This window comes from Eisenbergiella tayi (assembly GCF_001881565.1).
GTDB lineage: Bacteria > Bacillota > Clostridia > Lachnospirales > Lachnospiraceae > Eisenbergiella > Eisenbergiella tayi.
In genome coordinates, this window is sequence record NZ_MPDJ01000003.1 from 426,270 (window position 1) to 541,038 (window position 114,769).

A 114,769-nucleotide genomic window follows, 5' to 3' on the forward strand; every position below is an offset into this window, starting at 1 on the left:
TGCAGCCGACAGGCAGAGAGGTGTGCCGCCGGACGGTTTCCGGAAAGGGCAGGGGCCAGGGAAAAGGACAGGGACACGGTGCGCAGGAGGGAGGGCCGGGAGGAAAGGGATTACTCGCTTATACAATAAAAACGACAAAAAGTGACAATTACCTTGTGCACTTTATATTTTGTGAGTATAATTGATATCATATCGTTGTATGTGAGGAGAAGGTCCGATGGTTAAGAAAAACGAAGGTAATTTAAAGAAAGCAATGAATGAATTGCTGGGAATCGACGGCGCTGAAAAACGCAGTGAAGTGCAGGCAGGCGGAGCGGAAGAAAGGAAAGAGGAGGCTGAACCGGAAAGAGAACCGGATTCTCCGGTGAGTGAAGAGCCGGAACAGCAGGTACAGGTTCCTTCTGCGGCAGGCGCTGATATGGCTTCCGGCAGGGGAACGCAGGTGAGGGCAGAGAACTTTGCCATGCCCGTTATGGATACTCCCAAGATGGAGTCGGTTATCACCTCAGATGTTATTATTGAAGGAAATGTGAGATCCGGATCAAACCTCAAGATACTTGGTGAGATCGTAGGGGATGTAGCCTGTGAAGGACAGATAACCCTGACGGGTAATATCACAGGAGATGTGAGGGCATCTTCTCTGCGTTTTAATTCCGGAAATATCCAGGGAAATGTTACTGTTGTCAACGATGTCACTGTGGAAAAGCAGTCTCACATAAAAGGAGATATTACGGCTGGCAGCCTTATATTTAACGGCTCTGCGGAAGGCAATCTGATGATTTCCCAGAATATGGAGCTGAGGGAATCCTCAGTGGTCATAGGAAATGTATCTGCAGATTGTGTTTCCATGTATAATGGCGCCAGATTAAAAGGCCTGCTGGATGTTGGCGGCTCTGAAAAGTGAGAGGGTTGTTGACATGTCGGATATGGAAATGCAGCTTGAGGCCGCTCCGCAGGAAAACCGCGAAGGAAGGCCTTATTTGGGGAGTGTAGCCTTTTATAAACATGTAATATTGTTTTGTGTATTTCTTTTGTTTGTATTGCTGACCGGAACCGTCATTTTCTTTTCTGCACATTATGTATCTCTTAAGAAGGATTATGCTGCTGTCTGTGAAGAGTACCGGACTGTTTCTCAGGAGCGGGATGATTATAAAAAACAGTTTGCTGCCGCTGCGGCTGAAAGCGGCCGTGTGCTGAAGGATGAAACTTCAAAAACAGACATTGTACGCGGAGATTTTTCGATTCCTTTTCATGCGGATCCGGAGGACTGGAGATATCTTCTCATCAATGAGGCCCATCCGCTGAATCCTGAATATACGGTAAAGCTGGCGCCGACACGGAACGGGCAGTTTGTGGATCAGCGAATCGTTTACCAGCTGGAAAAGATGATTGATGATGCGGCAAAAGAAGGATATTCCCTTATTATCTGTTCTTCCTACAGAGATTATGAAAGGCAGAACGAACTGCAGAAAGAATCTATTTCACAGTATATGGACAAGGGGCTTTCTTATCATGATGCTTTTTTCCGGGTAAAGCGTACGCTTGCCTTAACCGGCACGAGTGAACATCATACAGGGCTTTCCGTAGATATTGTGGGAGAGGATTACCAGTGCCTTGATGAGGAACAGGCGAAGAGGCCGGAAGCGATCTGGCTGGCGGAACATTGTGCCGAGTATGGGTTTGTTGTCCGTTATGACAGGGGAAAAGAAGATATTACCGGAATGGATTATGAATCCTGGCATTTCCGTTATGTGGGAAAAGAGGCGGCGGCCTTCATGGAGGAGTATGATCTCTGCCTGGAGGAATTTTCGGATATGGTTGAATTTTTTCACCGGCCTGATGAAAGCGAATAAATTGTGGCTTTAGAAAAGTTATAACAATTTATAAAAAAGGGATCTGCTGTTAGGGCGGCACTCATAAAATAGCATAGGAATGTTTTAGGGAAACGGCGTAGCATCGGATATGCCGTTTCTCCGTTTGATAGGTCATAGAGCAAGGATGCTGGGATTATTCCCACAAAGTCATAGGAAATATCAATCTGCTGTTCCCTATGCTCGCTTGACTTGGCGGGAGTATGGACATATACTGTCTTTACCATATCATTCAAAATGGGGTGCATCAGCTCGTCCAAGTCGAGATACTTCCGTACTTTGCCGATAAACCTGCCAATGCTTTCTGACTGTTCTTCCTGCTCATAGTCGTTGGAGAGCATTTGAAATCTGCTGTCAGATAATTTCCCGTTGGCGTTATCTTCGTAAATACGCTTAAATAGTCGGTAAAGTTCTATAACGCGCCGTTCACTTTGCGCCAGTTGCCACTGCTTTGTCGTAAGTTCTCTCTTTACTTCGGCTTTCTGTTTTGCGCCCATTGCCGCCCTAAAGTGTTCCTCATGGGTAGACACACAGGCAATCACAAGATGCATATGAGCAAATACACCCTGTTCCAATACAACGGCGCGGATAAAATGAGTAGGGCAGACTTCTTTCCTTTTCAGCCTTGAAGTGGAACAAACAAAATGGTCTTGCCGCGCTTCAAAGTTCTTACGTGTACAGTAATTCAGCTTTTCCCCACAATCGGTGCAACGTATAATTCCATAAAATAGATTGGTCTTTCCTGTCCTCGTCAGGCGGTGTTTGTTTTACGGAGTTCCTGCACCCGTTCCCATGTGTCAGCATCTATGATTGCTTCATGGGTGTTTTCAAATACTAGCTGTTTTTTGAGGGAATTGTAATAGGTCTTTTGCTCCTGTAGGACTGTTTGTAGGTCTTGCGGTTTACCGTATATCGCTGATACTCTGGACGCTATAAAATGTCGGCTATGGTGTCGCTCGTCCAGTTATACGGATTATCCGGCTACGTGTTCCATGTCGCTTTGCCTGTCCGTTGAAAATGGATAGTCTGTGTGATGATTTTATCCTCTTTCAGAATACAGGCAATCTGCGACGGTCCGTATCCCTCTAAGCAGAGAGGAAATATCCGCTTGACTACTTCGGCGGCGGTTTCGTCCACAATCCATTGTGTTTATTGTCGGGGGCTTTCATGTAGCTATTGGGCGGACTGGTACAGCGATGCTCGTCCACTTCGCCTTTGGATTTCATCACAGCGTGGATTTTCTTGCTTGTGTCTTTTATATACCACTCGTTAATGATATTCAAAAAAGGGGTGAAGTAGTTTTCTTGTTGGTTTGCGCTGTTGATACCGTTATTGATAGCGATAAACCGAACGTCCTTTTCTACAAATATGACTTCGGTATAAAAGCCCACTTTCAGATAATCACGCCCAAGCCGCGACATATCCTTGACTATCAACGTAGATACTTCGCCATTCTCAAGCCGCTCTAACAGTTTGTTTCAACTCGGACGGTTGAAGTTCGTACCCGAACTTCCTGTAAATCCAATTAAATGATGTACCCGTTATTTCACTGTTACTCGCACAATGATTTGCACATTTCGTTTTCAGTTTTCCATTCGAACTCTCTTTTCACTACCTACAATACCGCAGAGAACGATTTTACCAAAGTTTCAGAGAAGATTTTTCAAAAAGTTTCTCTCATTTCTTAATACGGGGAGAATCCCAAAATGCCAAACACAAAACCAATTTAGGGCAAAAAATATTGCTGCACATAACGGCTGCAATACCATAACGTTTGACTTTATTTAATTCACCTAAAAACCTTAAGCTTTTGTTTTTCTCTTACCGTTGATTTCAGAAAAGAAATGAGGTATATTTATAACACAAAGTGCGAAATATATCACTATAGAAGGAGTAGAACAATGAAAAATTGGTATGGCTGTATAGGTTTTCTTTCGCTGTTAGGATTTTGAGGTATATTTGGAGATGAACCTTTAGTCCTATATTTCTTTGCATTTGCCTTATTCTTTGAATATTTTTGGGTGACTCCTGATGAAATGTTCATAGTAACAATGAGAAAATGCGCTACATTTGCTTTCGCTTCAAATCTTTTAATTATCACGTCTGCAACTTTGATACTGTCATATTTTAATCTTAGCAGCAATCCATTAGCTGCTGGAACAGCATTAGGGGTTGGAGCGTCAATAGCTGTTTTTGTATTTTTAACGTTTGCTATGGAAATAAAAGAAAGGTTAAATGCAAAAAATGATTAAAAACAGAATAAAAGAGTATAGAGCGAGATTTGATATGAAGCAGGAGGAATTAGCCTCAAAAGTAGGTGTACGTCGTGAAACAATCGGAAACCTCAAAAAGGGAAAGTATAACCCCTCTTTAGTTTTGGCATGGAATATAGCAAAAGTGTTTGATGTAACGATTGAAGAAATATTTACGGTTGAGGAGGAGAAAAAATTGAAGTAAAAATAAATAAAGTCGAATGGATCTTATGCCCTGTTTGTGGCATAAGATACGATTAAAATTCGAGCATATATGGAGCTAAAGAAGTTCCCTCTGTACTGTCTCAAATGTAAGCGAGAAACTTTATATTAACATACGACAATTACACATGTCAGTTATCAAAGAGCCAGATGCACAGACGCAGTAAGGGCATGGGTAAGTTTTTTATACTAGTACCCCTCAAAATGGCGTCCTATTGCGTAACAAAACAGGATATATTTCATTATTTTAAATTAGCTTATCTGCAACTTTCAGCTCTTCTAATTCCAATTCATATTGCTTGATTGCATTTTTCAATAACCATTTTCGATTTTCACTTTTCCATGTTTGTAAGTTTTTTCTATCATAAAAAAGAGAAAAATCTTGTATTGTACAGGAAAGTTTTGTATGTATATGTGCCCAATCGTGTAGCTCTTTTGGGGGTATTGGCAACTCGCTTTGCTTAAAAGACCATTTTGAAATTTCAATATTAAGAGGGGCAACGCTATCTATGAGTTGTTCCTCTGTTATGGTGTTGTTAAGGTATTCTCTAAAGATTTTGATATACTGCTCTGCCGCCGATATAATATTTACGGTGTATTCTCTCGTGATTTTAATTAATTCGTCTTTGCTCATGGTATCTTCTTTAAGGCTCTTGATTAATTCATATGAACCATGCACATCGATGTGAACCCCTTTTGTAAAAATGGTATTCTTTGAACTACGATACCACCATTTTTTGTCCTGCAAATCATCAACCCATGTGGTGTGGCAAATATAATTACAATCTACCATATCGTCTTCGTCATATCCGAAATAACACCAAACAATATTTGCCGCATGGCCTTTATGATGTGCTTCTGCAATTTCATTCTGGTGTACTTCATAATAAAGCACTTTGTTTTTTATTTCCGTTGCAATTTCAGCAATTTGCTCCATAGAGCATTGGAAGCGCAAAATTACTTTAACAGACAGTCTTTTTGCTCCGGCATGATGTACTGGTTCAACATTATAGATAATGTAGTCATCTGTTTCCTCATATATTTTTGCAACTTTGTAGGGATTGTATTCTTCAACATCAAAAAATATCGTTCCCCCTATACTTGAACGGAAAATAGGTTGTTGAAAGTTGTGTCCATTTTTCCTATTTGAAACTTCTGCAAAGTGAAATATTGCTTCGTTTATTGCTTCAAGAGATTTCTTTCCTTTTCTAATCCAAAAATGTGAGGTTAGTGCATCACACACGAAACTTGTATACAGACTTATTTTTCTATTTTCATCAAAGCCGGAAAACTGCTCAGCTCCACAAGAGGCTAAAACTGCAAAACCACGTCCGGCAAAATGCTCTACCGTTTCATCAAGGTTTATTATCGGAACATTATCAAGTGCAAAACCTCCAGAATGGCAACTATCTATAATTACAATTTTATTTTTTGTTTGTATTTGTTCTATTGTATTAATGAGGTCTTGTAGTTCAATTAAACCATCGCTTAATACTAAACAATTCTTCCCGCCATGACCAGAAAAGTATAAGATAAATGTATCATCCTCTGTTGAGTCTTTAAGGGCAGTATGTATTGATGTAACAAGCTCGATTTTTGTTACTATTCCCGTTTCGCCACATAGAATTATATTGTTTGAACTTACATTCAATCCATGAATAAGTGCCGTTCTCATTGCAAACAAATCATTTTTGCACAAAGGCAAAGGAGAACACTTAATTGTTAAATAATCACATACTCCCACTAATAGTGCCTTTATAGTTCCCATGTTTACCATCCACCTTTTAATTTTAATACTTTTACGAATTTCTCCTTGATATTTTACTACGAGTTTATGCTTTTTGCTATCAAAATCATTATTAAACTCCAAGTTGTGTCGCACATTAGGACACAAGTTAACAAAGCAGGCATATGGTCTTTTAAACGATATGCCCGTTTTGGTTTCACCCTGTATGGCAGCTACCCTAATTCAGTTTATTAGTTGATACTGTTTTATGAATAGTTACCTTTTGCGGATTCCTTTTTTATTGATCTTAAAAACTACACAGGTTCGTCAAAGTATAACAGGAAGTATAATGATTCTATTGCGTAAATACCCTCTGTATGTTATTCTTATTTCGTCATCTGGCAGTATCTAAGCTGCCGGATTATTCAGGCCCGGGTGGCCGTCTATCATTTCCGTGCTTCCTTTTCGGAGCAAATACCAGGTGATGACAGGAAAATAAAATAAAGGAGGGCATTGCTTATGGCAAACAGGCTCAAAGACTATTTCCCGCTCATAAGGGAAAGAAAGGAGGTGCTGGAGGAGATCGACGCATCGGTGGGCTTAAGAACCATTTTTAACAGCTGGGAACAGGAGCAGAGGGAAGAATTCCTTGATTTCTGTACCGGGGTAAAAGGGGTTAAAATTCTCTATGATTCTTTTTTTAAGGAAATAATGAACCCGGAATATGCGCCGGGCAGGCTGAATCAATTCCTGTCACTGCTTATAGGGGAAAAGGTTACAATTAAGCAGGTAATTCCCAATGACAGTACGAGGATTGCGGCAGAGGGTTCTCTGCTCATTACCGATATTGTCGTGGAATTTGAAGATGGAGCTCTGGCGGATATCGAGATCCAGAAAATAGGCTATGCTTTTCCCGGAGAACGCAGCGCATGCTATTCGGCGGATCTGCTGCTGAGACAGTACAAAAGAGTCAGGGAGAAGCAGCGGGGGCAAAAAGGAAAGTTCAGCTATAAGAATATCAAAAATGTCTATACTATCGTTATATTTGAAAAAAGCCCCATGGAAATCAGGATGCTGGAAAACAGGTATATCCATAAATCGTTCTGGGGATTTGATACGGGGCTGAAGATGAATCTTCTGCAAAATTTTATCTTCATAGCGCTTGACATATTTCGAAAAAACATGGAAAATAAAACTGTAGAAAACGAATTGGATGCCTGGCTGATGTTTTTTGCTTCGGAGGAACCGAAGCGCATTATTGAACTGATTGAAAGCTATCCGGGCTTCCGTGAAATCTACGGGGATATTTATGAAATCTGTCTCAATATGGAGAAGGTGATGGGAATGTATTCAAAGGAATTGCAGGAACTTGATCGGAATACGGTGCAATATATGATTGATGAAATGCAGGAAACGATAGATGCCCAGAAGCAGGCTCTGAATGAGCAGTCTGAAACTATTAAGAGCCAGGCGCAGATAATAAGCGAACAAAAACGACAATATGAGGAACTTCTCCGCCGTGTAGAAAAACTAGAAGAAAAATAAAGTAAACAAGAAATAAGCAACAGGCCATGGAACCGCAGAATCAGGGAACCATGGCCTGTTTGTATATGGTTACCCTGTCTTCAAAAAGCACCTTACCTAACTCGTTTTTTGAATAGAAACAAATTCTTTTTTCTCCATACATGTTTCAAAATCCGTTATTCTGCAGAAAATAGGAAAAGTAATATTGCAGATTTTATAAAAACAGCCATATGAGCAGCTGTATTACTAGTCAGACAGAATAAGGAAAATAAAGAGGAGAAAACGAGATGGCGATAGACTATCGGAAAACAGCCGGCGAGCTTGTCAGAGAACTTGGCGGTAATGAAAATATCATCAATGTCACACATTGTGCGACCAGACTCAGGTTCATATTGAAGGATGAATCTGTTGTGGATAAAGACAGAGTCGCAAAAGTCCCGGGCGTCATTACTACCGTGCAGGCCGGAGGCCAGTTCCAGGTAGTTATTGGAAATCATGTAAAGGATGCGTATGGGTTTGTAACGCAGCTGGTCAGTATAGATGAAGAAGAGGCGCAGAAGAGCGGCGGGCAGAAGGCCGGCATTTTTACGCGGATTGTGGATGTCATATCCGCAATTTTTGCTCCGTTTCTGTATACACTGGCGGCCTGCGGTATCCTGCAGGGGATTCTGGGCGTGCTGGCTGCCATGAATCTTATTAATACGGCGGGCGGAACCTATCAGATCCTGAACTTTATATCCTGGACGGCATTTACCTTCCTTCCGGTTATGATAGCGGTGACGGCGGCCAAAAAATTCGGAGTGAATACTTTTATTGCGGTCGTAATTGCATGTGCTCTGGTGAGCCCGGATTACATGGCCATGGTCAATGCGGGAGAGCCGGTATACTTCCTTGGAATCAGGGTTCAGCTGTTAAGCTATACTTCTTCCGTTATTCCCATTATTCTGGCAATCTGGATTGCTTCTTATGTGGAACGTTTCTTTGAAAAGTATCTGCCCCTGGTAGTGAGGAATCTATTCACACCGATGTTTACCATTGCCGTTATGGTGCCGCTTACCCTGCTGGCCTTCGGGCCCGTGGGAAACACAATCGGCGGTGCTATCGGTGATGTTTATAATTTCCTGTATGGGCTGAGCCCGATTGTGGCGGGTATTATTGTGGGCGGCCTTTGGGAGGTATTGGTTATATTCGGCGTACATTGGGGAATCACACCCGTTACGGTGGGAAATTATGCCGCACTGGGATATGATACTTTTACCGGCCTTCAGGCAGCAGCCGTATTTTCCCAGGCAGGCGCAGCCCTTGGTGTGTTCCTGAAAACAAAGGATAAAGAAATGAAGGGAATTTCCGCTTCTGCGGCCATTACAGGGCTTTTTGGTATTACGGAGCCTGCCATTTACGGCGTGAACCTGCGTCTGAAAAGACCCATGATCTGCGGATGTATTGCAGGCGCTGTGGGCGGAGCGGTCGCAGGCGCATTCCGCGCGGTGTCCTGGGGCTATAATATGCCCGGGATCGCCACCCTTCCCGCCTATTTTAAAGCAGGGCATATGTCCCAGTTTACAGGACTTTTGCTATCCGTTCTGATCGCATTTGTATTGGGAATCATTCTTACCTATATTGCCGGATTTAAGGAAGAAGCAGCCGAAGCCGGTGTGCGGAATGCGGAGAATGCAGAGGTGCCGGAAGGCTGTGAAACGAATATAAAGGTTTCCAAAGCAAACACAGAGAATACAGAACTGGCTTCTCCGGTTACCGGGAATGTAATTCCTTTAAATAAGGTAAGGGATGAGGCCTTTGCTTCCGGAGCGCTGGGGAACGGCGTGGGCATACAGCCGGAGGAAGGCAGGATTTACGCGCCCTTTGACGGAACCGCGACGGTGGTATTTCCTACCGGACATGCCGTTGGCCTGACGGACAGAAGAGGAAATGAATTTTTAATCCATATCGGTATTGACACGGTTAAGCTGGGCGGAAAAGGCTTTACGGCTCATATCAGCCAGGGAGATCCGGTAAAAAGAGGGGATCTGCTTGTGGAATTTGATAAAAAGAAACTGGAAAAAGAGGGATACGACAGTACCGTTATCTATATTGTAACGGATACGGACAGAGCAGTGGAAACAGGGACAGGCAGGCATGAAGCCTTAACCGATACCATCATGAGTTTAAAATAAAGGAGTAAAAAGATGCGTACATTACCGGAGAATTTTTTGTGGGGAGGCGCTATTGCCGCCCATCAGATAGAAGGAGGATGGGATAAGGGAGGCAAAGGTGTAAGCATTGCCGATGTGCTTACCGCCGGGGCCCACGGAGTGGATCGTAAGATAACGGACGGCGTTCTGGAAGGATATTATTATCCGAACCTTGAGGCTTCGGATTTTTATGGGAAATACAAGGAAGATATCAAGCTCCTGGCGGAGATGGGATTCAAGTGTCTGCGCACCTCCATCGCGTGGACGAGGATTTTTCCGAAGGGCGACGAAGAGGAGCCTAATGAGGAGGGGCTTATGTTCTATGACAAGCTCTTTGACGAACTCCTGAAATATGGAATAGAGCCTGTGGTAACCCTTTCCCATTTTGAAATGCCTTATCATCTGGTGAAGAATTACGGCGGCTGGAAAAACCGGAAGGTGATTGATTTTTTTGTGAAATATTCCCTTACAGTCATGAAAAGGTATAAAGATAAGGTAAAATACTGGATGACCTTCAATGAAATTAACAACCAGAAAAATTACAAGTATCCTTTGTTTGGCTATACCTGTTCCGGAGTAATATTTAACGACGATCCCCATCCGGAACAGTGCATGTACCAGGTGGTCCATCATGAACTGGTTGCCAGCGCCCTGGTGGTAAAGGAAGGGCACAGGATCAATCCGGATTTCAAAATCGGTTGTATGATGGCCTGTGTTCCGCTGTATCCGTATTCCTGCAATCCCGAGGATATGATGTATTCTGTGGAAGCCATGCATGATCGGTATCTGTTCGGGGATGTGCATGTGAGGGGATATTATCCCTCATATGTATGGCCGGAATGGGAGCGCAAAAACATTCATGTGAAGATGGAGCCTCAGGATGAAAGGATTCTCAGGGAGGGGACGGTGGATTATGTGGGATTGAGCTACTATATGACGAATGCCGTAAAGGCAGGCGCCGTGGCGGAAGGAAACGGACTGGACGGGTTCCCGGGAAGTGTGCCGAACCCTTATGTTAAGGCCAGTGAATGGGGCTGGCAGATTGATCCCGTGGGACTGCGCTACGCGCTGAACCTGCTGTACGAGCGTTATCAGATCCCCCTTTTTATTGTGGAAAATGGTTTCGGAGCCGTGGATAAAATAGAGACGGACGGGAGCATCCGTGACGATTACCGTATAGAATATCTGAAAGCGCATATTGAAGAAATGAAGAAGGCCGTCATACAGGACGGCGTGGATCTGATAGGCTATACGCCCTGGGGATGTATTGACTGCGTATCGTTTACAACAGGAGAGATGAAAAAAAGGTACGGTTTTATCTATGTTGATAAAGACAATGAAGGGAACGGAACGCTGGAGAGGAAGAAAAAGAAGTCCTTTTCCTGGTATAAGAAGGTGATTGAAAGTAATGGAGAGGATTTGGATTTCTAAGCTGTAAGTGCCGCCGCGCTGCTGGAATATCTGCGCGGAACAGATAAAAGAAAGTCGAATGTCCGTCATAAGAGGAAAACGGACGGAATAATAATGGAGTATATCTGACTGAGGCAAAAACTCACAGATATACTCTTTTTTCTTTTCAGATACTCTTATTTTTTTGAACAAATAACCGATAGAAATAATAGAGTGTAACAAACGGAGACAGGAGAGGGGAGGGACTGCTCATTATGATTAGAGCCGAGTCTTGTCAATTTGGAAAAAACCTGTATATGTATCCCGGTGAAAGAGCGGCGGATACCTTAAAACAGACGGAACTTCCTTTATCGTTCAATGACAGAGTCAAGACAAAAGACGTCATGCGAAGCAGTGTACCCGCAAACGGGGAAAGCGGGCTCAAAACCTCCGATGCGTTGAAGGAAGAGGAATATATTCGATATCTGGAATCCTTATTTCCCGGAAGGAGTATTTCTGTTGCAGATTTATCGGGGAAAGACAGCATAAAGGATTATGCCCTTTCCCATAAGGGCAGCTTCCAAATCGTCATATCCAGAGAAACGCTGGAAAGAATGCAGAAGGATCCGGAGTTTGAAAAAAAATGTATGGAAGCCCTGAAATCCGCAAGGCAGGAGCAGGCGGGAAAACTCGGAAAGCTCCCGTCCCAGGGAAAACATCTCCTGGGCTGCGGACTGGTGTTGGATAAAGACGGGGAGGTCACCCAATGGGTGCTTTCCCAGAAGGATATACAGCCGAAGCCGGTATCCAATGGTTCCGGCATCAGGAATGTGGGTAAGGAGGATGGTTCTTATTTCCGCATAAGGACGGAAAAAGGGACTATGACGATAGAAAAGAAAAAGCTGAGGTATGTACCGGCGAAGGATCTGGTGAAAATTGCCAGAGCGGGGAACCGTCAGGCGGTCCGCAGGACGATATCAGGAATCCAGGCGCAGATAAACCAGCTGAAATCAGGGAGCGGGGACAGAAGGACAAAGGCCGTACTGGTAAAGCAGGCGGAACAGGTTCTGCTGAAGGCAAAGCTGAAGGATAAGCTTCTTAAAAAAGAAGAAATACTGCAGCTGCAGCAGAAAAAAGCGGCAAAAAAAGCGGAATATGAAAAAAGCCTCCGTCTTAAGCTGCTTCTTAAAAAGAAGCGCGAGGGACGTAAGATCAGGGAATATGGGCAGATCAGGGATTATTATGAAACACCGCAGGAACGAAGGCTGGAGAAAGAGCTGGAAAAATATGAAAACAGCGTGGAAACGGATACTACCTGCCAGGATCAAAGTTATGGATCATATGGGGCGGCAGCAGGGATGGGTCCGTCAGCCGGAGGCGCTGATATTTCGATGGCAGGCGGCATATTGGATATAACGGTTTAAAACCGTAAAAGAGGCGGACGGACAGAAAACGCCTGCAATTTGTTTCAGGAGGATTATGTATGAAGATATACGCCGCCAGGCAGCCTGTTTTTGATTCGACCGGGAAATTATTCGGTTATGAATTCTTATACAGGGACAGCGATCGTAATGAATTTAACATGGAGATAGACGGCAGTATGGCGACCTGTCTGTTGCTTTCCAATATGCTGAGCGAGTTTGGGCTGGAGAATCTTACCGGTGGTGTGTATGCTTTTGTCAACCTGACGCAGGAGCTTCTTCGGAACGAATACATCAGTATTATGGATCCCAAGCATTTCATAATAGAAATATTGGAAGATATTAATGATGATTCCAATCTGGAATCCACACTGGCAGCATTCCGGGAAAAAGGATATGTCTTTGCCATGGATGATTATACGGGGGAAGATAATAAGGACAGGCTCATATCGGTTTCGGATATCCTCAAGGTGGATTTCCGGCTGACAGATAAGAAGGTACAGACAGCAATTGCGCAGAAGTATAAGGATTCCAAGATTCTTCTGGCAGAAAAAATAGAAACAGAGGAAGAACAAAAATGGGCCGTGGATAACGGCTATTCCCTTTTGCAGGGGTATTATTATTCCAAACCGGTCCTGCTGTCCAAGGAAAAAACAGAAATCGCACTGACTACCTATATGCGTCTGCTTAAGGAATTTTCCAAGCCTGATACGGACTTCACCAAGCTGGCGGAGATTATTATGATGGACGTAAATCTGTCTTATAAATTCCTGATGAGGGTGAACACCCTGCAGTATGGAGGGAAGTACCGGGTAAAAACGGTGAAACAGTCTTTGGTGCGTATGGGGCTCATTGAAGTGAGAAGATGGACCTTAGCCATATTGCTGAGCGATGTATTCGGCAAAAAGGATAATGAAACTGCAAAACGCGCGCTGATAAGGGGTGTTTTTGCAGAAAAACTGGTTAGTCTGATGAAACGGGGAGATTTGCAGGAGGAGGCCTACCTGGTAGGTATGTTCTCCACAATAGATATTACCGTCCGTGATAACCTTGAGAGTCTTTTGAAACAGATCAAGGTTTCCGATGAATCAAGGGAAGCTTTGTTTTACCGAAGCGGAATCCTGGGTGAGGTGCTGAATTTTGTGGAAGATTACGAAACCGGAAGATGGGATAAGCTGAATGAGTTCATGAGGAAAAACAAGCTTAAGCAGAGCAAAATTTCATATGTTTATTTTGAGGCCGTAAAATATGCCGAAATTATGTTTGAAGAATACGGAAGAGGAGGCATAGGAGATTATGGTTCCTTCATGCAGAATAAGAGTCCGCTGATAGAAATGCTGAATAAGCAGCGGAGCAGAGAAATGAAGGAAGGGGAAGCGGACAAAGGGGTTCAGGGATAGTTTTGCCGGAATATATGAAGGAAATATAAATCTTATATGAAATATACTTTATTTTTTTAACATATGCGCCGATAAAATAAAATAAGACCGCTTAGGGTGGTGAAAGAGTTCAACAGAATACACTGGAGTGACAGGAGAAAGGGATATGGAGATGGATGGAACTGAAAAACTTATGAGTGAAGAAGCTGCTCTGTCCGAAGAATTGGGGAGCAAGTATCTGACCTATTTTACGGACGGACAGCTCTTTGGAATTCCGATAGCAGATGTGGTACAGATTATAGGAATGCAGCAAATAACTGAAATTCCGGAATTCCCGGAGTATGCAAAGGGGATTATTAATCTGAGAGGAGAGATCATACCTGTTATCGATGTCAGAATCAGGCTTTTTAAACCGGTTATAGAATATAGTGACCGTACCTGTATTATTGTGACGGATGTTCGGGGAAGCTATTTCGGATTTGTGGTGGAACAGGTGGATGAAGTGGCGGAAATTCCGGATGAACTGATTACACAGCCTCCGCGTATGGGAAATGATGCGGCAGCCCGTTACCTGACAGGGGTTGCTAAGGTGAAGGATAAAATTGTTTTACTTATGGATATCAAGAAGCTTCTGGGAGAGCAGGAATTTGAGAGCCTTGCGCAGACAGCATACCAGAGCGAAATATAGTTAAGGAGAAAGCACAAATGAGAAACTTAAAAATAGGACAAAAATTATCCATTACATTCGAGGTTATTCTTATCTTGCTTCTTGTAACGGTAGGTGTTGCAATTTACAGCCTCAGCAGCCTTTCAAGCAGTTTTACGGATTTCTATTCGGTAGGATATCAGGTGTCGCATAAGGCGACTGATATGCGCAGGACAATACAGTCTGCGATTCAGGATATCGCTTTCGGCATGCTGGAAACAGATCAGCAGAAAGCGCAGGATTATTTTGCAGAGGCAGACACGGAAATGCAGATTCTGAAAGAAGAATTTGATTATATGGAGAAGAATTACCGCGGCGATAAGAGCGACGTCGCGAAGGCACTGGAGATTATGAATTCCAGCATACAGTACAGAACTGAGGTGCAGGATCTGGCAACACGGGGCAGAAATGAGGAAGCGGTGGAAGTGTTCTTTAACAGCTATAAGCCTCTGTTGACGGAGGCACAGGATCTGCTGGAAAAGATGGATAATTATACCACCAATCTTGCGGCAGATGATTATGAAGCTTCGATGTCTGATAAATCTGCAACTATGGTTCTGCTGATTATTATATCAGCTGTGGCTTTACTGACAACCATCATTCTGGCTGTGGATGTTACCCGCAGAATCACCAAACCGATAAAGGAGATTGAAGCGGCGGTAAAAGAGATGGCAGGAGGAAACCTGGATGTTACCATCGCATATGAATCCAGGGATGAGCTGGGAAGCCTGTCAAACAGTGTACGGGAAATGACAGGCAGGCTGAAAGCCATTATTTCGGATGAAGCTTATGTCCTTGGGGAACTGGCAACCGGCAATTTCAATGTTTTGTCAAGAATGGCAGACAGTTATGTTGGTGCATTCCAGGGGATTCTGGAAGCCATGAGAGGTATCAAGAAGAGTCTTAACGAAACGCTGCGTCAGATTAACCAGTCCGCCGATCAGGTGGCAAGCGGAAGTGAGCAGGTATCCTCCGGTGCCCAGGCTTTGTCACAGGGAGCCACGGAACAGGCTTCTTCCATTGAAGAACTGGCAGCTACCATCAATGAGATTTCCGAGCAGGTTAAGAGCAATGCAGAGAATGCGATGGATGTCAGCGCGAAAGCGGTGCAGACAGGCAGACAGATGGCGGAAAGCAATGGCCAGATGCAGGAAATGATCGCGGCTATGGAAGAAATCAGCAATTCTTCCAATGAAATAGGAAAGATTATTAAAACAATTGAAGATATCGCATTCCAGACGAATATTCTTGCCCTGAATGCAGCTGTGGAAGCGGCGCGTGCAGGCAGTGCCGGAAAAGGGTTTGCGGTTGTTGCAGATGAGGTGCGTAACCTTGCAAGCAAATCGGCAGATGCTTCCAAGAGTACGGCTGCTCTGATAGAGGCTTCCCTGAAGGCTGTTGAAAACGGGACCAGGATAGCAGGCCAGACGGCAGACTTCATGACGGAAGTAGTGGAAGGAACCAAGGTTCTTACCGAAACCATTGACAAGATCTCCGAAGCATCCAATGCACAGGCAGCTTCCATTAACCAGGTAACACAGGGTGTGGATCAGATTTCCAGTGTTGTCCAGACGAATTCTGCAACGGCTGAGGAAAGCGCCGCTGCAAGCGAGGAGCTTTCCGGACAGGCACAGATCCTGAAACGTCTGGTAGGAAGATTTACTTTGCAGGATGACGGAACGGCAAATACTGGTTTCATTACAGGATGTGAGGTGAATAGCTACGATACTGTGCCAGGAGGAGCGGCAACCGTAAGTTCCTTTGACAACAGTAAATACTGATTGGAGTATGAGTCAAAAAGCTCACATAAGTTTAGGGTAATGGAACAGAATGTATAAAACGGAGGGTAAATGGATGATTAAGAACCTGAAAATAAGAGTGAAATTAATGGTTGCTTTCGCGATTGTGGTGACCTTATGTACGGCGATGATGATTTACACCATGTCAAAGATGGAGAAGGTAGGGAAACTGACTGATCAGCTGTATCAAAGCCCGTTTACCGTCAGCACGCAAAGCAGCATGATGCAGGCGCAGCTGCAGAGAATGGGACGCGGCATGGTTGAGATGTGTCTGTATGAAGATTCCACCTATTTTGATGATGTAATGGAAGCCGGCGATATAATCGCAAAAAGCCTGCCTGTTATCCAGGAGCGTTTTTTGGGAGAGCAGCAGATGATAGGGAAAGTATCCCAGGATCTGGAGAAGCTGGAGGCTCTGTCGAAGGAGATCAATCAGCTCATTTTGAACGGAAGAGCCAATGATGCGCAGCAGAAGCTGATGGCGGAATACAAACCTATTTTTGAGTCAACGCTGGACGATGCGCAGAAGATTGTGGATAATTCAATGAACAGGGCGCTGGAATTCAATAATAATGCCAGCGCAACCCTGAAAAGCTCAAGCAACCTGGCGCTTATCCTGATGATTATACTGGATATCCTGTGTGTGGTGATTGCTATTACGCTTTCCAGAGCGATCTGCCGACCGGTTCTGCAGATCAGGGATGCCGCAAGTAAGCTTGCAGCTGGCTCTCTGGATATCAAGGTGGACTATTATTCCAAGGATGAGCTGGGTATTCTGGCGGAAGCCTTCCGGGAAATGAGCGCTTACATAAAAGCGGTTATCAAAGATGTTGATATGCAGCTGGGCGCAATCGGCAAGGGTGATTTTACAGTTATGCCTCAGGCGGATTATGTGGGCGACTATATTCCTATTAAAGAAGCGATTATAAGCATTACAGACAATCTGTCAAGGACGCTGAACCAAATCAATCAGTCATCCAGCCAGGTATCGGCAGGAAGCGAGCAGGTTTCTTCAGGCGCTCAGGCACTTTCCCAGGGAGCTACCGAACAGGCCAGCTCCGTGGAAGAACTGGCAGCTACGATTAATGAAATATCCACCCAGATCAGGGAAAGCTCTGAAAATGCCCGTCACGGCAATGAACTGGCGGAGGATGCCGGTGTGAAGATTGAAGAAGGCAATCATCAGATGCAGGAAATGATTGATGCCATGGGTGAAATCAGCGAAAAATCTGGCCAGATCAGTAAAATTATCAAAACGATTGAAGATATTGCATTCCAGACCAATATTCTTGCACTGAATGCTGCCGTTGAAGCGGCCCGTGCCGGTGTGGCAGGCAAAGGCTTTGCTGTTGTGGCGGATGAGGTGCGTAACCTTGCCAGTAAGTCAGCAGAGGCATCAAAGAGTACGGCAGCGCTGATAGAAGGTTCTATCCATGCGGTGGAGAGGGGAACCAAGCTGGCGGATGCTACGGCACATACGCTGACGGAAATCGTGGATAATGCGAAGAAGGTAGTGGTGGTTGTGGATAATATTTCACAGGCAGCCAGCGAACAGGCATCTGCTATTGCCCAGGTTACACAGGGAATTGATCAGATTTCCAGCGTTGTCCAGACTAATTCGGCTACTGCTGAGGAAAGTGCCGCTGCTAGTGAAGAGCTTTCCGGACAGGCACAGATGCTGAAGAATCTGGTGAGCCAGTTCAGGCTGAAGCAGCTGGGCGGAGAGTCCTATGCAATGGAAAATGAGTTATACGACAGCCCGATCAATGATTACAGCAGTCAGCAGACAGCATCCTATTATGATTCCAAATATTGATTTTCTTAGTTAATAGCTGATATATGAACAGTAAACCGCGTTCTCTGCAGAGGGAACGCGGTATTTTTATGTCCAAAAAGCGAAGATTCATTCATCGCGCACGCAGGAAAAAGTGTATAAATCTGTCATAATTTCCCGGAGTAAGCATATATTTATATTATATTGACACGAAAGGAGAGGTTCAGAATGAAAAAAGATGATAACAAGAAAAGCAGAATGGGACAGGCTATGGGGATTCTGCATATTACAGGGTATATCGTGGCGGCTGCAGCCGTTATGGTATTTCTTACAATCCTTTGCTATGCCTTTGTCAAAGATGAAAATCTGATAGGGGAAAGCGCGGAAAGCAGGCTGCAGCTCATGCTGTATGCATTCGGATGGCTGTTGGTCCTGCTGACGATAATATTGTGCGGAACGTGGATCCTGCTCACTTTTATGAGGGCTTTTATGGATGTGATAGGTTCGGTATTTGATGAAAACAGGAAGATAGATGTGAGGAATCCGTCTTTTCTGAAGATGCTGAGTATCTTTTTGTTTATCCTGATTGCCGCATATCTGGTGCTTCCCGGAGAAAGGTTCGACGGGTGGCTGGCCCTGTTTGAAAACGCGGGAGGCCTGACAGTGCCGCTTCTGGCAGCCGCAGCACTGGCGGCAGGCTATGTGGGGGTACATGTGATATACAAGCTGCTGGAGGCCTTTATCAATAAGGAAAGCGGGCTGAAAAAATATATGGACCGGGTAGCCCGCATAATAATGGGAATGGCCGGGGATTTGCTTCTGTGTCTGCTGCAGTTCGTAAAGTTTGTGCCGGAATTTATGAACTGGGGATATGATTTAATCCGTGCGGATGATGAGGATGAAATGGATGAGGAGATACAGGAGGAACTGGGATGAACCGGATAAAGAAAAAAGAAACGGAATTCTGGAATTTTATTAATATATGTTCTGTCTTTCTGGCTTTTATTTCCCTGTATACTACGGCAGAAGGCATGAACCGCTTCTTTTTCAGGGAGGACAGGATCCATGGCTATCTGATATCCCTGGCGGTTCAGGGGATACTGCTTTCCCTGAATCTCCGGCTGCCCAGATATCTGATGGGAAAAGCCCTGCCCGCAAAGGCCTGTGCCATAGGGCTGTATGTTTTCACTGTTTTGTGGTCTTCCGGCTTCAGCTACATATTTATGTCCAATGTTATTTATCAGGATACCTGGATGAAGGATGCCCAGATAGAGATGACAGGACTTTATCAGGAAGGAAAACAGAAACTTACGGTACAGGCGGGAGAAGCCATGGAAAAGGCTGTTGGGGAGGTCCTTGGGGATGTAACCGCTTTTAAAAGCAGGGCGGTACAAAATGACGGGACAGTCCTGACTGCGGGTACTTCGGTGGAGTATCAGAATTATCTTCCTCTGTTTGCGGAGGATCCCCGTATGCTGCAGGCCATTTATGCCCTGCAGGAAGGAAAAAGCGCATCCGGGGAGGTCTCCGTCATTCTGGATACGCTAAAAGAAAAAGAAGAGACCTTGAGCGGGGAACTGGAGGCGGTTACGCAGAAGCTGGAGGAAACGGACAGCAAGCTCTTCCAGCTGGATCAGCAGAGGACGGAGCTGATTGATAAACGGACGAAGGTTGCCGCAGGTTCGGATGCCCATAGCAGCTATACCGACTCCATCAATGAGAAAACGGAAAGCATTCGTTCCCTGAAGGATGAAAAAGAAAATGATGCGAAGGAAGCGCAGGAAATCCGGGACAGGCTCCGTGCGGTGCAGTCCATGCTGTCCGCCGGACAGCTGACACAAAACAGTGCGTCCGGGCAGACGGATCAGGACTTTGCGGGAATAATGGCCCAGCTGGGGAGTTCGGAACCGGATCTCGAGGAAATAGGGCGGATGACCGATAATATTTATGCCACCCTCGTTGGCGGGACGCAGGCAGGCCAGAACATGGAAGAATATGAACAGCTTCTGGAAGACTATCTGAAGCTGCGGTCAGATTTGGGAACAGCCTCGGATATCAGAGGCGTTATCGCCTGGCTGGAAGAGGAAGATACTGTTGCGGAAGAAACAGAGAGGCTTGTTAAAATGGACGGCGGCGAGGAAGGGCTGAATCTGTGGAGAGACACCTGGAACCAGGCTCTGACAGGGCTGAAAAGCCAGGTACTGCTCATCCCTGAGGATATAGACGTAACGGATATGGTACAGACAGGGAAAAAGGCGGAACAATGGAAGAAGGAGAGGGAAAAGCTTCTGGGGGGCATTACGGGGATGCAGAGAAATTACCTGCTGGAATTAAATGATGTGGAAAAGGCCGGTAACTATCTGTTCGGAAGATTTCCGGCCATGGCATGGTTTTCTTTGTTGTTTGCCGTTTATCTGGATACCGCGCCCATGCTTCTTGCAGTGTTCAAGTATTGCAGTGCAAAGAGGGTAAAAGAAGACGGGAAAGAGAAAACGAAGAGCATGGTTTTCAGGACGGCCGTCGGAGCCGGCTGTATGGCATTTGTGATACTTAATTCCATCATTCTTATGAGATTTTTCTGACTGACATAACGGCGGAAATACACAGAAAACGCGGGGAAATGCCCCGCGTTTTTTGTGCTGCGGTGACCTTCAAAAAAAATCTTATTTTTTTTTCTAAAAATACTAAAAAAACTTAATTAATTAAAAATCATGACGATATAGTATTTGAACACAGTTGGATGAACTTGTTCCCAAGTGTTTAACTGGCAATGGCGCGCCAAAGAAGTTCATTGTTTCAGGTGGAAACTATTGTTTCACACCACACTAATTCTAAGGGAAAAGGATTTCCCTTACATAATTACATGGAGGTATATTTATGAGAATTCAACACAACATCGCAGCATTAAACTCTTACAGAAACCTTAGCGGAAACAACAATGCTGTATCAAAGAACCTTGAAAAACTGTCTTCCGGTTACAGAATCAACCGTGCAGGTGATGATGCCGCTGGTCTGGCTATCTCTGAAAAGATGAGAGCACAGATTACCGGTCTGAAGACAGCACAGAAGAACGCCAACGATGGTATCTCTCTTGTTCAGACAGCAGAAGGCGCTCTTACAGAAGTTCATTCCATGCTGAATCGTATGGTTGAGCTGGCTGACCAGTCTGCAAATGGAACCTATGACAACAAGGTTGACCGTGCAAACCTGCAGAAGGAACTGGATTCCCTGAAATCTGAAATTGACCGTATTTCTGAAGGAACCAACTTCAACGGAATTAACCTGCTGGATGGCTCTCTGAGCGGAACAGGTGCAGGCGGCGGACTGACAGGTGCTCAGGTTGTTACTTATAAGGCTGCTACTGGCAACGCAGATGCTGCCACTGCTACTGCTGACACAACGGGAAACAATGTAAATTGGGCAAATACTGATAAAGTTGTGGTAGATGGTACAGAAATTGAAGTTGATTGGAGTGTTCTTGATGCAGATGACAGAGCACTGCTTGCAAAGGATTGGACTTCAGTAGATGCAGCAGATACTAAAAAAGCAGCGGAAGTTATTCAGAGAACAATAAATGATGCCATTGAAAAATATAATACTCAGTATGGCGCTTCTGTTTCCAGTATTACAGTAAAAGGAAATGGTTCCGGAACATTTGATATTACAAGTGGTCAGAAAGATGGAAATTCTAATGTAACAATAAAGGACAGCAATAACACGGGATTTCTTGGAGTATTAACAGGTATAGACGGAACTGGTAATGATTTTTCCACTGCAGGACCTGTCAGCGCATTGAAGAATGCTGCAGGTGATTATAATGGCAGTTTTACCATGACTATTGATGGGGAAGAAATTGCTATTACAACAGCTGGTGTAGCTACCCCGGCAAATATTGCTTCTTCACTGCAGACAGCGATTAATAATGCTCTTGCTAATTATGATACAGCAAAAGGTACTACCGGTACTGATGAAGCCCTTAATGGAAAAGTTACTGTAAAGTTGAATGCGAACGGTCAGTTGGAATTCAATAATACCACAGGTAAGAAGATTGGTTTCGAAGATAAAGATGGTGGCAATATTGCTTCAACTCTCGGAATTTCCACCGAAGGCAAGAACAGCATGAATGGTGGTCTTACCCTTCAGATCGGTGATACCGCAGCAGATTTCAATCAGCTGACAGTTTCTGTTGGCGATATGAGCTCCAGCTCTCTTGGAATCGGCGGAATCAGCATTGCTACACAGTCCGGAGCAAAAGCGGCTGTAGATAAGATCAAATCCGCTATCAACTCCGTATCTTCCACCCGTGGTGATCTGGGTGCTATCCAGAATCGTCTGGAGCACACCATCAACAACCTGGGTGTAACTACAGAGAACATGACCGCAGCAGAAAGCCGTATCCGTGACGTTGACATGGCTGATGAGATGATGTCTTATACCAAGAATAATATCCTGGTTCAGGCTTCTCAGGCTATGCTTGCTCAGGCTAATCAGCTGCCTCAGGGTGTTCTTCAGTTATTACAGTAATATCAGTCATAATATATTGCATTTTAATCAGTCATAATATATTACATTTATATCAGTCATAATATCAGATTACAGTTTAATCAGTCATAAATTATACGACAGTTTAATCAGTCATAATGATATACCTGTATCATCTGTAAAATTAAGGATGAGCGCTGCCTGGCAACAGGCAAGCAGCTATCACAGGCGTTCCATAGCCAGGCTGGAACGCCTGTTTTAGCGTTTAACGGACTGCAGCATAAAGAGTAAAAGAAGAAAAGGAATACTCCTCCGGACGAATTGTACCGGAGGAGTATTCCTTTTCTTTTCTTCTTATATATGCCGCATTACAGCTTCTGCAGAACAAATTCTATCGTTCCTTCTTCCTCGATCCGGCGTCGGCTGATAATATCGAAACCAAGGATATCTTTCAGGTATTCGATGCCCTGCGGGAATAAAAAAACGTTCGTATCCGCCGATTCCGGAAGGGGAGTGCCCTTCATAACCAGATTCAGAAGGTCAACGCCCAGATTCCTTACTTCAAACCATAAGATACCTGAGTCATCCAGGTAGTATAACGCATTTTCCAATAACTTTTTTAAATCTGCGGAACGGCCGGGATGCTCAATGAGGACGGCCTGAAAGCAGCCCTGTAATTCTTCTGAGAAAGAACGATCCTCCAGCTGTTTCAGGGAGCACCTCTGAATGATATAATTGTTGTCATCCAATGCAGATGTAAAGGCATTGTTATTTTCGCCTGCAAACAGCAGAAAACCGCCTTTCATATGCTCCTTTACCACCTCAGCTATACGGATATATCTGTTGGAGCCTGTATCGGCGTCAGCCGGTACGGGGAAAGGATAGGATGAATTTTTTACCGCATAGCAGTTCAGACAGCCGGGACACTGCATCCACAAACGGGAAACAGAGGCAGAACCATCCGAACCGCCGGTATTACGGTAGAAATAGGCGGTATAAAAGGGATTCCCGGGCTTATCGCAGACAGGACACCTCTGTGACTCGGCAGTCCACAGCATTTGTATGGTTCTGAGGACAGAAGTATGCCAGTGGCTTACGATGGATGCGAAATCCCCGGAATACAGATATAAGTCGTTTTCAACGCAGGATCTGAAAAGCCGGGTCGCCTGTATGGCAGAATAGGCTTTAAAAGATTCCAGACTCGCCTCAAGGGTATTCAGGCCGGTAACAGTATCCTGCTTCAGAAAGTGATCTTCACTGTATTCGTTCAAATGTTCAGCGCTCTCCGCGATAGTTTTGCATAAGGCAAACATCATGGATAAATGCTTTTTCCCTTTAACAGACATTCTTATATCTCCGGTATTTTAGTTTCCATCAAATCTTTCATGCCGGGAAGATCCGGCAGGGTATCCTTTTTTAATTCCTCCACAGCCTTTGTCATGGAACATTTTCCGTCAAAGACAGCGCTTTCATCCATGATCAGGGTTTTCGTCAGAATATCACCATATAATTTGCCGGTGGAAAGGATCTCGGCTTTTCCCCTGACTTTGGCATTTCCGGTGAGTTCACCGCCCAGGGTGAAATTTTCGGCGGAAATGTTCCCCTTAATTAGACCTTTTTCACTGACAACCACTTTGCTGTCAGAGATGACATCTCCTTCAATCACCCCGTCCACACGAAGCAGGGTCTTGCAGTGCAGGGTCCCTAAAATCCGTGTGCCTTCACCGATGATCGTATCAATACGTTCTACCGGCTTGGGGACGGGAACGGGGGCAGGCTCCGGTTCAGCCGCCAGGGAAGGAAATTCTGTTTCCGGTTTCGGTTCATTAGAAGGTTTTCCAAACATCATAATGTATACTCCTTTGCTTAGTTGATTAAAATAAGTTGAAAGGATAAAAAGAAAGCTATCCTTTTATTTCAAGCACATCTTCGGGATCGATATAGTCTCCGTTCCATGTGACACGGAATTCCATATGCGGCTCGCCGTTCTCATTGAGAGCCCCTGTCAGGGCCACCGTTTGTCCCGCGGCAACGGTTTCCCCGGCATTTACCCTGAGCTCCTTGTTGTAACAATAATGGGTAATATAACCGTTTCCATGGTCAATACGCACGGTCAGTCCCGTCTCTTCATCTTCACCGGCAAAAAGTACGGTACCACTTTCCGCAGCTATGACATCCGTATCCTGTTCCGTGCCCAGGTCCAGCCCGTAGGAGTAGGCGCTGCTGCCGTCTGAAGCGGCATAGGGGCCGTAGGTATGCAGGATAACGCAGCTGCTGGTCAATGGATAAATTGCGGTAAAGGATGCGGAAGGAACGGTCTCTTCCTGTACGTCCGAAGCGGTTTCCTCAGTCTCTGCGGCAGATTCTTCCGTGGGTTCGGCACTTCCGTTCTGTGACAGAATGTTTTCTTCCAGCTGTGACAGCTGCTCCAGATTGGAGGTCAGTTCCTTTTGCAGGGCCTTGTTCCTTTCATTTGTAACCCGCAGCTGATTGCCGATAAAAAAATAGCAGAAAGCGGTGACAATAACTGCAGCCCCGAAAAAAATGTGTCTGAATCTGATACGAAACCGGCGGGAAGGTTTTCTGTTCCTCACCGGCTCTGCCGTTCCAGGGGTGATTTCATATGAAATAATTTTCTGGTATTCTTCCAGAGCCTCCCGGCGTTTTTGTTTCCGTTCCTGTTCGAGATCTTCCATGTGAGCAGTCTCCTGTAAAGGCATATATAAGTTAAATATTCTATTATATATCGGCATAAAATGCGGGAAAATAAATGAATAACAGATTTTTTGAAATTACTTATTTTTTATTTGGATCATCCGATATATAAATTACAGTTTCAGGAAAAAATCACACTATAAAAAAGAAGAGAATGATTGCGTATGTTTAAGAATGTTAAGAAAAAAACAGTTGTTATTATGATGGCCATTATCCTGCCCGTTGCGGCAGCGGCATTGGTCTGCACCTTTCTTGTGGTAAAAAAGGACGAGAAGGAAAAGCCGGTGCTTCCGCCGGAATATTATTTTGCCAAGGCGGATGAGCTTTCTTCTGTTACGGATATTGTGGGGGAGAGGAGCTTTGAAGATCTTTCTCCCAGGGAGGAAGCTTCCGGTTCCCCGGATGGGACAGGAGAAACACAGATACAGGAATACTCAGAGGAAGGAAATACGGAAGCAGCGACGGCAGAAGAACCCGGAAACACGGATAAAGAGGGTCTTTCTGTGGAAAAGTACAGATATATTGCCGGTGAGAATACACCCACAGATGTGAAGGAGTATATCGCTTACCTCACGGAGAAAAAGAATTTCATTGATCTGACTCAGGAAGAGGAGGAGGATGAAGAGGAGCCGGAGGAAGAGAAGAAAACTTATACCTATAAGCTTGCGGGACCTTCCCATGATTCCGACGCTTATCTGGAGATTATCATTGAAGCGGAGGATGACAGCTTCACGGTGACGGCCCTTAAGAAAGGGGAAGCCTGGAACAGTTACGTCACACAGCTGTGGGATGAGGAAAAGAAAAAGAACCGGCAGAAAACCCCGGAAGAGCCTAAAAGCACAATGCAGATTGCGGAAGAAAAAGTGCGTTCCATGAGCCAGGAAGCCCTGAAGCTTCAGGAACCGGTGGATACCTATTCCTTTGTATGCACTCCGGGATTAATCAAGCTGGAAGACAAAGATTTCTACAGAGTGTCCGCATATAAAAAGAAGGAAAACGGCACCATGATCTATGAATGCGCTTATCTGGTGGAATGCGCTTCCAGAAAGGTGTCTTATAAATATAATTACGTGACGGAAGAAGCCGAGCTTTTAGAATAAACGGAGAGAAATTCCGCCTTAAATGAGAGGTAATGGAAGGTATGGACAGAGAGGAAGCCGGGAAAAAGGAACTGCCCAAAGAAGCCGTATTTGCTCTGGATATTGGAACGCGGAGTATTATAGGGATGCTGGGCTTTGTGGAAAAGGATAAATTAAGGATTACCGCCGTAGAAAGAGCCGAGCATTCCAAAAGGGCTATGGTGGACGGACAGATCGAAGATATCAGGGAAGTCGCCCGCCTTGCAGGCCAGGTGAAGGAAGCGCTGGAAGAAAAAAGCGGCTACAGGCTGGATCATGTATTTGTGGCGGCCGCAGGACGTGCCCTGAAGACGGAAACTGCCTCCTTTGAAATGGAATTCCCGGGAACGGAACGTATCAGCGAGGAGATAATCAGCCGGCTGGAGGCCGGGGCCGTGAGTGAAGCCCAGAAAAATTTCCTGGAGAGGGAAAATGACCGGGATAAACAGTTTTTTCTGGTAGGCTATACGGTTTCCCAATACTATCTTGATGGCTATCTGATTTCCAGCCTGGTAGATCACAAGGGAAAGAAAATAAAAGCAGATATTGTGGCAACCTTCTTGCCCGGAGAGGTTGTGGAAAGTCTTTACTCAGCCATGAACCAGGCAGGAATGGAAGTGGCGGGCCTGACTCTGGAGCCGATTGCGGCAATAAATGTGGCTATTCCGGAAAAACTGAGGCTGCTGAACCTGGTTATGGTGGATATCGGGGCAGGAACCTCCGATATTGCTGTCTGCCGTGACGGGAAAGTAGTGGGTTATACCATGGCTACGCTTGCGGGTGACGAAATCACGGAAAGCATTATGAAGAAGTGCCTGGTGGATTTTGATACAGCGGAGATGATTAAAATACAGCTGGGAGATAAGAAGGAAGTTGTTTTTACGGATATCCTGGGATTTGAACACAGGGTTCCCACGGAACAGCTCCTGGAAACGCTGGAGGATGCTGTATCAAGGCTTGGCAGGGAGATTGCCGACAGGATACTGGAGGTAAACGGAGGAGCGCCGTCTGCGGTATTCCTGGCGGGAGGCGGAAGCAGGATGAACGGACTGATGGAGCAGATAACAGGCAGCCTCGGCCTGGATGCAGCCCGCGCTTCGGTGGCGGGCCGTTATTTTTCCATACATGCCTTTTCTGATATCTGCAATATAGAGGATCCTGAGTATGCGACACCGCTGGGAATTGCTGTATCCGCAGGGCTGAACCTGATAAATGACAGCTTTTCCGTAATTCTGAACGGAAAGCAGGCCAAGCTGTTCAGCAACGGAACCCTTCATATATCGGATCTGCTTATGATGAATGGTTATACCTATGGGGATTTAATGGGCCGCTCCGGCAAGAGTATTGTGGTTACGGTGGACGGTGTGCGAAGGATTTTTTACGGAACGCCTGCGGAGCCTGCAGTCCTGAAGCTGAATGGGGAAGAGGCGAAGATTTCAGATTTGGTACATGCGGGAGATGATATTTTATTTATCCCGGCCGTCAACGGAACGGATGCACGGGCGACGGCGGCAGACATTTATGACGAAACGGGCAGCGGCCCGGAACATTCCCCAATCATGATAAACGGGGAATATGCCGGGATGGACAGAGTGCTGAACTATGGGGATGAAATCATTACCGTAAATGCCGGGAAGAAAGAAACGCCGGCGGAAGCTGCGGCTGCGGAAGCCCCGGCGGCGGAAACCGTTCCAGAGGAAGAGGAACAGCCGCTTATCCCGGAGCCTGAACAGACAATTCAGTTTCAGCTAAACGGCAAAAATATAAGGCTTCCCGGAAAAACGGACGGCACCCCCTATTATCTTATGGATATGCTTCAGTATTCCGGGCTGGATATGGATAATATAACAGCGCCAGTTGTCCTGGAGGTAAACGGCGTCAGCGCATCCTTCCAAAGGATACTGAAGGAAAATGATATCATAGCTATTTATGAAGAAAAATCAAACAGGCCTTAATCATTTATGAGATCAGCCGATATGTAAAGGTATAGATTCAGCAAGGAGGAATAATAGAATATGAATGGAATATATGGCAACTCACTGTCTCTGATGACCAAAGCACTTGACGGCTTATGGAAACGGCAGGAGGTTATATCCAATAATCTGGCGAATGTGGATACGCCGGGGTATAAATCAAAATATGTAACCTTTGAAGACGCTCTCAGAAAAAGTCTTGAAAATTCTCATACAAATGGCCGTGAAGGTATTCTGAAAGCCATCGAAGTTGCTCCTATTGAGGTAAAAGAAGTGACGGGCCGTACGGAACGTCTTGATGGAAATAATGTGGATGCGACCGACGAAATGGTCGAAATGACACGTGCAACCTACCAATACCAGTATTTACTAAATGCTGTAAACCATGATTTATCAAGGCTTCGCACGGTCATCAAGGGTAACTGATAAAATTTCGCAATAAAAATTATTGTAAAATTTTCAAAAACCTTTACAATAATGTTATATGGTTGTTTAAGGTACAAGCATATTTTTAAATTTTTGGTGAAGAATAAGCAGGGGAAAGTAATTCAATGATACTGAAAAAGAAAGTGACGATGAGGGGTAGAAAGATGAATAAAAAATGATATTGAACTGATTGGAGGTCTACATGAAACCACATAAGCTAACGGATTCAATGATTCAGGACTATGGAAAAAATCTTTTTGAAGAAGAAAAAAGCAAGGCTACTATTGATAAATATTTAAGGGATATCCGGTCTTTTTATGAGAGCCTTCCGGATGATAAGATAGTAGACAAGAACCGTGTGATACATTATAAAATGCAGCTGACCGGAACTTATAAGGCAACAAGCGTAAATTCCATGCTGACTGCAGTAAACGGTATTTTTTCTTATTTAGGATGGACTGAATGCAAAGTTAAGCTTTTAAAGATACAAAAGAGTTCCTTTCGAAACGCTCAGCAGGACATGTCCAGAGATGATTATATAAAGCTGGTGGAAACGGCGAATCAGCAGGGAAAAGTCAGACTTGGGATGATTATCCAGACAATCTGTGCGGCAGGCATCCGGGTGAGTGAATTGAAATATATAACGGTGGAGGCTGTGAAAAGCAGCAGGGCCGTGATAAACAATAAGGGAAAAACCAGAATCATTCTGATTCCTCCGGAACTGCAGAGTGCATTGCTGACATACTGCGAGGAGCAGGAAATCTGCTCGGGAATGATTTTCTCCACACGCAGCGGGAAACCATTGGACAGAAGCAATATATGGCGGGAAATGAAAAATCTCGGCAAAAGCGCCACTGTCATGGACGAAAAAGTATTTCCGCATAATCTGCGTCATTTGTTTGCTGTAACCTATTACAAAAAAGAGAAAAATGTTGTTTATCTTTCCGATGTACTGGGACACAGCAGCGTGGAAACAACAAGGATTTATACGAGTGTGGATGAAGCCGAACATTACAAACATTTAACCGGTCTGGGTCTTGTCTTATAACTATTTCGAGGTAAAAAAAACAACATAATATGAATTATGTTGTAGATAAATTCTTTTCATCTATTAATTTGCGTTTTCTTTTTTTAAATTCTTTTATATTATAAAGGCATATTCAAAAAAATGCAACACTAATACAAAAAATCGACATATTTTTCTCTGTTCAGTATGCAAATGCGTAAATTTCTCTTCCCTTTTTAATGCTTATTCTTTAAATGGTACATAAATTTAACTATAAAAAGTTTATGTGTTACACCGAGCCAAAAATTTAACTCTTCATTTAGTGTTGCCATAAGCAAAAAACCCGTCCTTTTTCAGGACGGGTTTTTTTTGGAATTTTATGTACGAAAAAAAACAACATAATTCATATTATGTTGTTTTGCGTGTTTAGAACAAATAATGGAGGGGTAATATGGATAATTTTTTTATTGTTCCCATGAATCCGGTAAGCTTTCAGAATGACTTTGATTTGTCGAAAAATGAGAAAATCCTGGGGAGCAGCGGCACAGATATGTTCAGGGATATATTCCAGAGCATGATATCAGACGCGGCGGCAGCTGATACGGAGTACGAAAAGCAGAAATATCTTCTTGCCACAGGACAGATTGAGGACGCCCATTCGGTTACGATAGCCGGTTCCTATGCACAGCTGACGGTGGATATGCTTGTTTCCTTAAGAAATAAGGCGATGGAATCTTACAATGAGCTGATGCGTATGAACGTTTAAGCTGCAGTTTGTAAAAAATGAGAACAGAGAAACGGAACATAAAACCATGAATGTAAAAGAAATTATACCAAAGATTAAAGAGGCAGCCGCGAAAGTAAGCACAAAAAGCAGAAGAGCCATTCTTATAGGTGGAGCCGCAGTACTTGTTTTCGCGGTGGTTTTTGCTGTTCTGATTAACCGTAAGGATTATACGGTACTGTACTCTGCGGTAAATGCAGAGGAGGCGACTGAAATTGTATCAAAACTTCAGGAGTCGGGAGTCGCCTATCAATATAAAGATAATGGCGATGTTCTCGTGGATAAGAAGCAGGTGGATAAGGTCAGGGCACAGCTCGCGCAGGAGGGGTATCCCAAGAGCGGCTTCTCTTACGGCATTTTTATCGACAATGCGGGCGGCATGACTACGGATTCGGATAAGCAGACATATAAGCTTTATGATCTGCAGAACCGCATCGGAGCGACGATAGGCCTGTTTGACGGAGTGAAGGATGCCAAGGTGACCATCGCCCTGGGAGAAAAACAGAGATATGTCCTGCAGGAGGATTCCGATAATGGTTCCAGCGCTTCCGTTGTGGTGATTATGAAGGACGGAGGTTCCCCCACAAGTGAACAGGCAGCTGCCATACAGCGGCTGGTAGCCGGCAGCGTGGCAGGAATGGATATGGATAAAGTTTCTGTGTTTGACGGCAACGGGCTGGAGATAACCTCTTCCCTGCAGAAGGCAGAAGGCGAAGAGAACGGCAGCGGGGAAGAACTGGCACGGATCGTAGAAGGACAGATTACCGGAAAAGTGATGAATCTTCTGGGGGCCGTTTATGGCCCGGAAAATGTCAGGGTTTCCGTAAAGTGCAGGATTAATATGGAAAAGCTGATCCGGGAGACATTGACCTACAGCACTCCGGATAAAATCGATGAAACGGATAAAACGGGTATTGTTTCCAAAGAAAATGTCAGCGAGCAGACGAGCGACGGTGTTGCCGGAGTCGGAGGCGTTGCGGGAGCTGAGACGAATGCGGATGTTACCCAGTATGCAGGAAATACAGGCACGGCAGGTACGAACAGCTATTACAGCTCCGAGGCAACCCGGGAATATGTGATTAACCAGGTGAAGGAACAGGGACAGGTACCTGCGGGAGCGGTAGAGGATCTTACGATTTCCGTTGCGGTTAACGGCAAGGATCTCGGCGATCTGACAATGAACCAGCTGAAGGCGTTGATTGGCAATGCGGCCGGCATCGCCGCCGAAGCACAGAACGAGAAAATAGCGGTAGTCAGCGCTCCTTTCTACAGAGGCGAGGGCGGTTCCATGCAGACAGTGAATCCGCTGGAAAGCCTGATGGAGGAATTGAGCCGGAATCCGTTCATCCTGCTGATTGCAGCCGGGATCATTCTGATTATCATCCTGCTGGTTGTTCTGATTCTTGTCATCAGATGGCGCAGGAAAAAGAAACGGAAAAAAGCCGCGAATATACAGGAAATACCGGTTGTGGCTGTTATGCCGGACAACAATCCTGAAATTACCAAAATTCAAAATGAGAAGGCTCAGGGCCTGCGTGAGGATATCAGGGATTTCACAGATCAGAATCCTGAAATATCCGCACAGCTGCTGAAAAGCTGGCTGAATGGAGGTGGAGAGAATGGCGGCTGAGAGCACAAAAAAATTAACATCTGAACAAAAGGCCGCAGCTGTTATTGTGGCGCTCGGGGCGGATAAAGCTTCTAAGGTATATAAATATCTCGGTGAGGAAGAAGTGGAAAAGCTCACCGTTGAGGTAGCTAAGCTCGGACATCTGGATGCGGATCAATCAGATGCCGCCCTGGATGATTTCTATAAAACATGTCTGACACAGAAGGTAGTTACGGACGGCGGACTGGAATATGCCCGTTCCGTATTGGAAAAGGCCTATGGTGAAGCCACTGCAAATGAGCTGCTGTCAAAGGTGACCAAGTACCTGAAAAACCGTTCCTTTGAATTTATAAGGAAAACGGACAGCAAGAACCTGTACTCCATGCTCCAGCATGAACGGCCGCAGACGATAGCGCTGATATTATCCTATACGGATTCCGAACAGGCGGCGCAGGTAATCGCAGAACTGCCGGAAGATAAGAAGATACCGGTTGTGGAATGCATAGCCCGTATGGAAAGCGCTTCTCCGGAAGCTATCAAGCTGGTGGAATCACAGCTCCGCCATAAGTTCGATAATATTCTGACCACGGATTACACCGTGATCGGCGGTGTGGATTACATTGCGGATGTAATGAACCATATGGACAGAAGCAACGAAAAAGCCATTTTCGACGAAATGGGAAAAGACGATCCGGAGCTTGCAGATACCATCCGGAAGAAGATGTTCGTTTTCGAGGATATCCTCACCATGGACGAACGGTCTATACAGCGTTTTATCCGCGACTGCGATATGAAGGATATCGTTTATGCTCTTAAGAACGCCACTGAGGAGATGTCGGATCTGTTCTACAGGAACATGTCTTCCCGTATGGCAGAGACAATACAGTCCGATCTGGAAATTACAGTTAATGTAAGGCTCCGCGATATAGAAGAGGCGCAGCAGCATATCGTAAATACGATAAGGCGTCTTGAGGAAGCGGGCGAACTGATTATAAATAAGGGTGGTAAGGATGATATCGTTGTTTAACAGTATCAATACGGAAAAAGAAGAATCGAATATCAGGATCTTTGACTCCTATCAGGATTTTCTCGCCGCGGATCCGGTTCCGGAGCTTGAGGAGGCGCCGGAGAGCGGGGAGGAAAAGGAGGATGAAGCGGAAAGCTGGGGAGCCCTGTTTAACATGGAGTATCAGCGTAAGATCCAGCAGGCCGAAGATTTGCTGAATGCGGCCCGGGAAGAAGCGGAGGTCATCCGCGGGGAAGCCTTTGAAAAAGGGGAAAAAGAAGGCTATGACGCGGGTTACGAAGCAGGAAGACAGCAGGCTTACGATGATTATATGGCAACCTATGACAAGGAATTGAACAGCCTGAAGCAGGAGATCGTCACCCTGGTTCAGGATATGGGAAATAAAAAGGATAAGGTCCTGGAGAAATACATTGATGATCTTAAGGACATATCGCTGGCTGTGGCTGAGAAAATAATACACACAAGCCTGAAATCCAGCAGCGAGATCATTAAACGGATGATCATTTCCAGTACGGAAAAACTGAAAAAAACATCCTGGGTAAAGATTTATATCGGTAAGGAAGAGCCCGGAATCAATATTCAGGGAGATGCGGAACTGATCCATGAGCTGTCTAAGCTGTCCGAAAATGTGAAGATTGTGGTCATGGAAGAAGAATCAGGAACCTGTATCGTTGAGCTTCCGAATGAAATTATCGATGTGAGCGCCGGAACACAGCTGGAGAACATCAGGGGAATTCTGGAGAACGCGCGTCTTTAACAGGAAAGCAGGGAGGAAATATGCTGAAAAAACTGCCCGGGCTGATAACGAGTTCAGAAACAGTCAGCCATATCGGAAAAATCGAAAATATAGTGGGTATGGCAATGGAAGCCTCCGGAGGTGCGGGGAGTATAGGCGATATCGTTATGATTTATAACGAGGATTTAAAGAAACAGGTTCCGGCCGAGGTGGTAGGTTTTCACGAAGATATGCTTCAGCTGATGGCTTATGACGACATGAGCGGAATCGGGGCCGGAAGCTTTGTGAGAAATACAAGGAAAAGGCTTAAGATCCCGGTGGGGGAAGCCCTTCGGGGGAGAGTGATAGATTCCATGGGCCAGCCCATGGATGACAAAGGGCCTATTGAGTCTTCCAGATACTACTATGTGGAAAGTCCGAAGATCAATCCGCTCAGCAGGCCGAGAATCGATGAAAAGCTGGATTTCGGCATTAAGGCAATTGATGGGCTCAATACGATCGGAAAGGGACAGAGAATTGGCATCTTTGCAGGCAGCGGTGTGGGAAAGAGTACGCTTCTGGGTATGATAGCCAAGAATGTCAAGACAGACATTAATGTAATTGCCCTTGTGGGAGAGCGAGGCAGGGAGGTTCGGGAGTTTATAGAGAAGGATCTGGGAGAGGAAGGTATGCGGCGTACCGTACTGGTGGTTGCAACCTCAGACCAGCCGGCCATGCTGCGTATGAAATGCCCGCTGGTGGCGACAACCATTGCGGAATATTTCAAGGATCAGGGGAAGGATGTGCTTCTCATGATGGATTCCCTTACCAGATTCGCAATGGCACAGCGTGAAATCGGGCTTGCCACAGGAGAGCCGCCTGTGGCGAGAGGCTACACGCCGTCCATCTATGCAGAATTCCCCAAGCTGCTTGAACGCAGCGGAAATTTTGAAAATGGTTCTATCACCGGTGTATATACGGTCCTGGTGGAAGGCGATGATACGAATGAACCGGTTGCAGATACGGTGAGAGGTATCCTGGACGGACATATTGTACTGACAAGAAAGCTTGCCAATGAAGGCCACTTCCCGGCAATCGATATCGGCGCCAGTATATCCCGTCTTATGACGAGCATTGTGTCCAGGGAACATCAGGATGCGGCTTCCGGTATCCGGAATATACTGAGCATTTATATGCAGAATGAGGATTTGGTTTCTATCGGCGCCTACAAAGCGGGAACCAATCCCAAGCTTGATTATGCCATCTCCAAAATAAACCAGGTAAATGATTTTCTGATGCAGAAAGTGGATGAAAAGTTTACATACGAAGAAATCATTGCGGAGATGGAACGTATTTTGGCTAAGCCGAAGGATGCAAAAGAAAAATAAAGGGAGAATGTACAATCCCAAAATGAGAGGCAGGACTGAATATGAAAAAGTTTGCTTTTGCTTTGGATAAAGTACTGGATTACAAAGGCCAGGTGGAGAACAGTCTCCGGAGTGAATACGCACAGAAGATGGCAAAGGTAAAAAAACAGGAGGTATACATAGACAGCCTGATTTCACAGTTCGCAGGCTGCAGGAACGAATTCGAGGCGAGAAAGAAGCAGGGCTGTACGGTTAATCTCATGGTTTCCTATGACGGATATCTTAACAGCCTGAGAAAACAGATAGAAAAAGAAAAACAGGTTTTGACAGAACTGAGAATAGACGCAGAGAAAAAAAGAGAAGAAATGGTTGCGGCCAAGGTGGAGACTTCATCCTTTGAGAAGCTGAAAGAAAAGAAACAGCTGGAATACGATAAGGAAGCGGCGAAAAAGGAAGAACAGTTCATAGATGAATTCGTATCCAATACAGCCAATTCCGCCAGGAGAGAAGCGCTGGCTGCATCGGTATAAAACAGGGGTAATCCTGCTTATGCAGATTACTGATAGATATTCTGGAAGAAAGGAGGAGAGAAAATGGTCAGTGATGTCAGTGCAATGATGAATACCGTGAGCCAGACTTCAAACCGGCCGTCATCTGAACGCCCGCAGCAGACAGACAGTTATCATGACATGATGAAAAATATGCTGAAGGAACAGAAGCGGATAAAGGAAGAAAAGAAGCCGGGTTCAGACAGTGACAGCACGAAGGTGAATGCAAAGGAAAAACCGGATAAAGACGAAGAAGGAAAGAAACCTGCAGAGACAGACGGCAGTGCTGTATTTCTGCCGCCGGGAAATGGTGAATTCCAATCTGTTCTCTGGATGCAGCAGCCTGCGGCAATGGGAGATGCGGTTCCTGAAACCGGGCTTCAGCCTGGTGACGAAGGAAAGGTTGCAGCGGTTATGGCTGAAATGCAGACGGAAACCGTAGAGGAAGCTGCAGACGGCCCTATGGTTGACAGCCCGACTGAAAAGCCGGAAGGAAAAGAATTTTTATCGGAACCGGCCTTTACGGTGCCGGAGAAGGAAATCCCGGAAGAAACCAGTGCGGCGGTTCCTGTGCCGGTACAGACTTCCGAAGGGAAGGAAGAAATGGTTTCAGACCTGCGGACAGCTGTAAATATGCAGACTGAGCCGGAGAATGTTTCAGAAAATGAAAATATTTCCGAAAAGCGGGCTGATGAAAACGCGCAGCTGTATGCGCAGACAGATGTGAAAGCAGCAGATGACCGGATCGTACAGCAGAGCCAGCAGACGGAAGTTCCTGTCACGCAGGAAACGCCCGAAAGTCCGGAAGAGATGTTTCAGACGCTGCCGAAGGAGATCTTCACCCGTATATCTGCCGGTGAAAAAGAATTTACCGTACAGCTGGAACCGGAAAATCTGGGTAAGTTGATGATTAAAGCTTCTTATGCAGACGGCAAAGCAAGTATATCCATTATCTGCACCAATGAAAAGACAATGGAGCTTCTTTCCGGGCATGCCAGAGAAATCGGCGGCATTATGGAAAGCAATCTGGGAACACCCACTACGGTGCTGCTGGATAAAACGGAGCCGGATTACTTGGAACAGGGACAGGACGGACAAAACGGCCGGCAGGAAAATGCAAGGGACGACGAAGGCAGAGATAAGAAAGAACAGAAGAAAAATGGCCTGGATTTCCTGCATCAGCTCAGGTTGGGATTGGTCTGACAAGAAAACGGCAGCACAGATATAAAAAGGAGAATGAAAGATGCCGGATATACAATTTCGTACGTATGAATCCCAGGATACGTCATTAAACCGGACATCGTCAAAAGCGGCGTCGGGAAATATGGGACTTTCCATCGATGATTTTTATAAGATACTGGCAGCCCAGTTAAGATATCAGGATGCCGATAATCCGATGGATACAAGTGAAATGATGTCTCAGATGGTGCAGACACAGATGATTGCAACCATTAATCAGATGAATCAGATTTCGGTTATAACCTATGCGTCTTCCATGATTGGGAAAGAAGTGACGATAGGGCTTCGGGATGCACAGGGCTGGCCCACTGGTGAAACAACAACAGGAACGGTGACAGGCGCTTATATTTTCGGAGATGATCCGGTCATTGTTGTAGACGGAGTCGGTTATTCCGTTTCTCAGGTGGTTATGCTTGGAAACGCGAAGACGGAAGCACCGGAAGATCCAGGCGATGGCGATGGTGATGGCCCTGATGTGCCAGGCACTGAGGGCGGTGATGGCGATAATAGCGGAACACCGCCGGTAGACGGTTCAGGAGATGGGAATGGCGCACCTCCGGTAGATGGCGCAGGAGATGGGAATGAAGCACCTCCGGTAGACGGTGGAGGAGATGGAAATACAGACCCGTCAACAGGAAATGAAGGAAATAGCGAACCATAGGAGTGGTGAGATGGATGGATTACATACAGTTTCCGGTATAGGGGAACTGCGGCTTAAGCATGATGCACAGCTGGTACAAAAGGATCCGTCTTCTTCCTTCGCGGATATGCTGAGGGATAAGCTGAACCAGGAAGGATCCGTCAGATTTTCCAGACATGCGGCGGAAAGAATTGCGCAGAGGGGAGCTGATATTTCGGAGGGACTTCTTGAAAACCTGAATAAAGCTGTGGAGACAGCGAGGGATAAAGGAGCCAGGGATACCGTAATTATCAGCAGGGATGATGTGTTTATCGTGAACATTCCCCATAATGTCGTAGTGACGATGGTGCCCTATCAGGAAATGAAAGAGAACATTTTTACAAATATTGACAGCGCTGTTTTAATTTAACGGGACCGGTTGCGGAGGTTAATCCGGATATCGGAAGTATATCCGGAATACAGCAGCTGTATTCAGTAAAGAAAAGGAGAACATAAAGAATGGTTGGATCAATGTTTGCCGCGATTTCAGGTTTGAAATCGCATCAGACCAAGATGGATGTTATAGGTAATAATATTGCGAATGTAAATACGTGGGGTTACAAAACCCAGACAGCAAACTTTATGGATGCTGCATACCGTACCGCTATCTCCGGATCTGCCGGTTCGGCAACCTCAGGAGGTGTGAATTCTTCTCAGATTGGTTATGGAGCGAATGTAGGTTCCATTGGGGTTAATTATTCATTAGGAAACAGAAATCCTACATACGATGGTAAGGACTGCATGATTGACGGACCGGGCTTTTTTATTGTTAAGTCCACACCTCTGGCTGGTCCAATTCCACAAGGTACCGCGTTGACAAGTAATGATGGAATTATGCTTTCCAGAGTAGGAATGTTAACGTTTGACAGTGCAGGAAATCTTACGGATCCTCAGGGTTCCTTTATCCTTGGTTACCCGTCAGATAATAATGGGAATATAGGAACCGATTTGAATATGATTACGGCTAAGCCGAATCAGACATATTCTTCTATTTCTGTTCAGGCGGACGGAACAATTACCGGCGTGGTATCTGAGGATACAGCGACTCCTGCAAATAAGGGTACCGTTGTAACACTTGGCAGGATAGCGGTTGCATCGGTAAGCAATCCGAATGGTCTGGATAAAACGCAGGGATATTATTACAAAATAGGGCCTAATGCAGGTACAGTAAGCCATATGGAGGCCGATGCTACAACAGGGAATATCCTCAGCGGCTATTTGGAAATGTCCAATACGGATCTTTCCACGGAAATGGCCAATATGATCACCACACAGCGTGGTTTCCAGGCCAATACCAAAATCATTACCGTAACAGATCAGATGCTGGAAGAACTTGTGAATATGAAACGATAACAGTGAGCGGAGGGGTCCGTCCCCTCCGCAGCTAGAGTAAGGGGAAGACGAAGTGATTGAGTTAACAAAAATTAACGGTGAGCTAATCGTAGTGAACAGCCGGCTTATAGAATACATCGTTGCCATTCCTGAAACAAAAATCATTATGAATAACGGCAGATACCATCTGGTAATGGAGCCCCCGCAGGAGATTATCAGAAAAGTAATAGCGTTTGAGCAGAAGGTGGCTGAGGGCTGGGTAAAAATGAATTGTTGCATGGCCGGGGAATACATTGCTAACACACCGGAGGAAGAGGAGAAGGGGGAGGATTAGCATATGGACATTTCTACGATTCTCGGCATTATCCTTGGCTTTGCTGTAATAATTTATGGAATCGGAATGGAATCTCTGGGTAACTTCATAGATACGTCGAGTATTTTTATTACTATAGGCGGAACCCTTTGTGCACTGATGGCATCCTTCCCTCTGAAACAGCTGGTCAAAATAGGCGTTCATATGAAAATTGTGCTTTTCGGTAATAAGTTTAAACCGGAGGAAGCGATAAATAAGCTGGTGGATCTCGCACAGCTGGCAAGAAAAAATGGTCTGCTGGCGCTGGAGGAACAGGCCGGAGACATAAAAGATCCGTTTTTTAAGCGGGGAGTGCTTCTTGTGGTGGATGCGATGGAAGCAGAGAAGGTACGGAGTCTGCTGGAGGAAGAGATTGCTGCCATGGATCAGCGGCATGATTCCGATGTTGCATTTTATGAGAAAGGAAGTATTTACGCCCCTGCATTCGGTATGATTGGAACCCTGGTAGGGCTGATAAATATGCTGAAGGAAATGAACCTTGATGAAGGCTCATCTTCCAGTCTGGGATTGAGTATGGCAACCGCGCTGGTAACTACATTTTACGGCTGTATTCTTGCAAATCTGATATTTCAGCCGATAGCCAAAAAGCTTCGTATCAGAAATGATGATGAGATACTTTACCGTCAGATTATAGTGGAAGGCGTAGTGGGGATACAGTGTGGGGATAACCCCAAGAGCCTTAAGGAAAAGCTGGTTTCCACCTTAAGCCAGAAGCAGCAGAACAGGATGTTGAATGACGCTAACGCCAAAAAAGGCGGAAGGAACAGAGAAAAGAGCGCGGAAGAATAAAAGCCGGCAGTTAGTTTCAGACGGCAGGTAAAGGATTATAGCAGGTGCTTATATGAAAAAAAGAAAAAAAAATTCAGAACAGGGCGATTGGCTTAACACATATGCTGATATGGTAACGCTGCTTCTGTGCTTCTTTGTTCTGTTATACAGTATTTCATCGGTTGACCAGGATAAATGGAAAAATTTTGTATTGAGTATCAATCCGCAGGCGGCTGAAGCACTGCAGGAGCCAAAAGCAAACGGTGCATTTCAGGAAGGCATTATGGAAGAATATCCGGAAGGTGATGCGGATGCATTTGAAGAAATGTTCCGGGCGCTTATCGAAGCGGCAAACCAGCTTGGCATAGAAAACCAGGTAAGCATAACCCAGGGCGATGGTTATACGTTTATATCCTTTAAGGATAAGGTGTTTTTTGACGGAGACAGTCCGGTGCTGAAGGAAGAGGGCAAAACTGTTCTGGATGCATTTGCGGAAGCGATTGCTCCTGCTGCGGACAGTGTAAAACAGATAGAGGTACTGGGGCATACATCCCAGGGTGATCCGGAAATTCCGAATGAAGTGATGACAGACAGGGTGCTGTCGGCAGAACGGTCAGCACAGATTGTAGCTTATTTGCAGGGAAAAGACATAATAGAGCCGGCTAAATTAGTGAGTATGGCTTTTGGACAGTTCAGACCTATAGATACCTTCCAGACATCAGAAGGAAGGGCACATAACAGAAGAGCGGAAATCCTGATAACGAAGGACGGAACGGTGGAACGCAGCCTGAGCTATTATTACGAACAGGTTTACGGGAGCGGAACCTTTGAAGAAGGGATGGATGCCCTGAAAGAGGAAGGCGGGAATACGGATGCGGGTGACAGCGCAGGCGATAAACAGGCGCCTTCAGAGGGAAAGAACGGGGAATAAAAATACAGGAGTAAGCACATGGCTGAAGTATTATCACAAAGTCAGATAGACGCATTATTGAATTCCATGGTAAGCGGCGGGGAAGACGCAGTGGAAACAGTTCAGAAAGAAGAACAGGCCTACCGCTATTATGATTTCAATAGTCCGAAAAAGTTTACCAAGGACAGATTAAAGCTGCTGAAGGGAATTTATGATAATTATTGTCGTATTGCAACTTCCCAGATAAACAGCTTATTCCGGGTAAACAGCGAGGTAGAAGTGGTAACGGTTGAGGAACAGAGATATTACGAATTCAGCAATGCGCTGGGGGATAACGATATATTGACGCTGGTTGATATCAAGTTCGCGGACAATACCAGCAAATATCCTCCTCTGCTGATTCATATCAGCCAGCCGTTGATGGTCAATATGATTGACCGGATGCTGGGAGGCAACGCGGAGGATATGAGCATAGACACTTCGTACGTATATACGGAGCTTGAGATGCCTTTATACCGTAAGATTATCGAATATCTTACGATGATACTGCGGGATGCATGGAGCAGTTATTTGAAGCTTCAGCCCAAGGTGGAGCGTATCGAGGAGAATCCCAGCCTTTTCCAGGATATCAGCCTGGACGAAACCGTTGTAATTATTTTATTGGATGCCAAGCTGCAGGGGGTAACAGGAAAGGTAAGCTTTTGTATACCGGAAACCCTGCTGGCGGGAGTATTTGACGTAATTGATAACAGAAAGCGCACAGAGGATGAATACGAGAATGCGCTTCCGGATGTCCATCAGGTTATCATGAACAAAATAAAGGATTCCATTCTTACCGTAAAGGCAGATTTGGGCGAGGCGGAGCTTGATCTGGAGGATATTTATAACCTGCAGGTCGGAGATGTAATCGATTTGAACAAGCCTCATGATTCCGAAGTTGTTTTGTATGTGGAAGAGCAGCCCTGGTTTGTAGGAAAGCTTGGAGTGAGCAATAAAAATGTGGCTGTAAAAATCGACAGCCGTCTTGATAAAGCAGAAAATGCAAAAAATGAAATACAAGCAGATGATTTTACACCTGCTATGTAGATAGATGTTAAAAAAGTGAGGTATACAGAAATGGCAAAGATTCTGGTAGTTGATGATGCGGCATTTATGAGAATGATGGTAAAGGATGCTTTATCGAAAGGCGGATATACGGATGTATATGAGGCTGAAGATGGAGCGAGGGCAGTGGAGGAATACGAAAAACTGAGTCCGGATCTGGTGATCATGGATATTACCATGCCTAATATGGATGGACTTCAGGCCCTGAAAAAAATTAAAGAAATCAATCCGAATGCCACAGTGGTTATGTGTTCCGCCATGGGACAGGAGAGTATGGTAATTGAAGCAATTAAATCGGGTGCGAAGGATTTTATCGTAAAACCCTTTAAAGCGGACAGGATTCTGAAGACAGTATCCAGTATCGTGGATGCATAAAGGAGGTTGAGTATGTCTTTTATCAATTCATTAAATATCAGCGCCTCCGGCATGTCGGCCCAGAAACTGCGTCTTGATGTGGCGGCGGAAAACATAGCCAACCAGGAGACGACCAGGACGGAAAACGGAGGACCTTACAGAAGAAAAATGGTAGTGCTCCAGGCGGCGGAGGACAACAGCTTCCGCAAAGCCATGGATTTTGCTTCTTCACAGGCCAGGCCCGCCGGTGTCAGGGCGGTACAGATCGCTGATGACGCAACACAGCTCAATCCTGTTTATGATCCGACACATCCGGATGCGGATGCAAATGGCTATGTCCAGATGCCGAATGTGGATTTGGTGAAGGAAACCATAGACAGCATGTCCGCAACCAGATCCTATGATGCAAATATTACGGCCTTCAATGCTATGAAGCTGATGATGCAGAAAGCATTGGAAATAGGAAAGTAAGCAGATAACTTTGGCCAGAAAGAGAGATTGGAAAGATGGGTGCGAATAGATTTAGTCCGGTAGAGATAGATGCGATAGGCGAAATCCTGAATATAAGCCTTGGAGCTTCTGCAACTGCCGCATCAACAATGCTTGATGCGAGAGTTGATATTACGACTCCGGTAGTACGGGTGGAAAGCAGAGACGAATTCAGCTTTAAAAATCTGGAGCCGGCAGTCGGAGTGGAAATAACGTATGTAGATGGGCTTACCGGGGATAACGTCATGCTTTTGAAAAGGCAGGACGTGAAGGCCATTGTGGAAATGCTGATGGGTATGGAGATAGCGGATGAGGATTTCGAATTAAACGAAATGAATATCAGCGCTATCTGCGAAGTTATGAATCAGATGATGGGAGCTTCGGCCACCGCTTTGTCAGAGCTTCTGGGGAAGCCAGTGAATATTTCCACGCCCAGATCATTTGAAATTACCAGTGACGAACAGTTTAAGGAAAAATATTTCACCGAAGGAAACCATAGTATGGTGGTTATCAGTTTTCACCTGAAAATAGCAGGTAAGCTGGAAAGTGAATTTTTGAACCTGATGCCGATTGGATTGGCAAAGGAACTGGTATTAGGATTTTTCTCGGAAGGCTTCGAGGGGATCGAAGGAGCCGGGGAAGAACAGACAATGCAGGAAGAAATACCGGCAGAACAGCCTGTGTACGAAGCACAGCCGGAAGCAGCTCCGGATACTTTCGGATTTGTAATGGATCAAACCGTTCCGGATACTACTTCCATGGATACTACTTCCATGGATACTTCTTTAATGGATAAGCCTGCCGCACAAATGCAGGCACCGCCGGAAGAAAGGGAGATTCCCATGCAGGAACAGTCAGCAGTCCCGCCTGTTACGGGACAGGATACAGCACAGCAAATGTATATGCAGCCTCAGCAGACTGCAGCAGTCCAGATGGATTCCGCAGCCCTTTCCAAGGAGCTTTTGGAAATGCAGAGGATACAGATGGAGCTTATGGAGCAGATGCGTCAGATGCAGGCGGAGCGCATGGAAAGAAAGCCGAAACAGATCCGTGTACATTCTTCCGTCCAGCCGTCCCTGCATGATGAAAGCGTCGGAGAAGGAGATCCGGACAGCAATCTGGATTTGATTATGAATGTTCCCGTGGAAGTATCTGTTGAAATGGGCAGAACGAAGAAGCTGGTTAAGGACATTCTGGAACTGAATAAGGGTTCTCTTGTCGTTTTGGATAAGCTTGCAGGAGAACAGGTAGATCTGTTCGTAAACGGACAGTGCATTGCCAAGGGCGATGTTGTTGTAGTGGATGATAATTTCGGCATCCGGATCACACAGATACTGAGTGAGGATATTCCGGTTGCATAAGGATAAAGAATATGTTTGAAGGATTTTTTACTGCTGCGGGAACGCTGATTTTAGTAGTTGGTATTTTAGTACTTTGCTATTTTACAACACGGAAGCTGGGAAGAATGCAGCCCGGAGGGGGAGGCGGCAGATATATCAGGCTTTTGGAGCGGATAGTCATAGGACAGGATAAAACGATAGCGCTCGTTCAGGCAGGAGATAAATACCTGTTGCTGGGTGTTGCATCATCCCAGATAACCGTACTGATGGAATTGAATAAGGAACAGTTAACAGAGCTTGAAGTAAGCCAGGGACAGACGGCGGATTTCAAAAGCATCTTGGAAATGATAAAGGATAGAAAGAAGTAGCTATATGGATGAAAATTCACTGATAAGTATCAACGGCAATGGGATGCCTACCTTACAAATATTGTTAATGATGACAATCATCTCATTGCTGCCATCGATTGTGGTCATGATGACTTCCTTTATGAGAATCGTCATCATCCTGTCCTTCACGAGAAGTGCGATTGGCGTTCAGCAGACTCCTCCCAATATGGTCCTCATAGGGCTTGCGCTGTTTCTTACCTTATTTATTATGAATCCGGTGCTGAAAGAAATCAATGAAGAAGCTTACCAGCCGTATCTGGCGGAACAAATAACGCAGGAGGAGGCCCTGGAACGAATGCAGGTGCCCCTGAAGGAATTCATGCTTAAGCAGACGGATGTAAGCTCCCTGGAATTATTTAACGAGATGGCAGGTAATGAGAAGGTGGAAGAGCCCAGGGATTTACCTATGACGGTAGTGATTCCATCCTTTATGACAAGTGAACTGAAGAGAGGGTTTATGGCAGGATTTTTTATTTATATTCCCTTCCTGCTGATTGATATTGTGGTTTCCAGCACGCTGATGTCCATGGGTATGATCATGCTCCCGCCGGCCACAATTGCACTGCCCTTTAAGCTTCTTTTGTTTGTTACGGTAAATGGCTGGGAGCTGTTATTTTCAGTTATAGTAAAGAGTTTTAATTACTGAGAGAGGTTATTGGAATGACTAACGGTGAAGTATCGGATTTGATGTATAAGGTTTTTATTATGGCGCTGCAGCTTGGAGGACCTGTCCTGGTTGTCAGTATGGCAGTGGGTATCATTATATCCATCCTTCAGGCCGCCACCCAGATACACGAGCAGACGCTGACGTTTGTTCCAAAACTTCTGGTGATAGCAATCATCCTGGTTTTTACCGGATCGAATATGCTTCAGTCCCTGCAGGATTTTACAAAAGAAGTATTTGCATTGATTACGGCAATATAGTGCGGGAGGGAAAGAATGACCGGGGAAGTTACGGATCAGATTATACTTTTCTCCATGATTTTAATGAGAATGTCGGGATTTGTGCTGCTTAACCCTGTTCTGGGAAGAAGAGGAATACCGGGCATGATAAAAGCCGGTATGATTATGGTTCTTACGATTATGATATACCCGATTTTCGAAATCACAGGGAGGGTACCTGTGATGGCGCTGGAGTTGGTGCTGTGTCTTTTGAAGGAGTTTGCAATCGGATATCTTATGGGCTTCATAATGCAGCTGTTTGATTATGTGGTGACCTTTGCAGGCTCTCTGATAGATTTTCATATGGGTTTGTCAATGGCGAGTGTTTATGATCCCGCAAGCGGGGCTCAGGTTGCCCTGACGGGTTCTGTTCTCAATATTTATTATATGCTTTTGTTTTTTGTGGCGGACGGTCATCTGGCTTTGATGAAAATTCTAGTTACATCAGCCGATGTGGTTCCTTATGGGCAGATAGCATTCGGACCGGATGTCTGGAACGCGATGCTGGTAATTTTCACAGAATGTACGGTGCTTGCCGTTAAGCTGGCGTTTCCGCTGATAGCTATTGAGTTCCTGACGGAAATGGGAATCGGGATTCTGATGAAAATTGTTCCCCAGATGAATTTGTTTGTTCTCAATATTCAGATAAAAGTGCTGATGGGATTAGCAGTTATTATCTTTTTTATTTCTCCGATAGGAGATTACTTTGGCCGTCTGATCACACAGATGATGGATACGATGCAGGAAATATTAAGACTGACGGCAGGATAAAGGATGTGATTAAATGGCGGCCGATTCTAAAACTGAAAAAGCGACACCCAAAAGACGCCGTGACGAGCGTAAAAAGGGAAATGTATTCATGAGCAATGATGTCATCGTTGTTCTGGGGCTGGTGGGAATCTTTTGTATGCTCAGGCTTTATTTTCCCATTCTTATCGACACAGTCCGCGATTACATGGTCCGTACGTTTGAGGAAGTGGCGGTACAGACTGAGTTTACGCAGGACAGTTTGAAGAGTTTTTCCTATAACTTCTTTATAACGGGTATGAAGGCGGGATTCCCGCTGCTCATAGTTTCTGCTGTTCTTCCTATCCTTGCGGTGGGAATCCAGACGAAGTTCCTTTTTACAACGAAACATATTTCACCCAAATTCAACCGGCTGAATCCGCTGCAGGGAATTAAGAAGCTTTTTTCACTGCGAAGCGTCATCGAGTTGTTAAAGAGTATTCTGAAGACCATTGTATTGGTGATTATTCTCTATAACATACTGAAATCAGACTTTCTGCAAATCACGAAAACAATGGATATGGATTTGGCGATATCGTCCGGGTTCATGCTGAATATGGTTTTTCAGATGATCATGAAGGTGATCCTCGTTTTCACTGTCATCGCCGGTTTCGATTTTATGTATCAGAAATGGGAATACGAAAAAGGAATTAAGATGACAAAGCAGGAAATCAAGGAAGAATACAAAGAGACTGAGGGTAATCCGGAAATAAAAGGCAAAATAAAGAGTCTGCAGCGGCAGGCGGCACAGAAAAGAATGATGCAGGCAGTGCCTACCGCGGATGTTATTGTCCGTAACCCCACACATTTTGCTGTGGCCCTGAAATATGACATGGAAAAGGATACGGCGCCGATAGTGGTGGCGAAGGGGCAGGATGAACTGGCTTTCCGTATTATTGCCGTCGGTGAAGAAAACGGGGTTGCGATTGTGGAAAACAGGCCTTTGGCGAGAGCATTGTATGCAGAATGCAAATTAGACAGGCAGATACCTGCACAATATTATGGCGCTGTGGCAGAGATTCTTATCTATGTCTTTAGAGCGAATCAGAAGTGGAGTAGTAACAGGTAATGAAGAAACTAACAAATTATGCAGTATCTTTGTTCGTCATCGTAATTGTACTGCTGTTGATTATACCGCTTAGTCCATTTTTACTGGATGTTTTTATCGTTATAAATATTTCCATTTCCCTGATTATTCTGCTTGTCAGCATGAATATACGGGAACCGCTGGAATTTTCCATATTCCCCTCCCTGCTGCTGATAACAACCTTGTTCCGGCTGGGCATCAATGTTTCTTCCACAAGAAATATTCTGATGAACCAGGGGCAGGCAGGCCAGGTCATTAAGTCCTTCGGTACTTTCGTACTGCAGGGAAATGCCATTGTCGGTTTTATTATTTTCTTTATCATCGTTCTGGTGCAGTTCATTGTTATAACAAAGGGCGCGGAACGTGTATCGGAAGTAGCGGCGAGGTTTACACTGGATGCCATGCCGGGAAAACAGATGGCAATTGATGCGGATTTAAGCTCAGGCCTTATTGATGAAACAGCGGCGCGTACGCGCAGGGAAAAAATCCAGAGAGAAGCTGATTTTTACGGCGCTATGGATGGTGCGACCAAGATTGTTAAGGGTGATTCCATCATGTCAATCATCATTACCGCAATCAACCTTATCGGCGGTGTGGCGATGGGTATGGTGATGTCGGATATGCCATTTACCGAGGTCCTGTCCGTTTATTCTATTGCGACAATCGGTGACGGACTGGTATCCCAGATTCCTGCTTTGCTGATTTCCACGGCGACGGGCATGATCGTTACGAGAGCTGTCTCCGAAGGAAGCCTGAACGATGATGTATCCAAGCAGTTCACCGCACAGCCGCAGGCAATTATGATGACCGGCGGTATCATGCTTGTACTGCTTCTGGTGCCGGGAATGCCCAAATTCCAGATGCTTTTGCTGGGCGGCGGGCTGATAGCTGCCGGGTACTTCCTCAACAGGAAGACGAAAGAGGCGGCACAGCAGGAAGCAGCTGCAGTTGCAGGAGCGGTCGTTGAAGAACAGAAGAAGACTGCCGACGAAGGAGAATATTTCAAGGATATCAACAATGTGTATTCCATGATAGGAGTGGATCCTATAGAAATGGAATTCGGCTACAGCCTGATACCGCTTGTGGATGAATCCAGCGGAGGCAAAATGATAAACCGTATCGTTATTTTCCGAAGACAGTATGCCCAGGAAATGGGCGTGGTCATACCTTCCATCAGTCTTCGGGACAGCAGCAGCCTCAATACCAACCAATATGTGATCAAGATCAAGGGGGAAGAGGTTGCCGGAGGGGAAATCCTGGTGGATTACTATCTTGCGCTGGAGCCGGCCGAACCGACAGGAGAGGTTGACGGTATAGAAACAATTGAACCGGCCTATGGTATCCCCAGTAAGTGGATACTTCCCGAAAATAAGGAAATGGCCGAAATATATGGCTACACAGTTATTGATCCGCTGTCTGTTATGATTACACATTTGTCTGAAACAATCAAACAGCATGCCTATGAAGTGATCAACAGGCAGGAAGTGATGCATCTGCTTGAGAACGTCCGTAAAACGACCCCGGAACTTGTGGATGAAGTATTCCCGGGAATTATAAGTTACGGCAACTTCCAGAAAATATTAGTCAATCTGGTAAAAGAAGGAATTCCTGTAAAAGATATGGAAACAATTCTGGAAACAGTAGCTGATGTGGGAGCGACGGTAAAGGACATTACACAGATTACAGAAAGTATCCGTATAGCTCTGAAACGTACAATTACAAGAAAATTCTGTCAGGGCGGACAGATGCGTGTCCTTACGTTGGATGCTGAACTGGAAAAGGTGATAGTTACAAGCCTGACAAAAGGAGAGCAGGGAGTATATACGGCTTTGAGTCCCGATACGATGCAGAGCCTTATTTCCCAGGTAGGTGAAGGAATTAAGAAATTCAATGATCTCTCCCAGGATGTGGTAATACTCACCAGCCAGGTAATCAGGATATATTTGTACAGACTGTTGGAACAGTTTTATCCCAACGTTTATGTCCTTTCCTTTCAGGAAATAGCGAACAATGTACAGATTCAGTCAATCGGAAATATTGCATTATAACTGCTGGAGGGAAAGATGGTGCTAGAAGTTAAACCAAAGAAAACAGACTACGGAAAAATGACAGATGAAGAGCTGTGGGAAGAATATGAAAAAAAAGGCGGCCTGGAACTGAAACAGGAGCTGGCTCTCAGATACATTTATATTGTCCGTAATGTGGCAATACAGATGAGAGACGTTTATATGAGCTTTGCCCAGCTTGACGACATTATTAATGAAGGCGTAATCGTGGTGATGAGCGCGATTGACAAGTACGATCTTCATCTTAATGTGAAGTTTGAAACCTTTGTATCCAAACGGATCCGGGGAATGATAATCGATATGGCCCGGAAGCAGGATTGGGTACCGCGCACGGTGAGAAAGAATGCAAGGGAAATCGATGAAGCCACCATGCATTTATACGGAAAAACCGGGAGAATGCCTACGGCACAGGAAACCGCAGAATATCTGAATATGCCTCTTGATAAGTATGAGAAGGTTCTCAGCAAGGCAAATCTTTTTTACATTTTGTCTCTGGATATGCTGATGGAGGAGAAGGCGGAAAACAGACAGACAGTCCAGATCCCGTCACATAATTACAGGGAACAGCCGGAGGAATGCTATCTGGGAGATGAATTTAAGGGGATTCTGGCCGATGGAATCAGAAGCCTGAAGGAAAACGAACAGACGGTTATCTCTCTTTATTATAAAGAGGAATTGAGTGCAAGAGATATTGCCAAGGTTCTTGGCGTAAGTGAACCGAGGATTTCGCAGATCCATTCCAGTGCAATACGCAAGTTGAAAACATATATAGAAAACAGAGTGAAATAAAGAAAGTGAGGGCGTGTTATGTTCCAGGGATTCTATAACCTCGGCTCAGAAATGCTGTGCCAGACCAGGAATATGAATGTTATCAGCAATAACATGGCAAATGTGGCGACGGCCGGATTCAAAAGAGATGATTTCCAGGCATCGGCTTTCCGCGAAGTGATGATGTCCAGATATCAGGGAAGCAGTGATACCTCCCCGGCGGCGCTGGGAAATATGGCGATGGTCCGTTCGGCGGATACGACTGTGACAGACTATTCACAGGGGATGTTCAGGGAGACGGAAAATACGTTGGATTTTGCGCTGACGACTCCGGGATTTTTCTGTGTACAGACAGAAGGAGGGACCGTTTATACAAGAAATGGTTCTTTTGCACTTGATGAGGAAGGATATCTCACCTTACCCACAGTAGGGCGGGTATTGGGACAGAACGGACCCATTCAGCTTCCCACGGATGATATTATTTCGGATTCCAGGGGGAATATATTCAGTGCGGACGGACAGACCCTGTATGGGACGCTTTCCGTAGTGGACTTTCAGAATTATGACGAACAGCTTGTAAAGACAACGGGAGGCGCGTTTACCGCTCAGGATGCGGGGACTCCCGTGGATGCTGATGTGAAGTGGAAAGCGACGGAAGGGTCCAATGTGAATCCCATGGACGAGATGACCGCGATGATGAGCGGACAGCGTTCCCTGCAGAGCGCCGCGCAGATCTTGAAAATGTATGATCATTTGATGGATAAAACAGTAACACAGCTGGGGCCGGCATAAACGGCAGAGGAATAAAAAATAAGTTTGATATGTGTGCCTGAGGGCACAGATGGGAGCGGAAAATGAATATGTCATTTTACACGGCGGCGCTGGGAGCTGTCGGTCAGCAGGAAAAGATGAATGTTATCGCCAATAACATTGCAAATGTGAATACGGATGGATTCCGGAGCAAGAACGCGGTGTTTTCGGATTTGATGTACTATAACATGCGCGATGAGCAGGGGGCGGATACCAGGGTAAAGGCGGGAAGCGGCATAGCCATGGGGCGTACGGATACGGATTTCAGCGAATCATCAATGGCTCCCACAGGAGGAAATACCGATTTCGCAATTTCCGGAAGGGGCTTTTTCATGCTTCAGGATCCCAATACACAGGCTGTTTCTTATTCAAGAAACGGGAAATTCAATATGTCTCTGAGAGCGGACGGATTTTACCTTGTTAATGACAATGGAAAACTGGTGCTGGATGAAAACCGGAACCCAATCCGGCTGGATGAAGAAGGAATTGTGGGCGGAGCCCGGCCCGGTATTTATACGTTTCCTGTGCAGCAGGGGATGCTGAATACGGGAAACAATGAATTGACGGCAACGGAAAAGAACGGTGAGCCTGTGCTTTCGGCGGATGCAGAACTGCGTCAGGGTTATCTGGAACAGTCCAATGTAAATCTTGCCGATGAAATGAGCAAAACGATTGAATGCTCCAGAGCTTACTCCTATGTGCTTAAAATGATCCAGACTTCTGATGAAATAGAGCAGGTAATAAACAGCCTGCGGTAAGGGTGGTAGGAAATGAACAGCTATGATGATATGAACTATATGGAAATGGATGTTATAAAGGAGGTGGGAAGTATCGGAACCGGGAACGCGGCCTCCGCCTTGTCGGGAATGCTGGGTACAAGGGTCCGTATGGTGCTTCCCCAGGTGAATGTGCTGGATTTTAACGAGGCATTGAACGCCATAGGAAATCCGGAAACCATCGTTGCCGCGGTTATGGCTCAGATGAGCCTGGAAATCAATGGCATCATGCTATTTATTCTGAAGCCGGATCTGGTAAATGATATAGTAGGACGCCTTCTGGGACATCATATTGATGATTATTCCCAGTTGGATCAAATGGATATATCCGCATTAAATGAAGTGGGCAATATTATGATTTCCTCCTATGTGAATGCATTGTCGGGACTTGCAGGCGTGGATGTGGCGCTGTCGGTGCCGGAGATATCCGTGAATATGCTGGGGGGAATACTGAGCGTGCCGATGATTGAGTTTGGTTATCAGACAGATAAGCTCATGATCATCCGCGGAAAATTCATTATTGATGAAAAGGAACTTGACAGTGACCTGCTTATGCTTCCGGACATTGTCTCTTTAAACTATCTTATGAAAAAGCTGGTACATAATAATGGATAAAGAAATCAAGGTTGGTATTGCAGATATGAAGGTTGCCCGAGTGCAGGGCCTTTTGATCACATATGCGTTAGGGTCGTGCATCGGAGTGACTCTTTATGATCCGGTGATTAAGCTGGGCGGCCTTTTGCATATTATGCTCCCCTCCGCAGAAAATGTGTCCGGGGATAATGTATATAAATTCGCTGACTCAGGGATCCGGGAAATGCTGCGGAAAATGCAGGCCTTCGGGGGAATGAAAGTCAGATATGTCTGTAAAATAGCAGGCGGTGCAAAAATGTTTGAAATGCAGGGAAGTTTGGGAAATATAGGACAAAGGAATATACAGAGTGTGCAGAATGTGCTGCGCCAGGAAGGCATCCGCATTGTCAGGCAGGATGTGGGCGCCAATTATGCGAGGACACTTTCCATGGATGTGGAAACAGGAACTGTAAAAGTCAGGTCATACGGCAGGCCTGAGATCATCTTGTAAGGCAGGTAAGGGAGGGCAAATGAAATGGATAAATGTGTAGTAAGACAGGCAATAAAGGAAGTCAGCACTCAGAATATTATCGGATATGAAATTCTGTTCCAGACAAACGGAGACGATTTGTACTCGAAGACGGAAAATTCAGCGGCAGATAAAATGATTAATTTCCTGATGCAGAACAGCGGCAAGATCTTTTCTGATAAGCCGACGTTTATGACATTTACCCCTTCTTTATTGTTCAGGAATCTGCCGAAAATGTTTGGGAAGGAAACACTGGTAATTCAGATCGAAGACAATCTGATAGTACATCCCCTGGCGCTTCCCATGATTAAGAAATATAAAGCGGAAGGATATCTTTTTGCCATCAATGATTTCCAGTTTTCACCCAAGTACTTCGGTATGCTGGAATACACCGATTATATCAGGATATCGGTGAGCGGTAAGGATGAGAAAGAAAGGACTTCCCTGGACAATGTAGTGAAAATGGCCCAGGCCTTCGGCAAAAAATGTATTGCCACAGGAGTGAACGCAAAAGAGGAATACGAACTGGCTGCCGCTCTTAACGTGGAATATATGGAAGGCAACTACATTGCGGAAACACTGATGACAAAAGCGAACAAAATAGATTATCTGCAGGGAAATTTCTTCCAGCTGGTCGGAGCCATATCCAAGGATGAGCCGGACATGGATGAGCTGGAAGAAATCATCAGCAGAGATGCGGGATTGACCTATGCACTGCTGAAAATGGTGAATTCCGCATATTTTGCCCTGAGAAAAAGGACGGCTTCCGTCCGTCAGGCCATTGTGACAATGGGGCTCGGACAGCTGCGGGAATGGGTTTATATGCTCAGCATAGATGAGGAAGATCCTACAGGAAGCTCTGCGGAAATACTGAAGATGTCCTTCCTGAGGGCCAAATTTGCCCAGGAGCTTACCGGACTCATTCATAAACCTGATTTCCCCATCAATAAATTCGAGGCCTATATGATGGGAATGTTCTCCAATCTGGAATATATGGTGGACGCCACAATGGAAGAAATCCTGGAAGAGATTCCGGTAAAGGATGAGGTAAAGAAGGCGCTCATTTCTTATGAAGGAGATGCCGGAAAGCTGATGCTTCTGATATTGGCCTATGAAAAGGCTGACTGGAAGGAAAGCAAGAAGCTGGCCGGTGAACTGGGAATCGATGCGACTACGCTGGCACAGATTTATATGGACTGTATTCAGAATGTAAATGAGATATGGCAGGCGCTTACCACAGATTTTAAGCGTAAAGAAGACAGCGTGGAAAGGGAGGAATAGCTTTGGCAGTTAATATTGTGCTGACCAATCAAAAGGGAGGCGTGGGAAAAACAACAACGGCCGCTTCCCTCGCGGCGGGACTTGTCATGGAAGGCAAAAGGGTGCTGGCGCTGGATCTGGATCCCCAGGGGAATCTGGGTTTCAGCCTCGGCTTAAATGCGGATGCCGAGGGGACGATCTATGATTTAATGAAAGGCAATGTGGATATCCGGGAGATTATCTGTCCCACGGAGTATGGGGACATCATTCCCTCGGATATCACTCTCAGCGCGGGTGTGAAAGAGTTTTATGAAAAGGGAAGAGAGTCCCTTTTAAAGGAAGCGCTTTCTGATATCGGAGACGAATATGATTATATTATTATCGATACACCGCCGGCCCTGAATATACTGACAATAAATGCCTATGTGGCCTCGGACTATATCATTGTTCCCATGTCTTCTGAAATCCTGAGTCTGGTCGGCCTGACACAGCTGAAGGAAACCGTAGATTCAGTACGGTTATCCCTGAATCCGCAGATTCGTATCCTGGGAATCCTGCTGACCAAATTCAACAGCAGGACACGGCTGGCAAATGAAGTAAAGGAAATGGCGGAAAGCGTGGCATTGCAGATGGATACAGCCCTGTTTGACAATAAAATAAGAAACAGTGTATCCGTATCGGAGATGCCCGCACATGGAATGAGTATTTTTAAGTACGCACCCCGTTCCAAGCCGGCGGAGGATTATCTCTGTTTTGTAAGGGAAGTTATTGAGAGAATCGGATAAGGGGGAAGGAATGGCAAAGAAAACAAATAAGACAGAGCATGTGCTCAGCCTGCTGTCCGGAACAGATGCAGCTGTTGAAAAAGATGAAAAGAAAGAAACAGAAAAAAAAGGAACAGGGCAGGAAAACGATACGGCAGTACCGGAAAATCCCGCAGTGAACCGCCGGGGAAATGTGCATGTGGTATTGGCAAACGGGGGAGAAGGAGATCCGGTTGCGGAAATCGTGAAAGAAAAGCTGCAGGAGGAACTGGATAATTATCCGCTGCCTTCAGAGGAAGACAGTTCCATTGACAGGGATATTCCTTCGGAAGAACCGGCGGCGGAAGCCGTCCCGGGATCTGATGAAGCCCGGGGAAAACAGACTTCCGGAGAGGCGCAGCTTCCTGAAAAAGAAGAGCTTTCACAAAAAGAGGAGCAGTCCCCAAAGGAGCAGAAGCCTGAAGTCATGGATGGCTTTGTATTCTATAATATTATGGAATCTATTGTACAGGAAAAGGCCATTAAGTATATGAAACAGTTTGGAAACTGTACGTGCAAAAGGTGTGAAGCCGATACGATTGCATTGGCTTTGAGTAAATTACCTCCCAAGTATGTAGTGGCAAAGGCGGATTCCATTTCGCCGCTGCTCAATTTTTATGAAGATCATTATGCGGGCCAGATTATTGTGGAGATCACAAAAGCCTGTATCGTTGTAAATAAAAATCCAAGACATAACAGATAAAATTTATTTCCTGTTTACGGAAAAAGTCGGTATGGTATATTAAATTCATTTTGTTTCTGTCGATAATGAATGTAGATACCATTGATATTTTAGAAGAAAAGGGGTGTACATATGGCTTCTATAGGCGGATTAAGCAGCAATGCAAGTACAAACAGTGCATCTTCCCTCAGAGGTTACGGCGGGCTGGCCAGTGGGCTGGACCGTGACAGTCTGATCGAAAGCATGACCTATGCAACCACATCGAAGATACAGAAACAGCAGCAGGCAAAGCAGAAAATAACATGGACACAAGAGGCTATGAGAGGAATTACGGATAAGCTTTATAATTTCTCTCAGAGTTTTATTTCTTATACCTCTCCCAAGAGTCTGCTCAGCACTAAGCTTTTCAGTTCGAATCAGATCACCGCGTTGGGAGAAAACAGCAAATACATCGGTGTGTCCGGCAGTTCTTCTCTGGCGAAATCCATGTCCATCGCAGGCGTGAAGCAGATGGCATCGGATGCAAAATGCAATTTCACAGGGGCTGCATCGGATCAGAAGCTGGCCAGCGGCGGGATTGATCAGGATTTATCCACATTGAATGATTACAGTACCGTAGCAGGAACAAGCTTTACTGTTAAATATGGCTCCAAATATTACAGTGTCAGCCTTCCGGAGAATAATGAAGATTATAAATATGATACGCTGAGCGACGTGGCCGCATCCATAAACAAGGCAATGGGGGAGATCTCTGTCGGCGACGGCAAGACTCTGGCGGATGCCATGGCTGTTTCCGAGGATGGAAGCAGGCTTACGTTTACCAATAAGGATACCGCAGGAAATGCGCTTGAACTGACAGGCAGCAGCGATAATCTTCTTGGCAACCTGGGATTTCAGTTTGGACAGGATAATAAGGGCATTGAAATCACTTCATCCGGCGTCCGCGGTTCCAGCAATGCAAAGCTCACGGAACAGAAATCGGTTGCGGATCAAATCGGAGGAAAGCAGATTTGCTTTACCTATAATGGAAAAACGGAATGGATTCAGCTGGCCAGTGCTGCGGATTTAAAGGATCCTTCAAAGGGAAATAACGATTTGGATTATCTGGTTTCCGATCTGCAGGCGAAACTGGACAAAGCGTTCGGGGCAGGCAGAATCAATGTTAAGGCGGATCCCACAGCTACTCCGGGACAAAGCAGCCTGTCTTTTAAAACGACTGTTCCGACCAATAACAACAGTATTGTAGAAGATAAAAGCTCCGTGCTTTCCCTGGCAGCCGGAGAAAGAGGATTGCTGGGACAGTACGGCGCCTTAACCGGACTTTCCGCAGGGGATTCCAACAGACTGAATCTGGAAAGCAGCTGGACGAAATCAGGCCTGAAACATATGGAAGGGATGACGGATGCACAAATCGCCGCGCTGCCGGATGAGGATACTCTGAAAATAAACGGAACGGAAATCAAAATCAAAAAGGGCATGAGCCTGACGGATATTATGGATGCCATTAACGCTTCCGACGCAGGCGTGAAAGCCAGCTACCTGGCTGAAGGAGATCGTTTTGTGCTCACTTCCACAGAAAACGGAGCGAGCGGAAAGATTGAGATAGACAGTGATCAGGGAATAGACCAGCTTCTGTTTGGTGTAAAAGGAACGGATTACGAGGTACAGGAAGGAAAAGATGCCATTATTGCGGTGAAATATGCAGGTTCCGATACGCCGGTAGAGGTGACGAGAGGAAGCAATAGCTTTAATCTGAATGGCCTTACTGTGACCGTTAAAGGGGAATTCGGATATAATAGCGGGGTGCTGGATCCCGCTGCCGAAGCGATAACCTTCGACGTGACTATGAATACGGAACCGGCGGTAACCGCAGTAAAGGAAATGATTGACGCGTTCAATGAAATCGTGAAGCTGGTCAATGACGAGGTCTCCACCAAGCCGAACCGTAAATATGATCCTCTCACCGCTGAGCAGGAAGACGAGATGTCGGAAAGCCAGATCAATGCATGGAATGAAAAAGCCAAGGCGGGGATGCTTTTTAATGACAGTGATATCCGCGGGCTGGCTGACGCGCTTCGTACAATTATAAGCGGCGATGCCTCAAATATGCAGAAAATGGGTCTGTCGGTATCCACCGATTATTCGGATAACGGAAAGCTTGTATTTGATGAAGAAGCCTTCAAGAAGGCTTTGGAAACGGATCCGGATGGGGTGATAAATGCTTTTACCCGCCCTTCTGAGAAAGATGCCAATGGAAATGTGACGGATGCCGGAGGCGTGATGGTCCGCCTTCAGTCGGTAATGGAGAAGTATGCTTCCACAACCGGTGCTACAAAAGGAATCCTGATTGAGCGGGCCGGATCCAAATATGCGCCTACATCGATACTCACCAATTCCATGCAGAAACAGTTGGATGCAATAGATAAAGAGATCGACCGGCTGACAGATAAGCTGTCAGTAGAGCAGGATCGCTACATTTCCCAGTTCACCAACCTTGAAAGACTGATTTCTCAAATGAACAGTCAGAGCAGCTGGCTGGCTTCTGCTTTCGGCGGCGTGTAAAAAAGGCTGTTTTGGGAATAGAGAGAAAAGGGATATTGAAATGAATAAAAACGGATATCAGCAATATAAGGAGCAGTCGGTAAATACCATGACAAAAGGGGAAATGCTGTTGCTGCTATATGACGAATTACTGAAACGGCTTATGCGGGCCGAGCTTGCCCTTGGCAAGGAGGACTATGAGACTTTTACCAATTCGGTAATACGCTGCAGGGATATTGTCTGTTATCTTCGTGATTGTCTGGATCCTCAATACGCTATCAGCAGTGAGTTGAGAAGGATGTATGAGTTTTTCCTCTATGAGTTCGGCCGTCTGGAGGCCGGCAGGAATAAAGAAATTATTCAGGAAGTGCGGCCACTGGTAACGGAGCTCCGGGAAGCTTTCCAGGAAGCGGATAAGATAGCTCAGTATTAGAAGATGGGATTGCATAACATGAACGAAGAATTGTTAATGGAAGTTTTAAGCCAGAGCAGGAAAAAATATGGCTGCGTGAGTGAAATAGGCAGAATGACAAAAGAGCTGGCAGAGGCCCTGTCGAGAAATGACAAGGTCTCCGCCCAGCTTCTGTTGGAGATGCGCGGCGAAGAAATGGCTAAAGCGGATACCTGTGAAAAAAATATCCGGCTTTTAGTGGAAGAAGCAGGCATTCAAGACAGAGAACGGCTTGAATGCCTGCTTTACAGAAAAGGGGAATATGGGAAGTCCGAAGAGGAAAGCGGACAGGAAGCCTTCCTTGTGAAACAGATTAATGATGTGAATACAAAAATACGCGATATTCTCAAAAACGCCATCACGGTTGACAAGGTGGTCAGCAAAAGGATGGCGGGCGAAGAGTCTTTTTATAAGGAATAAAATAATTCCGGATTCTATGATTCCTGTTCCATTTTAGCAGAGGCGGATATGACCCACACCGGTCCGCCGGCCGTGGATCTTGATGAAAGTTCATCCAGCAGAAGCTCAGGCGGCCAGCTGACAGCGTTGTTGGAAGGATTGAACGGATCCGCCACGGTAATGTTCCCATTATCGGTTACGCCGGTCAGAATGATAAAATGTCCTCTCTGTGTAAAATGGCCGGGACCCATCAGCAGTACAATCAGCTTATTATAGTATAACGGCAGCTTAAGGGCTTCCGGGGAACGGATGGAAAGACTTTCGGCTTTCAGGCCGAAGGCTATGGCGCCTTCCGGTATCAGATTATGTCTGCTTCCGCCTCCGGCACTCCAATATCCGTGTTCTGATGCCCAGTCGGCCATATCAACAGGAGTGACAGTCCGGGAAGTCAGATTGGAAACCAGCATGGCGAGGACAGTAGGGCCGCATCCATATTTGGAAAGGGGATCCCTTCCTCCGTACAGGTAATCTTTCCATTCAGGATCTGTCTGGCTGTAGTAAATGAAAGACGACTGGGGCGATAAATACAGAGACGAGAGTATCCCGGATGATTTGGTACTGTTTTTTTCCGGCTTGAAGCAGCTTTCCGCATTTGAAGAAAATATGGGAAAGGCATTTACCTTTATTGCTGCGAACAGGAAACATGCCGCTATTATGAATAGAAACAGAAGGATTTTTTTTCTCATAAGAAACCTCTTGACCCGTAGGTGTATATTTTAAGATATTGTCTTTTTAGATAATAGATTATACCTATATTATCGGTTGAAATCCAAAAATAATAAGAAAATTGCCTCTGGGCAAAATGGAAGGTAATATGGCAGAAATACGTTTTGTAAATGTGAGTAAAGTATATGATGAAGATATAATTGCACTGGAGCGTGCTTCTTTTGATATCGGTCAGGGGGAGTTCCTGTTTTTTATAGGAAGAAACGGAGCGGGGAAAAGCACGGCTTTAAAGCTGCTGACCGGCCAGGAGACGGTTACCGGCGGAGAAGTTTATATGAACGGCAGTTCGGTGAGCGCGCTCAATAAAAAACAGCTGCCCTACTTCAGAAGACAATTCGGCATCATGAAACCGGATCTGGGACTTTTACGGAACAGAAGCATCCTGGATAACATCATTTTTTCCCTGAGGGCGACAGGGCACTATGGAAGAAAGATGGAGGAGCTTGCCAGGGCATCGCTGGGGATAACCGGAATGCTTCATAAGATGAATGCCTATCCGGATGAGCTTTCCGGGGGAGAAAATGCCAAGGCGCTGCTTGCCAGGGCAATTTCCGGAAACCCCAGGATACTGGTGCTGGATGAACCTACGGCAAACCTGGATCCCGACAGCTCCTGGGATATCTTCTGCCTGCTGGAGGAACTGAACCGGCAGGGAATGACGATACTCGCGGCGAGCCATGACCGTGAAATGGTAAGTGTTATGAGAAAACGGGTCATAACCCTTTCGGCGGGACGGGTTGTTGCAGACGAAAGACGGGCCATATACAATGCGATGGCTGCCGATATATTGGAAGAAAGAAGAGTGCTCAATGAAAGGCAATTACTTAGAGGCAGAGAAATTAATTGACTGTCTGAAGGCAGTTATCAACCAACAGAAAATACCGGCCAATGATATTCTGATGAATTGGGAACTGTTTTTTAAAACAGCAGATTTTCATCATGTTTCCAACATGGTTTACTACACGGTCATGGGGATGAAGCAGGGAATTCCCCAGGAGTGGCCGAACCGGTTTGCGGTCCGTTACAGAAAGGCTGTAGCGGCGGAGGAGCAGTACAGGAACCTTGTGGAAGCCGTGCTCTGGAATTGCGATCAGAACGGCATTCATGTGATGGCTCTGGACGACGCCATATATCCCGGCTTTTATCCCATGCGTGAGATGCGGCTGGTGGATAAAGTGGATTTCTGGGTAGAGGGGAAAAAACGGGGAGAACTGGACCGGATGATGTATTGTCTTGACTTCATACCGGAGGAAAACACACAGCCTGGGGTATACCGCTATACCAGATCGGGAGTCTGTCTTACTTTTTATGAGAAGCTTATATTTGGAAATAAGAAGCTTACCAGGTATTTCAGCATGCCCGTAAAATCACTGCCGAGAAAAGAAGACAGCCTGTATGTCCATAAAATGGAAGAACCCGGATTGTTTATCTATCTTATGTGCAGCAAAGCCCAGCGGTTCGTGGACGGTGAATTTGATTTGAGGGATATGGTGGATATCTGGCTGTATTACAGGGCCGTGGTTAGAGGAAGCAGCTGGAAATACATCATGAAGCAGCTGGGCAGACTGGAAGTATGGAATTTCACCAATAAGATGCTCGACCTGACCGATATCTGGTTCGGAGGCGGCGGAGTGGGAGAGGCAGAGTCTCAGGAAACCTTTGAAGAACTGGAAAATTACATATTTTTCAAGGGAGCGCAGGGACAGGAAACAGCCATGCAGATCCTGCCGCTTCTGAAACAGACCATCCGGGAAAAGCGGAAAAAACAAAAGAAAGAAAAGCGGATAAAAATCCAGAAGTGGATGTTTCCCGACAGGGAATACATGACCATGATATATCCGAGAATGGGAAAATACCGTATCCTGCTCCCTCTGTGCTGGATGAGAAGACTTGTGCGCAGCTTTTTTATCTATATAAAGACGAAACTCAGAAAAAAGAGAAAAATGGAAAACGTTTCTTAATATTTTACAGATTGTGACGATAATTTAGGTAAAGAGGTGATTGTATGAAAATATCTATGGAACATATTCATAATATGTACCGCCAGAATGAAGCACAGTCTGTAAAAAAAGATGAAAATGAATATGGAATAAACAGGAAACGTAATTTTGATGAAATAAAAATCAGCGCCCAGACAGAAATGATTCCGGGAGAAACGGAGTTTGCTAAAATACTCGCTGAAAAGCTGTCAGCGGAGGTGAGGCAGGAGGCGCCTGCTGAAAAGCTGGATATTCTCAGGGAAAAAATCCAATCTGGATGCTATGAAATAGATGTTTCCGCCATTGCATCAAGGATACTTTTGGAAGATAAAGGAGATAGTTAAGATGGAGGAACTGAAGAAAATTATTGTTGAGCTGAACAGTGTTTTTGAGGAACTGATACCGATAGAAAAAAATAAGCTGACAGCGGCTGCTGACCATAATGTGGTGGAGTTGGAAGAATGCATGAAAAGGGAACAGGTGGCAATTCTTCAGCTGAAGGGACTTGATCAGAGAAGGGAAGCCCTGCAGCAGAAGCATGGGTGGAACGGAATGAGCTTCCGGCAGCTGGCGGAAAACCTGGATGAAGAGCAAAAGGCAGATATTCAGCTGGTGTTTGATGAGCTGGATCGGAATCTGCAGTCCTTCCGTGATATCAACGGGGATGTGAATGAAGTGATTAAGACGAATCTACACGTAGTTGAGAACATGCTTGACAAAACGGGACCATATTCCGAACAGGGCAAGGAAAAAGAAACAGAGAAACATTATACGAGCAGAAAGGCTTAGAGGAGGTAACACATGCGGTCAACATTTTCAGGCCTGAACATGGCGCTGCTGGGTATGAATGCCAGCCAGAGAGCGCTGGATGTGACGGGACAGAATCTTACTAATATTAATAACAGCGTCTATACGAGACAGCGTCTGGATCTGGCGAGTATCAGCCCTACTGGTGCAGAATATTTTAATACCAAATACGCGGTTAAGGTAGGCCAGGGTGTACTGATGACCGGGGTGAGCCAGATAAGGGATCCTTTTCTGGATATCCAGTTCAGAAACCAGCTCTCCAGGGTGGGCAGTGTCGATGCGAAGAATCAGGTGCTGACAGGAATTGGTGATGTATTTGATAATGTGGATGTGACTACAGTACAAAATGCCCTGGATGATGTGGTAAAGCAGCTGCAGACACTTTCCACAAAAGTGGGACAGAACGGTAATGATAATCTGGTCCGTTCTTCCTTTGAAGTTCTGCTTTCTTATATACACCAGAATGCTACGGATTTGTCGAAGGTACGTACGGAATTGGAATCGAAGATGGAGACGACAGTAATTCCGGATATTAACAAGATTCTGACCTCTATACAGCAATTAAATGAATCCATCAAACAAAGCCAGGTTTTGGGAAGCCCCGCTCTTGAGCTTAAGGATAAGAGGAATCAGTTGATTGATGATCTGGCGACCTATCTTCCCATTGATGTGGTTTATGGAGAAGAGGTTGTCGGCGGCAGCTTCAAGGTGGAAACCATGAGTATTAAGCTTAAGGATGGTTTCAATAATCCGCCGGAAGATGCCTATCTTATACAGGATGATCAGGCAGGTTCCCTGAAATATTCCATTGATCCGGCAACCGGGGAAAGCAAGATTGATCTGGAATATCTGGATTCTACGGGAAGCATAAGACATGATACAGATGCTGCGGATAAGTTTACGGAAGGTATCCTGAAAGGGAATCTGGATATGCTTAATAAGGAAGGCATATTTGATGGCTCGGATGTAAAGGGGATTGGATATTATCAGAAAATGTTTGATTCTTTCGTCAATACGCTGGCTACAAAAATGAACGAGATGAATACCTTTACAGATGGATTGGGAAATAATCTGTACGACGGAGGTCCTTTGTTCGAGGCAGAGGGAGGCGGGACTATTACAGCCGCCAATATTAAAATATCAGACGGCTGGATGGATGGTACCGTTCGGCTGGTAGCGGACGAGACAGATGATCCAGACAACACTTCAGGAAAGAATATTCTGAAGATGAGTAATCTTCTGTCTACCGATACCATTGAATTTATGGGAACGAATAGTTCTGGAGTTTCCATTCAGGTCTTCAAGGGAACTATGCCGGGAGCTTATGCCAATATACAGGCAGAACAGGGTATTGAGAAAAAATCAACAGAGTCCATTCTTGATAACCGGGTAACAGTATTGGCTAATTCGGCAGATGCCAGGGACTCCGTAATGGGAGTGAATATGGACGAGGAGGTTATGAATCTGATGCGCTATCAGCAGTCATACAGTGCTGCGGCCAGACTTATGACAACAATGGATGAGGCATTGGATAAGCTGATAAATAATACAGGTGTCGTAGGCAGATAACAGGAGGATTGAGCAGATGAGAATAACGACAAATATGCTGATGAGAAATTATCAGAACAGCCTGAGCAAAAATATCGGCGGATTGTCGGAAGCACGCAACGCGGTTCTGACAGGGCGCAGGTTTACCAAAGCTTCGGAAGATCCCGGAGGTGCGCTTTCAGCATCCTTGCTGGAAAGAAAATATGTGAGGAATAAAAGCTACCTCACCACACTGACGGAGGTGCAGTCCAAACAGGATGCACAGGAAGATGCGATTATGCAGATGACAAATATCTGCAAGACGATCGACAGGGATTATTCGGTCAGTGCCATGAACGGAAGCAATCAGGAAAAGAGTATACGCGCCACATATGCCGCAGCCATGAAGGAATTGCAGCGGTCTATGGTCAGCAGCCTGAATGCCCAGTATGGGGATGAATTTGTTTTTGCAGGTGCGGGCGGTATGAAGGCTCCGTTTGAATTGAGTGACAGCGGCGTCCTTACCTACAGAGGAATTGATGTTAATACAACGGATCCGACTGAACTGGCCAAATTGCAGGAATATTCCAAAGAGGGGACCTATGTGGATATCGGCTTCGGCCTCAATTTTGACAGCAGTGGTGAGGTGGTTCCTTCCAGCGCATTTAATACGGCTCTTCCCGGTATCAATGTAGTGGGATACGGCGATAAAAATCTGGTTACAACAATCGGAAAAATGGTAAAAGTGTTAGAAGCCGATACCTTTGATCGGGATGCATATGCGGAACTCTGGACAGACTTCAGGGAAGGCACAAATACTCTGAACGATATGACGACAAAACTGGGAACCAAAACCACTCTGCTGGAAGCGACGAAGACGAGGCTTACCGATCTGGATCTTTCGCTGTCCACACAGATTGACAGCATTGTAAATGTGGATCCTGCAGAAGCGATTATGAATTTCTCATGGGCGAATTATACCTATACTACGGCACTGAAAATAGGAACTAATATTATCTCTCCGTCATTACTAGATTTTATGCGTTAGTTTTCATAAGCGGGAGGTGTTTGAGTGATGGAACAACTTTTACAGATTAAAACCATTCCGGTCAATTATGAGCTGACAGTCCATAATGCAAGACTGGAAATAAAAAGCGGAACGGCTGAGCTGGAAATCAGCCGTGATAAAGGCGGCATGCATATTAAAAGCCGTCCCGTAAAGCTGAATATTGATACGTTTGAAGCGCGTAATTCAGTAGTGCCCACTGTGGCAACCGCCATTAAGCAGGCTGCGGGCAGGGGGAAGAGTGCTTCGTATGAGGCCACGGCTCAGTATGCATCCGAAGGGAAGCTGATGCTTAAGACCCAGATTGGTGAGGGAAACGAAATGCTGAATCAAATTATCGGACAGCGTGTGGCCCAGCCGGAAGGCAATTTCAATATAAAATTCATACCTTCCCAGGGCGCGAAGTTCTCTTATGAGGCGCCGTCTCTTTCTATAGAGTATGAGATGGATAAGCTGCAGTTTGATTTGAAGGTGGAAAAAGGACGGGTGGAATTTATCCCCGGCACAATTGAACTTTCGATTACCCAGCAGCCGGATGTGATCATTGAATATGTGGGCAAACCCATATATGTGCCCCCGAGTGTGGCAGCTCATTTTAACGGTGAGAATATTAATGTAAAGGCGTGACTGAAATAACGTTTACCCGCGTGGTAACGAAGAAAATGGAGTATGGATATGAAAGCGGATACAATGTATTTTGGTATGCTTGAATTCAATAAAGAAGAATTAATTTGTTTTGAAGAAGGTCTTTTTGGTTTTGAAAACCGAAAAGACTTTCTCCCTGTTCCTTTTGAGGCGGATGATGATACCATTCTCTGCCTGCAGAGTATTGAAGACAGGGATACCTCTTTTATTATTATGAATCCTTTCCGGCTGTCGCCGGATTATAATCCCAAATTAAAGCCTGAGGACTATAAAAGGCTGGGGACGTCGAGGGAAGAGGATTTATCTTATTATGTGATATGTGTTATCCGTAATACGCCGGAAGAAAGTACGGTAAACCTTAAGTGCCCTGTTGTAGTGAATTCCGTTACGAGGAAAGCGATTCAGGTGATTCTGGAGGACGGGAACTACAGGTTCCGTCATTCCCTTTCTGAATTTTCCGGAAGGGAGGTCTGATATGCTGGTACTTCGAAGAAAAAAAGGCGAGGCAATCAAAATAGGTGATAATATCACCGTGACTGTTTCCGATATCGGCCAGGATTGTGTCCAGATTGCCATTGATGCGCCGAGGGAAATCAGTATTCTGCGTTCTGAGCTGGCGGAAGCCGCCAAGGTAAACCAGGAGTCGGCCAAAGTTGACCGAGAGTCGATAAAGAATCTGAAAAACATGCTGAAGAATCAAAAGGATAAAACGAATACATGAAGAAAATAAGGTTAACGGTAACTGCTTTTTTTAGCATAATCATTCTGTTTACGGCTTTTATTGTCTTTTTCAGGCTGCAGACAGAGGCGGCAAACCGTTCCACAGGGGATTTGAAGGTGACCGGCGGCAGCTATGGCGAGGATTACCGGTACGAAAACAACACCCTTGTTATTTTATCGGATAAACCGGTTACCATCTCCGGAGAAACAAAAAAAGATCGGATTCAGGTGAAGACGGGTGTTGATGCGAACCTGACATTGAAGAATCTGGATATAAGGACCAGCGGCTGTGCGCTGGATGCGGGAGACGGGAAGGTCTCCATAAAATTCAGCGGCAGCAATTATGTGAAAAGCGGCGCCAAGTATGCAGGAATTCGTGTGCAGGAGGGGGCGCAGGTGACTCTCTCCGGAGGAAAAAAGGATACGCTCATGGTCTTCGGGGGAAGCCAGGCAGCCGGGATCGGCAGTGAAAAGGATATGGCCTTTGGCAAAATTACTGTTTCGGGGGGAACAGTGACTGCCACCGGCGGAGCCAGGGCAGCCGGAATCGGCAGCGGTTATCAGGGAACAGGGGGAGATATCCTGTTAAAAGGCGGCTGTATCAGTGCATACGGGGGAGCAGGAGCTGCCGATTTGGGCTCTCCCCAGGAACAGGACGGAAAGGGTACGGTTACTCTGAATGGAAATAGTATGCTGTTCGCTGATGATATCCTGGATGAATTCAAAAAAGAAAATGGGATCTGGCAGTCAAAAAATACGATTGAAGTGTATCAGAAGGTCACGCTTACCTATCCTCTGGAAATCGGCAGCGGCCGGAAGCTGGTAATTCCTCCGGATGGAGAGCTTGTCATACCTGAAGGTACGGAATGTGTGAATAAGGGTGAAATATATGCTTACGGCATATTGGATGTGTCCGGGACACTACGTAATGAAGGGGAGATTTATGATTATCAGGGAGACCTGGAGGAGGTTTCCGGAATAACGGGGAAGCAGGCTTCTTTCCGTGATTTAAAGGATATTTATCTTTCTGATGGAACCATCCTTTTTACGGAGGACGGTTATGAACAGAACGGCATGCAGTTCCTCATTGCGGACAGTTCTTACAGAGGATATACGATATATGGAGACGGAAAAGAACATAAGGCCTCAATAGAGGTGTCCTCCGGTGTATCGGTGAGCTGTACACTGGAGGATGTGCTGCTTACCCCCGAAGGGAATGCTTATGCATTAACTGTGGGAGAAGGGGCGGAGGCTGTCCTTACATTAAAAGGAGAGAATACATTTACCGGCGGAGCCAGCCCGATATCGGGAAGTATCCTCATGCAGAAGGATGCGGAACTTGAGTTAAAGGGCAATGGTTCCCTCACATTGCAAAGCGGGAACGGAAGCAAAATGGTTCTGAGCGGTGACGGTTCTGGTGATGATGAAGAAGAGCTTCCGGAAGAGGAAGCGGACGAAGAGACTGAGGTTCGGATAACAGAGGATGAAAAGAAGATGGAGGCCTTCCTGGAACGCGACATGCTGGAACGGCTGTCTGATGCAGGTGAGTCCCTGGATATCAACGGCAGGATGGTGCGGCTCCGTTTGAATGGACGGGGAATTGACGAGCTTCTGGCGGCAACCGCAGGGGATATCAAGGTTCGCGTGCGTCCGTTTGTCCTGACGGATAAATTTACGGAAGGAAAGCTTTACATAGAGGACAGGCCGGTTCTGGATATACAGGTTCTGGAGGTGCTGGGAGAAGAGGAAGAGATAGTTGATATCCACTTCAAAAATGGCCTGGCTACTCTTTCTATCCCCTATCAGAAGCCATCGGCGGAAGATGCCGGAAATCTTGGCCTCGTATATGTCGGGGCGGACAACACTCTTGACTGGATTAAGAATTCTTATTATGACGGTGATAAAAAAGTCATGATATCCGATGTAACACATTTTTCTGTTTACGGAATCGGATATAAAAGTCCGGCGGCCAAGGATAGTGAACAGAAATCCACAGTATCCGGGAATACGGTAAATAAGCAATAAATATAAGAATAAGAGGAATAAAAAATCAGCGATACCGGAAGAGGATATCGCTGATTTTTTTATCAGTGTATTTTATTTAAGTAATTTGTCAGCACCCTGGGAATATTGGCACAGGAGGCCTGGACGTTGACAGCACCTATGTTATGCGCCACCATGGGCATGCCGTAGACAACACAGGAATCCTTATCCTGGCCGATGGTATAGGCGCCTGCCCTTCGCATCTTCAGGAGCCCGTCCGCGCCGTCATGCCCCATTCCTGTCAGAATAATGCCCACGGCGTCGCTTTTTGCCACATCGGCAACAGAGCGGAACAGGACGTCAACGGAGGGCCTGTGGCCGTTTACCTTATCTGATGAGAAGCAGTTGACGGTGTAGGAAGAGCCGAGCCGTACCACCTTCATGTGAAGGCTTCCGGGGGCAATCAGCACGGTGCCGCGCTCTATTTTGTCTCCGGTACAGGCTTCCTTTACATGAAGCCTGCAAAGGCGGTTAAGACGTTCCGCATACATTTTGGTGAAACCCTCAGGCATATGCTGAGTGATTACAATACCGGGAATGTTTTCGGGAAGTGCCTGAAGAATCTGGAGAGTGGCTTCTGTGCCTCCGGTAGAAGCCCCGATGGCAATGATCATGGAATTCAGTTTCGCAGGATTGATAGGACTGAGTCTTGGGACTATGGGAGAAAGGGGCTCTTTTTTTACAGAAGACGGGCCTGCCACACGCACCTTGGAGCGGGAAGCAATGATGATTTTAGATGCCAGGCTTTCGACGAATTCCTGACGGCCGAAGTTGGCGGCGGGATTTGGCTTTTTGACAAAATCCACAGCGCCGTTTGAGAGCGCCTCGAAGACATTCATGTTTACGGCGGATACCAGGATAACCGGTATCGGATGCTTGGGCATGACCTGTTTCAGGAATTCTATCCCGTTCATTTTAGGCATTTCCACATCCATGGTGATGACATCCGGTGCACACTGGGGTATTTTTTCAATGGCCTCATACGCATTGGCAGCATATCCAACGATTTGGATACGGCTGTTTGCCTTAGGCAGATTGCTGGTAAGAAAACGGCCGAAGACCAGTGAATCATCGACAACCAGAACTTTAATAGGAGTATTAAGTAGCATATTCATATCGCCTTTCTGATATTTCTAAAGGATACGGGCTATTTTCTATATGTTGCCGGCATTATGTAATTATAACGGGTCGTGGTTTTGTTAAGGCTTTCGGAGTGGCCGATTAACAGGTAACCGCCGGGGGCGGTGGCATTATAAAACCTTTCTATTAATCCGTTCTTCGTTGCCTGGTCAAAATAAATCATTACATTCCGGCAGAAAATCACATCAAATTTTAATTGGAAACGTATAGGATCCATGAGATTGAAGGTCCTGAAAATAACGTTGGATTTCAGGTTCTGTTTTACGGTCCAGATACCGGGTTCCGCTGTCCGGTCAAAGTATTTGCTCTTCCATAGCGGAGGAAGCTTAGACAGGGATTCCTCATCGTACTGGGCGTTCTGGGCGGCCGTAAGGGCATTCTGGGATATATCGGTGGCCAGCACCCTGGTATCCCACATGGCGGCTTTATTGCCGAAATATTCTTTTAATATCATGGAAATGGTATAGGGCTCCTGGCCGGTGGAGCAGCCCGCGCTCCAGATGCTTAATACGTGATCCGTCTTTGTCCTCTCCAGATAAGGGAGGATTGTTTCCCGGAAGAAGGTGAAATGCTCTTCCTCCCTCATAAAGTAGGTATAATTTGTAGTAAGACGGTTCAGCATACTGTCAATGTCCGCCGGGCTGGCCTTGGTGAGGATATCATTCACATAGTCTGTAAAGTTGGTATATCCCTTTGCGAGGATGTCATTGGATAATCTTCCGATAATCAGCTGTCTTTTCTTGGAGAGATCGATACCATATTTACTTTTGATAAAAGTATATAAGCGTTTAAAATCATTATCACTTATAGTCAGCATTATATTGGCTCCTGTCCGTTTTATTGTTTATTCAACAAGCGCTTCGTAGTTCAACAGCAGAATAACGGTTCCGTCCGGTAAAGATACCATGCCGTTGGTTAATTCCTGTCTGCTTTCAACCGGAATTGACGAGGTCTGGCGTAAGTCAATATCAAGTACCTGGGACACGCTGTCCACCATCATGCCTATGGTGTTGGATTCAACCTGAAGGATGATGGTGCTGTTGGATTCCAGGTCTTCCATACAGCCAAGGCGCAGACGGAAATCAATGATGGGAATGATCTGCCCTCTCAGGTTGATGATGCCCTTTATATATTCGGGGACAAGAGGGACGGGCCGTATGGAATAATCGGTAATGATTTCCACAACATGCATGGTGTCCACACCATAGGTCAGGCCGTTTGCTATAAAGGTAAGATAGCTTCGGATATTGGTATTTTCTTCAATCATCTGTTCTTCATCTGTTCTGTCGTTTATTTGTTCAGCCATTTTAAAGCCTCCATAATTTTATTGATCATATGCGGGCCGGTATACGGCCTCTGTTATCCGGGCGCAGTTTAAAAAAGGGACTGTGCCGAATGATATACATTGGCGATATCCAGTATGATACTGATATTTCCGTCTCCCAGAATCGTACAGCCGCTGATTCCGGAATTCTTGATATTAAAATTGTTCAGATAGGGAGGGAGAGGCTTTACAACAACCTGCTGTTCTCCCAAAAGCTCATCTATGAACAGGCAGTAGGACTTGTCGCTGGCATCCACCCACATAAGAAGTCCGTCTTCCAGGCTGGTAATGGCGTCGTTGATATTATACAGCTGGTGAAGACGTACAAGCGGGTAAAAATCACCCATGCAGCGTATCATCTCATGGCCTTCGGAATCATAGATGATATCCTCCGGAAGAGCCTTGAAGGACTTGCGGATATTGGAGATAGGCACGGTGAAAATAGTGCCGCCGACACTGACCTCCATGCCGTCCACAATGGCCAGGGTAAGAGGAATGCGCAGTGTCATGCAGGTCCCCTTTCCGTATTCACTGGTTATGGTTACGGTGCCGCCTATGCTTTCCACATTCCGTTTTACAACATCCATACCCACACCGCGTCCGGAGTATTCCGTTACCTCCTTATTGGTGGAGAAGCCGGGAAGCATCAGGAGAGAGAGGATTTCCTTCTGGCTGTATTCTTCTTCCGGTTTTGTAAGAATGCCGTTTTCACGGGCCTTTGCCAGAACAGCGGCAGGATCGATTCCCTTTCCGTCATCTTTTACTATAATGATAACCTCGCTGCCGGTATGGCGGGCGGATAAAAGAACCTCGCCCTGGGGATTCTTCCCTGCGTCAATACGTTCCTGCGCCGTTTTCTCAATTCCGTGATCCATGGCGTTGCGGACAATGTGCATGATAGGATCGCTGATATTATCCACAATGCTTTTGTCAACCTCTGTATCTTCTCCTTCTATTGTCAGCCGCACATCCTTGTTCAGCTCCTGCTTCATATCACGGACAATACGGTTCATTTTTTGGAAGGTTCCTGAAATGGGCACCATACGAAGCGACATGGCGATATCCTGCAGATCATCGGTGAGCTTGCGCAGCTGTCTTGCAGATTTCAGGAAGCTGTCGAGCTTCAGGTCATGAAGCTCAGGGGAAGAAATTACCATGGACTCAGTAATGACGATTTCTCCCACAACAGCCATGAGCATATCCAGCTTGGAAAGGTTGACACTGATTAAATTCTGCTTTACAGGAGCATTATGGGCGGCGGGAGCCGCGGGCTTTTTAGCAGGGGCTGCAGCCGCATTTCCGGTATTCCGGGATTCCTCCTGCGCCGCCTTTGCAGCCTCCCGCGCCGCATAAGCCGGATTGTCAATCAGCTCATAGGAACGGATATTGCTGCTGTCTTTTATGATAGTGATGGCAATTTCAGCCGTTTCCCTTGAATCGAAGGCAAAATAAAAACCGTCCTGTACTATGCTTTCGGCGGAGCTGCTGTTTGTTTCAATATCGTCAGGATAAAAGCGGAAATCAGAAGTGGCATCCTTTACAGAGGTGACCAGCATGAACGCCCGGAGATTTTCCATGCCGCAGCCCTCATCAAAGAAAATATGCACAAAACACATTCCCTTATCCTCCGGGAGATGGGACATCGGCAATTCCTGGCCTGCGGCCGTTTCAGGAGCAGCATTCTGAGGTGTTTCCGAAACAGCGGCGGCGCCTTCCGATCCGCCTTCCGTTTCTTTGTCACTGATTTTGTCAAGAAAACTATTAATTTCTGCTATTACATTGTCGATATTAGTACTGAGAGGTTCATTATTTTCCACCTTCTGCACTTCTTCGCGCAGCTTATCGGTAGATTTGAACATGAGGTTAAACAGTTCGGACTTGTGCGTGCTGTCTAACTTGCTGATTCCATTCTCCCGAATATAAAAGAACAGGTCTTCGATGTGATGTGCAATGGTCATGAGGGAAGTAAACTCAAGCATTGCGGAAGAACCTTTAATTGTGTGCATGATACGGAAGATTTCATTCACGTCATCTGATGTGAAATCCGTATTCTTTTCCGCATTTATTAACAACTCATCAAGCTGTTCCAGAAGAGAATTCGTTTCGAATAAATAGGTATCAAGTAGATTGTCCAGGTTGTTGTCCATAATCTTTACACCGCCTTATCTGTCAGTTATATTTTTGTACTTAAAACACATACTTATATATCGGCAGAATACATCAAAAAATAATTGGAGTCAGAGAAAAAATGTCTAATATTTTAAAAGTTACCAGTCCCATAGGGGGATATGAAAACGGCAACAATATAAAAATGAATCCGACCGCAAACGCGGAGGTTCAGGGCGTACAGGCGCCGATTACCCCCCAGAAGGTATCCAGGCCGGGAGGGCGGGATGATGCAGGTCAGAACAGCACACAGCTGAAACTGAATTATGAATCTAATTTTAACCATTTTATAAAGCTGCTTAACAATTCGCCTGATCAGGTGGAGGATCTGATGCGGCTTCTTATGGAAAAAAAGGAGCTGCTTGTACAGGCGGGCATGAATAAGGGGACAGCGGAGGATATCGCCCGGTTTTTCTCCATGATCGGACTGAAGGAGGGCAATATGTCGGCGTTTCTGAAGGAACAGGCCGATATGGGAATCCGCTACAGAGGACCCTTTTTTGATTTGCTCCGGCAGGTGTTCAACAACACGGATTCTGTGGATTTAAAGGCGGGGCTCCTTGATTTTGTTAGGCGTTATGGAGACATGGCCTCCGGCGGCCACATTATGCAGTCCATTTCAGAACTGCTGGAAAAATGCAGGGAACAAATGTTCAGCAAATCAGCCGGTGAACTGGAGCGGATGGCCGCCCGTCTTAAGACGGGAGAGCAGCATGTGAACGGGGATACACAGAAGAACGCCGCGCTGCTGAAGGAAAAGATTCTTCCTTTTCTGAACAAGTATATATCCGCCACCCATGACAGAGGGCTGCTGCGTCAGTATACCGCGCATCTGGCATACCAGCTTGCCCGTTATGAAAACGGAAGCATGGACGGACTGATGCAGACATTTGGAAAATTAATGGGGTTCCAGGGCTTTAAAAAGGTCTTCGGAAGTATGGATGAGGCGCTGATAGAATCGGTCCTGCGCAAGGCTTCACAGACGGATGAAGGCTGGAATAAGGAGTTCTTAAATATCCTGCGTTCCGGTATGAACGGGGACGCCAGCACGGAAGGAAAGATGATAAGCCAGAATTTTGTCCATTCCATGCTTTTGAATGAGAGCGTGTATATGCCGGTCCTCCACCTCATGCTTCCCATGATGGTGGACGGCAGGCTGATGTATTCGGAGCTCTGGGTGGATCCGGATGACAAAGGGGCCGCCGAAGATGACGAGGAGGATGGCCGTGTTGTAAAGGCTTTAATTAAATTTGATATTGAAAAACTGGGATTTTTCGACATGTTTTTTGTTTATAAAAACGGGAAGATGGATATGCAGCTGGATTTTCCGGATAATCTGAAGGGGAAAGAGAAGGAAATAAGGCAGAATATAAATCGTATCATGGCCGAGAACGGAATCCGGCTGCAGAATCTGGTCACCGGATCCAGCCAGGAATCCATACCGATTACGGAAGCATTTCCGAAAATTTACGAAAGGAAGAATGGAGTAAATGTCAGAGTTTAGGGAAACATTGAATAAAAAAGCCGTAGCGCTCACTTATGATGAGGATAAACAGAACGCGCCGGTTATTGTGGCTTCCGGAATGGGATATATGGCGGAGAAGATTGTGGAGATAGCAACGGAAAACGGTGTTCCTGTCTATGAGGATGATTCCCTTGCCACAGTCCTTACACAGCTGGAGCTGGGAAGTGAAATACCGGAGGAGCTGTATCAGGCCGTGGTTGATATTTATGCTTATTTTTTGCATTTTACACTGAACGGGGAAGAGAAAAAAACAGAAGCCGCCAAACCGGAAGTGGTAAGTCAGGAAGAAGAAATGCAGGAGGAATAAGGGAGCGGCATTCATTGCCATATCCTCCTGCCGATTATAAAAGCCGCACGAAAAAAGCCATCCCGGCGTTAATACGCTGAGGGATGGCTTTTTTGCCGTCCGATGTTATTTTTTATGGATGGATTCCATGTGGAAGATAAATCTCCGCAGCAGGCTTTCCGTGTAAGAGGAGAGATCCTCGAAACAGCAGCCATAACCATATTTCCCATTACTCAGAGGTTCTGTCCGCAGGACCCGTGTCTGGGGGGCGATGGGCAGGACATTATGCTGAAAATGGGTATAGAAAACCTGGACGGGAAGCTTCTGCGCTGCGATAATATATACGCCTCCGGCGGAAATATTGGAGGTCACGCCGCCTATACCGCCGCTTCGTCCCGTTTCGGGGTCAATGTATGACATATTTACGGTTATTGTCAGAGGCAGCCGGAAGTCTTCATGACGGTCGGCTGTATTTTTTACGGACAGGATATGACAGAAACCATGGTAATACCCCTTTTTGTCTATGACAGGCTCGATTTGGCAAATGCTGCAGTTACAGGTCACCAGACCGTTTATTGAATCAAAAAATACCACCGGCATCAGATAAGCTTCCTCCATTACCAGCTCCCATCCGGGAAAGGTAAGGTATATTTCATTTTCTCTTGTATAGCTTACAGCGGCTTCACTGAGCATTGCGCCGGTCTGTGGATCAAGAATATGACATTTTCTACAGTTTTTTATTGATAAATCCATATAGGCCTCCGGAAAAAAAATTTATGCTGCATAGGAGCAGATGTCACTATTTATTATCGGATTGAATGCTTAAAATGAAAGGGAGGACTTGTCAGGAAATTTTCTTTTTACATTTCAGAAGGTACCAAGAACAAGTTCAGCGTCTTTATAATAGATATTGCAGTGTTCTTTAGTGTCTTTTATGATGAGATGGGAATGATTGAGACTGATTTCTGTAACACCATAGATAATATCGCTTTTCACACGGCATTTGCTGTAATTCGGTTTTGCCCGCAGCATTTTGTCGATTTGTTCATTGAGATCCTTCACCTTTTTTTCGTAAAGAGCTTTTTGTTCACTTAAAATATTGAAAATTTCTTTTTTGTTTTCAGGAACGGAGGGCTGTTCCGTCAGATAACGGTAATTCAGACGGATTTTTTCGAGTGTTTTAACAGCCTCTTCCAATTCGGCCGACAAATGCTCCGTGTTCTTTTCTTCCTGCACAGCCTGGCCGATTGTTATCCGTGTTTCATTATTGGACGGTGTGCCGATTTTCCTGGCCTCCACACTTTTTGACGCGCTGATATTTCCTCCGATAATGGTACCGCGTCCCGACAGGGCCAGAACGGAGCCTCCGCAGGTGATATTGCTGTTAATGATGGTTTCGGAGGATACATTTCCGTTGGCCGTTACCCGGACGTGCTCCAGGAAAAGGGAAGAAACATTGCCTCCGGCCTTCAAAAAACCACCGCCGCTTCCATTCATGCCCTTTCTGATTTCTATGTCCTCCCCTGCCGTGACAGAAGCATTTTCCACCATCCCGTAAACAATAACATTTCCGCCGGCATGAACCGTAAATCCCCGGCAGATATCGTCCATTACCAGAATATCGCCCGCAAAATCCAGGTTTCCTACCGAACCGTCCACGCTTCCGGGGATTGTCAGCCGGGATGCCACACGGAAGACGTCGTTTTGAAAGGAAATCTCTCCGCTTACCTTTGCCGTGAGAGCCGTTTTTTCCTCATTCAGGACCGTATTTTTCCCCTGGGGGATAACCGGTGCGTTTCCTTTTTTTGCGGGCACGGCATAGCCCAGCACATCGATGCCGTCCGTTCCGTCACCGGGCGGGATGATATCACAGATAACCTCACCGGCTTCAATGTTCTGGAAAAGGTTCAGATCCTTATAATTAATACTTCCGCGGGAGTCCTCCTGAAGGTGAATCTGCCTGATTCTGGAAAAATGGTCGACTATTTTTCCGTTTTCACCATCAACGGGAGGTGTGCCCCGGGCGATGGGAAAGACACAGTAATAGCTTCTGTGCTGATAAATCTGCTTCAGAAGGTCCATGTCGATTCCTGTGGTTATCCCGGTGTCTTGTGCCGCAGAAATAATATCGTTTTCCTCAGGTTCGGCGCCGCCGTCTGTGGGAGGAAGGAGATACAGAAAAGCGGTCATGCGGTCCGGGGACAGAAGGATCCGTACAGCGGCATCCGCGGGCTCCGGATTTTCAGCGTGCTGTCCGCAGATTTCCATTATTTCAGGAAGACGGCTTTGGATGAATTCCAGATCCTGCGGGTGTTCTGCCTGACGGTTTTGCAGCTCCTGGAGAAGAGTCTGCGCAGAAAAGGCAGTGACGCCGGATTCCCGGGAATCGGTTTCTTTATCAGGAGTAATTTCGGAGCTTGTGTCCGCAGGCGCCGGAGGAGGGGCTGCAGCGGAGTTTTCTTTTTTATTTTTTGATTTCTTAAAAAATGGCATATGTTTCCACTCCTCTTTATCTGATATAGACTATTGTTATATTATCGGCTTGTTTTGGCGGAAATTAAGAGGGTGGGGATAAACGCCTGAATCACAGCCGTCATGCCGCCCTGCCCCGGCCGGCCCTGTTTCCTTCCTGGGCGAGGGGGAGCGCTGTGTATGTGTTCTGTGGCCCAGCTTCAAAAAAGGGGTGTTTCTAAATATTCCGTTCCGCCGGAATTCTGCTGACGCGGCAGAACTCCTCGCGGTGTTAATTATTGGTTTTGAGCCAGAAGGGGTGGCGCTCGTCAGACAGGCCGCTAAGGGCAGCAGAATTCCGGCGGAACGGAATATTAAGAAACATCTCCTTTTTTTCAGATGGGTCACAGAACACATACACAGCGCTCCCCCCTCGCCCAGGAAGGAAACAGGGCCGGCCGGGGCAGGGCGGCATGACGGCTGTGATTCAGGCGTTTATCCTGGCGAAGGTAGTTGGTATGGGGAGGTATCGTTTAGAGGATATGGGGCTGTATGTTGTTGGGAGGGAATGTAAAAAAATTGCAGTGATTTTTCGTTTCAGGAATGAATTTTTTGATAGGGTTCTTTTGTGAATATGTTTTTCTCAGTATGACAAATAATGTGATGACAAATAATGCAGGGGGATGGATTTATTTGGTAAATATGTGTTTCTTAACTGGTAGTAAATGAAATAGTTAACTGACGGGCAAAAATTGGGCTGGTATGAAATGCTGTTATGGAGAATCAAAATGACGGTAAAATTGTGCCGGGCTGCCATTTTATGGAAGGGCACGAAATTCCGTAATTTTTTACTTGCTGGTAACCGGAGGGATATCTTGATCACAATATATCAGGAAAGGGGCACAAAACGTGAAAAAGAAAAGGAAAATTCTTGCTTGATGTGTTTGGAAATTGAAAAAAAGAATGGAGTATATTAACTGAATATCGTTTAAAATAAATGTAATTATAAAACGTTTAATTGAATTAGAAAATATTGTAAAAAGAATATATAAACAAAAAATACACATAAACGATCATATGAGAATGTTAAAAAACGTTAAATGTTATAAAAATTCAGAAATATACTTAAAAATGTTTGTAGAAAATAATAAAAAATACTTTTGTAATTGCTAAAATGTGATATAATAGGCTAGCAGTCTACATATGATACGAGGTGTAATTAATGTTTATTGTACCGATAACAAAAATGGAGCCTTCTCTTACTCTTGAGGAACTGAAAAAGAGTGAAGGAAGTCAGCTGCCGTCTGAAGGGAAAGAATTCGGCAGCTTTTTAAAGGAAGCGATCAGGGAAGCCGACCAGGCCCTGCAGGAAACTTCGGAAATGGACAGAAAGCTCGCTCTGGGAGAGATAGATGATCTGCATTCCGCCATGATTCAGGCGGAACAGTCAGCTGCTGCGGTGGAGTTTACTACCCAGCTGACCAGCAAAGCGGTAAGCGCATACAATCAGATAATGGGAATGCAGGTATAAACTTGCTGCGGTGGAGATAGATGAGTATAAAGGATAATGTGAAGGCTAAGGTGGAAAGCAATAAGACCCTTAACCGCTTTTTTGGCGGAAAGAAGCTTGTTTTGGCGGTCGGTATCGCAGCAGCTGTTTTGGTTGCATTGGGAGCAGCGATTTTTCTTAATGTAAAAAATACGGGAAAATATGAAGTGCTGTTTCCGGGAATATCTGTGGATGAGAATACGGAAGTGTATACCGTGCTGAGAAGCCGCGGGGTGGATGCAAAGCGTAATGAATCGGGAGAGGTTACGGTTCCGGAAGCGGAGCTGGGGGATATTATGCTGGATATGTCCCTGCTGGGATATCCCAAGACGGCCCTGCCTTTTAATATTTTTTCTGATAATACGGGTTTTACGACCACGGAATTCGAGAAGAAGCAGTATCTTCTTTTGAATCTTCAGGATCGCCTGGAGCGGACGCTGAAGGATATGAGCGGGATTTCCAATGCCATCGTAACCCTGAATGTTTCTGATGACAGTATCTATGTCTGGGATGAGCAAAGCTCGGACAGCACAGGTTCTGTCTCTTTGACGTTAGTGCCTTCTTATGAGCTGTCCCCGGAAAAGGTCGCAGCCATCAAGAAGCTGGTGGCCAACAGCGTGCCCAGGCTTCTTCCGGAAAACGTTGCCGTAATCAATGCCGTGACCATGGAAGAACTGCAGGGGCAGAGCCTGGACAGCGGGAGCTATTACGGGCTGGATCGTCTGGATTTTGAGTCCAAGGTGGAAAAGCGTCTGGAAGATAAGATCATGAATGTACTGACTCTGGCATATAAGCCCAGCCAGATTCGTGTTTCCGCCACAGTCGTCATCGATTATGACAAGATGATTACGGAAAATATGCAGTATGTTCCCCAGGAAAACGGCAGCGGGGTTGTGGGAAAGTCGGAAGAAAGCAAATCCCAGGGCTCCACCCAGGGGGCGGGCGGTGTGGCCGGAGAAGAAAATAATACCGATATTCCTTCTTACGGGACGGCGGACAGCGGGCAGAGCGGGACGCAGTCGGAGGAGTATTACAATAACGTGGATTATCTGGTGGGATATATAAAGCAGCAGATAGAAAAGGATAATGTAAAGCTGCAGAAAGCCACCGTGTCGGTAACGGTTAATGATAATAATCTGACGGAAAACAGAAAACAGCAGCTGATTGACACGGTTTCCAAGGCTGCCAATATTGCGCCGGAGGATATTGTCATAACCAGCTTCCGGCAGACTGAGGTTCAGCCGGAAACTGTCCAGCCGGAGAAAAAAGAGACCGAACCGCAGGGTATTGTATGGGACAGGAATACACTCTTTCTTGCAGGAGCCGGGCTGCTCATCCTTCTGCTGCTGATTTTTCTGCTTGTTCACAGGAGCAGAAGACATAACAGAGAAGATGAAGAGATGTTTGCCCGGGCGGAGAACCAGGGGGATGGAGCCGCCGTTCTGGAGCGGGCCGGTGAGGGAGCCGTTGTGAATACGATAGGAAGCGGAACCCAGGATCCTGTGGGAGCAGCAGAAGAAAATCCCATGGATCAGGTACGCAGCTTTGCCAAAACCAACCCGGAAATTATTGCGGCTATGATTAAGTCCTGGCTGAAGGAAGGAAATGAGTAATATGGCTACAGAAGATAGAAGCGCTGCGGAGAAGGCGGCGGCGGTGATATCCGTTATCGGGGTGGAAAATGCATCCGAGGTCCTCAGGCACCTTTCCGAAGGGGAAATCGAACAGTTGTCCGTGGAACTCTCCCGTCTTCCCAAGATTTCAAGCGGCGAGCTGGAAGAAATATCAAAAGATTTTTATGAATGCTGTGTGACAGAAAAAGTGATAGCAGGCGGCGGCCGGGAATACGCCAAAGAGGTGCTGGAAAAGGCGTTCGGGCAGCAGCAGGCAAGAAGCATGATGGACAGGGTCAGCAAAGCCCTGCATACCAAATCCTTTTCTTTTATAAGGAAAGTTGATTATAAATCCCTGATGGCTGTCATTCAGAATGAACATCCCCAGACACTGGCCTTTATCCTCTCTTATGCCAACGCGGAGCAGGCTTCCAAAATCATAGCGGAGCTGCCGGGAGATATCCGGATTGACGTAGTGGAGCGTATCGCCGGCATGGAACGGGCCTATCCTCCCATTGTTAAGGTGGTTGAGGAGGTGGTCCGGGGAAAAATCGGGATATCCGCGTCAGAAGATGCCATGGAGATAGGCGGGCTGAATTATGTGGCTGATGTGATGAACCACGTGGACCGCAGCACGGAGAAGGATATTTTCGATGAGTTGAATATCAAGAATCCCCGCCTGGCGGAAGGCGTCAGAAAGCTCATGTTTGTATTTGAGGATATCGCCTATCTGGATCCCATGTCCATCCAGCGTTTTATCCGGGATACCGATTCCAGGGATCTGGCCGTGGCCCTGAAGGTGGCTAACAGAGATGTGACCAATGCGATCTTTTCCAATATGTCAACCCGTATGAGGGAAAGCATACAGACGGATATGAAGTTTCTGCATAATCTCCGGATGAGTTCGGTAGAGGAAGCGCAACAGAGGATTGTTTCCACCATCCGCCGCCTGGAGGAGGAAGGGGAAATTGTGATTTCCAAAGATGGAAAGGATGAAGTAATTGTCTAGAATTATTAAAAGCGGTCAGACCGTATATCAGGATCTTGAGGTGGCCGTATATGGAGAAACCTTCGAATCGGCGGAAGAGGAAGAATGGCCGGAAGCTCAGGAAGAGAGCTATACACTGATTTCGGAAGAAAAAAGGCATATTCTGGAGCATGCAAGAAACCAGGCCCGGGAATCCATGGCGGAGATCCTTTCGGATGCTTACGCACAGAGAGATAAAATAGTGAACACGGCGGAAAAAGAGGCTGTGAGGATCCGGGAACAGGCCCGGGAGCAGGGACATGAACAGGGACTGGAGGAAGCCCTGTCATCGGTGGAGGACCTGACCGTTCGCCTGCGGCAGGAAATAGGGGAAGCCTATGAACGGATGGAGAACCAGCTGGAGGATATCCGCAGCCAGATTGTGGAGCTGTCCCTGGATATTGCCGGCAAAATCCTGGAAAAGCGGATTGAAGAGGACAGCGGGGAAATGGCCGAGCTGGTAAAAAAGGCCATTCAGTCTGAACGGGATAAAAAGAAGATTGACATACATATTTCCGCAAAAGCCCTGGAGCTTGCGGAGGCACTGGAAAAGGAACTGGAACCCCTTCAGGAAAAATACGGAGGGACCATTAAAGTGAAAAAAGAAGAATGTCCGTTGGACAGGGTACGGATAGAAACCAGTGACGGGATTCTGGATGCTTCGGTGTTCCGTCAGCTGGAACAGCTGAAATGCCAGCTGGCCTCCCTGGAGGGGCAGATATGAGGATGGAAACAGAAAAAGTCCGTGATTATTTAAAACGGGCGGATTTGTACACCTATATGGGGCGTATTGATAAAATTGTAGGAACCACGGTGGAAGCCACAGGGCCGGAATGCCGTATCGGTGATGTATGTACGATAGAGGTGGCGGGAAGCAGTCGGGAGATGGCCGCTGAGGTGGTGGGCTTTCGGGAAAACAAGGTCCTGCTGATGCCCTATGAGGATATCGAAGGAATCGGTTACGGAAGTGCGGTTCACAATACCGGCAGCAAGCTTCTGATTCCGGTGGCCGACAGCCTGGTCGGACGTACGGTGGACGCGCTCGGCCAGCCAATTGACGGAGGGCCTCCCGTGGAACAGCCTGCTTTTTATCCCATTACCGGAGTATCTTCCAATCCCATGGATCGGCCGCGTATCGATACCGCCATCCAGATGGGAGTAAAAGCGATTGATGGCCTTTTGACCATAGGAAAAGGCCAGAGAATGGGAATATTTGCCGGAAGCGGCGTGGGCAAAAGTACGCTGATGGGTATGATTGCCAAAAACGTGAAGGCGGATGTGAACGTGATCGCCCTGGTGGGGGAACGAAGCCGTGAAGTGGTGGAATTCATTAACCGGGATCTGGGAGAGGAAGGACTGAAACGATCGGTCCTGGTGGTGGCAACCTCCAACCAGTCCGCCATGATGCGCGCCAAATGTACGATGACAGCCACCACGATTGCAGAATATTTCCGGGATCAGGGGAAGGATGTGCTTCTTATGATGGATTCCCTGACCCGTTTTGCCATGGCACAGAGGGAAATCGGCCTGAGTATCGGAGAGCCGCCCGTGGCCAGAGGCTATACACCCTCCATTTATTCGGAGCTGCCAAGACTTTTGGAACGTTCCGGTAATTTCGAACAGGGCTCCATCACAGGCATTTATACCGTTCTTGTGGAAGGGGACGATGCCAATGAACCGATTTCCGACACAGTGCGCGGTATCATAGACGGCCATATCATGCTTTCCAGGAAGGTGGCTACCAGCAACCGCTATCCGGCAATTGATATCCTTTCCAGCATCAGCCGTCTGATGAACGAAATCGTTCTGCCGGAGCATAAGGAAGCCGCCGGAAGGCTGCGGAAAATGCGTTCTGTTTATGAAAGCAACCTGGATCTGGTATCCATAGGCGCTTACAAAAAAGGGACGAATCCGGAGCTGGATGAAGCGCTGGAGAGGATCCGGCAGATTTACGATTTCCTGCAGCAGAAGACGGATGAAAGCTTTACCCTGGAAGAAACGGTGCTTCAGATGATCAAACTGATGCAGTAGGAGGCAGTCAATGAAAAAGTTTAACTTTCCCCTGGAACGGATGCTGAATTATCAGGAACAGGATCTGGAAAAGGAACGGGGGATTATGAGCCGGCTTCTGGCAGCCAGGACGGGGCTTGAAGAAAAAAGGCTGAGACTTATGGAGGAAATGGAAGAAATACAGTCCGAACGGGGAAAGGAAATCCGTAAAGGAACCACCATTTTTTCCCTGCGCTCGTCCAGCGTGCTGCTGGTCAGCGGGAAGAAACAGTTGGAGGAAATCCGGAATGAACTGAACCGCATCGATGAGGAAATCGAAAAACAGCGCCAGATAGTGGTCAGCGTTTCCCAGGAAGTGAAAAAGCTGGAAAACCTGAAAGAAAAACAGTTGGAGGAATACCGCCATGCAGAAGCAAAGGAAGAGCAGGAGATGATATCTGAGCATGTTTCCGGCAGCTTCGTGCGCAATGGCGTTTCCTATATATGATTCCTGCCTCCTGTGGCGGGAAGAAATGGAAAAGAAAGGTGGTGAAAAACATGACAGTACAGACAGTACAGAACGCAGGAATAACAGGAACGGGTAAGGATAACCGGCAAAGCGCCGCGGCCCGGGACTCTTTTATGGAGATGCTGAATACTCATCTGAATCAGGCGTCCGACAGAAAAAGTGCGAATGCAGGCCCGGGAAAAGCGGCATCACAGCCCGGTCAGAAAAGCGGTGAGCCGGTGAAAAAAGAAGAAAACGCAGCTGGAAAAGCATCGCGGGATACGCAGGATAAGACAGGGGATGCCCTGAAGGAAACTGCCGGGAATGCGGAAGACAAACCCGCAGACAAGGTGGAAAAACCGGGCAAAGAACAGACAGAAGCGGCAGCGGGAATCCTGATGGAGGAACAGATGCAGCAGAACGGCTGGGAAATGATTCTGCCCGGGGAGGAGCTTTCCGGAAATACCGGCAGCAGGGAAGAAGAAATGTCTCTTTCCGGTATTGTGCAGACAGCCGATGCGGCAGAAACGTTTCCGGCAGGAAGCGAACAAAATCCAGCGGCCATTGCCAATCCGGCGGCGGGGGAAATGCAGTATGCCCGGGGAAAGAAAACCGACCGACAGACAGCCGGAGCGGCAGAAGATATTTCTGTCCTGAAAGACAGCGGACTGGAAAATGCGGCACAGGCCGGCAGTACCGGTGTAAAAGCAGCCGGAAACGGGCAGGAAGCTTTTGGAGACAGCGCATCCTCTTATGGAGATATGCTGAAGGAACAGTCGGAGCTTCTGAAAGCCATGGCAGGGAAAAGCAAAGAGGAAAAAGATACCGAAACCTCTTATGTTTTGCAGGACAAAGAAACCGATACTGAGGCCCTGCAGAAAAAGGTGGATGAAAAAGCCTATCTTCCCTTAGATCGCATGATAGCCGTGAGAACGGCGGACAGGCCGGAAATGACGGCAGTTCCCAATACGCAGACAGAAGCGGTTCCGGTTATGCAGCAGGTAAAAACAGGTCTGGAGGAAGGAATGGCAAAGGGCATGAACCATTTTACCATTCGTCTTAAGCCGGAAGGCCTGGGAGAAATCGTAGTCCGCATGGTTACGGAAGGCGGCAGAATCTCCATGCGTATCGGCGTGAGCAATGAAGACACACAGCGTCTGATAAACAGCGAGCTGCTCCAGCTGAAGGAAGCTCTTCAGCCACTGAATGCCCAGGTGCAGGAGGTTTATCACAGCGGCTTCGGCGGAATGGATTTTTCCGGATACCAGCAGGATATGTACCGACAGCAGCATCAGATGACGGGCGGGATACTCCGTCACTTTGGAGCAACGGCAGCCGGAGAGGAGGAAGATACTCCGGAAATTCCGGTCTATAACCGGATGGAAGGAAGCTTGTACGCTTATATCTGACAAAAACGGGAAAGGAGGAAACAGCCCAAATGGCAGTAGACGGTTTGAACAGTAGCTATGACACCTATGCTTCCGCTTATGCAAGAAGCACGGAAAATACAGCCGGAGAGAGCAGCGGTACAGGCAATGTAATCGATGCGGTATTCGAGAAGGAATCGGACAGACAGGTTTCGATTGACGACTTTCTGGTGCTGATGGTGGAACAGCTGAAAAACCAGGATTTTATGAATCCGGTTGACGATACCCAGTACGTGACACAGCTCGCACAATTTACTACCATGCAGCAGATGCAGGAACTGGCCTATAACGCGAAAAGCACCTATGCAACCTCTCTTGTGGGAAAGGACGTGACGGCGGCGAAGATCACCGTAAACGGCGACCTGGCCACAACGGAAGGACCGGTGGAGAAGGTTTCCCTGCTGGACGGGGAATATGTGATATACGTGGGAGGCAAAGGCTTTACCCTGGATGAGATCATGGAAGTGAAGCCCTCCAGCCAGAGCGACGGTGCCCTGAAAAAAATAAGCAGCCAGCTGGAAGATATGAATAAGATGCTGGACGGAAAACTGACGGAAGGCTTTGAAAGCATTCGGAATGCCGCGGATAGCGGTGCGGCCGGCAGTGCGGATGGAAATAAAGTTACTGGCGGAACGCAGGGAAGCGGCAGCGCAGACGGAAATGAAGGAACAGACGGAAGCGGGAACGCGGACGGAGTTGGCGGGATGGACGGCAGCGGAAACGCGGGCGGAACCGGTGGAGCAGAAGGCGGCGGTAGTGCGGGCGAAACCGGTGGAGCAGAAAGCAGCGGAAGCACAGATGGAACCGGCGGAGCAGAGAATAACGGAAACGCGAATGAAACAGACGGAGCGGATGGAACCGGAGACGGCTCGAACGCAGACAGTCCGGAAGGTGTATAGGGACGGGAAGGAGGATTAGGGATGGATCCATTACGATATAATCAATTGCTGCAAAGGCCAGTTTATACCGGCAATCCCGTTGATATCCAACAAAACCGGGACAGCAGGGAGACTTCCGGAGAAGAAAATACTTCTTTTCAGAAGGTTCTGGAAGAGAAGCTCAGGGAAGAGAGTGGGATTTCTTTTTCCAAACACGCGATGGAACGCGTGGCAGAACGGAATGTGGATGTATCCGCAGAACAGCTGGAACGCCTGAATGAGGGAGTGCGGCTGGCAGAGGAAAAAGGCCTGAAAACGCCTTTGATTCTTATGGATACCACAGCTTTTGTAGTTAATGTACCCAATAACAAAGTAGTTACCGTCGTGAATGACGAGAGCCTGAAGGGCAGCGTATTCACCAATATTGACGGAACCGTTATGATATAGCCGGTCCTTTTTAGGAGGCTATCTTACCCCGACTGACAGAAGGGTAAGAACGGTGGAAAAGGAGATTTGTAATGTTACGATCATTATATTCGGCGGTGTCCGGTATGAAGGCACACCAGAGCCAGCTTGATGTTATCGGCAATAATATTGCCAATGTTAATACATTTGGTTTTAAATCCAGCCGCGGACGTTTTTCTGATGTGTTTTACCAGACACTCCAGAACGCTACGGGCGGAAGCGCAACTATGGGAGGAACTAATGCTTCCCAGATCGGTTATGGTACCCAGTTGGCTGGCATCGACCTGGACATGAGCCGTTCCGCATTTCAGTCCACCAACAGAGGGCTGGATGTGGCTATTGCCGGAGAAGGCTTTTTCCAGGTACAGGATTCGGACGGAAATATTTTCTATACAAGGGCCGGAGCCCTTCAGATCGATCCCAACAGCGGGAACCTGACAGACGCCAATGGTTATACGGTACTGGGTGTTTCCGGGGATCCGCTTGGCAAAGCGCCGGGCTCCAATAAGATCCATCTGGACATTCCTTCCCAGCAGGCGGCGAAAGCGGTAAAAACGGAAACCATTAACGGGATCCGCTATACGCTGACTTCAGAAAAAGCGACGACAGATGCCAATGTATCCGTGAACTTTGTGGTGGATGATACCCTGCCGGACGGAGCGGACGCTGTGGTAAAGGATACGGAAATGAATACCGGTTCCCTGACAGTCCGCGTCAATGCCAAATCTGTGTTCAGCAGCCTCAGTGATTTGATGGATAAAGTGAACACTGCCATTACCCAGGCTAACGGAGGAAAAGAATACCCTACCGGAAAGCTGTCTCTGACAGCGGTGCCTGACGGCGGCCTGTTCCCCGCAGGAGGTCTGACCGGTGCGGAAATCCTCGGTTATAACTTCGATGTGGTTCCGGGAGAACTGACACTGTCCGCAGACGATGCTGCAACGAATGGTGTTTTTGGTTCCATGCTTCCTAAGACGGTGAGCAGTGTACCTAAATTTACTGCAGAAGGAGACGTGACATTTAATGCCAAATATATCAAGGCAACGGCTGACACAAAAGCAGCGTGGGAAATTACGGCTACTGTGGTAAAAGGCGGAGATACAAGGACTTTTGTGGGACGTATTGATGAAAGCAGTACGGCGGCCAATTCGGTGCTTCTGAAAGAAAGCCCTGTAAAACCCGGAGAAGAAACCGGACAGTATATTGAAATGAAGCATGAAGGCTTTACCAAGCTGTCGGATGAATGGCTGAAGGATCATGCAGGAGCGGATATTGGTACGGCGACAATGACTTCCAAGGGAACCAGTACAGTTACCGCATCACAGGATTCCAAAGAGCTCGGCCTGGGACAGAAAGGCTTTGTCCTGGAAGGCGGAACCGCAGGCGGCACGCTGTCCTCCTCTCAGGTAGGAGTTTCTATTCTGGCGAACGGTATTGTGGAAGTCAACCATCCCGACAAAGGAAAAATCCAGGTAGGCCGTATTGACCTTGCCACCTTTGAGAACCCGTACGGCCTGGAGGAGGTGGGAAATTCCTACTTCCAGCAGACAGCCAATTCCGGCAATGCCAAGCTGTGCCAGGCGGGAACCAACGGCTCCGGCGCTCTGAAATCATCGGCGCTGGAAATGTCAAACGTTGACATTTCCTCCGAGTTTTCTGACATGATAGTGACCCAGAGAGGGTTCCAGGCCAACTCCAGAATAATTACGGTATCGGATACCATCCTGGAAGAACTGGTAAATCTGAAGAGATAACACATACATAAAAAATAAATGGCAGAGATAAGGAGAAGGTATCCGTGATTTTTTTAAGAAAGCTGAACGGGGAACGTTTTGTACTGAACCCGGATTTGATTGAAATGGTTTCCGAAAATCCGGATACTACAATCCTTCTCACCAACGGCAAGCATCTCATCGTGAGGGAAACCATGGATGAGGTAGTGGAAAAAATACGGGAAGAACGAAGGAACATCGTACGCGAGCTGCTGGGCGGAGCCGGCCCCTCCTGAAGGAGGCCGAAAGAAACAAAAGAGAAAAGGATATAACAGGTTATGGACATTTTGTCGATTATTGGTTTGATTTTGGCAGTTGGAATGGTGTTGTTCGGAATTATGTTCGATTCCGATACCACCCGGGTAGTACTCGGGAATCTGCATGCGTTCTGGGATTATCCAAGCCTTGCCATAACAATAGGAGGAACGATAGGCGTTATGATGCTTTCCTTTCCCCCCAGTGCATTTAAAAAAATCGGAAAGCATATGCAGATCATTTTCCGGCCCCAGAAGTTTGACCCCAGGCAGTCTATTCAACAGATAGTGGAGCTTGCGACGGAAGCCAGAATGAAAGGGCTTTTGTCCCTTGAAGATAAGCTGAATGAAATTGATGAACCATTCCTGCACAACAGCCTTATGCTGGTAGTGGATTCTGTGGATTCGGAAAAGGTAAAGGCGGCGATGGAAACGGAACTGGATCAGCTGGATGCACGGCACGCCCTGGATCGCAGCTTTTACGAAAAAGCGGCCAGCTTCGCCCCTGCTTTCGGAATGATCGGTACCTTAATCGGCCTGATCCTGATGCTTGGAAACATGCAGGATGTGAATGCTCTTGCGAGCGGTATGGCGGTGGCCCTTATTACAACCCTCTATGGCTCCCTGCTGGCAAACATTGTATGTCTGCCTGTGGCAAGCAAGCTGAAGGCCCGGCATGAGGAAGAATTTCTGTGCAAGCAGCTTGTCATGGAAGGGGTTATAGCCATACAGGAGGGAGAAAATCCCAGATACATCGAAGAAAAGCTCTACAAGCTTCTGCCGGCCCACATGAAACTCGGAAAAGAGGAAGAAGAGGGCTCGGAAGAGGAAAGCGGCACACCCAGACGTTTCGGCAGAAGAAATAAGAATAATCAGGATAAAAGGAGTTAGGCAAAATGGCAGCAGAGCAGGAAATCCGGAATTTGTCGGAGGATAATATCTTTGACGCGCTTATGGAACAATACGGAAAAGCAGCAGGGGAATCCATCTCCGCCATGCTTAAGACGAAGGTGGAGATCAAGGCTCCGGAAAAATCAGAAACATTGGTTAAGGATGTGGAATACAGCATTCTGGAACCAGCCTTGTTTGTCAAGAGCTGCCTTACTTCGAATGCCGCCGGAAACATTGTCATGATTTTCAGGCAGCGGGATATACAGGCTTTCCTGAACAAGCTGATGGGAAGCGACGACCTGCCGGATCCGGATTTTGAATTCGACGAAGTGGCTATGAGCGCGGCAGGGGAGCTTCTGAACCAGATGGTGCACAGCGCTGCCAAATCGGTGGCGGAGTACCTGGAAAATACTATGGATTCTTCGGACTGCCAGCTGTTTTTATCGGACAGCGGACAGCGTCTGTGGGAAATTATGGGAGAGGATGCCGCATGTAAGACCACTGTCATCCGCTATGGCATGACAATTGGGGATCTGATGGAAACAGAGTTCCTGGAATGCATATCCGAAACGGCAACGGACAGCCTGATGCAGGAAATTACGGTGAAAAAGCAGAAGGAGGAGGAACGGGCCGTCCGGGAGGAAGAAGAACGAAACAGCATTCAAATCATGGACAGCATGCCGGACGAGAACGGTACCGGGCTTCTGGCCGCCGGGCGGATTGACGGAACCGCATACCGGGAAACGGCGCAGCTGCAGCCGGTATCCATCCCGCAGGGAAATCTGGGACTGCTGATGGATGTCCCCCTTCATGTGTCTGTGGAAATCGGTAAAACAAGACGTAAGCTGAAAGAGATTCTGAGCCTTAATAACGGCATGGTAGTGGAGCTTGATAAACAGGCTGACGCGCCGGTGGACATTATTGTTAACGGCCAGCTGATTGCGAGAGGCGAAGTAGTGGTCATAGACGATAACTTCGGGGTGCGCATCAGTGAAATAGTAAATACCAAAAGTATTATAGAAAATGGTGATCTGTAATTGAAACGATATAACATAGTGGTGACTGCCGGTGTAATCGGAATTATTTTCCTGATTTTGATACCCCTCCCTACCTTTTTATTAGACTTTTTCTTTATATTGAACATTACCCTGTCGCTGGTGATTCTGTGTATGGCGATGTATATCAGGGAAACCCTGGAATTTTCCGTTTTTCCCTCGATGCTGCTGATCACCACACTTTTCCGGCTGGGACTTAATATTTCCTCCACCCGGAAAATCCTGTTTGACAACGGATATGCAGGACAGGTGGTAAAGACCTTCGGAGAATTTGTCATCCGGGGAAATGCCATTATCGGATTTATTATTTTCCTGATTATCGTGTTGGTTCAGTTCATCGTAATTACCAAAGGCTCCGAGCGTGTGGCTGAGGTTGCGGCACGTTTTACCCTGGATGCCATGCCGGGAAAACAGATGGCGATTGATGCAGATCTCAATACCGGCCTGATCGATGAACAGGAAGCCAGAATCAGAAGATCCAAGGTACAGCGGGAAGCCGATTTCTTCGGTTCCATGGACGGTGCCACGAAGTTTGTAAAAGGAGATGCCATTATCTCTATCATCATTACGCTGATCAACTTTATAGGCGGCATTCTGGTAGGGACAATGAACAAACAGGGAAGCATCACCGAGATCATGCAGATATACACCACCTCCACAATAGGCGACGGCCTGGTATCCCAGATACCGGCGCTGCTCATATCTGTTGCTACCGGTATGATCGTAACACGCTCCGCTTCCGAAAACAGCCTCAGCGAAGAGGTGACAAGGCAGTTCCTCGCCCAGCCCCGCGTCATTATGATGGCCGGTGCGGCCGCCGCGTGCCTGAGCCTGATACCGGGATTTCCGGTAATTCAGATACTCTGTACATCGGCAGCATTGCTGGCAGGCGGTTATTACCTGCAGCGGAAACAGAAAAATCTGATAGAAGAAACCGTTCCCGGAATGGTGGAAGCGGAAGTGACAAGCGAAGCTGATTTTTATAAAAATATGGACAATGTCTATGGGCTTCTGAATGTGGAGCAGATAGAAATGGAGTTCGGCTACAGCCTGATTCCCCTGGCGGATGAAAGCAACGGCGGGAATTTCATAGACCGTGTGGTCATGTTCCGTAAGCAGATGGCGCTGGAAATGGGCTTTGTCATCCCTTCCGTCCGGATCAAGGACAGCGGGCAGCTTAATCCGAATCAGTACAGCATCCTGCTGAAAGGAGAAGAAGTGGCAAGAGGAGATATCCTTATGGATCATTTCCTGGCGCTTTCTCCCGGCCCGGACGCGGATGACATCCCGGGAATCGACACCATAGACCCGGCCTTTCACATCCCTGCCAAATGGATCAGTGAGGATAGGAAAATACAGGCGGAAATGGCAGGCTATACCCTGATCGATCCGGCTTCGGTAGTCATCACACATCTGTCGGAGGTAATCAAAGAACATCTTTACGAACTGCTCAACCGTCAGGAGGTCAACAACCTGCTGGAAAACCTGAAAAAGACCAATGCGAGCATTGTGGAGGACACAATCCCCGGCGTTATCAGTCCGGGCAGCCTGCAGAAGGTGCTGGCAAATCTGCTTAGAGAAGGAATTCCCATCCGTGATATGGAAACGATCATTGAAACGGTGGGCGATTACGGAAAACAGATCAAAGATACGGATATGCTCACGGAATACGTGCGCCAGGCGCTGAAACGCACCATTTCCCACCGCTTTTCCGAAGCAGGACAGATGAAGGTGATCAGCCTGGATGAAAAAATCGAGAACATGCTCATGGCCTCCGTGAAAAAGATGGAAACAGGCTCCTATCTGGCCCTGGATCCTTCCTCCATACAAAGCATCATTACCGCTTCCACCGGGGAAATCAACAAAATCAAGGATCTGGTTAATGTTCCGATTGTGCTGACCTCACCCGTGGTGCGGATTTACTTTAAAAAGCTGATAGACCAGTTTTACCCCAATGTTACGGTGCTGTCGTTCAGTGAAATAGATAATAATATCCAGATTCAGGCGCTTGGAAATATCGTCCTGACGTAGAAAGGAAAAAATGTTGGCGGAGTTGACGGAAACCCGGGAAGCCCGGATGCTGAAGGAATACCAGCAGACCGGCAGCCCGGAGTTAAGAGAAAAACTGATAAATGAATATATCCACCTTGTGCGTTCCGCCGCGGTGCAGATGAGAGGCATGGCATCCGGCTATGCACAGGAAGAAGATTTGGTGAACCAGGGCGTACTTGCGCTGATGGATTGTCTGGAACGATACGATGAAACAAGGGGCGCGAAGTTTGAAACCTTTGCATTCCTGCGGGTAAGAGGTTCGCTGATAGATTTTGTACGAAGCCAGGACTGGGTGCCTCATCGGGCCCGTTCCCTGCAGAGACATATCGAAGAAGCCTTCCGGCAGCTGGCAAATGAAAAAATGAGGGAACCGGATGCGGCGGAGGTAGCCGCTTACATGGGCCTTCCAACAGAAAAAATTGAGAGCCACCTGCAGTATATGGATCGTGCCTCCATCCTTTCTTTTGAAGGGATGATGCAGGATGCACAGGAAAATGCCAGCCGGATGGAACCGGAAAGCCCGGATCTTTCTTTAAGGCCGGAAGAAAGCTACTGCCGGCAGGAGCTTACGGAAGTGCTGGCCCGGGCTGTGGAGGGACTTACGGAAAAAGAACGGCTGGTCATCACCCTTTACTATTATGAAGAATTAAAATATGCGGATATCGCCCGGATTCTGGACGTAGTGGAATCCCGCGTATGCCAGATCCATACGAAGGCTGTCAAAAAACTCAGAGACAGTCTGCGGGAATATATGGAAGGTTAGGAGGAAACCGATGTTATCAGGTTTTTATACGGCGGCTTCAGGCGTGCTCACCAATCAGAGGGCACTGAACCTGAACGCCAATAATATGGCAAATGTTAAGACACCCGGTTATCGGGAACAAAGACTGATTAAAACCACCTTTGAAGAAGAATTCCTGCGTATGCAGGGAGGAAAATCCACTTCCATGGGAAGCGGATCACTCATGACGGCGGCCGCATCCCAGGCGGTTTCCTTTAAACCCGGGGACCTGACCGAGACCGGAGGCGCCTATGATCTGGCCCTTGGCGGAGACGGTTATTTCGTCATCCAGGGAGAGAACGGAGAGTATCTGACCCGGAACGGCAATTTCCGCATGGATGCCGAAGGATATCTGAGCCTGAACGGAATAGGAAGGCTCATGGGAGAAAATGGCCCCGTCCGTCCCGGAAATGAAGGTTTTCAGGTAGATGAACAGGGTACCTTCCGGAACGGAAAGGGAGATATCCTGGGAACGCTCAGAATCGTGATGCCGGATATACCCGAAAATATGCAGTTCTATGAAAACGGAATGTTCCAGGCGGGAAATGCACAGCTTCTTCCCGTGAATACCGCCGTGATTCAGGGCAGCCTGGAGGGCTCCAACGTGGACTTGAGCGCGGAAATGACCAGAACCATGGAAATCCAGCGCGCGTTTCAGTCCTGCAGCAAGGCGCTTACCATCATCGACCAGATGAACCAGAAGACGGTTTCGGAAATCGGAAAAATCTGAGGGTAAAAAGCGCAGCGCAGAATTCACGCGCGCATACACCCTGCATACGGCGAAGCGTGCAGATGGGAGAAAAGAAAGATGAATACAGCATTTTATACGGCGGTTTCCGGGATGAGGACCTTTCAGTCCGCCCTGGATATCACCGCCAATAACATGGCAAATGTGAACACTACGGCTTACAAGGCAGAAAGAGGAGCCTTTCAGGATCTGCTGTACACGCAGATGGACGTCAAATCCGGAGAGCTTCTTACCGGACACGGCGTAAAAATGAGTGATGTGCAGCCGGTTTTCATCCAGGGGGCATTTGAAAAAAGCGGACAGCCGCTGGATTTTGCCATTACAGGAGACGGTTTTTTCGCCGTGGAAAAAGGAAACGGAGGAACCCAGCCGCTGTATACCAGGGATGGCTCCTTCAAAATATCCGTATCGGAGGAGGGGGACTTCCTGGCTACCAGGGACGGATATTTTGTGCTGGACGGAGATGGAAAGCGCATCCAGCTGACCAAAAAGGTTGTGAAAGATAAAGACGGAAAAGAACAGGCCACCAATCAGCTGGACCTGGACGGCCTGAATAAAAAAATAGGCCTGTTTACCTGTGATAATCCGGAAGGACTCGTGCATATGGGTAATAACAGATACCGTTCCGGAGAGTTTTCCGGCCAGTGGACAGCGGTTAAGGAACAGACAAACAGCAACCGTATCGTATCCGGAGCCCTTGAACTGTCCGGCACCGAGCTCTCTTCGGAAATGGTGAATGTCATTGAGGCCCAACGCGCATTCCAGCTGAACGGAAGGATTGTGACAACTGCGGATCAGATCGAAGAGATCATCAATAATCTGAGATAAGTGATGCAAAAGGGCGGAAAACAGGTATGTCAACCGGTAAAGGAGAGTTCCCATGAAGGAAAAAAGTCTGCTTTATAATCTGTTTATGAAATACCTCGGGGAAGATGGGGAGGAAGAAGCAAAGCAGGAAACCCCTCTGTCGGACCACGGGGGGGACGATAAACAGGAACATATGCATGATGGCGGAGAAGCAATTCCTCAGGAGACAGATGAGGAGCTTTCCGAACAGCCGGATATACCGCGGAAAACGGAGCCTGAGCCCCTGATTGAAACCGTGGAAGACTGGAATGAAGCGGAGCTGCAGAAGCAGAGGGAGCTGGACGCCAGAAGCCGGGGCGCGGAAGAACCGGACTCTGAGGAAATGCCTGCAGAACCGGAAGAAGAGATCGTCCCATCCAGGGATGCTTCCCTGGAGCTTGCTATAACAGATGATAAAATGAAAGCAACCATGATGGTATGGGAACCGGAAGGGGACGGGGCGGATATAACAGAGGAGGCCCTTTACAAAGCCCTTCAGGAGAAGCATATCACCTATGGGATTGATGAGGAAAAAATCCGTGATATCGCGGAAAACAAACGTTACCGTCAGCTGTTTGTCATTGCCTCGGGCAAGCCTGCAAAGGACGGAACCAGCGGGAAAATAAAGGATTTTTTTCCGAGACAGGTACAGCTGAAATATGCCACCAAACAAAATGGGGGCATTGATTTTAAAAACATGAACCTGATCCATAATGTAAAGGAAGGCGATGTGGTATGTCAGATCACCCGTCCCACAGACCCGGAAGACGGCATGAATATTTACGGACAGCCGGTCCGGGGCAGACAGGGCGCTATGCCGGCCATCCCCCAGGGAAAAAACATCACCTATAACGAGGACGGCACACAGCTCGTGGCGGCCTGCGAGGGCAATCTGACCTTCCGCAGCGGCCGTTTCCATGTGGAAAAGGTATTCGAAGTGGCCGGAAATGTGGATAATTCCATTGGAAATATTAATTTCAGCGGCAGCGTATTTATCCAGGGAGATGTATTTGAGGGCTATGAAGTACGCGCCAAAGGGAATATTACGGTTATGGGAATGGTGGAGGGAGCCGCGCTCATCGCGGGCGGAGATATCCAGCTCCAGAAAGGAATGCGCGGCATGCACTGCGGCGTCCTGGAAGCGGGAGGCGATATTACCGCCAAATTCCTGGAGGACTGTACCATTCACGCCGGCAGCAATATCCAGGCGGAATATATCATCAACTCCCAGGTTGCCTGTGAAAACAATCTCACCCTTGTGGGACGCAGGGGAGCCTTTATCGGGGGAAGCTGTTCCGTATACAATGAAATGAATGTCAAAGCGGTAGGGGCGGCGAGCCACATCACCACCTCCGTCACGCTGGGAGCCACCCCGCAGCTTATTGCGGAAGCGGAAAAAGCGGCCCGGGAAATTCGTGAAGTATCCGAACAGATGGAAGAAAACCGCAAAAATACGGCCTGGCTTACCGAAAAGCAGAACCGGGGAAGCCTGACGCCCGTCCAGCAGCAGAGACTGAGCGCCCTGAACCTGGAAGCATCGGTAAACAAACTCAAACAGCGTCAGCTGCAGAGCAAAGCAGCACAGCTGGCAAAACAAATCCGGGAGGTAGGAAGGACCCGCCTCCAGGCGGATGAGGTTTATCCCGGTACGATTATCTGCATCGGGGATTCCAGGCTTGTGGTTATGGATAAAGAAGACAGTGTGAGCTATTACTATCTGGACGGAGAAATCCGCAAGGGCATGCTCTGACAGAAATAAAATGAGGGGAAACGGGAAATATGGCTGACATCTTGAAGGTAACATCTCCGGTAATCGGCAAGAACATCGTCCAACAGAATAAAAACGTAACAGACCCTTCCATCCCCTTTGATCTCCAGGAAATCAGCCACATCGCAAGAAATCCCAACAGCAGCGCCCTTCTTTCCCAGCATAACATCTTCCAGCGGGATGCGGGCGCCGCCACACTGATGAATCTGCTCAAGGATCCGGATGTGACCGTGAACTACCTGAAAAACATCACTATGCTTGAAGAAATCATCAGCCTTCTGCCCGTGAACAACAACACGGTAACGGAAGAAATCCAGCAGCTTTTCCAGGCTCTTTTGATCCATCCCGATTCCATTGTGGATGAAATGATGCGCCAGGAATACTCCTCCACCCTTTTTAAAGGCCCGCTTTTTGATTTCCTGCGCTCCCTGGTCAAAGAAAATCCCGAGCTTCGCACAGAAACCGCAGAATTACTGAAAGCGATCAATTCCATCCTTTCCAGAAAGGATGCGGAAGACTCCGCCGCCAATGGCTTTTCCTTCCTTGCGGAACAGCTCTCCGCCAGCAAAAACCTGGCGCCCCGCCTCCGGGAACTGGCGGCAGGCTTCCGCCAGGATGACGGAACCCTTTTCCAGGAACTCAAATTACAGGCACAGGCCCTTCTTAAGGAAATGGAGGGGAGCATCCTGTATACCCCCCAGGCGGCCCGGGTAGTGCCGAACATCATCTATAATCTTTCCCGCTACCGGGAAAATGAAGCCTTTCTCCAGGAAGCCCTGTTCGGCCTTCTGGTCAGGATGAACAGCAGAGAGGCCAAGGATCAGCTGCGTATGCTTGTGAAGGAATATATAGAACAATTCCCGAAAGCCGACAACAGCCGGACACGCTCCCACGTAGTGGATACCCTGGCGGAAATCATTGCAAAACAGGATAAGGAAAGCGGCATGCAGAGCTTAAACGGCGACCGCATCGAAAAAATCCTCACCAGCCTTCTTTCCTCCCCCTGCAATTACACGCCCCTCCTGCATTTCGTCATACCTGTGGACTTCCAGGGAATGAAAGCCTTCTCCGAACTGTGGATCGATCCTGACGACCGGGAAGCTTCGGCAAAGGACGGCGGAGACGGCAGCCATATCCACATCCTGATTACTTTTGACATTGAGGGGATCGGACAGCTGGAAGCGGAATTCATGGTGAGCGGAAAAACCATCAATTTTCTTCTGCTCTGCCCCAAAGGCTATGTAAAGCTTTTTTCAGGCCTTCTTCCCGAATTTAAGAAGATTGCGGAACAAAAAGGATACCAGATGAGCGATGCCAAGGTGGAGAAGCTGGAGCATATCCGCTCTCTGATGGATGTATTTAAAACCCTGCCCTACAGGAGGACCGGCGTAGATGTCAAAATTTAAGAAAAATAAAGCCGCCGCCCTCAAATACAACATGGAAGAGGATACGGCCCCGGTGGTCATAGCCTCCGGTTACGGCCCCATGGCCGAAAAAATCATAGATATTGCCGAGCAGAAAGGCATTCCTGTTTTTAAAGATGACAGCGCCGCCTCTCTTTTGTGCATGCTGGACGTGGGAACCAACATACCGGTGGAGCTGTACGAGGTGATAGCGGCTATTTATGGAAAACTGATGGAAGCTTCTGCCAGAACCCATGGGAATTCTCCGGCTGTGGGAAAAACTCCGGCAGCAGGAAAAGTTCCAACCGCAGGAAAATCACCAACCGCAGGAAAAACATCCGCTTCCGCAGAATATAAGACCCAAAATACGGAAGCCGGCCCGGAAAAAAGAACGGCACGCCCCTCTCTCAGGGACGGACTCGTATCTGCCGGGAAAAAAGAAACGGAGAAAGACAGCACAGAAACTAAGTGAGGGGAAACAACAGCATGATTGATCTGTCGGAAGGATATATAGGCTCTTCCTGTGTGGTGAAAGCCAAGAACAACGATTTGTTGATGATGGGTACCCTGCACAGGATTAAGACCAGCTTTATAGATATCAGCAGTACCAGGAATGAACTTCCTGTAATAAGCTATAACCTCTTTGTCAAGGTGGAAGTCTACAATGCACGGCTGGGATTCCGCGTGCTTATAGGCAGAGTCTATATTTCCAATCAGGAATTGATTCGGATTATAGACTTAAACGAAGCTACTAACGATGAACGCCGCGAATATTTCCGAATCAGTACGAGACGTGACGGCATTATCTTTAACCTCACCCACCAGCAGCCGGACGGCACAATAAAAGAATACCAGGATTTCAAGGTTTCCCTCGTGGATATCAGCCTGGGCGGCCTGATGTTCAGGACAAAGGAAGTGCTGGGAGTGGGAGAAACCTTCAGCATTGTAATCCCCGCCATGAAAGAAAACATGCTCTATGAATGCACCATCCGCAGAAGTGTGGAGAAACCGGAAAACTACATCGGTTACGGCTGTGAATTCAGTGAGATGACCAATCTGCAGGAGGATATCCTCTACCGCTATATCTTACGGTGCCAGAACGAACAGCTTAAAAGAATACGTTGATCAGAAAGGAAAAACTGATCAGGAAGGGAAAGAAACGTGAGCAGGAAAAAGCCGGAAGACCGGAGAGTGGTCAGGACCAGAAGGACGGTGATTTATACCTTCCTTCTGATCCTGATTTTTATGTATATATCCGCCCATGCCCAGCTGGAAGAAGAGCGGGCGCAGGCACTGCAGGCGGAGACGTTGGAAACGGGAAACGCTGCGCAGGCCGGGCTTGCTGCCGGGCAGGAAGAAAACGGAGAACAGGTGATGGAGCAGGAGAAGGGAGACGGGAAAGCGGAAGGTCAGGAAGGATTGATACTTAATCCTGAAGATATGTGGTGCCTGATACTGACCAATGCCCAATATCCTATCCCGGAAGACTATCTGCCTGTTTTGAAGGAGGTTCCCGGACAGGGGCAGTCCGTAGACGAACGCATTTACGATCCGCTTATGGAGATGCTTTCGGATATGAAGGAGCAGGGATTGTCACCTGTTGTCTGTTCCGGCTACCGGACTCTGGATAAGCAGGAAATGCTGTTTAACCGGAAGGTTTCCGCCTATGTGAAACAGGGCTATTCCATGGAAGAAGCCAATCAGATGGCCCGCAGGTTGCTTTCTATTCCAGGATCCGGTGAACATTGCCTCGGCCTGGCTGTGGATATTTACTGTGAATCCTATCAGAAGCTGGAAGCCGGTTTTGCTGATACCAAAGAGGGAAAATGGCTGCGTGAGAATTGCTGGGATTATGGGTTTATCCTGCGTTATGACCAGGGGAAAGAAGAACTGACCGGGATTGATTATGAACCCTGGCATTTCAGATATGTGGGGAAAGCGGCTGCCCAGTATCTGAAGGAGACAGGGATGTGCTTGGAGGAATTTTATATTGAAGAAAGCCTGTATGGGTGATGTGGTGAGTCGGGTACAACTGTGATTTGAAAAATAGGTATAATACTCAAACTTCGCACATGCCCTTGTCCCTTCCGGCCAGTGATTACGGTGCTGCTGCCCGGCTTGGATTCCCTTCCTTCCCTCTGCCGGCTATGCAGGGATCCTTGCAGGGGACGCTCTCGCTCGGATAAACACGCAGCGGTACTAAGGCCGCAAAGTACGCGGCCTAAGGACCGGCGAGTTTATACGCCCCTTACAGGAAACCCTGTATGGCCGGCAGAGGGAAGGAAGGGAATCCAAGCCGGGCAGCAGCACCGTAATCACTGGCCGGAAGGGACAAGGGCAAGTGCGAAGTTTGAGTATTATATGTAAAATAGCACAAAATGAAATTTACTTTTTGTGAAATATCACGATAAAGAATAAAAAATTAGGTACGATCACTTAGGTAGAACAGCAGGGACAGTAAGTTCCTCCTGTTTGGTGCCGGGCAAGGGCCCGTCCGGTACTGCTTAATAAAATAAAAATGAGGGAAAAGGATTTCCCGAAGAAATTATTACATGGAGGTAATAGTATGAGAATTCAACACAACATTATGGCATTAAATTCCCACAGACAGTTGGGAAACAACAACAGCGCAGTATCCAAATCTTTGGAGAAGTTATCATCCGGCTACAGAATCAACCGCGCAGGTGATGATGCTGCAGGGCTGGCTATTTCCGAGAAGATGAGAGCTCAGATTAAAGGTTTGACCGCAGCTTCCGATAACTCCCAGGATGCTATTTCCTTAGTACAGACAGCTGAAGGCGGATTACAGGAAGTTCATTCCATGCTGAACCGTATGCAGGAACTGGCTACCAAATCTTCCAATGGTACTTATACCGATGATGTTGATCGTAAGGCTCTGCAGGATGAAGTCAGTGCATTGAAGGATGAAATTAACCGTATTGCTGATAGTACTAACTTTAATGGGATTAATCTTTTGGATGGGTCTATGGGTGTTGGCAAGGTCGGTGATACTGCAAATGTTTTGGCAGCAGCAGATAAAATTGTTGAAGGTGCTGAGTTTACCTTATCAGCTCCAACAGGGTATAAGGTAGTTATAAAAAATGGTACAGCAGAAAGTGCCGCATGGAATGATGGAACAAAGACAATTACCTTAACTATGAAGAACGGTGATACATATAATCAGGATAAGCTAAATAAGTTGATAAATGGACTTAGTGGACTTCCTGGTGAAGCTGTTGGCAAAATAAATCTAACAGTTGATAAAAATAGTTTTACGGCAGGTACAGGAACAGATACTCTTGCTACATTGGAAGCAAAAGAAGCAGCACAATCGCAAAAAGATGGAGCGACAGGTAAATTAACAGTAACTGCGATTAAAGCAGGAAAAGATTTTGATGGTAAAATTTTTAAGGCTACTGCTAATAATGCTAATGTACTTGGGGCAGTACAAGGTGCAGATGGTAATGTTACCGTTAATTTAGTTGGAAATCAAAAATATAGTGCTAGTGATATTAATAAAATGTTGGCTGATGCTGGTGCAAATATGCGTGTATCCTTTGAGGGTACAATGGATGGATCTTCTTTTGTAACTGAAGCAGGAGCAGGAGCAGGTTTAACATTAGCTGGTGGTGCCGGTTTAGCGGCTGGAGGCGGTATAGAACTTCAAATCGGAGATACTAATGATGCTTGGAATCAGTTAGAACTTTCTATAGACGATATGCATGTTTCCTCCTTAGGCATTGGTGATATAGATATTAGCACAAGGCCTGGAGCATCTGCTGCAATCAGTAAAATCAAAGACGCAATTAATCAGGTTTCCACTAGCCGCGGTAAATTAGGTGCCATCCAGAATCGTCTGGAGCACACCATCAACAACCTTGGCGTAACAACCGAAAATATCACAGCGGCGGAATCCCGTATCCGTGACGTTGATATGGCAAAAGAGATGATGGAATTCACAAAGAACAGCGTTCTTATGCAGTCCGCACAGGCAATGCTGGCTCAGGCAAATCAGCAGCCTCAGTCCATCTTACAGTTATTACAGTAATTCTTATAAACAAATGGGAAGGCCGCAGACTCCTTCGGGAGCGCGGCCTTCTTTTTTATTATGAAATAAATAATAAATCTTCATATCATAGCTGCTTTTATGTTTATACTTTTTTAATGATTCAAAAGTAAGATCCTCATTTCATTTTTCGGAAAATTATGATATAAATAATTTATCTGGTTATCAGTTTCTTGTATTTTTCTCAGGCTGTATCAGCCATTTATTCATTTTTATTTTCTATTTTATATCCCAAAAGAATTGCTTTTTTGCTGGTATATCACTATAATAATCCATATAAAGCACATATCTTTTGGATTAACCATCAATTCATAAGGAGGTATTGTGCTTATATGTCAAACGAGAAGGACGCGGTAATAAAGAAATTCCTGGAGAAGCCTGAGAATTTCAGTGATTTATTTAATGGCTCTCTCTTTCAGGGAAAGCAGGTGCTGAAGGCAGATATGCTGGGTGATCTGCCAGGAGAATCTATGATTTCTTTCTCAGATAAAGAAGGAAAAAAGGTATCGGCCAGACGGTACCGTGACATAATCCGTAAAGCATCCGGCCGAACAACGTATGCAGTTTTCGCAGTGGAAGGGCAGGAAAAAACACATTATGCCATGCCGGTCAGGGAAATGGTTTATGATGCCTTGAATTATGCAACGCAGGTAAAAGAAATTTCCGACATGCACCGGAGAGATAAGGATTATCGTGACAGTTCGGAATTTTTGTCCGGTTTGCTGCGGGAAGACAGGCTTGCGCCGGTGATTACCATTTGCCTGTATTATGGGACAGGGGAATGGGAAGGGCCGAGGGAGCTTTATGACCTTTTGGATATCCCGGAAGAATATGAAGATATGAAACCGTTTATGTCCAATTACAAAGTGAATCTGGTACAGCCAACCGATGTGGATCCGGAAAATTTCAGGACTGATTTAAAGCTTATTTTTTCTCTGCTGGCAATATCGTCAGATGGAATGGGTATGAGGAAATACATACAGGAACATTCGGAAGAGTTCAGTCATATTCCTTATGAAACATATGATTGTCTCAGAGAACTGCTTCACGTGGATAAGTGGTGGAAGGCAGAAAGTAAAAAAGAGAAAGGGGAAGTGGATATGTGCAGGGCATTGGAAGAAATTGCTGAGATGGCAAGGCAGGAAGGCCAGGAAAATGGAGAACAAATGATGTTGATCAAGTTTGTCACAAAGAAACTTCTGAAAGGAAAACAGGAAGAAGAAATTGCTCTTGAATTGGATGAGGATAGAGATACCGTGACTCGGATTTGCCGGGCGGCCGCGAAGTTTGCACCGGAGTATGACAGTGAAGCAATATATCGTGAAATGAAAAAGTTATAAAATATGAGTCAGGAACTGAAGTGAGCCGCAGCTAATGCCGCGGCTCCTTTTTTACAACCAGGATTGCCTGAACAAGCGCTCCCGTTACTTCAGATGCATATTTTTCTTCCGCTTCTTTCTGCTTTTGTTCCCGGTTGCCTTCGATTACCGTATAGTGAGGGGCAAGGCGGTTTAAAGCAAGGGCGGCAATATCTTTTTTACATTTATCACACCGGCAGCAGTTAAAACGCTGAATGGTGGAATCCAGTCGGGTAAGGACAAGCTCTTCCATCAGGTTCACAAGTACGGAATCCTTATTTTCCCGCATCTGTACAGGTGTGGTGAGGGAGCGGCGCAGTGCATCGGCCATACCTGCGGAAGTAGGGGAAGGGGCGCTGTCCATATTACTAACGGAGGTAGGTGCCTCTGTATGAACCGGCTGGGAACGGGTAGAGGAAGGCATGATTTTGCGGTACATGATTTCCTTGTCTATTTCAGCTTTGCTTTTAGCCATGCCTACAGCCCCCTTTCCTGAAGTTCATCCGTCAGCGTTTTATAATCCTGTACGGCATTACAGGAAGGGGCATAATCCAGTACGGACTGCTGGATGGACTGTGCTTCCCGCAGAGCTACGCTTTCCCTGATAAAAGTATCCAGAACAGGGATGGAAAAGTCCTGGGCGATCATATTCAAGGCTCCTTTGACTTCCCGGCTGAAACGGGTCTTGGGATTGTGTTTGGTGAGAAAAACTCCCAGAATCTGCAGATCCGGGTTGCAGAAATTTTTCACCCTGGAAACGGTCTCCGAAAGCTGGGTGAGTCCCTGGAGGCTGAATATATCGGACATCATGGGCACCAGGACAAAATCCGACGCAGTGAAAGCATTGACAGTCAGAATACCCAGGGCAGGAGGGGAATCGATAAAAATATAATCATAAACCTGCTGCAGCGGTTCCAGCGCCCTTCGCAGCAGATATTCCCTCTGCGTGCCGGTAAATTCCAGTTCGATGGAACTGAGCAGTATATTGGAAGGAATGATATCCACAAGCCCGGTTTTCTGAATGGCAAAACGGGGTTTGACTTCCTCCTTCAGAACTTCATAAATAGTCGCCGTGCCGTCGGTATCGGCCCCTGTGCTGAAACTCAGGTTTCCCTGGGGATCCAGGTCAACCGCAAGAACTTTATATCCTCTTTCCCGAAAAATGAGGGCGAGGGCGTTAGCAGTGGTAGTTTTTCCCACACCGCCTTTCTGGTTGGAAAGAACGATGGTTTTAGCCATAAGTAAAGTAACCTCCGTGTGTTGCGGTAACAATTTATACATGGTTATCATGCGGTTTTTCTCTGTGTACCTTGGGAGTCCGGAGGACAGGAAAAAGTGTCGGAGGAACCCCGAAAGCGTAGATGCAGAGAGAAAAACCGCACCTCAATCACATTATATTATAACAACAAACAGCAGGGGAAACAACTATCCAAATTTTTTTGTAAAATAGCTAAAGATATACAACGGATGTACGACAATACAGTTGACAGAGTAAATACCGGGAAAGGGTGCTGAAAATGGATATAAAGATAACAGGCAAATATGCAATATATCAGAGTGCCGTAAGCAGCGGCAGGAAACTGGAAAAAAATACAGCTGTCCCGGCCGGAAGTGCAGGCGGGAAGGGCGATGAGATCTGTATCAGCAGCGATGCTGTGAAGAAGCAGGAGGCATCGGTTTATTCTTCCGCAGTGAGTTCCTCCCTTAAGGAACCGGCTTCGGAGGAGCGTATTGCGCAGCTGAAGCAGCAGATCGGGGATGGCACTTATCAGATATCCGCCGAGCTGGTGGCTAAGAAACTGATGTCAGGTTTATAAGAAAAGGCGGCCGATGTGGAAGAAATATTTGTATTTTTAACAGAATATACGGAATTCCTGGAAAAAATGGAAGTGACCCAGCAGGAGAAGCTGGATTTGCTGCTATCCGGGGATCTGAAGAAAATAGAACAGAGCATCATGGTACAGCAGGCGATGGATAAGCAGCTGGAAAATCTGGAACAGGCCAGGATGCGTCTTTTTCAGGAGCATGGAGTGGAAGGGAAAACCTTCCGTGAGCTCATACCTCTTCAGCCGGAGGCCGGGAATGGAGAGGGCTCTTCCTCCTGCAGGCAGGACTGGCAGCTGCTTTATGACAGGCTGCAGAAGGCGATTGACAACATCCGGTACTATAACAAAAAATCACAGGATTTTGCCCGCTCGGAGCTGATAAAAACGGGATCCGATGCAGGGACTGTGGATCCGTCCAGCGGGGTTTACCATCCGGATTACGGCGGAAGAAAGAATATGTTTAGTAAGAAAATATAGCGGTTGTCAGATACGGCTGCAGCATATACAGAAAGCAGGGGCACAGGGGATGAGACCGACATTCATGGGGCTGGAAACAGCCAAAAGAGGCCTGATGGTGAATCAGAAGGCTATCGATATTGTAGGAAACAACATTACGAACATGCAGACCAAGGGTTATACCAGGCAGCGGCTGGATACGGTGAGCGTGCAGGTATACGGAGGAATGGGCGGTTTTCAGACAAGCTCCATTCCGCTGGCGGGCCAGGGCGTTGATATGCTGGGAGTGGCACAGATAAGGAATCCCTATCTGGACAGTAAGTTCCGGGAGCAGTACGGGGAAGTGGGTTATTACGATCAGAGAACCGCTATCATGCAGGAGCTGGAAGGAATCATCAGCGATCCGGAAACGGAAGGGACAGGACTGAAGGATGCCCTTACCATCCTTTCCCAGGCATTGGCGGATTTCGGGGAGCAGCCCTATCAGGAAACAAATGCCAACATCACACTGAATGCGGTGAAGGGAATTACCCATATATTGAATGAATACGACAGCAAGCTTAAAAATGCCATGCAGGAACAGAAGGATGATCTTGCGGCATCAGTGAAGGATATCAACGGAAAACTGAAACAGCTGGCGGAACTGAATAAATCCATCGTCCATGAGGTATTTGTGAGTGATGACTTGGACGGTGTGAGCTATGGCCCGAATGATCTGCTGGATCAGAGAAATGTCATTCTGGACGATTTGTCCCGCTATGGCAATGTTTCCGTTACGGAAGGCGGAGACGGATGGATTCAGGTGAAATTCAACGGCAAAACCGTGGTGGATTCCAGCGGAAACCAGTTCACCAGTGATGAACTTCTTATCGGGCCGGATGGAGTGACGCTTACCTGGAACAGTGACAATTCAGGCATGCATTTGGAGAATGGCGCGCTGAAGGCTTATACGGATGTGATTACGGGGAATGCGCCGGGCAATGCGGGAATTCCTTATTATCAGCAGAAGCTGGATGATTTCGCGGCGGCTTTCGGTGAACTTATGAATAATACAATCCATGAGGATGACGGGACAGCGGTGTTCAAGACTCTGATCGAGGCAGAGGGCGGAGGAGCGCTGACGGCGGGAAATATATCGGTCAGTACTGCATGGGCGGAAGACCCGTCCTATGTTATCCGGGATCAGAATCCGGACGGAACGCTTGACAATACCGATATCATGAAGCTCAAGGCCGGTCTGACAGAGGAACGGACCTTTGGGAAGGAGTATAAGTATTCCGGTAATTTCAGCGGATTCATTACCAATTATACGGATACTCTGGGCAGTGATATCAAAACGACCAAGGCAAGGCTGAACGCATCGCTTGCCATTGCGGAAAGTGTGGAAAAAGATCGCCAGGGAGTGTCAGGGGTATCTCTTAATGAAGAGGGTATCAACCTGATGACCTATAACAAAGCGTATCAGGCACTGGGAAGGCTCATGACCACCATGGATGAGCAGCTTGATATGATAATCAATCAGATGGGCATGGTGGGACGCTGATAATGGCAGAGCGCGCCCCGGGCGCGGGATGGGAGTCGGAATGAGAATTACGGAAAGCATGCTGACAGGATCCTATACCAGGAACCTTCAGCGCAATATCAGCAATCTGGCACAGTCCAATCTGAAGCTTTCCTCCGAACGGGAATACAATCATGTATCGGAGGATCCGGCAAGGGCTGCAAAGGCTTTTGCGGTAAGGGATCAGATTGCTTTAAGCGAAGAACATATAAGAACGGTAAAAAGCGCCATGGGGGAACTGGATACGGCGGATAAAAATATCCAGTCCATTAATTCTATCCTCCAAACTGTTTTTGAGAAAGCCACTAAGGCAGGTGGTGTGACAAATCAGGAAAACCTGAATGCCATTGCGGAGGAGCTGCATGGCCTGAATGAAGAAATCCTCCAGACCATGAATGCCAGATACGGAGACAAATATCTTTTTTCCGGATCCGGTAATGAGGAAGCGCCGTTTACCGTGGATGGCGGGAGACTTTTTTTCAACGGAAAAGCTGTGGATGATTATGATAAGGACGATCCGGATACCTATTTTGACAACAACAAGGAAGTTTATCTGGATGTGGGCTTCGGCGCTTATGGTTCCGGTGCGGTAAATGCCAAAACCGGTGTGAAGATATCCACCTCAGGTGTGGATGTGCTCGGATATGGAACAAAGGACGGCCAGCCCAATAATATATACAGTCTGATATCCCAGATAGAGGGGCAGCTGCGCAGCGGAAACACTAAGGATGCCATGGATACGCTGGAGCATTTGAAGGATAAGCAGAATAATATTTCCATTGCCACTGCGGAAATCGGTACGAGAGAAACACTTCTGGACAGGGCGCAGGACCGGCTTGAGGGCGGCCTGGTGAACCTGAAGGAGAGGCAGAAGGATCTGGAAGCAGTGGATTTGGCGGGGGAATCCATTAATAATAAGGCGTATGAAGCAGCCTGGATGGTTACGCTTCAGCTGGGAAGCAGCCTGATTCCTCCATCTATTTTTGATTTTATGAAGTAGTAAGTGGATAACAGGAGGTCATTCAAATGAATGTGCTTAAAATAACCACAACACCCATCAAGCTTTCCATGTCGTCCCAGAAAGCCCGTCTGGAAAGCCATCTTCCGGAACCGGAGCTGGGAATTATTCGTACCCCGTCCCGTCTGAATATGAAATCGGAAAATATCAAGGTGAATATTGATACTTCGGCGGCCAGGGACAGCCTGGGATTCAAGACGGCCCGTTCGCTGAACCGGGATGCGGCGGTTTTCGGAAAGCAGGCGGCAGCGGATGCCACAGGGCGTTATGCCCAGATGGGCAATCAGATGATGCAGATCCAAAAAGGGGTGACGATTCCCGAAATTGTACAGAACCAGATGATGGCTCAGACAAAGGTTACGACAGGCTTTGAATTCCTTCCTGCCGTAGGGCCGGATATCAGCTGGGATCCGGGAAGCCTTGCCATAGATTATACCCCTTCCCGGATAGAATTTGATCCGCAGCCGGATATACAGGATGCGGTTTATGTTCCCGGAGAGCTGAATATTAATGTGGAGCAGTATCCCAAGGTGGAGATCGAATATATAGGGGAGCCGATGTATGTCCCTCCCAGCGCGAGCCCTGAGTATGAGGAAAGAGACGGACTTTCATAAAGAGGCGCTCGGAAGGAATGGCTTACAGGAGGAATGGGCAGTTGAAAATAGAGACAAGGGATTTTGGCATCATTGATGTGGAGGAAGAGAATATCATTACCTTTAAGCAGCCGGTTTTCGGGTTTGAGGATTATACCCAGTTCGTTCTCGTGACGGATTCCAACATGGGAAACGGGATATGCTGGCTGCAGTCCATAGAACAGAAGGGAATCTGTTTTATTATGCTTAATCCTCTGGAGATCTGCCCGGATTACGCTCCGGCAGTCATGCAGGATGTGCTTTTCACCCTGCAGGCGGTGCCTAAGGATGACCTGGACTGCTGGGTGATCGCAGTGATAGGAGATACCTTCCGTGAGTCTACAGTGAATCTGAAAAGTCCGATTATCATAAACCATAAAACCAATCTGGGAATGCAGGTGATTCTCGATCAGGATTACCCGATCCGCCAGCCGATTTTCGATTCGAAAGGTGGTGGGGTATCATGCTGATCCTGTCCCGGAAAAAAGGGGAATCCATTATAATCGGAGAAGATATTGAGATTTTTGTGGCAGATGTGAAAGGGGATAAGGTCCGTCTTGGCATATCTGCTCCGGAGGATATGAAGATATCCCGAAAAGAACTCTATCTGACCGTGGAAAACAATAAAGAAGCATCGGATAAAGTGGATCTGCTGAAGGTGTTCCAGCTGTCCCGCAGCCTGTATGCGCAGCAGGGAACGGATAAAGCAAAAGGAAAGGACGAACCGGATGCAGATACAGACAATAAATAAGCTTAAGGAACTGACAGATAACAGAAAACAGCTTTTTACAGAATATCTAACAATCACGCAGAAGCTCACTGACCTGAAGGAAGAGGACGTGGAACAGATTACGGCAGGGATGGAACAGAGAGCAGCGCTGGCCGAGCAGATCGATGACCTGGGAATACAGAGCAGGAAAGTTTGCCGGGCGGATGGAGGAGAAGAGCATCTGACTGAAATTCTGCAGTGCCGGGCGGATTTTTCTTTGTTGAGCGAAGCGGAAAAAGAATTGTTTTCCCTGTGCCAGTCCGTTAACCGGATTCTGTTAGAGATTCAGGATCAGGAGGTCCTGGTGCACAGGAATTTTGAGGACATCCGGAATAAACTCCAGGAATCCATACACAGGAACAATACAGGGGCGAAATTCGCGGGTTATCTGAATCATATGAATTACGGAGCATCCAAGGGTGTCCTGTATGACAGTAAAAAGTAGGAGGCAGTATGGCATCTTCAATTAATACAGTGAGCGGGAACCGGGTTGCAGGCCTGGCTTCCGGGATGGATACCGAAAGTATAGTGGAAAAAATGCTTTCCGGCACACAGTCCAAGATCGATAAACAGACAGGATTAAAACAGCAGCTGGAATGGAAACAGGAAATGGTAAGGGGAATTATAACGGATATCAATTCCTTCCATGATAAATACTTTTCCTTCTACAGCAGCGCCAATACCAACCTGCTGAGCAATGCTTTTTACAATACAATGAATGCGGCGAGCAGTACCAGTGCAATAAAAGTGATATCCGCCGCTTCCAATGCAGCAGGAAAGGTGACCATAGATAGCATCGACCAGCTGGCATCTGCGTGTACGGTGAAGTCAGGAGGCCGGGTGAGCGGCGAACTGAAAGGTACGGTTATCGATCCCGGTCAGTTTACGGAAGAGTCCTATTCCTTTGAAATGACTCTGGATGGTGTCAGCAGGACAATTTCCTTTAAAAAAGGAACGAATGCGGATGAAACAGAGGCGCTTAAGGAAACGGTAAATAATCTGAATGACAGTATGTACAGGGCTTTCGGTACTGCCGCAGGATTTCAATTGGATACAACACAGCCAGGCGGCCCCAGGCTGAATTTGACCCAATTGGTATGGGATGAAACACAGAATGGCGGTCAGGGCGGAGCAGTACCGAAAAGTAATGGTTCAGGCGGTTATGTTCCTGTGGATACCTCCAGAAAGCTGTATATGGAAAATACGCAGGGGAAAACAGCGGTACTTCCCCTTCTGGGATTTAAAAATGAAGCTTCCAATAAGCTTGACTATAATACCAGTCTGGATTCCCTTCCGCTGGCAGAGTCTCTTCAGGGAAAGGAGTTTTCCTTTAAGATTAACGGCGTTGTTATAGATGGGATAACAAGTTCCAGTACATTGGGCGATGTAATCAATAAAATAAATACATCAGAAGCAGGGGTAAAGGTTTCCTATTCTTCCATAGAAGATAAGTTTATTATGGAATCAAAGACCACCGGAGATATCTCCAATATTCTCATGGAACAGACTTCAGGGAATCTGCTTACAGTCATGTTCGGTACAAAAAGCGCCGATACAGTGACAGGAAGCCTGGACGGAGTGAAGAGCAGTAAGGATCTGGTTTCTGTAAATACAATTGAAGATATCATGAGAGATGCAGTGCTGGGCGGTGTAAACGGCGGAACCCCGCATATCTTTTCACTAAATGTTGACGGAAAAGATGTGGATATCATAGTTAAGAGAGAATTAACCGCAGACAGTACGGACTGGAATATGAGTGAGCTGGCTGACGAAATCAACAGACAGCTGGATGAAAAATTCGGGGCAGGCGAAATTGTTTTGAGCGTTGATGATCCGGATTCACCTACCAGAGCTACCGTCTCTTCCGCAAACCATCTGGTCAGCTTCAATGATGAAAATCTGAACAGGGATATCACCTCCATGCTGGGCTTTACGACGGCGAATACGCAGAAGGCCGGTATGCAGTCCACTCTGGGTGAGTTGGGTTTTTACGGAAAAATAACATTTACCGGAACGCAGCCTGATGCTTCCGGTTCGTCCGCTATGCAATCTGTCACCATAGATTTTGATAATGTTGACACGCAAGGTCAGACGGTAGAGTGGCTGGTAAATCAGGTACGGGCTGCAGGAGTGGAACTCACGTTTGACAATGGAGCAGTTCAGATTGGTTCTGCCAGCAGTGTGACAGGGGATGGGGAAGGAAAGAAAATCCTTAATTCTCTGTTTGGAACAGACAGTCTCACCTTTGGCACGGCAGGCAGTGCAGCCGTGGTAACGGAAGGGCAAAATGCAAAGTTTGTGGTAAACGGACAGGTCGTTGAAAGGAACACCAATACCTTTGAATTAGAGGGCATTACACTGGAACTGACAGAAAAATCCAGCGGCCCAATTACCTTGACTACGACTAAGGATACTGATAAAATAGTAGAAGGGTTTAAGAGCTTTGTCGAAGACTATAATAAGCTGATTGAACAGCTGAATGATCGCATTAATGAAAGCGCTACATATAAGAAATATGCCCCTCTGACAGAGGAACAGAGAAAGTCCATGAGTGACCGGGAAGTGGAGCTTTGGGAAGAAAAAGCAAAAGAAGGTCTGCTCAGAAACGATTCCAATATCAGTTCATTCCTGAGTGATATGAGAACAGCGCTGTACCAGTCTGTGGACGGTGCGGGCCTGGCTCTGTATGATATGGGCATTGAGACTTCGGACAGCTGGAGGGATAACGGCAAGCTGATTCTGGATGAGAGCAAGCTGAATGCGGCGATAAGCACCAATCTGGACGGTGTGAAGAAGCTGATGACGGATAAGGAACACGGAATAGGCGTACTGCTGGACAACGCGGTGAAAGCGGCGGCCAATGTGAGTACGGGCAGTCCGGGAAGCCTTGTTTCCTACGCCGGAACGAAAGCGGTCCTCACCACGGACAACAGCCTCTATCAGCAGCTTAAGAGCGTGAGTAATACGCTGGCGAATCTGAACATAAGGTATGAGTCGGAACGGACGCGTTATTGGAATCAGTTTACGGCAATGGAACAGGCGATTTCCAATCTGAACAATCAGAGTTCCTGGCTGACACAGCAGTTCTCATCAGGCAGTTGATGAAACCGGTAGGAAAAGGAGCGGCAAAATGCAGAACCCATATGAAAAGTACAGACAGCAGTCGGTCATGACTATGACACAGGGAGATATGATTTCCCTCTTATATTCAGAGCTTGGTGATCGTCTTGGAAAAGGGCTGATTTGTCTGGAAAATAAGGACTATGAAGGCTGTAACACAGCGTTTAAAAAAGCGCAGGAAATTCTGACACATCTCACTGCGACACTGGATCGCAAATATGAGGTGGCCGATAAGCTGGCGGCACTGTATGATTTCTTTAAATACCAGATCATACAGTCCAACATCCGGAAGGAAGCCGGGCCGGTAGAGGAAATCCTGCCGATGATAAAGGAATTGCAGGAAGTATTTGTACAGGCGGATAAGCAGGTGCGGATAGAGAACAGCGTCGGTTAGAAGACGCGCAGAGGGGGATACAGAGGATGGCTTTTTGGGAAGACCCGTCAGTAAAGGCATTGAGCAGCGGCATGGATGCGCTTTGGCAGAAGCAGCAGGTAATCAGCCATAATATTGCCAATGTGGAGACGCCGGGATATAAGGCAAAGCATGTGGAATTTAAAGAGGTTCTGAAAAAGACAGAGGACGGGGGAGAACCCGTCAAAGAGTACAGGACAGTAGTATCTGTGGACGAGGCCACACAGGCCAGGGCCGATGGGAACAATGTCCAGGTGGAGTCTGAAGAGCTTGAGCTTTGGAAGACCTATGTAGAGTACTCCACACTGACGAGCCGCATGTCAAAGAAATTTTCCTCTCTCCGGTATGTGATCAACAATGCCGGTAAATAACGGAATACGAAGGAGCGAATGATGGGATATCTGGATTCATTGAATATAACCGGTTCCGCACTGACGGCGGAACGGTTCCGTACGGATGTCATACTGCAGAATATGGCTAACCAGAACACTACCAGGACGGAAGACGGCGGGCCTTACCGCAGGAAGCAGGTAGTGCTTCGTGAAAATTCCATGAGCTTTGAAACACAGCTGGATAAAGCGGTGA

At 46.7% G+C, this 114,769-nt stretch carries 121 protein-coding genes and 1 pseudogene (1 of these 122 running past the window's edge); 104 read left to right on the forward strand and 18 right to left on the reverse strand.

What is annotated here, in order from left to right:
* The 3 genes from BLA28_RS33975 to BLA28_RS13130 form a co-directional block, all read left to right on the forward strand.
* Window positions 1-185, forward strand: a 185-nt coding sequence (locus BLA28_RS33975) for a hypothetical protein (RefSeq protein WP_207650796.1), incomplete at its 5' end; no start/stop codon positions are given.
* Between the two features lie 32 nt (window positions 186-217).
* Window positions 218-904 carry a bactofilin family protein gene (locus tag BLA28_RS13125; RefSeq protein WP_069159083.1) on the forward strand — a complete coding sequence of 229 codons (687 nt, stop codon included), beginning with the start codon at window positions 218-220 and terminating at the stop codon, window positions 902-904.
* A 13-nt stretch (window positions 905-917) separates the two neighbouring features.
* Entirely contained in the window at window positions 918-1,853 is a 936-nt protein-coding gene (locus tag BLA28_RS13130) for a M15 family metallopeptidase (RefSeq protein ID WP_169897248.1), read from the forward strand.
* Here the strand turns inward: BLA28_RS13130 and BLA28_RS34195 are convergent.
* From BLA28_RS34195 to BLA28_RS13145, 5 genes and pseudogenes are all read right to left on the reverse strand, one after another.
* Complete coding sequence (locus BLA28_RS34195; RefSeq protein WP_242880650.1) at window positions 1,829-2,422, reverse strand: DUF4368 domain-containing protein; 594 nt, start codon at window positions 2,420-2,422, stop codon at window positions 1,829-1,831. The two genes, BLA28_RS13130 and BLA28_RS34195, sit on opposite strands and share 25 nt — an antisense overlap.
* A gap of 57 nt (window positions 2,423-2,479) precedes the next feature.
* A pseudogene (locus BLA28_RS34670) lies at window positions 2,480-2,626 on the reverse strand (DUF4368 domain-containing protein); the annotation flags it as partial.
* Window positions 2,623-2,835, reverse strand: a complete 213-nt coding sequence (locus tag BLA28_RS34675) for a recombinase family protein (RefSeq protein ID WP_081330209.1) — start codon at window positions 2,833-2,835, stop codon at window positions 2,623-2,625. The pseudogene BLA28_RS34670 and the gene BLA28_RS34675, both read right to left, overlap by 4 nt.
* Window positions 2,836-2,852: 17 nt before the next feature.
* A complete protein-coding gene (locus BLA28_RS34790) occupies window positions 2,853-3,008 on the reverse strand; it encodes a recombinase family protein (RefSeq protein ID WP_169897249.1) in 156 nt (51 codons plus the stop codon).
* Window positions 2,984-3,343, reverse strand: coding sequence for a recombinase family protein (locus tag BLA28_RS13145; RefSeq protein WP_330388928.1), 360 nt, complete (start codon window positions 3,341-3,343; stop codon window positions 2,984-2,986). The genes BLA28_RS34790 and BLA28_RS13145 overlap by 25 nt, the downstream gene beginning before the upstream one ends.
* A 483-nt stretch (window positions 3,344-3,826) precedes the next feature.
* Between BLA28_RS13145 and BLA28_RS33395 the strand changes: the two genes are divergently transcribed.
* The 3 genes from BLA28_RS33395 to BLA28_RS34880 all read left to right on the forward strand — a co-directional run bounded on the left by BLA28_RS33395 (window position 3,827) and on the right by BLA28_RS34880 (window position 4,457).
* The gene (locus BLA28_RS33395) at window positions 3,827-4,123 is read left to right on the forward strand and encodes a DUF3796 domain-containing protein (protein ID WP_141702991.1); all 297 of its coding nucleotides are present in this window, start codon (window positions 3,827-3,829) and stop codon (window positions 4,121-4,123) included.
* Window positions 4,116-4,328, forward strand: a complete 213-nt coding sequence (locus BLA28_RS13155) for a helix-turn-helix transcriptional regulator (RefSeq protein WP_069159165.1) — start codon at window positions 4,116-4,118, stop codon at window positions 4,326-4,328. Before BLA28_RS33395 ends, BLA28_RS13155 begins: the two co-directional genes overlap by 8 nt.
* 69 nt (window positions 4,329-4,397) lie before the next feature.
* Window positions 4,398-4,457 carry a cysteine-rich KTR domain-containing protein gene (locus tag BLA28_RS34880; RefSeq protein WP_071699248.1) on the forward strand — a complete coding sequence of 20 codons (60 nt, stop codon included), beginning with the start codon at window positions 4,398-4,400 and terminating at the stop codon, window positions 4,455-4,457.
* 135 nt (window positions 4,458-4,592) lie between these two features.
* On the opposite strand, the gene BLA28_RS13165 is transcribed toward BLA28_RS34880, so the two are convergent.
* Window positions 4,593-6,113: a caspase family protein gene (locus tag BLA28_RS13165; protein WP_069159087.1), complete on the reverse strand. Its 1,521-nt coding sequence runs from the start codon at window positions 6,111-6,113 to the stop codon at window positions 4,593-4,595.
* A gap of 477 nt (window positions 6,114-6,590) precedes the next feature.
* Here BLA28_RS13165 and BLA28_RS13170 point away from each other — a divergent pair, with 477 nt between their 5' ends.
* From BLA28_RS13170 to BLA28_RS13220, 11 genes are all read left to right on the forward strand, one after another.
* Window positions 6,591-7,616 carry a PD-(D/E)XK nuclease family transposase gene (locus BLA28_RS13170; protein WP_069159088.1) on the forward strand — a complete coding sequence of 342 codons (1,026 nt, stop codon included), beginning with the start codon at window positions 6,591-6,593 and terminating at the stop codon, window positions 7,614-7,616.
* 266 nt (window positions 7,617-7,882) lie between these two features.
* Window positions 7,883-9,769 (forward strand): beta-glucoside-specific PTS transporter subunit IIABC, encoded by a 1,887-nt coding sequence (locus BLA28_RS13175; protein WP_069159089.1) that lies wholly within the window; start codon window positions 7,883-7,885, stop codon window positions 9,767-9,769.
* A 12-nt stretch (window positions 9,770-9,781) separates the two neighbouring features.
* Window positions 9,782-11,218: a 6-phospho-beta-glucosidase gene (locus BLA28_RS13180; protein WP_069159090.1), complete on the forward strand. Its 1,437-nt coding sequence runs from the start codon at window positions 9,782-9,784 to the stop codon at window positions 11,216-11,218.
* Between the two features lie 233 nt (window positions 11,219-11,451).
* A complete protein-coding gene (locus BLA28_RS13185; RefSeq protein WP_069159091.1) occupies window positions 11,452-12,600 on the forward strand; it encodes a DUF6033 family protein in 1,149 nt (382 codons plus the stop codon).
* A 59-nt stretch (window positions 12,601-12,659) separates the two neighbouring features.
* Complete coding sequence (locus BLA28_RS13190) at window positions 12,660-13,997, forward strand: EAL and HDOD domain-containing protein (RefSeq protein ID WP_069159092.1); 1,338 nt, start codon at window positions 12,660-12,662, stop codon at window positions 13,995-13,997.
* A gap of 145 nt (window positions 13,998-14,142) precedes the next feature.
* A complete protein-coding gene (locus BLA28_RS13195; RefSeq protein WP_081330200.1) occupies window positions 14,143-14,664 on the forward strand; it encodes a chemotaxis protein CheW in 522 nt (173 codons plus the stop codon).
* A 17-nt stretch (window positions 14,665-14,681) separates the two neighbouring features.
* On the forward strand, window positions 14,682-16,463 hold the full coding sequence (locus tag BLA28_RS13200) for a methyl-accepting chemotaxis protein (RefSeq protein ID WP_069159093.1): 1,782 nt from the start codon (window positions 14,682-14,684) through the stop codon (window positions 16,461-16,463).
* A 73-nt stretch (window positions 16,464-16,536) separates the two neighbouring features.
* A complete protein-coding gene (locus BLA28_RS13205; RefSeq protein WP_081330201.1) occupies window positions 16,537-18,297 on the forward strand; it encodes a methyl-accepting chemotaxis protein in 1,761 nt (586 codons plus the stop codon).
* 186 nt (window positions 18,298-18,483) lie between these two features.
* A complete protein-coding gene (locus BLA28_RS13210) occupies window positions 18,484-19,191 on the forward strand; it encodes a hypothetical protein (protein ID WP_069159094.1) in 708 nt (235 codons plus the stop codon).
* On the forward strand, window positions 19,188-20,837 hold the full coding sequence (locus tag BLA28_RS13215; RefSeq protein WP_069159095.1) for a kinetochore Spc7 family protein: 1,650 nt from the start codon (window positions 19,188-19,190) through the stop codon (window positions 20,835-20,837). The genes BLA28_RS13210 and BLA28_RS13215 overlap by 4 nt, the downstream gene beginning before the upstream one ends.
* Before the next feature lie 295 nt (window positions 20,838-21,132).
* Window positions 21,133-22,779, forward strand: a complete 1,647-nt coding sequence (locus BLA28_RS13220; protein ID WP_069159096.1) for a flagellin N-terminal helical domain-containing protein — start codon at window positions 21,133-21,135, stop codon at window positions 22,777-22,779.
* A gap of 326 nt (window positions 22,780-23,105) precedes the next feature.
* On the opposite strand, the gene BLA28_RS13225 is transcribed toward BLA28_RS13220, so the two are convergent.
* Genes BLA28_RS13225 through BLA28_RS13235 form a run of 3 tightly spaced genes read right to left on the reverse strand, consistent with a single transcriptional unit; the run spans window position 23,106 to window position 25,433 of the window.
* Window positions 23,106-24,083: a hypothetical protein gene (locus tag BLA28_RS13225; RefSeq protein ID WP_069159097.1), complete on the reverse strand. Its 978-nt coding sequence runs from the start codon at window positions 24,081-24,083 to the stop codon at window positions 23,106-23,108.
* A 2-nt stretch (window positions 24,084-24,085) separates the two neighbouring features.
* Window positions 24,086-24,586: a bactofilin family protein gene (locus BLA28_RS13230; RefSeq protein WP_009250578.1), complete on the reverse strand. Its 501-nt coding sequence runs from the start codon at window positions 24,584-24,586 to the stop codon at window positions 24,086-24,088.
* Window positions 24,587-24,641: 55 nt separating this feature from the next.
* Window positions 24,642-25,433, reverse strand: a complete 792-nt coding sequence (locus tag BLA28_RS13235) for a M23 family metallopeptidase (protein WP_069159098.1) — start codon at window positions 25,431-25,433, stop codon at window positions 24,642-24,644.
* A 183-nt stretch (window positions 25,434-25,616) separates the two neighbouring features.
* On the opposite strand from BLA28_RS13235, the gene BLA28_RS13240 reads away from it, so the two are divergent.
* The 38 genes from BLA28_RS13240 to BLA28_RS13425 all read left to right on the forward strand — a co-directional run bounded on the left by BLA28_RS13240 (window position 25,617) and on the right by BLA28_RS13425 (window position 59,496).
* Entirely contained in the window at window positions 25,617-26,552 is a 936-nt protein-coding gene (locus BLA28_RS13240; protein ID WP_069159099.1) for a hypothetical protein, read from the forward strand.
* Window positions 26,553-26,593: 41 nt separating this feature from the next.
* The gene (locus BLA28_RS13245; RefSeq protein WP_069159168.1) at window positions 26,594-28,525 is read left to right on the forward strand and encodes a cell division protein FtsA; all 1,932 of its coding nucleotides are present in this window, start codon (window positions 26,594-26,596) and stop codon (window positions 28,523-28,525) included.
* A gap of 60 nt (window positions 28,526-28,585) precedes the next feature.
* Window positions 28,586-28,969, forward strand: a complete 384-nt coding sequence (gene flgB, locus BLA28_RS13250) for a flagellar basal body rod protein FlgB (protein WP_069159100.1) — start codon at window positions 28,586-28,588, stop codon at window positions 28,967-28,969.
* Between the two features lie 202 nt (window positions 28,970-29,171).
* Window positions 29,172-30,017, forward strand: coding sequence for a tyrosine-type recombinase/integrase (locus BLA28_RS13255; protein ID WP_069159101.1), 846 nt, complete (start codon window positions 29,172-29,174; stop codon window positions 30,015-30,017).
* Window positions 30,018-30,426: 409 nt separating this feature from the next.
* Window positions 30,427-30,741, forward strand: coding sequence for a flagellar hook-basal body complex protein FliE (locus BLA28_RS13260; RefSeq protein WP_069159102.1), 315 nt, complete (start codon window positions 30,427-30,429; stop codon window positions 30,739-30,741).
* A 46-nt stretch (window positions 30,742-30,787) separates the two neighbouring features.
* The gene (gene fliF, locus BLA28_RS13265; RefSeq protein ID WP_069159103.1) at window positions 30,788-32,389 is read left to right on the forward strand and encodes a flagellar basal-body MS-ring/collar protein FliF; all 1,602 of its coding nucleotides are present in this window, start codon (window positions 30,788-30,790) and stop codon (window positions 32,387-32,389) included.
* The gene (gene fliG, locus BLA28_RS13270; protein ID WP_069159104.1) at window positions 32,379-33,395 is read left to right on the forward strand and encodes a flagellar motor switch protein FliG; all 1,017 of its coding nucleotides are present in this window, start codon (window positions 32,379-32,381) and stop codon (window positions 33,393-33,395) included. Before fliF (BLA28_RS13265) ends, fliG (BLA28_RS13270) begins: the two co-directional genes overlap by 11 nt.
* Window positions 33,379-34,152 (forward strand): FliH/SctL family protein, encoded by a 774-nt coding sequence (locus tag BLA28_RS13275; RefSeq protein ID WP_069159105.1) that lies wholly within the window; start codon window positions 33,379-33,381, stop codon window positions 34,150-34,152. Before fliG (BLA28_RS13270) ends, BLA28_RS13275 begins: the two co-directional genes overlap by 17 nt.
* A gap of 20 nt (window positions 34,153-34,172) precedes the next feature.
* The gene (locus tag BLA28_RS13280; protein WP_044972803.1) at window positions 34,173-35,498 is read left to right on the forward strand and encodes a FliI/YscN family ATPase; all 1,326 of its coding nucleotides are present in this window, start codon (window positions 34,173-34,175) and stop codon (window positions 35,496-35,498) included.
* A gap of 41 nt (window positions 35,499-35,539) precedes the next feature.
* The gene (fliJ, locus tag BLA28_RS13285) at window positions 35,540-36,007 is read left to right on the forward strand and encodes a flagellar export protein FliJ (protein ID WP_069159106.1); all 468 of its coding nucleotides are present in this window, start codon (window positions 35,540-35,542) and stop codon (window positions 36,005-36,007) included.
* A 63-nt stretch (window positions 36,008-36,070) separates the two neighbouring features.
* Window positions 36,071-37,228, forward strand: a complete 1,158-nt coding sequence (locus BLA28_RS13290; RefSeq protein ID WP_069159107.1) for a flagellar hook-length control protein FliK — start codon at window positions 36,071-36,073, stop codon at window positions 37,226-37,228.
* Window positions 37,229-37,268: 40 nt separating this feature from the next.
* On the forward strand, window positions 37,269-37,925 hold the full coding sequence (locus BLA28_RS13295) for a flagellar hook assembly protein FlgD (RefSeq protein WP_069159108.1): 657 nt from the start codon (window positions 37,269-37,271) through the stop codon (window positions 37,923-37,925).
* Between the two features lie 10 nt (window positions 37,926-37,935).
* Window positions 37,936-38,313: a TIGR02530 family flagellar biosynthesis protein gene (locus tag BLA28_RS13300; protein ID WP_081330204.1), complete on the forward strand. Its 378-nt coding sequence runs from the start codon at window positions 37,936-37,938 to the stop codon at window positions 38,311-38,313.
* Window positions 38,314-38,402: 89 nt separating this feature from the next.
* Window positions 38,403-39,296: a flagellar hook-basal body complex protein gene (locus BLA28_RS13305; RefSeq protein ID WP_069159110.1), complete on the forward strand. Its 894-nt coding sequence runs from the start codon at window positions 38,403-38,405 to the stop codon at window positions 39,294-39,296.
* Between the two features lie 52 nt (window positions 39,297-39,348).
* Window positions 39,349-39,609, forward strand: a complete 261-nt coding sequence (locus tag BLA28_RS13310; RefSeq protein ID WP_009250561.1) for a flagellar FlbD family protein — start codon at window positions 39,349-39,351, stop codon at window positions 39,607-39,609.
* Between the two features lie 3 nt (window positions 39,610-39,612).
* Window positions 39,613-40,437, forward strand: a complete 825-nt coding sequence (locus BLA28_RS13315) for a motility protein A (RefSeq protein ID WP_069159111.1) — start codon at window positions 39,613-39,615, stop codon at window positions 40,435-40,437.
* A 52-nt stretch (window positions 40,438-40,489) separates the two neighbouring features.
* A complete protein-coding gene (locus tag BLA28_RS13320) occupies window positions 40,490-41,347 on the forward strand; it encodes a flagellar motor protein MotB (RefSeq protein WP_069159112.1) in 858 nt (285 codons plus the stop codon).
* Between the two features lie 18 nt (window positions 41,348-41,365).
* Entirely contained in the window at window positions 41,366-42,412 is a 1,047-nt protein-coding gene (locus BLA28_RS13325) for a flagellar motor switch protein FliM (RefSeq protein WP_009250558.1), read from the forward strand.
* 30 nt (window positions 42,413-42,442) lie between these two features.
* Complete coding sequence (locus tag BLA28_RS13330; RefSeq protein ID WP_009250557.1) at window positions 42,443-42,805, forward strand: response regulator; 363 nt, start codon at window positions 42,443-42,445, stop codon at window positions 42,803-42,805.
* A 12-nt stretch (window positions 42,806-42,817) separates the two neighbouring features.
* Window positions 42,818-43,255: a flagellar basal body rod protein FlgC gene (flgC, locus tag BLA28_RS13335; protein ID WP_009250556.1), complete on the forward strand. Its 438-nt coding sequence runs from the start codon at window positions 42,818-42,820 to the stop codon at window positions 43,253-43,255.
* Between the two features lie 35 nt (window positions 43,256-43,290).
* Window positions 43,291-44,634, forward strand: a complete 1,344-nt coding sequence (gene fliN, locus BLA28_RS13340; RefSeq protein WP_071699219.1) for a flagellar motor switch protein FliN — start codon at window positions 43,291-43,293, stop codon at window positions 44,632-44,634.
* A gap of 11 nt (window positions 44,635-44,645) precedes the next feature.
* Complete coding sequence (gene fliO, locus BLA28_RS13345; protein ID WP_009250554.1) at window positions 44,646-44,981, forward strand: flagellar biosynthetic protein FliO; 336 nt, start codon at window positions 44,646-44,648, stop codon at window positions 44,979-44,981.
* 4 nt (window positions 44,982-44,985) lie between these two features.
* On the forward strand, window positions 44,986-45,648 hold the full coding sequence (gene fliP / locus BLA28_RS13350; RefSeq protein WP_009250553.1) for a flagellar type III secretion system pore protein FliP: 663 nt from the start codon (window positions 44,986-44,988) through the stop codon (window positions 45,646-45,648).
* Window positions 45,649-45,662: 14 nt separating this feature from the next.
* A complete protein-coding gene (gene fliQ, locus BLA28_RS13355) occupies window positions 45,663-45,926 on the forward strand; it encodes a flagellar biosynthesis protein FliQ (protein ID WP_071699220.1) in 264 nt (87 codons plus the stop codon).
* A gap of 15 nt (window positions 45,927-45,941) precedes the next feature.
* On the forward strand, window positions 45,942-46,715 hold the full coding sequence (locus BLA28_RS13360; RefSeq protein ID WP_071699221.1) for a flagellar biosynthetic protein FliR: 774 nt from the start codon (window positions 45,942-45,944) through the stop codon (window positions 46,713-46,715).
* A gap of 13 nt (window positions 46,716-46,728) precedes the next feature.
* Window positions 46,729-47,799: a flagellar biosynthesis protein FlhB gene (gene flhB, locus BLA28_RS13365; protein WP_009250550.1), complete on the forward strand. Its 1,071-nt coding sequence runs from the start codon at window positions 46,729-46,731 to the stop codon at window positions 47,797-47,799.
* Window positions 47,799-49,865, forward strand: a complete 2,067-nt coding sequence (flhA, locus tag BLA28_RS13370) for a flagellar biosynthesis protein FlhA (protein WP_071699222.1) — start codon at window positions 47,799-47,801, stop codon at window positions 49,863-49,865. Before flhB ends, flhA (BLA28_RS13370) begins: the two co-directional genes overlap by 1 nt.
* A gap of 15 nt (window positions 49,866-49,880) precedes the next feature.
* On the forward strand, window positions 49,881-50,672 hold the full coding sequence (locus tag BLA28_RS13375; RefSeq protein WP_009250548.1) for a sigma-70 family RNA polymerase sigma factor: 792 nt from the start codon (window positions 49,881-49,883) through the stop codon (window positions 50,670-50,672).
* Window positions 50,673-50,690: 18 nt separating this feature from the next.
* Window positions 50,691-51,443, forward strand: a complete 753-nt coding sequence (locus tag BLA28_RS13380; protein WP_009250547.1) for a flagellar hook-basal body protein — start codon at window positions 50,691-50,693, stop codon at window positions 51,441-51,443.
* Window positions 51,444-51,505: 62 nt separating this feature from the next.
* Window positions 51,506-52,219: a flagellar hook-basal body protein gene (locus BLA28_RS13385; protein WP_071699223.1), complete on the forward strand. Its 714-nt coding sequence runs from the start codon at window positions 51,506-51,508 to the stop codon at window positions 52,217-52,219.
* A gap of 12 nt (window positions 52,220-52,231) precedes the next feature.
* Window positions 52,232-52,852 (forward strand): chemotaxis protein CheC, encoded by a 621-nt coding sequence (locus BLA28_RS13390; RefSeq protein ID WP_009250545.1) that lies wholly within the window; start codon window positions 52,232-52,234, stop codon window positions 52,850-52,852.
* Window positions 52,845-53,321, forward strand: coding sequence for a chemotaxis protein CheD (locus BLA28_RS13395; protein WP_009250544.1), 477 nt, complete (start codon window positions 52,845-52,847; stop codon window positions 53,319-53,321). The genes BLA28_RS13390 and BLA28_RS13395 overlap by 8 nt, the downstream gene beginning before the upstream one ends.
* A gap of 24 nt (window positions 53,322-53,345) precedes the next feature.
* Complete coding sequence (locus BLA28_RS13400) at window positions 53,346-54,620, forward strand: EAL and HDOD domain-containing protein (RefSeq protein WP_044972781.1); 1,275 nt, start codon at window positions 53,346-53,348, stop codon at window positions 54,618-54,620.
* Window positions 54,621-54,622: 2 nt separating this feature from the next.
* Entirely contained in the window at window positions 54,623-55,384 is a 762-nt protein-coding gene (locus tag BLA28_RS13405; protein WP_009250542.1) for a ParA family protein, read from the forward strand.
* Window positions 55,385-55,394: 10 nt separating this feature from the next.
* Complete coding sequence (locus BLA28_RS13410) at window positions 55,395-56,105, forward strand: late competence development ComFB family protein (RefSeq protein ID WP_143131499.1); 711 nt, start codon at window positions 55,395-55,397, stop codon at window positions 56,103-56,105.
* 111 nt (window positions 56,106-56,216) lie between these two features.
* A complete protein-coding gene (gene fliD / locus BLA28_RS13415; RefSeq protein WP_071699225.1) occupies window positions 56,217-58,646 on the forward strand; it encodes a flagellar filament capping protein FliD in 2,430 nt (809 codons plus the stop codon).
* 40 nt (window positions 58,647-58,686) lie between these two features.
* Window positions 58,687-59,058: a flagellar export chaperone FliS gene (gene fliS, locus BLA28_RS13420; protein ID WP_009250539.1), complete on the forward strand. Its 372-nt coding sequence runs from the start codon at window positions 58,687-58,689 to the stop codon at window positions 59,056-59,058.
* An 18-nt stretch (window positions 59,059-59,076) separates the two neighbouring features.
* On the forward strand, window positions 59,077-59,496 hold the full coding sequence (locus tag BLA28_RS13425) for a hypothetical protein (RefSeq protein ID WP_071699226.1): 420 nt from the start codon (window positions 59,077-59,079) through the stop codon (window positions 59,494-59,496).
* A gap of 14 nt (window positions 59,497-59,510) precedes the next feature.
* On the opposite strand, the gene BLA28_RS13430 is transcribed toward BLA28_RS13425, so the two are convergent.
* The gene (locus BLA28_RS13430) at window positions 59,511-60,221 is read right to left on the reverse strand and encodes a C39 family peptidase (protein ID WP_071699227.1); all 711 of its coding nucleotides are present in this window, start codon (window positions 60,219-60,221) and stop codon (window positions 59,511-59,513) included.
* A 128-nt stretch (window positions 60,222-60,349) separates the two neighbouring features.
* Here BLA28_RS13430 and BLA28_RS13435 point away from each other — a divergent pair, with 128 nt between their 5' ends.
* Genes BLA28_RS13435 through BLA28_RS13480 form a run of 10 tightly spaced genes read left to right on the forward strand, consistent with a single transcriptional unit; the run spans window position 60,350 to window position 69,030 of the window.
* Window positions 60,350-61,108, forward strand: a complete 759-nt coding sequence (locus BLA28_RS13435) for a cell division ATP-binding protein FtsE (RefSeq protein ID WP_009250536.1) — start codon at window positions 60,350-60,352, stop codon at window positions 61,106-61,108.
* Window positions 61,071-62,222 (forward strand): nucleotidyltransferase family protein, encoded by a 1,152-nt coding sequence (locus BLA28_RS13440; RefSeq protein WP_071699228.1) that lies wholly within the window; start codon window positions 61,071-61,073, stop codon window positions 62,220-62,222. Before BLA28_RS13435 ends, BLA28_RS13440 begins: the two co-directional genes overlap by 38 nt.
* Before the next feature lie 44 nt (window positions 62,223-62,266).
* The gene (locus BLA28_RS13445) at window positions 62,267-62,584 is read left to right on the forward strand and encodes a flagellar biosynthesis anti-sigma factor FlgM (protein WP_044972774.1); all 318 of its coding nucleotides are present in this window, start codon (window positions 62,267-62,269) and stop codon (window positions 62,582-62,584) included.
* Between the two features lies 1 nt (window position 62,585).
* Window positions 62,586-63,029 carry a flagellar export chaperone FlgN gene (gene flgN, locus BLA28_RS13450; protein ID WP_071699229.1) on the forward strand — a complete coding sequence of 148 codons (444 nt, stop codon included), beginning with the start codon at window positions 62,586-62,588 and terminating at the stop codon, window positions 63,027-63,029.
* Between the two features lie 12 nt (window positions 63,030-63,041).
* Window positions 63,042-64,616, forward strand: coding sequence for a flagellar hook-associated protein FlgK (gene flgK, locus BLA28_RS13455; RefSeq protein WP_071699230.1), 1,575 nt, complete (start codon window positions 63,042-63,044; stop codon window positions 64,614-64,616).
* Window positions 64,617-64,632: 16 nt separating this feature from the next.
* Complete coding sequence (locus BLA28_RS13460; RefSeq protein ID WP_071699231.1) at window positions 64,633-65,622, forward strand: flagellin N-terminal helical domain-containing protein; 990 nt, start codon at window positions 64,633-64,635, stop codon at window positions 65,620-65,622.
* A 27-nt stretch (window positions 65,623-65,649) separates the two neighbouring features.
* Window positions 65,650-66,267, forward strand: coding sequence for a DUF6470 family protein (locus BLA28_RS13465; protein WP_044972767.1), 618 nt, complete (start codon window positions 65,650-65,652; stop codon window positions 66,265-66,267).
* Window positions 66,268-66,315: 48 nt separating this feature from the next.
* Window positions 66,316-66,759, forward strand: a complete 444-nt coding sequence (gene fliW, locus BLA28_RS13470) for a flagellar assembly protein FliW (protein WP_071699249.1) — start codon at window positions 66,316-66,318, stop codon at window positions 66,757-66,759.
* Window position 66,760: 1 nt separating this feature from the next.
* Window positions 66,761-67,006, forward strand: a complete 246-nt coding sequence (locus BLA28_RS13475) for a carbon storage regulator (protein WP_009250528.1) — start codon at window positions 66,761-66,763, stop codon at window positions 67,004-67,006.
* Entirely contained in the window at window positions 67,003-69,030 is a 2,028-nt protein-coding gene (locus tag BLA28_RS13480) for a hypothetical protein (RefSeq protein WP_071699232.1), read from the forward strand. Before BLA28_RS13475 ends, BLA28_RS13480 begins: the two co-directional genes overlap by 4 nt.
* A 62-nt stretch (window positions 69,031-69,092) precedes the next feature.
* Here the strand turns inward: BLA28_RS13480 and BLA28_RS13485 are convergent, their stop codons facing one another.
* The 4 genes from BLA28_RS13485 to BLA28_RS13500 form a co-directional block, all read right to left on the reverse strand.
* Window positions 69,093-70,157, reverse strand: coding sequence for a protein-glutamate methylesterase/protein-glutamine glutaminase (locus tag BLA28_RS13485; protein ID WP_071699250.1), 1,065 nt, complete (start codon window positions 70,155-70,157; stop codon window positions 69,093-69,095).
* A gap of 38 nt (window positions 70,158-70,195) precedes the next feature.
* Window positions 70,196-71,005, reverse strand: a complete 810-nt coding sequence (locus tag BLA28_RS13490) for a CheR family methyltransferase (protein WP_009250524.1) — start codon at window positions 71,003-71,005, stop codon at window positions 70,196-70,198.
* Between the two features lie 27 nt (window positions 71,006-71,032).
* Window positions 71,033-71,494, reverse strand: a complete 462-nt coding sequence (locus tag BLA28_RS13495; RefSeq protein ID WP_009250523.1) for a chemotaxis protein CheW — start codon at window positions 71,492-71,494, stop codon at window positions 71,033-71,035.
* 68 nt (window positions 71,495-71,562) lie between these two features.
* Window positions 71,563-73,659: a chemotaxis protein CheA gene (locus BLA28_RS13500; RefSeq protein ID WP_069159114.1), complete on the reverse strand. Its 2,097-nt coding sequence runs from the start codon at window positions 73,657-73,659 to the stop codon at window positions 71,563-71,565.
* Window positions 73,660-73,760: 101 nt separating this feature from the next.
* Between BLA28_RS13500 and BLA28_RS13505 the strand changes: the two genes are divergently transcribed.
* Together BLA28_RS13505 and BLA28_RS13510 are read left to right on the forward strand one after the other, a co-directional pair.
* On the forward strand, window positions 73,761-75,182 hold the full coding sequence (locus BLA28_RS13505; RefSeq protein WP_071699233.1) for a hypothetical protein: 1,422 nt from the start codon (window positions 73,761-73,763) through the stop codon (window positions 75,180-75,182).
* Entirely contained in the window at window positions 75,169-75,510 is a 342-nt protein-coding gene (locus BLA28_RS13510; protein WP_069159115.1) for an EscU/YscU/HrcU family type III secretion system export apparatus switch protein, read from the forward strand. Before BLA28_RS13505 ends, BLA28_RS13510 begins: the two co-directional genes overlap by 14 nt.
* Window positions 75,511-75,615: 105 nt before the next feature.
* Here BLA28_RS13510 and BLA28_RS13515 read toward each other — a convergent pair whose 3' ends face one another.
* Window positions 75,616-76,242: a PilZ domain-containing protein gene (locus BLA28_RS13515; RefSeq protein ID WP_069159116.1), complete on the reverse strand. Its 627-nt coding sequence runs from the start codon at window positions 76,240-76,242 to the stop codon at window positions 75,616-75,618.
* 114 nt (window positions 76,243-76,356) lie between these two features.
* Window positions 76,357-77,982, reverse strand: a complete 1,626-nt coding sequence (locus BLA28_RS13520) for a DUF342 domain-containing protein (RefSeq protein ID WP_069159117.1) — start codon at window positions 77,980-77,982, stop codon at window positions 76,357-76,359.
* 431 nt (window positions 77,983-78,413) lie between these two features.
* Between BLA28_RS13520 and BLA28_RS33765 the strand changes: the two genes are divergently transcribed.
* The 25 genes from BLA28_RS33765 (at window position 78,414) to BLA28_RS13650 (ending at window position 104,372) form a co-directional block, all read left to right on the forward strand.
* Window positions 78,414-78,572, forward strand: a complete 159-nt coding sequence (locus BLA28_RS33765; protein ID WP_169897250.1) for a hypothetical protein — start codon at window positions 78,414-78,416, stop codon at window positions 78,570-78,572.
* A gap of 590 nt (window positions 78,573-79,162) precedes the next feature.
* Window positions 79,163-79,471 (forward strand): flagellar hook-basal body complex protein FliE, encoded by a 309-nt coding sequence (fliE, locus tag BLA28_RS13535; RefSeq protein ID WP_009250516.1) that lies wholly within the window; start codon window positions 79,163-79,165, stop codon window positions 79,469-79,471.
* 20 nt (window positions 79,472-79,491) lie between these two features.
* On the forward strand, window positions 79,492-81,102 hold the full coding sequence (gene fliF / locus BLA28_RS13540; RefSeq protein ID WP_069159120.1) for a flagellar basal-body MS-ring/collar protein FliF: 1,611 nt from the start codon (window positions 79,492-79,494) through the stop codon (window positions 81,100-81,102).
* A gap of 1 nt (window position 81,103) precedes the next feature.
* Complete coding sequence (gene fliG / locus BLA28_RS13545; RefSeq protein ID WP_069159121.1) at window positions 81,104-82,111, forward strand: flagellar motor switch protein FliG; 1,008 nt, start codon at window positions 81,104-81,106, stop codon at window positions 82,109-82,111.
* Entirely contained in the window at window positions 82,104-82,853 is a 750-nt protein-coding gene (locus BLA28_RS13550) for a FliH/SctL family protein (protein ID WP_069159122.1), read from the forward strand. The genes fliG (BLA28_RS13545) and BLA28_RS13550 overlap by 8 nt, the downstream gene beginning before the upstream one ends.
* Window positions 82,850-84,160: a FliI/YscN family ATPase gene (locus BLA28_RS13555; RefSeq protein WP_330393278.1), complete on the forward strand. Its 1,311-nt coding sequence runs from the start codon at window positions 82,850-82,852 to the stop codon at window positions 84,158-84,160. The genes BLA28_RS13550 and BLA28_RS13555 overlap by 4 nt, the downstream gene beginning before the upstream one ends.
* Window positions 84,161-84,170: 10 nt before the next feature.
* The gene (gene fliJ / locus BLA28_RS13560; protein WP_009250511.1) at window positions 84,171-84,626 is read left to right on the forward strand and encodes a flagellar export protein FliJ; all 456 of its coding nucleotides are present in this window, start codon (window positions 84,171-84,173) and stop codon (window positions 84,624-84,626) included.
* 50 nt (window positions 84,627-84,676) lie between these two features.
* Window positions 84,677-86,035 carry a flagellar hook-length control protein FliK gene (locus BLA28_RS13565; RefSeq protein ID WP_169897251.1) on the forward strand — a complete coding sequence of 453 codons (1,359 nt, stop codon included), beginning with the start codon at window positions 84,677-84,679 and terminating at the stop codon, window positions 86,033-86,035.
* A gap of 29 nt (window positions 86,036-86,064) precedes the next feature.
* Complete coding sequence (locus tag BLA28_RS34555) at window positions 86,065-86,952, forward strand: flagellar hook assembly protein FlgD (protein ID WP_069159124.1); 888 nt, start codon at window positions 86,065-86,067, stop codon at window positions 86,950-86,952.
* 21 nt (window positions 86,953-86,973) lie between these two features.
* Window positions 86,974-87,378, forward strand: coding sequence for a TIGR02530 family flagellar biosynthesis protein (locus tag BLA28_RS13575; protein ID WP_069159125.1), 405 nt, complete (start codon window positions 86,974-86,976; stop codon window positions 87,376-87,378).
* A gap of 71 nt (window positions 87,379-87,449) precedes the next feature.
* Window positions 87,450-89,150 carry a flagellar hook protein FlgE gene (locus tag BLA28_RS13580; RefSeq protein WP_069159126.1) on the forward strand — a complete coding sequence of 567 codons (1,701 nt, stop codon included), beginning with the start codon at window positions 87,450-87,452 and terminating at the stop codon, window positions 89,148-89,150.
* A gap of 44 nt (window positions 89,151-89,194) precedes the next feature.
* On the forward strand, window positions 89,195-89,404 hold the full coding sequence (locus tag BLA28_RS13585; protein ID WP_009250506.1) for a flagellar FlbD family protein: 210 nt from the start codon (window positions 89,195-89,197) through the stop codon (window positions 89,402-89,404).
* 42 nt (window positions 89,405-89,446) lie between these two features.
* Complete coding sequence (locus tag BLA28_RS13590) at window positions 89,447-90,313, forward strand: motility protein A (protein WP_069159127.1); 867 nt, start codon at window positions 89,447-89,449, stop codon at window positions 90,311-90,313.
* Window positions 90,314-90,318: 5 nt separating this feature from the next.
* The gene (gene fliN / locus BLA28_RS13595; RefSeq protein WP_069159128.1) at window positions 90,319-91,350 is read left to right on the forward strand and encodes a flagellar motor switch protein FliN; all 1,032 of its coding nucleotides are present in this window, start codon (window positions 90,319-90,321) and stop codon (window positions 91,348-91,350) included.
* Window positions 91,351-93,399 (forward strand): flagellar biosynthesis protein FlhA, encoded by a 2,049-nt coding sequence (gene flhA / locus BLA28_RS13600; RefSeq protein ID WP_044972749.1) that lies wholly within the window; start codon window positions 91,351-91,353, stop codon window positions 93,397-93,399. It abuts the gene before it with no gap.
* A 10-nt stretch (window positions 93,400-93,409) separates the two neighbouring features.
* Complete coding sequence (locus BLA28_RS13605) at window positions 93,410-94,183, forward strand: sigma-70 family RNA polymerase sigma factor (RefSeq protein ID WP_069158604.1); 774 nt, start codon at window positions 93,410-93,412, stop codon at window positions 94,181-94,183.
* Between the two features lie 10 nt (window positions 94,184-94,193).
* Window positions 94,194-94,931: a flagellar hook-basal body protein gene (locus BLA28_RS13610; RefSeq protein WP_009250501.1), complete on the forward strand. Its 738-nt coding sequence runs from the start codon at window positions 94,194-94,196 to the stop codon at window positions 94,929-94,931.
* A 78-nt stretch (window positions 94,932-95,009) separates the two neighbouring features.
* The gene (locus tag BLA28_RS13615) at window positions 95,010-95,777 is read left to right on the forward strand and encodes a flagellar hook-basal body protein (protein ID WP_044972748.1); all 768 of its coding nucleotides are present in this window, start codon (window positions 95,010-95,012) and stop codon (window positions 95,775-95,777) included.
* A 52-nt stretch (window positions 95,778-95,829) separates the two neighbouring features.
* Window positions 95,830-97,545: a DUF342 domain-containing protein gene (locus BLA28_RS13620; protein WP_069158603.1), complete on the forward strand. Its 1,716-nt coding sequence runs from the start codon at window positions 95,830-95,832 to the stop codon at window positions 97,543-97,545.
* A 29-nt stretch (window positions 97,546-97,574) separates the two neighbouring features.
* Window positions 97,575-98,969, forward strand: a complete 1,395-nt coding sequence (locus tag BLA28_RS13625) for an antitoxin (RefSeq protein ID WP_069158602.1) — start codon at window positions 97,575-97,577, stop codon at window positions 98,967-98,969.
* Entirely contained in the window at window positions 98,956-99,438 is a 483-nt protein-coding gene (locus tag BLA28_RS34210; RefSeq protein ID WP_081330137.1) for an EscU/YscU/HrcU family type III secretion system export apparatus switch protein, read from the forward strand. Before BLA28_RS13625 ends, BLA28_RS34210 begins: the two co-directional genes overlap by 14 nt.
* Window positions 99,439-99,452: 14 nt before the next feature.
* Window positions 99,453-100,091 (forward strand): PilZ domain-containing protein, encoded by a 639-nt coding sequence (locus tag BLA28_RS13635; RefSeq protein ID WP_069154704.1) that lies wholly within the window; start codon window positions 99,453-99,455, stop codon window positions 100,089-100,091.
* 36 nt (window positions 100,092-100,127) lie between these two features.
* Window positions 100,128-100,979 carry a M15 family metallopeptidase gene (locus tag BLA28_RS13640; RefSeq protein WP_069158601.1) on the forward strand — a complete coding sequence of 284 codons (852 nt, stop codon included), beginning with the start codon at window positions 100,128-100,130 and terminating at the stop codon, window positions 100,977-100,979.
* 553 nt (window positions 100,980-101,532) lie between these two features.
* Complete coding sequence (locus tag BLA28_RS13645; protein ID WP_069158600.1) at window positions 101,533-103,014, forward strand: flagellin N-terminal helical domain-containing protein; 1,482 nt, start codon at window positions 101,533-101,535, stop codon at window positions 103,012-103,014.
* A gap of 350 nt (window positions 103,015-103,364) precedes the next feature.
* Window positions 103,365-104,372: an Rpn family recombination-promoting nuclease/putative transposase gene (locus BLA28_RS13650; RefSeq protein WP_069158599.1), complete on the forward strand. Its 1,008-nt coding sequence runs from the start codon at window positions 103,365-103,367 to the stop codon at window positions 104,370-104,372.
* Between the two features lie 31 nt (window positions 104,373-104,403).
* On the opposite strand, the gene BLA28_RS13655 is transcribed toward BLA28_RS13650, so the two are convergent.
* Together BLA28_RS13655 and BLA28_RS13660 are read right to left on the reverse strand one after the other, a co-directional pair.
* Entirely contained in the window at window positions 104,404-104,865 is a 462-nt protein-coding gene (locus BLA28_RS13655) for a late competence development ComFB family protein (RefSeq protein WP_069158598.1), read from the reverse strand.
* A gap of 2 nt (window positions 104,866-104,867) precedes the next feature.
* Window positions 104,868-105,629 (reverse strand): ParA family protein, encoded by a 762-nt coding sequence (locus BLA28_RS13660; protein ID WP_044971244.1) that lies wholly within the window; start codon window positions 105,627-105,629, stop codon window positions 104,868-104,870.
* Between the two features lie 278 nt (window positions 105,630-105,907).
* Here BLA28_RS13660 and BLA28_RS13665 point away from each other — a divergent pair, with 278 nt between their 5' ends.
* The 12 genes in view from BLA28_RS13665 to flgC (BLA28_RS13720) are tightly spaced (at most 49 nt apart) and all read left to right on the forward strand, a layout consistent with a single transcriptional unit that may run on beyond the window.
* On the forward strand, window positions 105,908-106,207 hold the full coding sequence (locus tag BLA28_RS13665; protein ID WP_069158597.1) for a flagellar biosynthesis anti-sigma factor FlgM: 300 nt from the start codon (window positions 105,908-105,910) through the stop codon (window positions 106,205-106,207).
* 15 nt (window positions 106,208-106,222) lie between these two features.
* Window positions 106,223-106,693 (forward strand): flagellar export chaperone FlgN, encoded by a 471-nt coding sequence (locus BLA28_RS13670; RefSeq protein ID WP_069158596.1) that lies wholly within the window; start codon window positions 106,223-106,225, stop codon window positions 106,691-106,693.
* A gap of 49 nt (window positions 106,694-106,742) precedes the next feature.
* The gene (flgK, locus tag BLA28_RS13675) at window positions 106,743-108,215 is read left to right on the forward strand and encodes a flagellar hook-associated protein FlgK (protein WP_069158595.1); all 1,473 of its coding nucleotides are present in this window, start codon (window positions 106,743-106,745) and stop codon (window positions 108,213-108,215) included.
* Between the two features lie 40 nt (window positions 108,216-108,255).
* A complete protein-coding gene (locus BLA28_RS13680) occupies window positions 108,256-109,233 on the forward strand; it encodes a flagellin N-terminal helical domain-containing protein (RefSeq protein WP_016359848.1) in 978 nt (325 codons plus the stop codon).
* Between the two features lie 26 nt (window positions 109,234-109,259).
* Complete coding sequence (locus BLA28_RS13685; RefSeq protein ID WP_069158594.1) at window positions 109,260-109,865, forward strand: DUF6470 family protein; 606 nt, start codon at window positions 109,260-109,262, stop codon at window positions 109,863-109,865.
* Window positions 109,866-109,906: 41 nt separating this feature from the next.
* Window positions 109,907-110,353, forward strand: coding sequence for a flagellar assembly protein FliW (gene fliW / locus BLA28_RS13690; protein ID WP_044971252.1), 447 nt, complete (start codon window positions 109,907-109,909; stop codon window positions 110,351-110,353).
* Window positions 110,347-110,634 carry a carbon storage regulator CsrA gene (gene csrA, locus BLA28_RS13695; RefSeq protein ID WP_009250482.1) on the forward strand — a complete coding sequence of 96 codons (288 nt, stop codon included), beginning with the start codon at window positions 110,347-110,349 and terminating at the stop codon, window positions 110,632-110,634. The genes fliW (BLA28_RS13690) and csrA overlap by 7 nt, the downstream gene beginning before the upstream one ends.
* Window positions 110,612-111,097: a hypothetical protein gene (locus tag BLA28_RS13700; protein ID WP_069158593.1), complete on the forward strand. Its 486-nt coding sequence runs from the start codon at window positions 110,612-110,614 to the stop codon at window positions 111,095-111,097. Before csrA ends, BLA28_RS13700 begins: the two co-directional genes overlap by 23 nt.
* Window positions 111,098-111,105: 8 nt before the next feature.
* A complete protein-coding gene (gene fliD, locus BLA28_RS13705) occupies window positions 111,106-113,754 on the forward strand; it encodes a flagellar filament capping protein FliD (RefSeq protein WP_069158592.1) in 2,649 nt (882 codons plus the stop codon).
* A gap of 28 nt (window positions 113,755-113,782) precedes the next feature.
* Window positions 113,783-114,166, forward strand: a complete 384-nt coding sequence (gene fliS / locus BLA28_RS13710) for a flagellar export chaperone FliS (RefSeq protein ID WP_044971255.1) — start codon at window positions 113,783-113,785, stop codon at window positions 114,164-114,166.
* Between the two features lie 26 nt (window positions 114,167-114,192).
* Window positions 114,193-114,555, forward strand: a complete 363-nt coding sequence (gene flgB / locus BLA28_RS13715) for a flagellar basal body rod protein FlgB (RefSeq protein ID WP_069158591.1) — start codon at window positions 114,193-114,195, stop codon at window positions 114,553-114,555.
* 21 nt (window positions 114,556-114,576) lie between these two features.
* Window positions 114,577-114,769: the 5' portion of a flagellar basal body rod protein FlgC gene (gene flgC / locus BLA28_RS13720; protein WP_044971256.1), read on the forward strand. Its footprint extends 242 nt past the window's final position; the window shows 193 of its 435 coding nt (coding positions 1-193); the start codon lies at window positions 114,577-114,579; the stop codon falls past the right edge of the window.

Bases quoted from the DNA above. Each gene is read 5' to 3' on its own strand.
- BLA28_RS13605 (WP_069158604.1), top strand. From the start codon at position 93,410: ATGTTGGCGGAGTTGACGGAAACCCGGGAAGCCCGGATGCTGAAGGAA.
- BLA28_RS13685 (WP_069158594.1), top strand. From the start codon at position 109,260: ATGAATGTGCTTAAAATAACCACAACACCCATCAAGCTTTCCATGTCG.
- BLA28_RS13700 (WP_069158593.1), top strand. From the start codon at position 110,612: ATGCAGATACAGACAATAAATAAGCTTAAGGAACTGACAGATAACAGA.
- BLA28_RS13360 (WP_071699221.1), top strand. From the start codon at position 45,942: ATGACCGGGGAAGTTACGGATCAGATTATACTTTTCTCCATGATTTTA.
- BLA28_RS13225 (WP_069159097.1), bottom strand. From the start codon at position 24,083: ATGTCTGTTAAAGGGAAAAAGCATTTATCCATGATGTTTGCCTTATGC.
- flgC (WP_009250556.1), top strand. From the start codon at position 42,818: ATGTCTTTTATCAATTCATTAAATATCAGCGCCTCCGGCATGTCGGCC.
- BLA28_RS13280 (WP_044972803.1), top strand. From the start codon at position 34,173: ATGCTGAAAAAACTGCCCGGGCTGATAACGAGTTCAGAAACAGTCAGC.
- BLA28_RS13130 (WP_169897248.1), top strand. From the start codon at position 918: ATGTCGGATATGGAAATGCAGCTTGAGGCCGCTCCGCAGGAAAACCGC.
- BLA28_RS13190 (WP_069159092.1), top strand. From the start codon at position 12,660: ATGAAGATATACGCCGCCAGGCAGCCTGTTTTTGATTCGACCGGGAAA.
- BLA28_RS13375 (WP_009250548.1), top strand. From the start codon at position 49,881: ATGGTGCTAGAAGTTAAACCAAAGAAAACAGACTACGGAAAAATGACA.
- flhB (WP_009250550.1), top strand. From the start codon at position 46,729: ATGGCGGCCGATTCTAAAACTGAAAAAGCGACACCCAAAAGACGCCGT.
- fliN (WP_069159128.1), top strand. From the start codon at position 90,319: ATGGCAGCAGAGCAGGAAATCCGGAATTTGTCGGAGGATAATATCTTT.
- BLA28_RS13205 (WP_081330201.1), top strand. From the start codon at position 16,537: ATGATTAAGAACCTGAAAATAAGAGTGAAATTAATGGTTGCTTTCGCG.
- BLA28_RS13155 (WP_069159165.1), top strand. From the start codon at position 4,116: ATGATTAAAAACAGAATAAAAGAGTATAGAGCGAGATTTGATATGAAG.
- flgN (WP_071699229.1), top strand. From the start codon at position 62,586: ATGGAGGAACTGAAGAAAATTATTGTTGAGCTGAACAGTGTTTTTGAG.
- BLA28_RS13580 (WP_069159126.1), top strand. From the start codon at position 87,450: ATGTTACGATCATTATATTCGGCGGTGTCCGGTATGAAGGCACACCAG.
- BLA28_RS13260 (WP_069159102.1), top strand. From the start codon at position 30,427: ATGGATAATTTTTTTATTGTTCCCATGAATCCGGTAAGCTTTCAGAAT.
- BLA28_RS13510 (WP_069159115.1), top strand. From the start codon at position 75,169: ATGTCAGAGTTTAGGGAAACATTGAATAAAAAAGCCGTAGCGCTCACT.
- BLA28_RS13515 (WP_069159116.1), bottom strand. From the start codon at position 76,242: ATGGATTTATCAATAAAAAACTGTAGAAAATGTCATATTCTTGATCCA.
- fliE (WP_009250516.1), top strand. From the start codon at position 79,163: ATGTTTATTGTACCGATAACAAAAATGGAGCCTTCTCTTACTCTTGAG.
- BLA28_RS13220 (WP_069159096.1), top strand. From the start codon at position 21,133: ATGAGAATTCAACACAACATCGCAGCATTAAACTCTTACAGAAACCTT.
- BLA28_RS13495 (WP_009250523.1), bottom strand. From the start codon at position 71,494: ATGGCTGAACAAATAAACGACAGAACAGATGAAGAACAGATGATTGAA.
- BLA28_RS13330 (WP_009250557.1), top strand. From the start codon at position 42,443: ATGGCAAAGATTCTGGTAGTTGATGATGCGGCATTTATGAGAATGATG.
- BLA28_RS13555 (WP_330393278.1), top strand. From the start codon at position 82,850: ATGAGGATGGAAACAGAAAAAGTCCGTGATTATTTAAAACGGGCGGAT.
- flgK (WP_071699230.1), top strand. From the start codon at position 63,042: ATGCGGTCAACATTTTCAGGCCTGAACATGGCGCTGCTGGGTATGAAT.
- BLA28_RS13210 (WP_069159094.1), top strand. From the start codon at position 18,484: ATGAAAAAAGATGATAACAAGAAAAGCAGAATGGGACAGGCTATGGGG.
- BLA28_RS13435 (WP_009250536.1), top strand. From the start codon at position 60,350: ATGGCAGAAATACGTTTTGTAAATGTGAGTAAAGTATATGATGAAGAT.
- BLA28_RS13615 (WP_044972748.1), top strand. From the start codon at position 95,010: ATGAATACAGCATTTTATACGGCGGTTTCCGGGATGAGGACCTTTCAG.
- BLA28_RS13390 (WP_009250545.1), top strand. From the start codon at position 52,232: ATGAACAGCTATGATGATATGAACTATATGGAAATGGATGTTATAAAG.
- BLA28_RS13430 (WP_071699227.1), bottom strand. From the start codon at position 60,221: ATGAGAAAAAAAATCCTTCTGTTTCTATTCATAATAGCGGCATGTTTC.
- BLA28_RS13290 (WP_069159107.1), top strand. From the start codon at position 36,071: ATGGTCAGTGATGTCAGTGCAATGATGAATACCGTGAGCCAGACTTCA.
- BLA28_RS13385 (WP_071699223.1), top strand. From the start codon at position 51,506: ATGAATATGTCATTTTACACGGCGGCGCTGGGAGCTGTCGGTCAGCAG.
- BLA28_RS34555 (WP_069159124.1), top strand. From the start codon at position 86,065: ATGGCAGTAGACGGTTTGAACAGTAGCTATGACACCTATGCTTCCGCT.
- fliS (WP_009250539.1), top strand. From the start codon at position 58,687: ATGAATAAAAACGGATATCAGCAATATAAGGAGCAGTCGGTAAATACC.
- flgB (WP_069159100.1), top strand. From the start codon at position 28,586: ATGAATGGAATATATGGCAACTCACTGTCTCTGATGACCAAAGCACTT.
- BLA28_RS13655 (WP_069158598.1), bottom strand. From the start codon at position 104,865: ATGGCTAAAAGCAAAGCTGAAATAGACAAGGAAATCATGTACCGCAAA.
- fliG (WP_069159104.1), top strand. From the start codon at position 32,379: ATGGCGGCTGAGAGCACAAAAAAATTAACATCTGAACAAAAGGCCGCA.
- BLA28_RS13645 (WP_069158600.1), top strand. From the start codon at position 101,533: ATGAGAATTCAACACAACATTATGGCATTAAATTCCCACAGACAGTTG.
- BLA28_RS34195 (WP_242880650.1), bottom strand. From the start codon at position 2,422: ATGCATCTTGTGATTGCCTGTGTGTCTACCCATGAGGAACACTTTAGG.
- BLA28_RS13475 (WP_009250528.1), top strand. From the start codon at position 66,761: ATGCTGGTACTTCGAAGAAAAAAAGGCGAGGCAATCAAAATAGGTGAT.
- BLA28_RS13565 (WP_169897251.1), top strand. From the start codon at position 84,677: ATGACAGTACAGACAGTACAGAACGCAGGAATAACAGGAACGGGTAAG.
- BLA28_RS13440 (WP_071699228.1), top strand. From the start codon at position 61,071: ATGAAAGGCAATTACTTAGAGGCAGAGAAATTAATTGACTGTCTGAAG.
- BLA28_RS13245 (WP_069159168.1), top strand. From the start codon at position 26,594: ATGGACAGAGAGGAAGCCGGGAAAAAGGAACTGCCCAAAGAAGCCGTA.
- BLA28_RS13490 (WP_009250524.1), bottom strand. From the start codon at position 71,005: ATGCTGACTATAAGTGATAATGATTTTAAACGCTTATATACTTTTATC.
- BLA28_RS13400 (WP_044972781.1), top strand. From the start codon at position 53,346: ATGGATAAATGTGTAGTAAGACAGGCAATAAAGGAAGTCAGCACTCAG.
- fliF (WP_069159103.1), top strand. From the start codon at position 30,788: ATGAATGTAAAAGAAATTATACCAAAGATTAAAGAGGCAGCCGCGAAA.
- BLA28_RS13185 (WP_069159091.1), top strand. From the start codon at position 11,452: ATGATTAGAGCCGAGTCTTGTCAATTTGGAAAAAACCTGTATATGTAT.
- BLA28_RS13465 (WP_044972767.1), top strand. From the start codon at position 65,650: ATGGAACAACTTTTACAGATTAAAACCATTCCGGTCAATTATGAGCTG.
- BLA28_RS13170 (WP_069159088.1), top strand. From the start codon at position 6,591: ATGGCAAACAGGCTCAAAGACTATTTCCCGCTCATAAGGGAAAGAAAG.
- BLA28_RS13300 (WP_081330204.1), top strand. From the start codon at position 37,936: ATGGATGGATTACATACAGTTTCCGGTATAGGGGAACTGCGGCTTAAG.
- BLA28_RS13650 (WP_069158599.1), top strand. From the start codon at position 103,365: ATGTCAAACGAGAAGGACGCGGTAATAAAGAAATTCCTGGAGAAGCCT.
- fliO (WP_009250554.1), top strand. From the start codon at position 44,646: ATGTTTGAAGGATTTTTTACTGCTGCGGGAACGCTGATTTTAGTAGTT.
- BLA28_RS13215 (WP_069159095.1), top strand. From the start codon at position 19,188: ATGAACCGGATAAAGAAAAAAGAAACGGAATTCTGGAATTTTATTAAT.
- BLA28_RS13305 (WP_069159110.1), top strand. From the start codon at position 38,403: ATGGTTGGATCAATGTTTGCCGCGATTTCAGGTTTGAAATCGCATCAG.
- BLA28_RS13660 (WP_044971244.1), bottom strand. From the start codon at position 105,629: ATGGCTAAAACCATCGTTCTTTCCAACCAGAAAGGCGGTGTGGGAAAA.
- BLA28_RS13320 (WP_069159112.1), top strand. From the start codon at position 40,490: ATGAAAAAAAGAAAAAAAAATTCAGAACAGGGCGATTGGCTTAACACA.
- BLA28_RS13620 (WP_069158603.1), top strand. From the start codon at position 95,830: ATGAAGGAAAAAAGTCTGCTTTATAATCTGTTTATGAAATACCTCGGG.
- BLA28_RS13255 (WP_069159101.1), top strand. From the start codon at position 29,172: ATGAAACCACATAAGCTAACGGATTCAATGATTCAGGACTATGGAAAA.
- BLA28_RS13520 (WP_069159117.1), bottom strand. From the start codon at position 77,982: ATGCCATTTTTTAAGAAATCAAAAAATAAAAAAGAAAACTCCGCTGCA.
- BLA28_RS13315 (WP_069159111.1), top strand. From the start codon at position 39,613: ATGGACATTTCTACGATTCTCGGCATTATCCTTGGCTTTGCTGTAATA.
- BLA28_RS34210 (WP_081330137.1), top strand. From the start codon at position 98,956: ATGTCAAAATTTAAGAAAAATAAAGCCGCCGCCCTCAAATACAACATG.
- BLA28_RS13635 (WP_069154704.1), top strand. From the start codon at position 99,453: ATGATTGATCTGTCGGAAGGATATATAGGCTCTTCCTGTGTGGTGAAA.
- BLA28_RS13425 (WP_071699226.1), top strand. From the start codon at position 59,077: ATGAACGAAGAATTGTTAATGGAAGTTTTAAGCCAGAGCAGGAAAAAA.
- BLA28_RS13500 (WP_069159114.1), bottom strand. From the start codon at position 73,659: ATGGACAACAACCTGGACAATCTACTTGATACCTATTTATTCGAAACG.
- BLA28_RS13275 (WP_069159105.1), top strand. From the start codon at position 33,379: ATGATATCGTTGTTTAACAGTATCAATACGGAAAAAGAAGAATCGAAT.
- fliG (WP_069159121.1), top strand. From the start codon at position 81,104: ATGGCTACAGAAGATAGAAGCGCTGCGGAGAAGGCGGCGGCGGTGATA.
- fliJ (WP_009250511.1), top strand. From the start codon at position 84,171: ATGAAAAAGTTTAACTTTCCCCTGGAACGGATGCTGAATTATCAGGAA.
- BLA28_RS13505 (WP_071699233.1), top strand. From the start codon at position 73,761: ATGTCTAATATTTTAAAAGTTACCAGTCCCATAGGGGGATATGAAAAC.
- fliD (WP_071699225.1), top strand. From the start codon at position 56,217: ATGGCTTCTATAGGCGGATTAAGCAGCAATGCAAGTACAAACAGTGCA.
- BLA28_RS13480 (WP_071699232.1), top strand. From the start codon at position 67,003: ATGAAGAAAATAAGGTTAACGGTAACTGCTTTTTTTAGCATAATCATT.
- BLA28_RS13575 (WP_069159125.1), top strand. From the start codon at position 86,974: ATGGATCCATTACGATATAATCAATTGCTGCAAAGGCCAGTTTATACC.
- flgK (WP_069158595.1), top strand. From the start codon at position 106,743: ATGAGACCGACATTCATGGGGCTGGAAACAGCCAAAAGAGGCCTGATG.
- BLA28_RS13680 (WP_016359848.1), top strand. From the start codon at position 108,256: ATGAGAATTACGGAAAGCATGCTGACAGGATCCTATACCAGGAACCTT.
- BLA28_RS13410 (WP_143131499.1), top strand. From the start codon at position 55,395: ATGGCAAAGAAAACAAATAAGACAGAGCATGTGCTCAGCCTGCTGTCC.
- BLA28_RS13195 (WP_081330200.1), top strand. From the start codon at position 14,143: ATGGAGATGGATGGAACTGAAAAACTTATGAGTGAAGAAGCTGCTCTG.
- BLA28_RS13200 (WP_069159093.1), top strand. From the start codon at position 14,682: ATGAGAAACTTAAAAATAGGACAAAAATTATCCATTACATTCGAGGTT.
- fliQ (WP_071699220.1), top strand. From the start codon at position 45,663: ATGACTAACGGTGAAGTATCGGATTTGATGTATAAGGTTTTTATTATG.
- BLA28_RS13230 (WP_009250578.1), bottom strand. From the start codon at position 24,586: ATGATGTTTGGAAAACCTTCTAATGAACCGAAACCGGAAACAGAATTT.
- BLA28_RS13125 (WP_069159083.1), top strand. From the start codon at position 218: ATGGTTAAGAAAAACGAAGGTAATTTAAAGAAAGCAATGAATGAATTG.
- BLA28_RS13165 (WP_069159087.1), bottom strand. From the start codon at position 6,113: ATGGGAACTATAAAGGCACTATTAGTGGGAGTATGTGATTATTTAACA.
- fliW (WP_071699249.1), top strand. From the start codon at position 66,316: ATGAAAGCGGATACAATGTATTTTGGTATGCTTGAATTCAATAAAGAA.
- BLA28_RS13610 (WP_009250501.1), top strand. From the start codon at position 94,194: ATGTTATCAGGTTTTTATACGGCGGCTTCAGGCGTGCTCACCAATCAG.
- BLA28_RS13235 (WP_069159098.1), bottom strand. From the start codon at position 25,433: ATGGAAGATCTCGAACAGGAACGGAAACAAAAACGCCGGGAGGCTCTG.
- fliN (WP_071699219.1), top strand. From the start codon at position 43,291: ATGGGTGCGAATAGATTTAGTCCGGTAGAGATAGATGCGATAGGCGAA.
- fliS (WP_044971255.1), top strand. From the start codon at position 113,783: ATGCAGAACCCATATGAAAAGTACAGACAGCAGTCGGTCATGACTATG.
- BLA28_RS13325 (WP_009250558.1), top strand. From the start codon at position 41,366: ATGGCTGAAGTATTATCACAAAGTCAGATAGACGCATTATTGAATTCC.
- fliD (WP_069158592.1), top strand. From the start codon at position 111,106: ATGGCATCTTCAATTAATACAGTGAGCGGGAACCGGGTTGCAGGCCTG.
- BLA28_RS13180 (WP_069159090.1), top strand. From the start codon at position 9,782: ATGCGTACATTACCGGAGAATTTTTTGTGGGGAGGCGCTATTGCCGCC.
- BLA28_RS13240 (WP_069159099.1), top strand. From the start codon at position 25,617: ATGTTTAAGAATGTTAAGAAAAAAACAGTTGTTATTATGATGGCCATT.
- flhA (WP_071699222.1), top strand. From the start codon at position 47,799: ATGAAGAAACTAACAAATTATGCAGTATCTTTGTTCGTCATCGTAATT.
- BLA28_RS33765 (WP_169897250.1), top strand. From the start codon at position 78,414: ATGACGGCTGTGATTCAGGCGTTTATCCTGGCGAAGGTAGTTGGTATG.
- BLA28_RS13395 (WP_009250544.1), top strand. From the start codon at position 52,845: ATGGATAAAGAAATCAAGGTTGGTATTGCAGATATGAAGGTTGCCCGA.
- fliP (WP_009250553.1), top strand. From the start codon at position 44,986: ATGGATGAAAATTCACTGATAAGTATCAACGGCAATGGGATGCCTACC.
- BLA28_RS13665 (WP_069158597.1), top strand. From the start codon at position 105,908: ATGGATATAAAGATAACAGGCAAATATGCAATATATCAGAGTGCCGTA.
- BLA28_RS13625 (WP_069158602.1), top strand. From the start codon at position 97,575: ATGGCTGACATCTTGAAGGTAACATCTCCGGTAATCGGCAAGAACATC.
- fliJ (WP_069159106.1), top strand. From the start codon at position 35,540: ATGAAAAAGTTTGCTTTTGCTTTGGATAAAGTACTGGATTACAAAGGC.
- flgB (WP_069158591.1), top strand. From the start codon at position 114,193: ATGGCTTTTTGGGAAGACCCGTCAGTAAAGGCATTGAGCAGCGGCATG.
- BLA28_RS13175 (WP_069159089.1), top strand. From the start codon at position 7,883: ATGGCGATAGACTATCGGAAAACAGCCGGCGAGCTTGTCAGAGAACTT.
- fliF (WP_069159120.1), top strand. From the start codon at position 79,492: ATGAGTATAAAGGATAATGTGAAGGCTAAGGTGGAAAGCAATAAGACC.
- BLA28_RS13590 (WP_069159127.1), top strand. From the start codon at position 89,447: ATGGACATTTTGTCGATTATTGGTTTGATTTTGGCAGTTGGAATGGTG.
- BLA28_RS13485 (WP_071699250.1), bottom strand. From the start codon at position 70,157: ATGCTACTTAATACTCCTATTAAAGTTCTGGTTGTCGATGATTCACTG.
- BLA28_RS13295 (WP_069159108.1), top strand. From the start codon at position 37,269: ATGCCGGATATACAATTTCGTACGTATGAATCCCAGGATACGTCATTA.
- BLA28_RS13445 (WP_044972774.1), top strand. From the start codon at position 62,267: ATGAAAATATCTATGGAACATATTCATAATATGTACCGCCAGAATGAA.
- csrA (WP_009250482.1), top strand. From the start codon at position 110,347: ATGCTGATCCTGTCCCGGAAAAAAGGGGAATCCATTATAATCGGAGAA.
- BLA28_RS13380 (WP_009250547.1), top strand. From the start codon at position 50,691: ATGTTCCAGGGATTCTATAACCTCGGCTCAGAAATGCTGTGCCAGACC.
- BLA28_RS13460 (WP_071699231.1), top strand. From the start codon at position 64,633: ATGAGAATAACGACAAATATGCTGATGAGAAATTATCAGAACAGCCTG.